The sequence below is a fragment of the Mesorhizobium sp. Cs1299R1N3 genome (genome assembly GCF_037179625.1).
Classification (GTDB): domain Bacteria; phylum Pseudomonadota; class Alphaproteobacteria; order Rhizobiales; family Rhizobiaceae; genus Mesorhizobium; species Mesorhizobium salmacidum.
Genome location: NZ_JAPYKQ010000017.1, coordinates 1 through 110,791 on the forward strand (window position 1 = coordinate 1; position 110,791 = coordinate 110,791).

Consider the following 110,791-nt stretch of genomic DNA (forward strand, 5'->3'; position numbering starts at 1 on the left):
TGGCGGTCTTACTCTCAATCTTGGTCATGGTGGCGTTCCTTCGCGGGAATCAGGTGACGTTGAACATCACCAGCCTGCCATGACCGCCCTCTCTCAGCGAATTTGCAGAACTCTCAGCACACTACCAAAATAAACTTAACACGGGTGGACTCGTCACAGGATGGCGTCGATCCCGCAAGGAGACAACCGCGCCTCGTCAGGTGATGCGCTTGAGCAGGCCGAAAAGCCGTTCGAACGTCTTGCCATAGGGCGGCCGCAGAAGGGCTCCCGCGCTCAAGCGCGACTGCAGGAAGACCGGCTTCTCCTTGCTGAAGGTGCGGAAACCCCATTCTCCGTGATAGGCGCCCATGCCGCTGGCGCCGACGCCGCCGAAGGGCTGGTTCTCCTGCACCAGATGCAGCATGCAGTCGTTGACGGTGACGCCGCCGGCGACGGTCTCGCGCAGGATGCGCTGGCGGTTGGTGCTGTCGTTGCCGAACCAGTAGAGCGCCAGCGGCCGGTCGGCCCGGTTCACATGGTCGATCGCGTCGTCGACCGTGGCGTATTCGACGATCGGCAGCACCGGGCCGAAAATCTCCTCGCGCATCAGCCGCAGGTCGGGGCCGGCGTTGCTGACCAGGGTCGGCAAAAGCTTCCGGCCCGCGGTGCCGAGGTCTTCGCCGGCCGGGTTGATCTCGGTGACATCGGCGCCGGCCTCGCGGGCTTCCGCGATCATGGCGCACAGGCGCTGGTAATGCCGGTCGCTGATGATGGCGGTATAGTCGGGGTTGTCGCGCAGCGTGGGGTAGAGCCGCGCCACCGCGATTGCGAGCTTCGCCGCGACCGTGCCTGCCTGTCCCTTGGGCACCAACAGGTAGTCCGGCGCGATGCAGGTCTGCCCGGCATTCAACAGCTTGCCATAGGCGACGCTGGCTGTTGCCGTGTCGAGATCGCAGGAGGCGTCGAGGATCGCCGGCGACTTGCCGCCGAGTTCGAGCGTGACCGGGGTCAGGTTGGCGGCGGCGGCGATCGCAACCTGGCGACCGACCGCGGTCGAACCGGTGAACAGCAGGTGGTCGAACGGCATCGAGACGAAGGCCTTGCCCATCTCGGCATCGCCGGTGACGACGCTGAGCTCATCCGGGGCGAAGTGCTCGCCGGCCAGTCTGGCCAGCAGTTCCGAGAAAGCAGGCGTCAGTTCGGAGGGTTTTGCCAGGACGCGGTTGCCGGCGGCGAGCGCTGCCGTGACCGGCGCGACGGCGAGCTGAAAGGGGTAGTTCCAGGGCGATACGATGCCGACCACCCCAAGCGGCTGCGGCAGAAGGCGGTTTTTACCCGGCAGGAAGGGCAAGGTGGTGGCGACACGACGCTCCCGCATCCAGCCGCCGACATGCGCAAGGGCATGGCGAATGCCGGCACGCACGACAAACAGTTCCGCAAGCCGCGTCTCGTGCGCCGAGCGGCCGCCGAAGTCGGCGTCGATCGCGGCGCAGATCTCAGTCTCGTGCTGCTCGGTCAGCGCCAGCAGGCGCTTGAGGCGGTCTTTACGAAGGCCAAGGTCGGCAAAGGGCTGCTTCTCGAAGGCGGCACGCTGCAACCGGAACCGTTCGCCGAGGACATCCTGTCTGGTCTGCAGCATCGCACCCTCCCTGGCATGTCGGGTCGAGCTTACATCGTGGCGCCGAGGAATCCAGCAGGGCGCAGATACCGCAGGGGAAGCGCGATCTCACACAGGGGCAGAGAACGAGCCGGCCCTGTTGCGGCCCGGTGACGGCTGCGCTACTCCAGGGCATCACACGGAGAGTCTCTTGATCGGTTCCCACATCCTCTCCAATCCCCGAAAAACCGCTCCCAGCCAGGCGGCAGCGTGATGCAGGCACAGGCGGCGAGTATCCGGGCCGAGGATCCCAAGCGGCGCGTCCTGAAGGACGTGTTCGGCTTCGACGATTTCCGGCCCGGCCAGGCCGACGTCATGGACGCTCTGCTCGGCGGGCGCCATGTGCTGGCCGTCATGCCGACGGGGGCCGGAAAATCGCTTTGCTACCAGGTTCCGGCGCTGGTCCTGGGCGGGCTCACCCTCGTCGTCTCACCGCTGGTCGCGCTGATGCAGGACCAGGTCGCGGCGCTGCGGCTTGCCGGCGTCGCCGCCGATACGATCAATTCCTCGCTCGACCGCGAGGCCAATGTCGCGGCCTGGCGCCGTGTGGCGTCGGGCCAGACGCGGTTGCTCTACCTAGCGCCGGAGCGGTTGATGACCGAGCGCATGCTCGAGGCGCTTTCCAGGCTCGACGTCAGCCTGATCGCCATCGACGAGGCGCATTGCATCTCGCAATGGGGCCCGGCATTCCGGCCCGAATATGAAGACCTGTCGCGGTTGCGCGGCATCTTCGCCAATGTGCCGATCATCGCGGTGACGGCGACGGCCGACGAGAGCACGCGCACCGATATCGCCGCCCGGCTGTTCGCCGAGCGGGTCGAAACCCTGGTGCTGGGTTTCGACCGGCCCAACATCAAGCTGGCCATCGCGCCCAAGCAGGACAGCAAGCGCCAGCTGCTCGGCTTCATCGAGCGCCATGCGGGCAAGAGCGGCATCATCTATTGCCTGTCGCGCAAGAAGACCGAGGAGATGGCAGCCTTCCTCGAGAAGAACGGCGTCAGGGCGCTTGCCTATCACGCCGGCATGAGCAAGGAACTGCGTGAAGCCAATCAAAACGCCTTCATGACCTTGTCCGGGGTCGTCATGGTGGCGACCATCGCCTTCGGCATGGGCATCGACAAACCCGACGTCGCCTATGTCTTCCACACCGATATGCCGGGCAGCCTGGAAGCCTATTATCAGGAGATCGGGCGCGCCGGCCGCGACGGACGCGAGGCCGAGGCGCATATGCTTTACGGTCTTGGCGACATCCGCACGCGACGGCTGTTCATCGACGACGAGGACGCCTCACCCGAGCACAAGAGACGATCGCACCACCGGCTCGACACGCTGATCGGCTATTGCGAAACGGCGCAATGCCGGCGCCAGGTGCTGCTCGGCTATTTCGGCGAAGAGGCTCAAGCCTGCGGCAATTGCGACAACTGCCTCGATCAGGCGCCGCGCGCCGATGGCAGTGACGAGGCGCGGAAAATCCTTGCGGCGGTCGCGCAGAGCGGCGAGCGCTTCGGCGCGGCCCATGTCATCGACATCCTGCTTGGCCACGAGACCGAGAAGGTGCTGGCCAGAGGCCATCAAACGGTGAGCAGTTTTGGCACCGGCGCCGCGCACAGGAAGCCAGTGTGGCTGTCGCTGATCCGGCAACTGGTCGCCGGTGGGTTCCTGATGCCGGATCCCGAGGGCCATGGCGGCCTCGCCATCTCCGAAAGCGGCCGCGCGCTCGGTCGCGGCGAGGTTGCATTCCAGTATCGCGTCGAGACGCGGGATCCTCTGGCGCGTGGCAGGAAGCGTTCCGGGGAAGGCTCCGCCGCCGGCGCCGAGGGCGTGGACGCCTCGCTGCTGGCCGCTCTCAAGGCACTGCGGCTGCGGCTGGCCAAGGAGCGCCAGGTGCCGGCCTATGTGGTGTTTTCCGACCGCACGCTGATCGACATGGCCGACCGCCGCCCGCGCGACCTCGACGCCTTCGCCGAGGTGAACGGCGTGGGAGGGGCGAAGCTCAAGGAGTTTGGCGAGGTTTTTCTGAGCGTGATTGCAGGGCACGCCACAGAATGACGGCAATATCGGATCGAACGGTCTTTGAAATTCGGCACCTCAGCTGGTGAGGCAGCATTTCTTGAATTTCATGCCGCTGCCGCAAGGACACGGATCGTTGCGTCCGACGTCGCGCCACGGGTTCGCGACCGGCGTTACATTCGACCAGACCGAGTCTGGCAATGAGGACTGCCAGCCATCGTCCTCGTCGAGCTCGAAATCATCGTCGTCGCCAAGGCCGCGGGTCCAATCCAGCGCCACAAGGACATCCTCGATGTAACTCAGACTGGCGCGGTCGAACCGGCCAATGTCGCCGGGTTGCTGCTCGGCTTCCCGCAGGTCGCTTTCGAAATCGCTGCGTTCAAGCGCATCTTCCGGTATACGGCCCTCATCCCAGGCGCTGTAGACAAGCGGAACGAGGTCTCGCAGGGCAAGCATCGCGATGGCCTGCAGCCAGCCGACCCACACATAATCCCAGTCGTCGGCCAACCTCTCCTTGTAGAATCGCTCTAGGAAATCCCGTGTCCGGTCGCGCTCGATGCGACCTTCCCAGGTCAAAAAGGTCACCGCGCCAAATGCACCGTCGCGAATGAAATCGTCGACGGAGCGGTCGGCAATGACGCCCAACAGCGCGTCGGCGTCGTCGTCGAATACGCCTACGATGATGCGCGACAGGGTTTCGGTTATGGCATCGCCAAGCAGCCGGTCGGCTTCCTTTCCCGGGCGGCGCAACAGACGCAGCAAGGGTTGGCATGCCTGGCTGTCCCGAGCGCCGCCGAGAATATACAGGCCCCTGAAGAGCAGCATCTCTTCATCGCCCGACAAAGGCTGTGCGTTGGCCGCGCGTTCAAGGACCGCGCGCAGCGGAGGTGCGGATTCCTCGATCCTCATCGTGCAGAGCCCGATTGCGACGTCGGGCACCTCCCGTTCGGTCGCCACGGCATGCAGGTAGTCTTCGATCGGACCAAGGTCGAAATCGTCCCTGCCGCCGCCGAAAAGCCTCTCGACTTCTTCCTTCCTCATGTCACCCTCGCACGCTTCTTGCCTGCCAAAGCTACGCCGGATGGTCCACCTTTCAAGCAGCTTTTGCGTTTAATCCATGCTTTTGAAGGGTGCGAAAGGTTGGCGTTCACGGCCGACCTGTGGGCCCCCTGCAGGTCTCTCACTCTGGTGAGAATAACCTGGCGTGCGGCCGCGGCGTCGTGGATCAAAAAGCCTTGCTGGAGCCCTGCGAATCCTTGAAGCATACGGCCTCCTGCATCCGGTCTGAGCGGCAATGAGCGAATATCAGTACTACGAATTTCAGGCGATCGATCGGCCGCTCAGCGACGCGGATCGCCGGGCTCTGCGCGAGCTGTCATCACGGGCGCGGACCACGGCCACCAGCTTTACCAATTCCTACGAGTGGGGCGATTTCAAAGGCGATCCGGACGAACTCCTGGAGCGCTGGTTCGATCTCCATCTCTATCTGGCGAATTGGGGCTCGCGCCGCCTCATGATGAAGCTGCCGGCACGGCTGGTCGACGGGGAGCGCCTCGGCGCATTCCTCGGGAATAGCGACTGTTCCACGTTCAGGATCGCTGGTGAGAACGTCATCTTGAGCATCTGGCGCGACGAGCTGGAGCCGGGTGATTGGGATGACGGCGAGAGTTGGCTAGCGATGCTGTCGCCGCTTCGGGCCGATGTGCTCGAAGGCGACCTCAGGCTGTTTTATCTGATTTGGCTCCTGGATGTGGAAGCCGAAGCGATCGAGCCGGACGAACCGGAGCCGATGCCTGGGATAGGACCGTTGACCGGCGCGCTCGAAGCGTTCGCCGAATTCTTCTGCATCGACCAGAATCTTCTCCGGGCGGCGGCGGAACGAAGCGCGGCGACGGACGAGGCGCTTCGGGGGCGGATCATCGGGGCAATGAGCGATGCTGAGAAAAGCAGCCTGCTTGTACGGGTTTTCAACGGCGAACCGCATGTGTCCGCCGAGTTGCGGGCCTTGGTTCGGGCGCGCTCCGAACCCCAGGTGGCAACCTCGCCCGGCGGCCCGCGCACAGCTGCCGATCTGCTGATCCGCGCCCGTGAGATCCGCCTTGCCCGGGAACGCGCCGAGGCGGAACTGGCGGAAGCGCGACGGCAACTGGAGGCGGAGGCGGCCGAGAAGGCACGTGAAGTACGGCTTGAGGACATTCGCCGACGGGGCGAAAGCGTCTGGACAGACGTCGAGGATAAAATCGGGCGGCGCAATCCCGCCGGATATGACAGGGCCGCAGCCCTTCTTTCCGATCTCCAGGCGCTCGCCGAAAAACAGGACCGTGGCGAGGAATTCCACCTCCGGCTTCAATCGATCCGGGATCGCCATGCCGGCAAAGGCCGTTTCATCGAACGCCTGGCGACGCTGGAATAGGTCTTCCCCGGAGCTGCCCTCCGTCGCCAAGGCTTCGGACGGCATCCTGCTTCGCGCTGAGAAGAATTCGCCGGACTTGTCCTGCGAAGCGCGTAGCGCAAAGCAGGATGGCGGAGAGGGAGGGATTCGAACCCCCGATGGGCTTGCACCCATGCCGCATTTCGAGTGCGGTGCATTCGACCACTCTGCCACCTCTCCGCGGTCATGGTCGGCCGTTGCCGGCGCGGCGCACTAGATAACGGCTGAACGGGCAGGTTACAAGGCCAAATCCAGCGATATTTGGCTTGCCGGCAAGCAGTGTGTTCAGGCAGTGGGGTTAAGATGGCGTCCGCCGCTCATCGGCGGGGTGCGGCATTGGTGGCCTTGGCAGTCGTCGCCGTCGTCACCGGGTTTTCCGGGTGCGTATGCCTTGCCGTCGTTTTCGCCGGAGCCGCTTGCCATGGCTGCATCGCCGAGCGGCCAATAACAGTCTCGGCAAGGGCTACTTGCCTTGACTCCCACTCAACCTTCGGTTAGGGACAGCGCGCAATCGGCGTGGAGGGTTCTTCCGCGCCGCTTGTTTTTTGAACCCGCAGACTGACAAAAAGACGGCCGAACCGCCAGAGGCGGCTCATCAAGGCCGACCGAACAGCGAAAGGCAAAAAATGTTCGCAGTCATTAAAACGGGCGGTAAGCAGTATCGCGTTGCCGCCAACGATCTCCTGAAGATCGAAAAAGTCGAAGCCAATGTCGGCGACATCGTCGAGATCGGCCACGTGCTCGCGCATGGCGAGGGCGAGAATGTCACGTTCGGCGCGCCGTTCGTCGATGGCGCTCTGGTTACCGCCGAAGTCGTCGAGCAGGGCAAGAACCGCACGGTCATCGCTTTCAAGAAGCGCCGCCGCCAGAATTCGCGCCGCAAGATCGGCCATCGCCAGCTTTTGACCACCGTGCGGATCTCCGAGATCCTGCTGGGTGGCGCCAAGCCGACGAAGACGGCAGCGGTCAAGGCGCCGAAGAAGGAAGCCAAGGCAGAGGCAGCCACCGAAGCGAAGGCGGAAGCCGCGCCGAAGAAGGAGTCCAAGGCCAAGGCAGCCGAGACCGCGGCCGCGCCGCTGTTCAAGGCGCCGAAGGGCGAGCCGGACGACCTGACCGTGATCAAGGGCATCGGCCCGGTCGCTGCCAAGGATCTCGCCGAGCAGGGCATCATCACCTTCGCGCAGCTCGCCAAGCTGACCGACAAGGACGTCGCCAAGATCGACGAGCACATGCCCTTCAGCGCCGACCAGATCAAGGACTGGCGCGAACAGGCCAAGGAATTGGCGGCGAAGTAATTTTCTGGCGATTAGGTCGCCGGATCGGACTTGAAACGGAACGCGAACGCGTTCATAAGGCCTTTTAGGCGCCTTGCGGCGCAACGGAGTTAGTTAGATGGCACACAAGAAAGCTGGCGGCTCGTCGCGCAACGGTCGCGACTCGCATTCCAAGCGTCTGGGCGTGAAGAAGTTCGGCGGCGAAGCCGTCATCCCGGGCAACATCATCATTCGTCAACGCGGCACCACCTGGCATCCCGGCGTCAATGTCGGCATGGGCACGGACCACACCCTTTTCGCGCTCGAAACAGGCGCCGTGACGTTCAACAAAAAAGCCAACGGCCGAACCTACGTATCGGTCAATCCGATTACCAAAGCCGCGGAGTAGCCGGTTCCGCACTAGAACACCGGCACCCATCTCGGGAACCGGTGTCTGGCAAAGCCAGGAAAAGGATCAGGGGAGATGGGTTTCCATCTCCCCTTTTCTTTTGCCTGGAGGACTTTGAAATGGTTGCCGAAGCGGAAGACTCAGAAGACGAAAGTTACGCGATAGATTGCCCGGTGCTGGTCACCGAGCGGCTGGTGATGCGGGCTCCAGACGAGCGGGATATCGCGCAACTGGTCGAGCTTGCCGACAATCGTCACGTCGCCGAGATGCTGGCGCGCATGCCGCATCCCTATGGCGAAGCCGAGGCACGCGCTTTCCTCGCCATGACCAAGTCACGCCGCGCCGGTATCGCCTATGCCCTGACGCTGGCCGGCACCGATACTTTCGTCGGCTGCGCCGGGTTGAACACCACCGATCGCGGGCTGGAGCTCGGCTACTGGATCGGCGAGCCTCACTGGAAGCGCGGCTATGCGACCGAAGCAGCCCACGCGCTGGTCGATCTCGCCTTCCAGAGCACCTCGATCCAGGTGCTGCATGCCTCGACGCGGGTCATCAATCCGGCCTCGCGCCGGGTGATCCACAAATGCGGCTTCCAGTATGCCGGCCAGGGCATGCTGAACTCGATCGTCGCCGGCCAGGTGCCGGTCGAGCGCTACCGGCTCGACAGGAAGACCTGGACCAGCCTGCGCAACTGGGTGCATTTTTGATGTGTGCTGATATTCAGGTGAGGCCGGCCTGCAAACGTTGATTTTCTGCGCTTCCGGTGCTCGCGTACGATAAGTACGCTCCGCTCCGGTTCTCGAAAACCAATGTTTTCGGCTCGGCCTGACCTGAATCTCAACACACATCGGGGTCCAGCTCGATACCAAGGGTGCCGGGCTGGACTGGGCTCAACCCAACTCGACCCAGACCGGCAGGTGGTCCGAACCGCTCGCCTTCCGGTCGACCCACAGGCGCTTCAGCGAGCGGGCCAGCGACGCGCTGGTGAAGATGTAGTCGATGCGCTTGTGACGGCTGGCGTTGGCGGGGTCCTTGGGATCGACCCAGGAGACGAGATCGTCGCCGGCGACATCGAGGCGCATGGCGGCATCGACGGCGAAGTCGGCGGTCAGCGGCATGCCGAATTCATGGTCCGGCCGGCCGGCGAGTTCGACATATTCGGGCGAACCGGCCAGCATGTTGAAATCGCCCATGCCGACGAAGGCTTCGGGATGCGGCAGTTCCGGCAGGCCGATCTCGGCGACGCCGGACAGCGCGCCGCCTTCGAGCGCGTAGTTCAACAGGCGCCGGCGCAGGAACTGGATCTGGCTGGCGCGCTCGACCGGGCTGCGGTGATCGAGATGGATGGAATAGAAGCGGATGAAACCAAGCGGCGTCTCGATCAGCGCCTCCAGCGCGCCGCGCTGGAAGTTCATCATCTCGAAGCTGCGGCTGCGCGGCAAAAGCAGGTTGCGCGACAGATGAATGGGGGTTTTCGACAACACCATGTTGCCGAGCTGGAAGGTGGTGGTGATGGCGCGGCCGTCCTCGATGCGCGAGCCGATATTGGCCTCGAAATTGCTGCCGTAGACGGCGAAATATTCGGGCAGCGCCTCGCCGATCTCGGCGACCATGTCGCGGCTGCCGTTCCTGGGGTTGTTGCGGGTGACCTCCTGCAGGGCGATCACGTCGGCGCCGCGCACGGCATCGGCAATACGCCCGACATCGTAGCGCCCATCGAGACCGATGCCGTATTGGATGTTGTAGGTTACAAGCTTCATGCCGCAATCTCTCCGGCCAACCCCGCGCCGGCCATCGTCATAAAACGGCCTCGCCCTTCGCCGCGCCTTGGTTTAGAGCAAGGCCCAAGGTTTAGAGCAATGCCGCAAGGCCAATAAAAGAAACTGCGATCCCATGAAATTTCTCGATCAAGCCAAGGTCTATGTCCGCTCCGGCGACGGCGGCGCCGGTTCGGTGTCGTTCCGGCGCGAAAAATTCATCGAGTTCGGCGGACCGGATGGCGGCGATGGCGGCCGTGGCGGCGATGTCTGGCTGGAAGCGGTCAACGGGCTGAACACGCTGATCGACTATCGCTACCAGCAGCATTTCAAGGCCAAGACCGGCGTCCACGGCATGGGCCGCAACATGACCGGCGCCAAAGGCGCCGACGTCACGTTGAAAGTGCCGGCCGGAACGCAGGTCTTCGAGGAAGACAACGAAACGATGATCTGCGACATGACCGTGGTTGGCCAGCGTTTCCTGCTCGCCAAGGGCGGCAATGGCGGCTTCGGCAACCAGCATTTCAAGACCTCGACCAACCAGGCGCCGCGCCGCGCCAATCCCGGCTTGCCGGGCGAGGAGCTCAACATCTGGTTGCGGCTGAAGCTGATCGCCGATGCCGGACTGGTCGGGTTGCCCAATGCCGGCAAGTCGACGTTCCTCGCCGCCGTCACCGCGGCCAAGCCGAAGATCGCCGACTATCCGTTCACGACGCTGCATCCGGGCCTCGGCGTCGCGCGCATCGACGCGCGCGAATTCGTCATCGCCGATATCCCGGGTCTGATTGAAGGCGCGCATGAAGGCGTCGGCATCGGCGACCGCTTCCTTGGCCATGTCGAGCGCACGCGTGTGCTGCTGCATCTGGTTTCGGCGCAGGAAGAAAATCCGGGCAAGGCCTACAAGACCGTGCGCGCCGAACTCGAAGCCTATGGCCACGGGCTGACCGACAAGGTCGAGATCCTGGCGCTGAGCCAGGTCGACACGCTCGACGCCGACGCGCGCAAGAAGAAGGTCGCTTCCTTGAAGCGGGCCGCCGGGCGTGCGCCGATGCTGCTGTCCGCTGTCACCGGTGAGGGCGTCGAGGCGGTGCAGCGCGCGCTGATGGCGGTGATCGCCGAAGCCCGCGCGCAAATTGCCGCCCCGGTCGAGACGCGCTGGGAAAAGTAGGACCATGCAGTCGCTCAGGAAATACCGGCGCATCACCGTCAAGATCGGCTCGGCGCTGCTCGTCGACCGGGCGAGCGGCCTGAAGCGCGACTGGCTCGACTCGCTCGCCGACGATATCGCCGTGCTTGCCAATGGCGGTGCCGAGATCCTGGTCGTGTCGTCGGGCGCCATCGCGCTTGGCCGCACCATACTCGGCCTCGGCAAGCGTGCGCTGAAGCTCGAGGAAAGCCAGGCGGCGGCCGCGGTCGGCCAGATCGCGCTGGCCGGTGCCTGGTCGGACGCACTCGGCAAGGGAAGCCTGAAGTCGGGCCAGATCCTTTTGACGCTCGGCGACACCGAGGAGCGTCGCCGCTACCTCAATGCACGCGCGACGATCTCGACGCTGCTCAAGATGAAGGCGGTGCCGGTCATCAACGAGAACGACACGGTGGCGACCTCCGAAATCCGCTATGGCGACAATGACCGGCTGGCCGCGCGCGTGGCGACGATGATGGGCGCGGACCTCCTCGTGCTGCTGTCCGACATTGACGGGCTCTACACCGCGCCGCCGGCCCGCGACCCGCAAGCCAAGTTCATCCCGGTGGTCGACCGCATCACGCCTGATATCGAGGCGATGGCGGGAGCCGCCTCGTCCGAGCTGTCGCGCGGCGGCATGCGCACGAAACTCGATGCGGGCAAGATCGCCACCGCCGCCGGCACCGCGATGATCATCACCTCGGGCATCCGGCTGTCGCCGCTGATGGCGATCGAACGCGGCGAGCGCGCCACATTCTTCAAGCCGAGCACCAATCCTGTCAAAGGCTACAAGACATGGATCGCCGGCCAGCTCGAACCGGCCGGGCGGCTGACGGTCGATGCCGGCGCCATCGGCGCGCTCATTTCGGGAAAATCGCTGCTGCCGGCCGGCGTCAAACTGGTCAGTGGCAATTTCTCGCGCGGCGACACGGTGGCGATCCTGTCGCCCGAGGGCCGCGAGATCGCGCGCGGGCTGGTTGCCTACGATGCCGCCGATGCCGTAAGGATCGCAGGCCTGAAGACGGCCGAGATCGAGACGGTGCTCGGTTACGAGGCGCGTTCGGCGATGATCCACCGCGACGATCTTGTGGTGAGTCATTCTAGTGACCAAGTACGGGCTAGTGACCAAGTACGGGCCAGTGACCAAGTACGGGCCAGTGACCAAGTACAGGCCAGTGACCAAGTGCGGGCTGAAGGCGACATAAGCGGAGGATGAGCCATGCTGAAGCTGCATGAAAAATCCGGGGATGACACCGTGGCGCTGATGGCCGACATCGGCCGCCGCGCCCGCGCTGCCGCCCGACCGTTGGCCATCGCCACCGCCGCCGCCAAGAACGCCGCGCTTGCCGTCATGGCCGAGGCAATCGTCGCCCGGGAACAAGACATTCTCGATGCCAATGCCATCGACGTCCTGAACGGCGAGCAATCGGGATTGTCCGCATCCTTCATGGACCGGCTGAAGCTCGATCCGGCGCGCATCCGCGCCATGGCGGACGGCATTCGCGAAATTGCCGGGCTCAAGGATCCGATTGACGATATCATCGCCGCGTGGGAGCGGCCGAACGGCTTGCATATCGAGCGCGTGCGTACGCCGCTCGGCGTCGTCGGCGTCATCTATGAAAGCCGGCCGAACGTCACGGCCGATGCCGGTGCGCTTTGCCTCAAGGCCGGCAATCCGGTGATTTTGCGCGGCGGTTCGGATTCGCTCAATTCCTCCTCGGCGATCCATGCCTGCCTGGTCGAGGGACTGAAGGCGGCCGGTCTGCCCGAGGATGCCATCCAGCTGGTGCCGACCACGGACCGCGCCGCGGTCGGCGAAATGCTCAAGGGGCTTGGCGGCAATCTCGACGTCATCATTCCGCGCGGCGGCAAAAGCCTGGTCGAGCGGGTGCAGAGCGAGGCACGGGTGCCGGTCTTTGCCCATCTAGAAGGCATCTGCCACCTCTATATCGACCGCTCCGCCGAGCTCGACATGGCGGTGCGGATCGCGGTCAACGCCAAGATGCGGCGCACGGGTGTCTGCGGTGCCGCCGAAACGCTGCTGGTCGACCGCGCCATCGCCACCACCCATCTGGTGCCGATCCTCGACGCGCTGCGCGCTGGCGGCTGTGAAATTCATGCCGATGCCGAGGTGTTGAAAATCTTCTCCGGCGCCAGGCCGGCGACCGATGCCGACTGGGTGACGGAATATCTCGACGCCATCATCGCGGTGAAGCTGGTCGACGGCATCGGCGGTGCGATCGATCATATCGAGACATTCTCCTCGCACCATACCGAGGCGATCGTCGCCGAGGACGCGAAGGCCGTCGAACGGTTCTTCAACGAGATCGATTCGGCGATCCTGCTGCACAACGCCTCGACGCAGTTCGCCGATGGCGGCGAATTCGGCATGGGCGCCGAGATCGGCATCGCCACCGGCAAGATGCATGCGCGCGGACCGGTCGGCGTGGAGCAGCTGACCTCGTTCAAATATCGCGTACGCGGATCAGGACAGGTGAGGCCTTGATGTCTTTTGCCCACCAGGCCTGAAACTTTGCGCCCAGGCACCCCCCTCCGTCCGGCCGGACCCGGCCCTTCGCTGTCGCTCCGGGCGTTCGTTATCCGGAAAGCCAAGCAATTGGCTTTCCGTCCGCTGCGCGGACCACTCCCCACCCCCCTCAAGGGGGAAGATCGGCTGACATTTCCGGTTTCGCTGATTGTGGATGTTGCAAGATCTGCGCCTTCGCTGAAACTGCTGATCTTCCCCCTTGCGGGGGAGATGCCCGGCAGGGCAGAGGGGGGCGCCTAGCACCATGCTTTCGTCCCCTCAGCCCACGGTCTCTTCCGCCTACCTCAAGATGCCGCACGCCGAAAAAGGCCTCGCCGTCGGCCTGTTCGGTGGCTCGTTCAACCCGCCGCATGCCGGCCATGCGCTGGTTGCCGAAATCGCTTTGCGGCGCCTGGCGCTCGACCAGCTGTGGTGGATGGTGACCCCAGGCAATCCGTTGAAAAGCGCCAGGGAATTGGCACCGCTGGTCGAGCGGTTGCAACTGTCGGAGAAGATCGCCAGGAATCCGAAGATCAAGGTCACGGCCTTCGAGGCGGCACACAATGTGCGCTACACCGCCGACACGCTGGCTCTGGTCAAGGCGCGCAATCCCGGCGTCGACTTCGTCTGGATCATGGGCGCGGATAGTTTGCGCGATTTCCATCACTGGCAGCGATGGCGCGAGATTGTGCTCACCTTTCCGATCGCGGTCATCGATCGTCCGGGCGCCACGCTGTCGTTCCTGTCGTCGGTGGTTGCCAAGACCTTCGATTACGCCCGCATCGACGAGGGCGACGCGCCGCTGCTCGCCCGCATGAAGGCGCCGGCCTGGACCTTCATCCACGGTCCGCGTTCCTCGCTGTCGTCGACCGCGATCCGGAAAATGACGAAGGGTTGAGCATCTCGTCCATCCGGCCATGTCGTTTTTACAGCGGCGTCCGCCTGACCGATGGGCGATGCTGATCAGCCATGGCGGTCCAAAAGAAAACCCACCCCAAAATCGATCCGAAACAGGGCAGTGCACCGACGCCGCTGATCGCGATTGCCAGCGTCATCGTGTCGATGGCGCTGATTGCCATCGGCAACGGGCTGATGTTCGCCTATATCCCCGTCCGGCTCGGCGTGGAGGGGTTCGACCCGGTCTGGGCAGGGCTGATCGTCACCGGCCTGTCGGCCGGCGGCCTTGCCGGCTGTATCCTGACCGGCCCGCTGGTGCGCAGGGTCGGCCACGCACGCGCCTTCATGGTGCTGTCGGCACTGATCGCGCTGTCCAATGCGGCCATCGGAGCCGGACCGCATCCGCTGCTGTGGATCGTGGCGCGTGCACTTTACGGCTTTGCCATATGCGGGCTGTTCATTGTCGCCCAGAGCTGGCTCAACGACGCGCTGCCGAACGCCATACGCGGCCGGGTGATGGCGGTGTTCTACGTCGCCTACGTTGCCGGCCTTGGCGTCGGCTATGCGACGCTTGCCGTCATCGACATCCACACGGCCGCGGCGTCGTTGATCGGCATCACCTTCACCGCTCTGTCGATCCTGCCTGTCGGCATGACGCGCCTTGCCCAGCCGCCGGCGCCGCAGGCTGCTTCGGTGGCGCTGCGCCAGGCCTGGCGGATTTCGCCGGTCGGCGTCGCTGGCATGCTGGCGGTCGGCGGCCTGTCGATGATCATTTCAGGCTTCGCCCCCATCCATGCCACGGCCAAGGGTTATAGCCAGGCCGACGTGGCGCTGCTGTTGTCGGCCATGCCGGTCGGCACGCTGATCCTGCAGATACCGCTTGGCTGGCTGTCCGACCGCACTGATCGGCGTTACGTGCTTGCCGGCGCCGCGGCGCTCGCGGTCTTCGCCAGCGTGCTGGCCGTAGCCTTCGACGGCGGTGCGCTGATGGCCCTCTTGGTGATCTACCTGATCTGGGACGGGGCGGCGGAATCGATCTACGCGCTCTCCAGCGCGCATGCCGCCGACCGCGCCAGGAAGGATGAACTGCTTGCCCTGTCGAGCTCGATGCTGTTCGCCTGGTCGCTCGCCGGCTTCATCGTGCCAGGCATCGTCACGGCGCTTTCCGCCGTCTTCGGCACGGCAACCTTCATCTATGTCGGCATCGTCATCGCCTCGGCATTCTGCCTGTTCGTGCTGTGGCGGGTGATCGCGGTGCGGCCCGTTCCGGCGGCCGCCACGGGCAGTTTCGCGCCGATGTCGGCGCAAGCACCCTTGCCGGTGGAACTCGCCTTCGCGCCGGACGAAGAGGCCCGCCGCAGAGGCGGTTGATTACTGCTTGCGGGTCTCTGGCGACGGTGCTTCCGGGGGTGGCAGCGGGATGGAGATGCCTTCGCTGTCGAAGGCCTGCTTGGCGCGTTTGGTCATATCGATCTGGGTGGCGAAGTAGTCCGCCGCCGCGGTCCAGAAGCGCAAGGTGAGCGAAACGGTCGTATCGCCGAGTGCGCCCACGAAGGCGATCGGCGCCGGTTCGCGGCGGATGCGCTTCTCGGCGCCGGCAATGCCAAGCAATGTCTTCTGCGCGCCGTCTATGTCGTTCCAGGAGCCGATGCTGAGCGTGATGTCGGTGCGACGCACGCCATTACGGGTGAAATTGCGTACCGGTTGGTTCCACAGCGTCGAATTGGGGGCCAGTATGTAGACGCCGTCGGCGGTCCTGAGCTTGGTGGCGAAGAGGCCGATTTCCTCGACCGAACCGGCAATGGCGCCGACCTCGACCGATTCGCCGATGCGGAACGGCCGCAGCGCCAGAAGCATGATGCCGGCGGCGATGTTCTGCAGCGTGCCTTGCAGGGCGAGACCGATGGCCAGGCCGATGGCGCCGATCGCTGCGATGATCGATGCGGTCTGCACGCCGAACTGGCCGAGCACCATGATGACAACGAGGATCAGGATGGCGTAGCGGACGATCTTGGAAAAGAAATGCCGCAGCGTCGCGTCGAAACCGTGGATATGGCCGAGGCCAGCCGAGATCGAGCGCTCGGCAAGGTTGGCAACGATGTAGCCGACCACCAGGAGGATGACGGCGCCGATGGCGGAGAAGGAATAGGAAACGATCAGCGTACTCAGCTGCGCGAGGCCGGCCTGGACGGTGAGAAGGGTGTTCTGCGGGTCGATCGGCATGGCGGGATTCCGGTTGGTCGGTCAGCCGATAACCGCTGCGGAACGCCTGGGTTCCGATGTTTCTGCGTCTCGCGTGGAACAATATACCAGTCGGCGAGTTCGCGTGAGTTGGGGCTCCGTCTTGAAACTGCAACGGAACTCTGCCTATCTAAGGGGTGTCACCTGCTTCAAGGGGTGATTTGGTTGTTCTTGCTGCGAAAGGAAATACACTGAGAACAGCACTGCGGAAGAAGGCCGATATCATGCCTTCGCCGGCCAGGATCAGCGTAGACGACGCCGTGTCCCGTGCCATCAAGACAGTCCTTGCCAGTCTGGAAGACTCCAAGGCCGAAAATATTGTCTCAATCGACATTCAGGGAAAATCGAGCCTCGGCGACTACATGGTCGTCGCGTCGGGTCGATCGCACCGTCATGTCGCGGCTGTCGCCGATCATCTCCTTAAGGCGCTCAAGGATGCCGGCCTCGGCACTGCGCGCGTCGAGGGATTGTCCGGTGCCGACTGGGTCCTGATCGATTCTGGCGATATCATCGTCCATGTCTTCCGCCCCGAAGTCCGCGAATTCTACAATCTCGAAAAGATGTGGCAGGCGCCGGACCTCGAGGAAGAGACCCTCCACTAGGCCGCCTTTGTTGATGCATGCCATGCCGAAAAACCGGCTCCCACCCTTGGGTGACATGCACTAGCGGCTTATAGAGGCGAGGATGAAGATTTCAGTTCATGCCGTGGGCCGAATGAAAGCCGGCCCCGAGCGGGAGTTGGCCGACCGCTATTTCGAGCGCTTCGCCAAGAGCGGACCCGCCGTGGGGCTCGAATTCGCCGGCATCACCGAGATCGCCGAGGGCCGCGCGCAGAGCGCCAGCGAGCGGCAGCGCGACGAAGGCTCGCGCCTTCAGGCGCAGCTGCAGCCAGGCACGGCATTGATCCTGCTCGATGAAAGAGGCAAGAGCCTGTCCTCGCAGGATTTCGCTGGCCGTATCGGGCAGTTGCGCGATGGCGGACGCAAGGCGCTGGTGCTCGCCATTGGCGGCGCCGACGGCCACGATCCGCCGCTGCGTGACCAAGCCGAGCTGGTGCTGTCGTTCGGGGCGCTCACCTGGCCGCATCAACTGGTGCGCGTGATGCTGGGCGAACAACTTTACAGGGTGGCGACGATCCTGTCGGGCCATCCCTATCACAGATCCTGAAAGCCGCCGGATCGCACCGAATTTAGCCCCAATGCCGCGTAAAATTCATTCTGGGTGCTGCTTTTGCTTTGCAGGGCGTTATTGCGAACCCCTTGGGCGACAGGCGCTAACATGGTTGATGATTCGTTAACGAAGCCGCGGATAGAATCGATCGCGAATGTCTGAAGGCTGGAAATCGACGACGGGCTCATCGACCGGGAGCTCCTGGCGCGCGCGCTGCGGTATCGCGGCGGCGGCGGTGCTTCTGTGGCTCCATGCGGTGCGGGCCGAGAACACGCTCGACATGGCGCCCGATCCGGACCAGAGCCGCGCCGAATACGAGCAGGTTTCCAAGGAAATAACGCTGTCGTCGGAACGGCTGGCGAAGCTCGCCGCCGATATCGCGGCGGTCAAGAAGGACCATGCCTCGATCACCGCCGCGTTGATCCAGTCGGCGATGACCGAGCAGAAGCTCGGCCAGGACATCGAGGACATCGGCGCCAAGCTGGAAGGGCTGAAGGGCCAGCAACAGAAGATCCGCGCTTCACTGGCGGCGCGACGCGACGTGCTGGCCGAAGTGCTGGGCGCCCTGCAGCGCATGGGGCTCAATCCGCCGCCGGCGATCCTGGTCAAGCCGGAGGACGCGCTGTCGTCGGTGCGCAGCGCCATCCTGCTCGGCGCCGTGGTGCCGGAATTGCGCCAGCAGACCGACAGTCTGCTGGCCGACCTCAAGGAGCAGACCCGGGTGACGGCCTCGATCGAGGCCGAGCGGACGCGGCTGACGGCAGCGGTCGGCGACCAGGCGGCGGAGAAGAAGCGGCTCGGCATGCTGCTGGAGGCCAAGCAGAAGCTCGAGACCGACACGAAGGCGCAGATGGCGGCCGAACAGCAACGTTCCGAGCAGTTGGCGGCCAAGGCCAGCAGCCTGAAGGATCTGATCGCTTCGCTCGAAGCGCAGGCCGACAAGAACCGCAAGGCCGCGGATGCCGCGAAGGCAGCCGATGCGGCAAAGGCCGAGCCCGGCGGCGACCAGACGGCATCGCTGCCGGTTCCCGAAGGCAACAGGTTGACCGCTGCGACGCCTTTCTCGGCACTGCAGGGACAGATCGCCTTGCCGGTCACGGGCCGCATCAGACGCCGGTTCGGCGCCGACGACGGTAACGGCGCCTTGATGCTTGGGGACATGGTTGCGACACAATCGGGAGCCATCGTTACCGCGCCGGCGGATGGGAATGTGCTTTATGCGGGGCCGTTTCGCTCCTATGGTCAGCTCTTGATCCTCAATGCCGGCGACGGTTATCATGTCGTCCTGGCTGGGATGAGCAGAATCAGCGTCGCGACTGGCCAGTCAGTGCTCGCAGGAGAGCCGGTCGGTGCGATGGGAGAAGCCCGGGTGGCAAGCACCTCGGTTTCGAAGAATGGAAATGCCACGCCGGAACTCTATGTCGAGTTCCGCAAGGATGGAAAACCCGTCGATCCGGCCCCATGGTGGGCGGACCGTTTTTCTGGAAGGACGTGAAATGATGCGGAAACTGTCGCTTCTGATTGCCGGTGCGCTGATGGGCGCCTCCGCCATGAGCCTTGTCTATGGCGCACCCGGCTCGGCGGCGAACGCTGCAGGGTCGGAGACCTACAAGCAACTGGCGATCTTCGGCGACATCTTCGAGCGGGTGCGGGCGCAGTATGTGACCCCGCCCGACGACAAGTCGCTGGTCGAGAACGCCATCAACGGCATGCTTTCGTCGCTAGACCCGCATTCCTCCTACATGAACGCCGAGCAGGCGCAGGACATGCGCGTGCAGACCAAGGGCGAGTTCGGCGGCCTCGGCATCGAGGTCACCATGGAGAACGACCTGGTCAAGGTGATCACGCCGATCGACGACACGCCGGCTGCCAAGGCGGGCGTGCTGGCCGGCGACTATATCGCCAAGATCGACGGCGAGGAGGTTCGCGGCCTGACGCTCAACGACGCGGTCGACAAGATGCGCGGCCTGGTCAACACGCCAATCAAGCTCACCATCCTGCGTCAGGGCGCCGACAAGCCGATCGAACTGACGGTGGTGCGCGACATCATCAAGGTCAAGGCGGTCAAGTTCCGGGTCGAGAACGACATCGGTTACATGAAGATCACCTCCTTCACCGAAAAGACCTATGACGACCTCGAGAACGCCATCGACACCATCAAGAAGCAGGTGCCGGACGACAAGCTCAAGGGCTATGTGCTCGACCTGCGCCTCAATCCGGGCGGCCTGCTCGACCAGGCGGTGAGCGTGTCGGATGCCTTCCTGAAGCGCGGCGAGATCGTCTCGACGCGCGGCCGCGATCCGAAGGACGTCACCCGCTTCGACGCCAAGCCGAAGCAGACCGACGACATCAACGGCAAGCCGATGATCGTGCTCGTCAATGGCGGCTCGGCCAGCGCTTCGGAAATCGTCGCCGGCGCGCTGCAGGACTTGCGCCGCGTCACGGTGGTCGGCACGCAGTCCTTCGGCAAGGGCTCGGTGCAGACCATCATCCCGCTCGGCGAGAATGGCGCGCTCAGACTGACGACGGCGCTCTATTACACGCCGTCGGGCAAATCGATCCAGGGCAAGGGCATCACGCCCGACATCAAGGTAGACCAGCCGCTGCCGCCGGAACTGCAGGGCAGGGACCTGACGCGCGGCGAATCCGATCTCAAGGGCCATATCAAGGGTGCCGACGAGAGCAAGACCGGCTCCGGTTCCGCAGCCTATGTGCCGCCGGATCCGAAGAACGACCTGCAGCTCATCTATGCCGAGCAGCTGCTGCGCGGCCAGAAGACCGATCCGTCCTTCCCGCCCAATCCGGAAAAGGCCGTGCTCAATCAGTAAGGTCGGCAACCGGTCTGGCCGGTTGAACGAAGCAATGCGATGCTGCCGGGACCGAAAGGTTCCGGCAGTTTGATTCGGGGGGCAGGACCAGGCCTCCATATACGGCGCCAGGCGGGCGCCAGGATTGATGATTTCGTGCATCTGTTGCCGAAGGAGGTCGTCTTCGGAACCGTGCACCGGGGACAGGGCTTGGCTGATATCGGCAAGGACATCGAACGCCCGCTTGGACAGACTGTCCGGGCGCCGCGTGCCGCCGGCAAGATCAGCATAGGCGTGATCGCGGCGAGCGCGGTCGTGCTGGCCGTGGTTGGCGTCTCGGCCGCGATCGCGCTCCGGGAAAAGCCGTTTCGAAAACCGCAGGAAGTCGCCGTTTCGACGCCGAAAGTGACTGCAGCGGCCGCGCCCGCCGCGTCGTCTCCCGCATTGGCCCCGGCAGCGACGCCAAAAGTGGACACGCCGGCGAAGACGGGCGGTCCGCAGATCATCCATGTGCAGACTGAAGAAGGCGATGGCCCACCCAAGGCGGCAATCGTCATTCGCGATCCGTCGACCGTCGGCCAGAACCTCAAGATCGCGCATATTCCCGACAGGGCGCTGATAGAAGCCAGTGAAACCGGACCCTTGCCGATGCGCTCCGCCGATGGCCGGCGGCCGTTCGACGTTTATGCGCGGCCATGGTCCGGCACACGCGGCGCACGTGTGGCGATCGTCATCGGCGGCCTCGCGGTTTCACAGACCGGCACCCAGGCGGCCATTGCCAAGCTGCCGGCGGAAGTGACGCTGGCCTTCGCGCCACAGGGTAACAGCATCGGCCGCTGGATGCAGGCAGCGAGGCATAGCGGTCATGAGATCGTCATGCAGGTGCCGCTCGAACCGTTCGACTATCCCCACGTCAACCCCGGCCGCAACACGCTGACGGTGGCGGCGACCCCCGACGAGAATCTGAAAAACCTGCACTGGGCGCTGTCGCGGACGACGAACTATACCGGCGTCATGAACTATATGGGCGCGCGTTTTTCCTCCGACGCGGCGGCGATGCAGCCGTTCATGGCCGAGCTCGGCAAAAGGGGCCTCGCCTATATCGACGATGGCTCGTCGGCGCGCAGCCTGGCGCCAGACGTGGCGCTGAAGGATGGCGTGCCTTTCGTCGCCGGCGACACAGTGATCGACGCGGTGCAGGATCGCGGCGCCATCCTGAAGAAACTCGACAGTCTCGAAGCGACCGCGCGTGCGAAGGGCACGGCCGTCGGCATCGGCTCGGCTTTCGACCTGACGGTCGACACGGTGTCGTCATGGGTGGCCGAGGCCAAGAAGCGCGGCGTCGAGATCGTGCCGATTTCAGCGGTGGCCGTCGATCCACAAAAAGGCTAACAGCCGTCTTGATAATTCCACTCCGGCGGGCATCTGGCGGCGCTTTCCGCGCTTCCGGTGCTCGCGTACTTTAACTACGCTCCGCTCCGGTTCTCGAAATCACTCGCCACCTGCCTCACCAGAGCGAATTCTCAAAACGGCTGGAACTTCACCTATGGCCAAAAAAGTCGACCGCGAAACGCTGCCCTATCGGCCCTGTGTCGGGTTGATGATCCTCAATGGCGAGGGGCTGGTCTGGGTCGGGCATCGCATTGCCGAACCCGACAGCGAATTCGCCGGCACCACGCAGCTCTGGCAGATGCCGCAAGGCGGCATCGACATGGGCGAGGATCCGCTGCAGGCCGCGGAGCGGGAGCTCTATGAGGAGACGGGCATGCGCAGCGTCTCGATGCTGGCCGAAGCGCCGGACTGGATCAACTACGATCTGCCGGACCACCTCGTCGGTATCGCCTTCAAGGGCAGGTATCGCGGCCAGACGCAAAAATGGTTCGCCTTCCGCTTCCATGGCGATACCAGCGAGATCCAGATCAACCCGCCGCCGGGCGGCCATATCGCCGAATTCGACAAGTGGTCGTGGCGGCCGATGCAGGATCTTCCCGACCTGATCGTGCCGTTCAAACGCCAGGTCTATGAAGATGTGGTGGCGGCGTTCCGGCACCTGGTTCCCTAGTATGTCGCGCGTCGGCCGTGGTTCGAGGGCCGCTGTTGCCGTGCCGGCCCAGCGGTCCTATTGATATCTTATCCGCTACAAGGAGGGTCGCCATGAACGACGCCCCCACAAGATTGCCGCCCGATGATGGCGCTGCCGTAAGCGAGGCGGCGGCCGGGGCCATTCTCACCATCGATCTCAGTGCGATCCGCGAAAACCACCGGCGGCTGAAGGCAAGGCTGGGCGGCGTGCGCTACGCCGGCGTGGTCAAGGCCGACGGCTACGGTCTCGGCGCGAGCCAAGTGGCATCGGTGCTGGCGGAAGAAGGCTGCGACGTCTTCTTCGTCGCGCTGCTGGCGGAAGGCATCGCGCTGCGCAAGGCAATCGGGGCCGGACCTGAGATCTACGTGCTGAACGGACTGCCGCCAGGCTCCGAGCCGGAAGCGGTCGCGTCCGATCTCTGCGCGGTCGTCAACAGTGGCGCGCAGTTGAAAGCCTGGCGCGCGGCGGCACATCGCGTTGGCCGAAAACTCCCGGCCGCTATCCAGGTCGACAGCGGCATGTCGCGGCTTGGCATGGCACCAGCCGAAGTCGAGGCGGTGGCCGGTGATGCCACCGCGTTCGACGGCATCGACGTCAGATATGTGATGAGCCACCTGGCCTGTGCCGACGAGCCTGACCATCCCGCCAATGAACAGCAGCGGCTGGCGTTCGAGCGGCTGCGCGCCATGCTGCCCGAGGCGCCCGCCTCGCTCGCCAATTCCTCCGGCATCTTTCTCGGACCGTCCTATCATTATGATCTCGCCCGCCCTGGCGCCGCGCTCTACGGCATCAATCCGACGCCTGCCGAACCCAATCCGATGCTGCCCGTGGTGCGGCTGCAGGCCAAGGTGGCGCAGACGCGCAGCGTCGAACAGGGCACCGGCATCGGCTATGGCCACACCTATCACGCGGAAGGGCCGCTCAGCCTGGCGACGATTTCGTTCGGCTATGCGGATGGCTGGCTGCGGCGGTCAGCGTCGGCCGCCTGGTTCGAGGGGGCGCGCCTGCCCTTCCTCGGGCGCGTGTCGATGGATTCGATCATTCTCGACATTTCCGCCCTGCCGCCCGGCAAGCTTCGCGAAGGAGATCTCGTCGAACTGCTCGGCCCTTCGCAAAGCGTCGACGACGCCGCCGGCCATGCCGGCACCATCGGTTACGAAATCCTGGCCAGTCTCGGCACGCGCTTCCACCGGCACTATGTCAGCGGTTGAGCGGTCTGGCCGCGCTTGACAAGCGGACGCCTGTCGGCAAGGTTCGGCGCATGAGCAACCTCGCTTATATCAGAACCTTGTTCAGGGTCTGCCCGATCGCGGGATCGTAGCCCCGGCGCGGCCGCCTTCCGGCGTTCGTCCGTCCCGGGGCATCCATACATCCACCCATCGCCATCAAGCCGCACCGCTTTCCGCGGCTGCCGGCTTTCATCAGGCCGCCGTCAGCGCGGCGGCAAGCGCGCATCTGTCCAATGCGCCGATCCATGAGGTTTGTCATGCAACATGCAACGGGACTGCGTCCATCCGCCCAGATTCTGATCAGCGACACCGACCATGACAGGTTGACCGGTCTGGCGCGCACCGTGCTCGACCGCGCGCCCGAGACGGCTGAAGAGTTGCTCGCGGAGTTGGACCGGGCAGTGATCACGGAAGCGGAGGCAATGCCGACCGACGTAGTGCGAATGGGATCGACGGTCACGGTTCGCGGCGAAAGCGGTGATATCAAGCACATCACGCTGGTCTATCCAGGCGACGCCGATATTGCCGAAAACCGGATCTCGGTGCTAACGCCGATGGGAACGGCGCTGGTCGGCGCTAGCATCGGGCAGGTGGTGTGCTGGAGCGGTCGTGGCGGCCGCAAACTGTCGGTGATCGTGGAGGCCGTCGATACGCCCGTCTGCGGCGGCGAATACTGATCGTGGAGGCGGTGATGAAAAACGGAAGCTGCCGCCTGACGACGAAGGATTTCGCCCTCCTGGAAGTGATGCTTGGGCGCCGACGGGCCCTCGCGGATCCGATAGTCCGGATGATCGAAGAAAAGCTTTCCAATGCCGGCGTCGTGCCCATCGAGTCGATCGAAGCCGATATCGTGACGCTGAACAGCCGGGTGGTGTTTTGCGTCGATGCCGGTGTGGCCGAGACGCGCACCCTGGTGCAGAGCGAAATACGTGGACCAGTCGGCTCCAGCCTGTCGGTGGCAACCAGGCGCGGGCTGTGCATGGTTGGCATGGCGCAAGGCCAGACGGCTTCGCTCGAGCATCCCGACGGCAGGCGCGAACTGATCCGGATCAAGGCGGTGCTCTATCAGCCGGAAGCCGCGCGGCGGGCAGCCCGGGAAAGAGCCGCCGCTGGCGGACCGCGGCCGCACGGACTGACCCTCGTCTACAGCGCCGACATTTCTATCCGGCCTCTTGGCGGGACGGCAGGAATGCGGCAGACAGAGAGAGATGACGACCCCGGTCCGTCGGCGGCATGAAAGCCATGGCGCAAGGTCGCGAAGATCGGAATCGATTTTCGCCGGCGATCGTGTGCGAATCGCAGATGCGGCCGTGTCCATCGGCATGAAGGACATGGCGTGAGGAGTGAATGAATGAAGATCATGGTGCTGGGCAGTGGCGTCATCGGGGTGACCACGGCCTATTATCTCGCCGAGGCCGGCCATGAGGTGACGGTGATCGACCGCCAGAAAGGCCCGGCGCTGGAAACCAGCTTTGCCAATGCCGGCGAGATTTCGCCCGGCTATGCCTCGCCCTGGGCCGGCCCCGGCATTCCGCTCAAGGCGCTCAAGTGGCTCTTGATGAAGCATGGCCCGCTGGTGGTGCGGCCGGCCTTCGACCCGCATATGTGGACATGGCTGGTCAAGATGCTGCGCAACTGCACCGCCGAGCGCTACGCCATCAACAAATCGCGCATGGTGCCGCTGGCGGAATACAGTCGCGACACGCTGAAGACGCTACGCGAAGCAACGGGCATTGCCTATGACGAGCGGACCCAGGGCACGCTGCAGCTGTTTCGCACGCAAAAGCAGCTCGACGGCACGTCAGGCGATGTCGAGGTGCTGAAGAAATATGGCGTGCCCTATGAGATCCTCGATCCGAACGGCTGTATCGCGGCCGAGCCGGCGCTGGCCGCGGTGCGCGATAAGTTCGTCGGCGGGTTGAGGCTGCCGCACGACGAGACCGGCGACTGCAAGATGTTCACCGACAAGCTGACCGAGCTCTGCGTGGCGCGCGGCGTCAAGTTCGAATACGACGTGACGATCTGGCGCGTCATCCGCAGCCGCAATCGCGTCGCCAATCTCAGCACAAGCAAGGGTTTCAAGACCGCCGATGCCTATGTGATGGCGCTGGGCAGCTACTCGGCGGGCCTCATGCGCCGGATGAAGCGGCCGATCCCGGTCTATCCGGTCAAGGGCTATTCGATCACGGTGCCGATCAAGGACGCCGCCGCCGCACCGGTGTCGACGGTGATGGACGAAACCTACAAGGTCGCAATCACTCGGCTCGGCGACCGCATCCGCGTCGGCGGCACGGCCGAGATTTCCGGCTTCGATCTCAGGCTGCACGAATCGCGGCGCCGAACCCTCGAACACTCGGTCGGCGATCTCTTTCCCGGCGCTGGCGCCATGCGCGAAGCGACTTTCTGGTGCGGGCTGCGGCCGATGACGCCGGACGGACCGCCGCTGATCGGCCGCACCGAACTGTCGAACCTCTTTCTCAACACCGGCCATGGCACGCTCGGCTGGACCATGGCCTGCGGCTCGGCCAAGGTGCTGGCCGACATCATGTCGAACCGGGTACCCGACATCGACGTGCGTGCCCTGGCGCAGGAGCGCTATCTGAAATAGCGGCCTGCGCGTCTGGCCGACGCGCTTTGTTCTTTGCTTTGATGCATGTCGTAGCCCCAAAACCGGGGCCATTATTGGGCGACATGCATCAGAACGCCTGCTTGACCCACGCCTCGTCGAACAGCAGCCGGTAGGCCCACGGGATCGTCACCTTGGTGGAAACCGGGTTCGAGTGCGCGAGATAATCATCATAGACCGGCTTCATCCTGGCGTAGAAGGCGGGGTCGAGCACCATCATGCCGTTCTCCGAATCGTGGAAGAAGCTGCGGTTGTTGAGGTTGACCGAGGAAATGGCGACCAGCCTTTCGTCGATCATCATGATCTTGGAATGCAGCACCACGTCAGGCGCCTTGAACTCGCGGATGTCGATGCGGTCGCCATATTTTTCGACGAACAGCTTGTTCAGCGCGGTAAGGAACTTGCCGCCGATGTCGCCCTTGAGGTCGATGCGGCCGACAATGTCGATCCTGACGCCGCGGGCGAGTGCCCGGTCAAAGGCCTCGGCGAGGCTGGGGGTCAAATTGAGGTAAGGGTTGACGATCTGGATACGGTGCTGGGCGGCATCGACAAGCTCGACGAAATAAGCCTCCAGCGCATGATCATCCTCATAGGGCACCGAGATGAAATGCCGGGCATTGCCTTGGGGGTGACCATCTTCGTGGACCGGGACAGAGAAGGGGCGCGCCAGGTTGGTGTCGGCGTCGCGCAGCCATATCGTCGACAGATGCGCGGCCAGCGTCTCGACCGTCGCCCGGTCGGCGAACTCGATGTCGAAGTCGCTCCAGTTCGAATAGTAGTTCAGCGAAAATCCGTCGGTCTTGCCATATTGCTCGAGGTCCGGATAGCGCGACAGGTCGATGGGCTGGTGGAACAGGAAGCCGTCATGGATGTTGCGGCCGCCGATGATGACGCGCGAACGCGCGGGGTCCTGCGCCAGCGTCGCCAGCATCTTGATATGATGGACCTTGTGCAATTGTGAAATCTGCTCGTCGATCGGCGCGCCATGGTCCGCCTGCCAGCGATATTCCTGCAATTCGACATTGGGGAATTCGGCCGCCAGGCGGTGCAGCATGGCGTCGTCCTTGTCGCGTTCCAGCACGTCGGTCACCGTGATGCGCACCTTGGTGCCAAGCGCTGCATGATGGCGGATCAATCGTTCGAAGATACGGCCGGAAAAGTCCGCCTTGAACTCGAGCGAGGACAGATAGATCAGCTTCAGCGTTGGCGCCTTCGAGAAATCGAGCGGCAGTTCGGGGTCACCGTTGTCTATTGTCGCATCGGACAGCGGCGCGCCCATCAGCGCCTCGACCTTGGCATTGAAGCCGTCGCGCGACTTGCGCAGCAGCCTGGGCTCGCCGATCGGCATGGCGCAGGTCTGCGACAGCCAGCGGCCGGCATAGAAGGCGCGCTCGAGGGCGTCGATGCCGGCGCCGCTGGGGACCGGGCAGCGCTGGTAGCGGCTGTCCAAGCTGGCGAGCGCCGGATCGCTGGTCTCTTCGCGCCGGATGGTGAGGGGCGCGCCGGTGGCCGCAAGGCTGGAGCGGATCCTTGCCGTGCACCGGTTCAGGCTGTCACCCGGAAACAGGCTGACCGTGTCGTCCTCGCCCAACAGACGAAAGCCGAATGTGGCGCCGGCGGCAATGATGCGTGAGGTTCCCGCGGCGCGGATCGCCAATGCCCCGTCGCAAGTGCCCTCGATGTCGGCCGGCTGCTTGCCTGCCTGGCGCACGACGATCTCGGTGCTGCGCGCCTGCAGGCCGGAGAAATCGAAGGTCTTGGGCGCCGAAGGACGCGCCGCCGCATCGATATAGAGCGTCTGCCGCGACACCCGCCAGCGGCCGTCGAAATGGCCGTCGCCGCTGCCTATGCCGGCTGGCGGCAGATGTATGTTGGCAACCGGTCCGGCCAGTTGCCGTAGCGTCGAATATGTCGCCTGGACATCGCGGTTCTGGACATCGCGGCGGTTGCGCCCGAAGGGGCCGGTGCCGTTGGCACGGTCCATGGCGCCGAGCTGGTTGTTGGCAAGCAGCGCCAGGAACCGTCGTTCATAGTCGCTGTCGCCGGTATCTCCGAAAAACTGCGCCGCCGCGACCTGTGCCCCGGGCGTGCTGGCCGACAGCGAGGGCCGCGCGCAAGCCTCCTGTCCCTCCAGGAGGTCGCAGGCATTGCCGCCTGCGCCGGCACAGCCAGCAAGGGCGGCCAGTCCGAACAGGGCGAGCATGACGGCGGTGCGGACGTTCACCCGGCGGCTCCGGCCTTCATGGCGCTCAACTGTGCGGGGTCGCGCGGCGGCATGAAACCTTGCGGAAAAACCTTGCAGACAGGGATGGTGAAGGTGGCAATCAGCAGTTCCGCCTCGCTGCGCAGCTTGCGGGGCGCCGTCTTGTCGTCGCGAATTGCCCTCGCCGAGGCGACGAGGGCGCCATCGCAGTCGCAATGATTGCGGCGGGCGATGTAGCAGGCGTCATGGGTTCGGCAAACGGCGTCGAGGCGGTCGACCGGCCGGGCCGACAGATCGCCGGTGCGGGTGCCGGGACCGCAGTAATTTCCGATGACGAAAGGCGACGGGCGCGCCATGACGTAGCGGATCGGTTTGGGCAATTCGGCTTCCGGCACTTTTGTCCATGGGTTGGCGCATGCGGAGACGAACAGCAGCGGCAGGATGGCAAGAACGGCTCGCATGTATATCCGCGCCAGCTTTCTGAAAGATTTCCCCACCCGACAGCCACCCATGGCCGGCGACCGGTGATGCCACACTGTGCGGTTTTGTGGCAAGGAAAAGGCGGCGTGTGGAAACCTTGCTGTTTCGCCGTGACGGCGCTGCTACAGGAAGAGGCCCCGCTCGCGCTCGACCGCCTTGGTGATGAAGCTGGCGACGATCTGGACGCGGCGCAGCGGCCTGACCGATTCGTGATAGACCAGCCAGTAGGCGCGGCGGATAGGCGCGACGACATCGACGGCCACCAACTCCGGGATCGAGCGGGCGACGAAGGTGTGCAGGATGCCGATGCCGGCGCCCGAGCGCACGGCTTCGGCCTGGCCGAGTGCCGAGGAGATGGCGAAGCTGGTGCGCCAGTCCGCGCTGAATTCTGCGGCATAGTCGAGCGAAGGGCTGACGATGAGATCCGGCACATAGCCGATCAGTGTGTGCTGGCCGAGTTCGGCGGCGGTTTGGGGCAAGCCATGGGCTTCGGCGTAGGCGCGGGAGGCGAACAGGCCGAGCGAATAGTCGACCAATTTTCCCGCCACCAGCCGGCCTTCGGTCGGCCGTTCGACGGTGATCGCGATATCGGCTTCGCGCCGCGACAGCGAGAAGGAGCGCGGCACCGGCACGAGCTGGATGGTGAGTTCGCGGTGAAGGGCGGTGAGTTCGCCCAGCCGCTTGGCCAGGAAGGCGACGCCGAAGCCGTCGGGTGCGCCGATGCGCACGGTGCCGGACACGTCATCTCCTTCGCCTGATATGGTCGAGCGCGCGGCGATCATGTCGCCCTCCATGCGCTCGGCGATATCGAGGAAGCGCTCGCCGGCCGGCGTCAGCTCGCTGCCGGTGGTCAGCCGGCGAAAGAGTTTTGTCCTCAGTGCTTCCTCAAGGGCCGCGATGCGGCGCGAGACTGTGGCATGGTTGAGCTCCAGCCGGCGCGCGGCGCCAAGAATCTGGCCGGCACGCGCCACGGCGAGGAAGATGCGGACGTCATCCCAGTTCATCGGGATGCTCCGGCGGGCAATCGTCAACGTCGCGTTCCACAGAACTCAATATAACCATGCCAGTGATGTCCAGCATACCTTACCATTTGCGGCAATTGATGCACAGCCCTCGCTTGTTATCTATTTTCCGCACAACGGTTGCGTTCTCCCTCGCGTTGCCTTCGCCGCCGCAAAGGCGGACAATACGGCATCACAAATAAAGGGAGAGAAATCATGATCGACTACGGTCATTTCATCGGCGGCAAGCGTGTCGCCGGCACCAGCGGCCGCAAGCAGGACGTCATGCAGCCGATGGACGGCACGGTGCGCGGCACGGTGGCGCTGGCCTCGCAGGCGGAGCTGCGCGCGGCGGTCGAGAATGCCAAGGCCGCGCAGCCCAAATGGGCGGCGACCAATCCGCAGCGCCGCGTGCGCGTGCTGATGAAATTCCTCGAACTGGTCGCCCGCGACTATGACGAACTGGCCGAGATCCTGGCGCGCGAACATGGCAAGACCATCGCCGACGCCAAGGGCGACATCCAGCGTGGCCTCGAAGTCGTAGAGGTCTGCATCGGCGCGCCGCATATGATGAAGGGTGAGTTCACCGACGGCGCCGGTCCCGGCATCGACGTCTATTCGATGCGCCAGCCGCTCGGCGTCGTCGCCGGCATCACGCCGTTCAATTTCCCGGCGATGATCCCGCTTTGGAAGATCGCACCAGCGATCGCCTGCGGCAACGCCTTCATCCTGAAGCCTTCGGAGCGTGATCCGGGCGTGCCGATGCGCATTGCCGAGCTGTTCATCGAGGCCGGCCTGCCGGCCGGTATCCTCAACGTCGTCAACGGCGACAAGGATGTCGTCGACGCTATCCTCGACGATCCCGACATCAAGGCCATCGGCTTTGTCGGCTCGACGCCGATCGCCCACTACATCTATTCGCGCGGCACGGCGGCCGGCAAGCGCGTGCAGTGCTTCGGCGGTGCCAAGAACCATATGATCATCATGCCCGACGCCGACATGGACCAGACCGTCGACGCGCTGATCGGCGCCGGTTACGGCTCGGCCGGCGAGCGCTGCATGGCGATCTCGGTGGCCGTGCCGGTCGGCAACGACACCGCCAACCGGCTGATGGAAAAGCTGATCCCGCGCGTCGAGAGCCTGAAGGTCGGACCGTCGACGGACTCGGCCGCCGATTTCGGCCCGCTGGTCACCGCCCAGGCGCTGGAGCGCGTCAAGGGCTACGTCGATACCGGCGTCAAGGAAGGCGCCACGCTCGTCGTCGACGGCCGCGGCTTCAAGATGCAGGGCTATGAGGACGGCTACTATATGGGCGGTTGCCTGTTCGACAACGTGACGGCGGACATGCGCATCTACAAGGAAGAGATCTTTGGACCGGTGCTCTCGGTGGTGCGCGCGCCGACCTATGAGAACGCCATCAAGCTCGCCAACGATCACGAGATGGGCAATGGCGTCGCCATCTTCACCCGCGACGGCGACGCGGCGCGCGACTTCGCCAGCCGTGTTCAGGTCGGCATGGTCGGCGTCAACGTGCCGATCCCGGTGCCGATCGCCTACTACACTTTCGGCGGCTGGAAGGCGTCTTCCTTCGGCGACCTCAACCAGCACGGCCCGGACGCGTTCCGCTTCTATACCAAGACCAAGACGGTGACCTCGCGCTGGCCGTCGGGCATCAAGGATGGCGCCGAATTCGTCATCCCGACGATGAACTAGCCGGACGATTTCTAGCTTGCGCGTCCTCGCCTTCGGCTGCGGGCGCGCGGGCCGGCATCAAGGATGGCGCCGAATTCGTCATCCCGACGATGAACTAGCCGGACGTTTTCTTCGTCTGCGCGTCCTCGCTGCGGGCGCGGGCAGGCATCAAGGATGATGCGAGTTCGTCATCCCGACGATGGACTGACCGGACGAGAAGACGCGATTTTACTCAAGGCCTAAGTCTCCGGGCTTAGGCCTTTTGTTTGCAAACGTTAATGTGATGGAACCGGCGGGGGCTCGCGGGACTTAGGGCTGCAATCCTGCCGTGGAGGAGGCCCGGCAGACAACCAGGGCGCCGCACGGCGGGCCGGTGGCATTGCATCGTCCGGCGCAAGGAGGTGTCAGATGACACGACGTCTTACGGCGACACTGTTCGTTGCGGCGATGGCGATGTGCACCGGCGCTGCTCAGGCAAATGCGGCCGGGCAATGCGCGGCACGCGCCGATATCGTGAAAGCGCTCGGCGAGAACTTCCACGAAAGCGAAGCCGGGCGCGGCCTGATCAATCCCAATGTGGTCCTCGAAGTGTTCGTTTCCGATCAAGGCAGCTGGACGGTTCTGGCTTCCGACACGAAGGGCCAGAGTTGCATCCTGTCGGTCGGCGAGGGCTGGGACAGCCCAACGATCAAGGCGGCCTTGCCGGGCGCCTGAACTATTTTTGCAGTTAGCGCGTCGCGGCCACCTCGGCATGGCCGCGCAGCAGAGCCATCAGTTTCTTGGCGTCCTTGGCGGCGCCTTCCTCGTCGCCGTCCAGGATCGAGCGGATCAGTGCTACATGGTGCTCGGCGGATTCCGCCAGCCCGGTGTCCGCCTTGTAGCGGAACCAGAAGCGGCGGCTGTGGGTCTGCAGGGGGGCGGCGAGCCGGGCGGCGAACGGGTTGTCGGCGGCCAGCGCCAGCGCCTCGTCGAGCGCCTTGTCGGCCTGGATGAAGGCAAGCACATTGCCAGATATCACTGCCTTCTGCATGGCGAGCGCCGCCTCGTGAAACAGGTCGGCGGCCTCGCGGGTGACGAAACGGGCGGCTGATCGTGCGAGCACCACCTCGACGCCGCGCCGGGCATCGAGCACACGCAGCCAGTCGCCCGGATGCAGCGGCGCGATCGCGATGCCGGCGCGGGGCCTGACGTCGAGCAGCCCTTCCCAGGCCAGCCGCTGGATCGCCTCGCGCACCGGCGTGCGGCCGAGCGCCAGCCGCTCGATCAAGGAGCCCTCGGTGACAAAACTCGCCGGGGCCAGTTCGAGCGTGACGATCATGTGCTCAAGGACACGGTAGGCCTTGGTCGCCGCGGGCTCGGAGAGGGTGGTTGCTTCCATGGATATCAAAGCCGGTCTCCTGATATATCTAGAATATATCATAACGGATTCCGCATTGACAGCGGCTTTCCTAACAGATATACGGCTGATATATCAGATGGAGAAATAGCCATGTGGACCGGAGTTTTCCCCGCCGTCACGACCAAATTCACCGCCGACGACCGGCTCGACCACGCCGAAATGGAACGTTGCTTCAGCTTGCAGATGGAGGCGGGCTGCGACGGCATCACCGTCTGCGGCTCGCTCGGCGAAGGGCCGATGCTGTCGCCTGACGAGAAGATCGAGGTGCTGAAGACCGCGCAGAAGATCGCAGGCAAGAAGCCGGTGCTGCTGACCGTCAACGAGGCCGGCACCCGCGAGGCGACCAGCATCGCCAGGCGCGCCGCCAAGGAAGGCGCCAACGGCCTGATGGTGGTGCCGAGCCCGATCTACCACACCAACGCGGAAGAGACCGTGGCAGCCCTGCGCGCCGTGGCCCAGGCCGGCGACCTGCCGGTCATGATCTATTCCAACCGGCTCGCCTACCGCGTCGACGTAACCGTCGACCAGATGGAGGAGCTGGCATCGGACAAGCGCTTCGTCGCCATCAAGGAATCTTCCGACGACATCCGCCGCTCGACCGAGATCATCAACCGCCTGGGCAGCCGCTACGACCTGTTCACCGGTGTCGACAACCTCGCCTTCGAGGCGCTGTCGGTGGGCGCCATAGGCTGGGTGGCCGGCCTGGTCACCGCCTTCCCGCGCGAGACCGTCGCCATCTACCAGCTGATGAAGCACGGCCGCCGCGAAGAGGCGCTCGCCATCTACCGCTGGTTCCGGCCGCTGCTCGACCTCGATGTCTCGACCTATCTGGTGCAGAACATCAAGCTTGCCGAAGTGTTCGCCATCAACACCAACGATCGCGTCCGCATGCCGCGCATGCCGCTGTCGGGCGAACGCCGCAAGACCGTCGAGAAGATCGTCAAGGATGCGCTGGCGGTACGGCCGACACTGCCACAGTTCTAAGGAGAAGATGCCGGCAGCCAGGTGAAGGGCAGCGCCACGTGACAGGAAGTACCAAATCGACAGAAGCGGGGCGCCGCCCCGCCCTTCGGGCACCTTCTAACCGTGAACGGGGAGAAGGGAAAGACATTGCCATCGTCGGTGGCGGCATCATCGGTATTTGCGCGGCTGCCTTCCTCGCCGAGGCCGGGCTGGATGTCACGGTCTTCGATCGCACCGGCATCTGCGAGGAGACGAGCTCAGGCAATGCCGCCGCCTTTGCTTTTTCCGACGTGCTGCCGCTGGCGCACAAGGGCATGATCAGGCAGCTGCCGAAATGGCTGGCCGATCCACTCGGCCCGCTCAGCATCCCGCCCGCCTACCTGCCCAAGCTGCTGCCCTGGCTGATCCGGTTCTGGCGCGCCGGCGCGCCAGGGAAATACGAGGCGAGCCTGACGGCCCAGGCCGGCATGATGAAGCTTGCCGAGGCCGAATGGATGGATCTGCTCGATCGGTCCGGCACGCGGCCGATGCTGCGCGAGGACGGTTCGCTCGAGCTCTACGAAAGCGAAGCCGAGTTCCGCGCCTCCCTGTCGGGCTGGGCGGCGCGCGAGCGCTTCGGCATCGGCTTCCGCCATGTAGAAGGTGAAAACCTCGCGGGCTTGCAGCCTGGGTTGTCACCGCGCTTCGTCAAGGGCACCTTCGTGCCGGGATGGAAGACGGTCGCCGATCCAAAACTGCTCGGCAAGGCGGTGTGGGCTTACGCGCAGTCCAAGGGCGCCCGCTTCGAGATGGCCCGCATCGACCGCGTCGCCGCGAATCAGGATGGTGCGACACTGACGCTGGCCGATGGCTCGACAAGACAAGCCAGGCACATCGTCATTGCCGCGGGCGCCTGGTCGCACCTGCTGGCGCGGCAGCTCGGCGATCGCATTCCGCTGGAGACCGAGCGCGGCTACAACACGACGCTGCCGACGAGCGCTTTCGACGTGAGGCGGCAGCTGATCTTTTCCGGTCATGGCTTCGTCATCACCCCGCTCGAAACGGGCCTGCGCGTCGGCGGTGCCGTGGAACTCGGCGGCATCGAGCGACCACCCAATTTCAACAGGTCGAAAGCGCTCCTGCAGAAGGCGCGGAAATTCCTTCCGGGGCTCGATCCCTCGGGCGGACGCGAATGGATGGGGTTCCGGCCCTCGCTGCCGGATTCGGTGCCCGTCATCGGCAAGGCGACACGAAGCCGGTCGGTGATCTACGCCTTCGGTCACGGCCATCTCGGCCTGACCCAGGCCGCGGCAACCGGGCGGTTGATCAGGGAATTCGTTCTGGGGCAGACTTCGTCCGTTGATCTGGCCCCCTTCAGCCCACAACGGTTTTGATCTCGAGGAGCGACATGGCCAAGAAATCCTTCTTCTGCATCGACGGACACACCTGCGGCAACCCGGTGCGGCTGGTCGCCGGCGGCGGGCCGCTGCTGCAGGGCTCGACGATGATGGAACGGCGCGCGCATTTCCTCGCCGAATATGACTGGATCCGCACCGGCCTGATGTTCGAGCCGCGCGGCCATGACGTGATGTCCGGCTCGATCCTCTATCCGCCGACACGCGAGGATTGCGACATCGCCATCCTGTTCATCGAGACGTCCGGTTGCCTGCCCATGTGCGGCCACGGCACCATAGGCACGGTGACGATGGCCATCGAGCACGACTTGATCAAGCCGAAGACGCCGGGCGTGCTCAGGCTCGACACGCCGGCCGGCCTGGTCATCGCCGAATACAAGCAGGTCGGCGAGTATGTCGAGGAGGTGCGCATCACCAATGTGCCGTCCTTCCTCCATGCCGAAGGGCTGACAGTCGAATGTCCAGGGCTGGGTGAAATAACCGTCGATGTCGCCTATGGCGGCAATTTCTATGCCATCGTCGAACCGCAGGCGAACTATCGCGACATGGCCGACTATTCCGCCGGCGACTTCATCGCCTGGAGCCCGGTGGTGCGGCAGCGGCTCAACGAGAAGTATTCCTTCGTGCATCCGGAGAACCCCGGCATCGCCGGGTTGTCGCACATGCTGTGGACCGGCAAGCCGACGGTCGAGGGCGCCGATGCCCGCAATGCCGTTTTCTACGGCGATAAGGCGATCGATCGCTCGCCCTGCGGCACCGGCACATCGGCGCGCATGGCGCAGCTTCATGCCAAGGGCAAGCTCAGGGCAGGCGACGCCTTCGTCCATGAATCGATCATCGGCTCGCTGTTCAAGGGCAAGGTCGAAAAAGAGGTCACCGTGGCTGGCAAGCCGGCGATCATCCCCTCGATCGGCGGCTGGGCGCGCATGACCGGACTGAACACCATCTTCATCGACGACCGCGACCCGTTCGCGCATGGTTTCGTGGTCAAGTAGGAGAATCCTGACCTTACGGAAAGGAGTGTGACGAAAAAACGAACCATGTCAGGAACGCAACGATTCTTCTCATCACCTAATCTTGACGGTGATTTCTTCGAAACGGAGCGCATGATGCGGCCCAATCGTCAAAGACATTGCGTTATGCCAATGGTAGGGTCCGCGATAGTCCAGGGGCTGGGTGCGAAAAACGGGCGATCGGGAAGACGTGACTTGGAACCACGCGGAGCGGTCGAAAAAATCACGTTGCAATCCGGGCTCGAAACTTTACGACTAGGGGAAATACGAAAAGGAATGCGTCTGCATGGGCGACATTCCAGGGGAGCCATGTACACATGCAGTATTTTGTCCAGCAGCTTATCAATGGGCTGACGCTGGGATCGATCTATGGGCTGATCGCAATCGGCTACACGATGGTCTACGGCATCATCGGCATGATCAATTTCGCCCATGGTGACATCTTCATGGTGGGCGCCTTCACGGCACTGATCGTCTTCCTCATCCTCGGCGCGCTGTTTTATTCGGTGCCCGTGGTCATCGCGCTGCTGGTCATGATGATCGTGGCGATGCTGCTCACCAGCCTCTACAACTGGACCATCGAGAAGGTGGCCTACCGGCCGCTGCGCGGTTCGTTCCGGCTGGCGCCGCTGATCACCGCCATCGGCATGTCGATCGCGCTGTCGAACTTCGTCCAGGTGACGCAAGGCCCCCGCAACAAGCCGATCCCGCCGATGGTCAGCCAGGTCTACAACATCAACGGCGTCAGCATGTCGCTGAAGCAGATCATCATCGTCATCGTCACCGCTTTGCTGCTGGCGCTGTTCTGGTACCTGGTCAACAAAACCTCGCTCGGCCGGGCGCAACGCGCCTGCGAGCAGGACCGCAAGATGGCCGCACTGCTCGGCATCGACGTCGATCGCACCATCTCGATCACCTTCATCATGGGCGCAGCCCTTGCGGCCGTCGCCGGCACGCTGTTCCTGATGTATTACGGCGTCATCGCCTTCTCGGACGGCTTTACGCCCGGGGTAAAAGCTTTCACGGCGGCGGTTCTTGGCGGCATCGGCTCATTGCCAGGTGCCGTGCTGGGCGGCCTCCTCATCGGCTTCATCGAGAGCATGTGGTCGGCCTATTTCTCGATCGACTACAAGGACGTCGCCGCCTTCTCGATCCTGGCGATCGTCCTGATCTTCCTGCCTTCCGGCATCTTGGGCCGGCCAGAAGTCGAAAAGGTCTGAGACCATGGCCGTGACCGTATCTCCACAGCGCGACATCGTCGCCAGCCCCATGCAGCGCGCGCTGCGCGAGGCCTTCTATGCCGGCGCGATAGCGCTTGGCCTGTTCGTGCTGTTCATCGGCCTCAGAACCGACCAGAACATTTCCAACGAACTGGTCGTGGTGCAGCGCTGGGGCCTGCTTGCCGCGGTGGTGATCGCCACGGCCGTCGGGCGTTTCCTCTATGTCGCCTACGGCCAGCCCTTCATGGCTAACCAGAAGATCGCCGATGTCGCCACCGGCCTCATGCCGGCAAGTGTGGCATCCCGCTTCTTCACCCTGCCGACCTTCATCGGAGCGGTCGTCGCCATGGTGCTGCTGTTCGTGTTCAACAGCTCTCTCGCCGGATGGGTTGGGGCAGAACCGGCCGGCTACCTGCAATTCCTTCGTGCCCTGGCGGTCATCTATGTGCTGGCCTGCGTGATCTATTACTTCCGCGCCTTCATCCATGCCAACTTCACCAAATTGGGCATCTCGGCATTGGTGCTGTACCCGATCCTCGTCGTCGCGGTGCTGTCACTCAACGCCTGGTCGGTCGCCACCGGGCTGCAGGGTTCGTTGAAATGGGTCGATAATTTCGGCATCCAGATCCTGATCTATGTGATGCTGGCCTGGGGACTGAACATCGTCGTCGGCCTCGCCGGTCTGCTGGATCTCGGCTATGTCGCTTTCTATGCGCTTGGCGCCTATGCCTATGCGCTTCTCGCCACGCATTTCGGCCTGTCGTTCTGGGTACTGTTGCCCGCCGCGGGCGCCATGGCCGCGCTCTGGGGGGTGCTGCTCGGCTTTCCCGTGCTGCGCCTGCGCGGCGACTATCTGGCGATCGTGACGCTCGCCTTCGGCGAGATCATCCGCCTCGTGCTGATCAACTGGCGCGAGGTCACCAATGGGTCGGCCGGCATCTCCGGCATTCCCAAGGTCAGCTTCTTCGGCTTGATGTCGTTCAACGTGTCGGACCCGAATTACATCGCCAAGGTGCTGAACATCGCCACGTCCAGCGCCTACTACAAGATCTTCCTCTACTACCTGATCCTTGGGCTCTGCCTGCTAACCGCCTTCGTCACCATCCGGCTTCGGCGCCTGCCCGTCGGCCGCGCCTGGGAAGCCTTGCGTGAGGACGAGATCGCCTGCCGCTCGCTCGGTATCAACACCACCACCACCAAGTTGACGGCCTTTGCCACCGGCGCCATGTTCGGCGGCTTCGCCGGTTCGTTCTTCGCCGCGCGGCAAGGGTTCGTCAGCCCCGAATCCTTCGTCTTCCTGGAATCGGCCATTATCCTGGCCATCGTCGTGCTCGGCGGCATGGGCTCGCTGGTCGGCATCGCCGTCGCCGCGATGGTGATGATCGGCGGCACCGAGGCGCTGCGCGAACTCGACTTCCTCAAGCAGGTCTTCGGGCCCGATTTCACACCGGAACTCTACCGCATGCTTCTGTTCGGCATGGCCATGGTCATCGTCATGCTGTGGAAGCCCCGCGGCTTCGTCGGCAGCCGTGAACCGACAGCATTCCTCAGGGAACGAAGATCTGTCTCAGGCTCCTTCACCAAGGAGGGCCACGGCTGATGAATGCGACCACGCAAATGAACGATGCCATCCTGCAGGTCGATCATCTGTCGATGAAGTTCGGCGGCCTGGTCGCCATCGGCGACCTGTCCTTCACCGCCAGGCGCGGCGAAATCACCGCGCTGATCGGCCCAAACGGCGCCGGCAAGACCACCGTGTTCAACTGCATCACCGGCTTTTATAAACCGTCGGAAGGCATGATCACGCTCAACCGGGCCGACGGTTCCAGCTACCTGCTGGAACGGCTGCCCAACCATGAGATCCCGGCGCGCGCGAAGGTGGCGCGCACCTTCCAGAACATCCGCCTGTTCTCGGGGATGACGCTGCTGGAGAACCTGCTCGTCGCCCAGCATAACAAGCTGATGAAGGCTTCGGGCTATACGATCCTGGGCCTGTTCGGCTTCAGCGGCTACCGCAGGGCCTCGGCCGAATCGGTGGAACTCGCCAAGCACTGGCTGGAAAAGGCCGATCTCGTCGATCGTGCCGACGATCCGGCCGGCGACTTGCCCTATGGCGCGCAACGGCGGCTCGAGATCGCGCGCGCCATGTGCACCGGTCCTGAGCTTCTGTGCCTCGACGAGCCGGCGGCCGGCCTCAATCCGAAGGAATCGGCGGCGCTTAACGAGCTGCTGATGGACATCAAGAAGTCGTCAGGCGCTTCGATCCTGCTGATCGAGCACGACATGTCGGTGGTCATGCAGATTTCCGACCACGTCGTGGTGCTGGAATATGGCCGCAAGATCTCCGACGGCAATCCGCAGTCGGTGCGCACCGACCCGCGTGTTATCGCCGCCTATCTCGGCGTCGACGACGAGGAGGTCGAGACCGTGCTGACCGAGGTCGGCGACGAGGATGTCATCGAACAGCTCGATACCGGCCCCGACTCGGCGCATGGCCCGGGGACGTCGTCGTCGTATCTTGCCGGGCCGGTGAGCGACACCGTCGGCCATAGCGAAGGCGAGCGGGTGACCGTGTCGAAAGGCGCTTCGAAAGCAGCGCAGGTCGACGCCCGCGCCGCCACCGTGGCAAGCAGGCTTGTCGCACCGGCGCCAGCCATGCCCGCGCCGAAGAAAGCGGCACCAAGGAAAACGGCCGCCAAGGCGCCTGCCGCGAAGGCCGAAGGCGTTTCGAACCGCCTTGCTGCCCCCCGTGGCGGCAAGGCCGACAATCTGACCCGCATCAAGGGCATCGGTACGGTCAACGAGAAGAAGCTCAACGAACACGGCATCTTCCACTTCGATCAGATCGGCGCCTGGAAGAAGGCCGATGTCGAGGCGGTCGAGGCCTATCTCGCCTTTGACGGACGCATCGCGCGCGAGGAATGGGTCAAGCAGGCGAAGCTGCTCGGTCAGGGCAAGGATACGCAATTCTCGCGCCGCGTCGATGCGGGCAAGGTGGCGACCAGTCATGCTTCCGGCAAGGCCGCGGGCACAGGCAAGCCCGTTCAGGGCAAGCGTGGAGGGGGCAAGTGATGGCCACGACAACGCTGCTCGATATCAAGGGCGTGGAGACCTATTACGGCAACATCCGTGCGCTGAACGGTGTCAACGTCACCGTCAAGCAAGGTGAGATCGTGGCGCTGATCGGCGCCAACGGCGCCGGCAAGTCGACGCTGATGATGACCATCTTCGGGGCTCCGCGGGCCCGCACGGGCACCATCACCTTCGCCGGAGCCGATATTACCCAGTTGCCGACGCACGAAATCGCACGCATGCGCATCGCACAGTCACCCGAGGGCCGGCGCATCTTCCCGCGCATGACAGTGATGGAAAACCTGCAGATGGGCGCCAGCCTTGATAACCTCAAATACTATGGCGAGGACGTCGAGAAGGTGTTCACGCTGTTCCCCAGACTGAAGGAGCGCATCGCCCAGCGTGGCGGGACCTTGTCGGGCGGCGAACAGCAGATGCTGTCGATCGGACGCGCACTGATGGCGCGGCCGAAATTGCTTCTGCTCGACGAGCCGTCGCTGGGTCTGGCGCCGCTGATCGTCAAGCAGATCTTCGATGCCATCCGCGAATTGAACCGCACCCAAGGGCTGACCGTGTTCCTGGTCGAGCAGAACGCGTTCGGCGCGCTCAAGCTCGCCACGCGCGGCTATGTCATGGTCAACGGCAATGTGACGATGAGCGGCACCGGCAAGGAACTGCTCGCCAATCCGGAAGTGCGCGCCGCCTATCTCGAAGGCGGACATCACTGAGTTCAGGAGACTTCCCATGCAAGGCATTCTCTACGAGGAACCGTCGATCTGGCAGTTTTTCTTCGTCACCTGCCTGCTCGGCGGCTGGGCGGCCTGGATGACCGGCAAGGCCAGTGCCCAGACATGGCGCAGCTTCATCCAACTGTTCGCCTACATGCTCGGCCTCGGTATCGGTATCCGTTTCATCCATCATGCGCTGTTCGACGGCACGATGTTCTCGCTGCATTACTATATCGTCGATACCATCGTGCTGATGATACTGGGCTTCGTCGGCTATCAATACACACGAACCAACCAGATGGTCACACAGTATAATTGGCTCTATGAAAGAGCTTCCATCTTGAGCTGGAAACCGAAAGGTTGACGTTCATCATTAACGCCGCGTCAGGGATGAATCGGCGTGACAAGTGCCTGAAAATCGGCAAACTATGCTTTCTGCGATAAGGGTGGGCATCGCATGAAAGCTTCATCCACGCCCACTCCGTTAATGGGAGCGTTTAAATGAAAAAGTCACTTTTGTCCGCCGTAGCCCTGACCGCGCTCGTCGCGTTCGGCGGCAACGCGTGGGCTGATGTAATGTTCGGCGTCGCCGGTCCGATCACCGGTCCGAACGCGGCCTTCGGCGCACAGCTGCAGAAGGGCGCCGAAGCGGCGGTCGCCGATATCAATGCCAAGGGCGGCATCAATGGCGAGCAGATCAAGCTCGAAGTCGGCGACGACGTCTCCGATCCGAAGCAGGGCATCTCGGTCGCCAACAAGTTCGTCGGCGACGGCGTCAAGTTTGTGATCGGCCACTTCAACTCGGGCGTGTCGATCCCGGCCTCCGAAGTCTATGCTGAAAACAATATCGTCGAAATCACGCCGGCCGCGACCAACCCGAAGTTCACCGAGCGCGGCCTGTGGAATGTGTTCCGTACCTGCGGACGCGACGACCAGCAGGGCAGCATCGCCGGCGCCTATATCGCCGCGAACTTCAAGGATGCCAAAGTCGCCGTGATCCATGACAAGACCCCTTACGGCCAGGGCCTCGCGGACGAAACCAAGAAGGCGATGAACGCCGCGGGCGTCAAGGAAGTGATGTATGAAGGCGTCAATGTCGGCGACAAGGACTTCTCGGCGCTGATTGCCAAGATGAAGGAAGCCGGCGTCACCCTGATCTACTGGGGTGGCCTGCACACCGAGGCCGGCCTAATCATCCGTCAGTCCGCGGACCAGGGCCTCAAGGCGCCGATGATGTCGGGTGACGGCATTGTGACGGACGAACTCGCCGCCATCGCGGGCGACGCCGTCGCCGGCACGCTCAACACGTTCGGCCCCGACCCGCGGCTGATCCCGGCCAACAAGGAACTCGTCGAGAAGTTCCGCGCGCAGGGTTTCGAGCCGGAAGCCTACACGCTCTACGCCTATGCCGCCGTGCAGGTGGTCGCCGAGGCGGCCGCCGCCGCCAAGACGAACGATCCGCAGGCCGTCGCCAAGGCGATGCATGAAAACGGGCCGTTCCCCTCCGTTCTGGGCGATCTCGCCTATGACGCCAAGGGCGACCCGAAGCTGCCGGGCTACATCATGTACGAATGGAAGAAGAAGGACGACGGGAAGTATTCCTGGTTCCCGAAGTCGTAATTCATTCGGATCCGAAACCAATGATGCCCGGCGCCTCGCGCCGGGCATTTTCTTTGACGCGCCGGCAGCGGTGACATTCCCGTCAGCTTTCCTTGGTTGGGAAGATCGCATCCAGGATCGAAATTGTCGCCATTGTTCCGTCCGTTCGAACGAATGCGTGCGAGTGTTGGCCGGATAATTGATTTAAATCGGTTTAAACCGGCGTCGATTTTGTTTGCACTGCAGCATTTTCCCGTTAATCATTGCCTCGATCTCCCGTCCCTTCCGCTGCTGGAGCCCAGTCCTTGGCCATCACGAAGATCCTCGTCGCCAACCGGTCAGAAATCGCCATCCGTGTCTTTCGCGCGGCCAATGAACTGGGCCTCAAAACCGTGGCGATCTGGGCCGAGGAGGACAAATATTCGCTGCACCGCTTCAAGGCCGATGAAAGTTACCAGGTCGGGCGCGGACCGCATCTCAGCAAGGACATGGGGCCGATCGAGAGCTATCTGTCGATCGAGGAGGTGATCCGCGTCGCCAGGCTTTCGGGCGCCGATGCCATCCACCCCGGCTACGGGCTGCTGTCGGAAAGCCCCGAATTCGCCGAGGCCTGCGCGCAAGCAGGCATCAGCTTCATCGGGCCGAAGCCCGACACGATGCGCCGGCTGGGCAACAAGGTCGCCGCGCGCAATCTCGCCATCGAGGTCGGCGTGCCCGTGGTGCCGGCCACCGATCCGTTGCCGGACGATTTGGAGGCGGTCAAGGAACTCGCCAAGACGGTCGGTTATCCGGTCATGCTGAAGGCTTCGTGGGGTGGCGGTGGCCGCGGCATGCGCGCCATCCGTTCCGAGGCCGAACTCGCCCGCGAGGTCATGGAAGGCAAGCGCGAGGCGAAAGCCGCCTTCGGCAAGGACGAGGTCTATCTCGAAAAGCTGATCGAGCGCGCTCGCCATGTCGAAGTGCAGGTGCTTGGCGACACACACGGCAATGCCGTGCACCTGTTCGAGCGCGACTGCTCGATCCAGCGCCGCAACCAGAAGGTCGTCGAGCGCGCGCCGGCGCCCTATCTCAGCGAGGACCTGCGCCAGGAGCTTTGCGGCTACGCGCTGAAGATCGCGCGCGAGACCAGCTATATCGGCGCCGGCACCGTCGAATTCCTGCAGGACGCCGATACCGGCAAGTTCTACTTCATCGAGGTCAATCCGCGCATCCAGGTCGAGCACACCGTCACCGAGATGGTGACCGGCATCGACATCGTGAAGGCGCAGATCCATATCCTCGACGGCTTCGCCATCGGCACGCCGGAATCGGGCGTACCGGCGCAGAGGGACATCCGGCTGAACGGCCATGCCTTGCAGTGCCGCATCACCACCGAAGACCCCGAACACAATTTCATTCCGGACTACGGCCGCATCACCGCCTATCGCGGCGCCACCGGCTTCGGCATCCGCCTCGACGGCGGCACGGCCTATTCCGGCGCGGTCATCACCCGCTTCTACGATCCGCTGCTGGAGAAGGTCACGGCCTGGGCGCCGACGCCGGCAGAGACGATCGCCCGCATGAACCGCGCCTTGCGCGAGTTCCGCATCCGCGGCGTCGCCACCAACCTCACTTTCCTCGAAGCGATCATCAATCATCCGAGCTTCGCCGACAATTCCTATACGACGAGGTTCATCGACACGACGCCGGAGCTGTTCCAGCAGGTCAAGCGCCAGGACCGCGCCACCAAGCTGCTCAACTACCTGGCCGACGTCAGCGTCAACGGTCATCCCGAGACGCGCGGGCGGCCGACGCCAAAGGCCGACGCGGCGCCGCCCGTGGTGCCCTATCTCAACGGCAATGTGCCGAGCGGCAGCAAGCAGAAGCTCGACGTGCTCGGGCCGGAGAAGTTCGCCGCCTGGATGCGTGAGCAGAAGGAAGTGCTGGTCACCGACACGACGATGCGCGACGGCCACCAGTCGCTGCTCGCCACCCGCGTGCGTACGCATGACATTGCCGGGATCGCCGGCACCTATGCGCGCGCCTTGCCGCAGCTTCTGTCGCTAGAATGCTGGGGCGGCGCCACTTTCGACGTCGCCATGCGCTTCCTCACCGAGGATCCGTGGGAGCGGCTGTCGCTGGTGCGGGAAGCAGCCCCCAACCTGTTGCTGCAGATGCTGCTGCGCGGCGCCAACGGCGTCGGCTACACCAATTATCCCGACAATGTCGTGCAGCATTTCGTCAAGCAGGCGGCAAGCGGCGGCATCGACCTGTTCCGCGTCTTCGACTGCCTGAACTGGGTCGAGAACATGCGCGTCGCCATGGACGCCGTGGGCGCCGAGGGCAAGCTGATCGAAGCAGCGATGTGCTATACCGGCGACATCCTCGATCCGGCGCGGGCCAAGTACGACCTGAAATATTATGTCGGGCTGGCCGAGGAATTACAGGCCGCCGGCGCCCATATCATCGCGGTCAAGGACATGGCGGGCCTGTTGAAGCCGAGTGCCGCCCGCGTGCTGTTCAAGGCGCTGCGCGAGGCGACCGACCTGCCGATCCATTTTCACACCCACGACACATCGGGCCTGTCGGCGGCAACCGTGCTGGCGGCGGTGGAAAGCGGCGTCGACGCCATCGACGCGGCGATGGACGCCTTCTCCGGCAACACGTCGCAGCCATGTCTGGGTTCGATCGTGGAAGCACTGAAGGGCACCGAACGCGATCCGGGCCTCGACCCGCAATGGATCCGCAAGATCTCGTTCTACTGGGAAGCCGTTCGCAACCAATACGCCGCCTTCGAGAGCGACCTGAAAGGGCCGGCCTCGGAAGTCTACCTGCACGAAATGCCGGGCGGGCAGTTCACCAATTTGAAGGAACAGGCCCGTTCTCTGGGGCTGGAGACACGCTGGCACGAAGTGGCGCAGACCTATCATGACGTCAATCTGATGTTCGGCGACATCGTCAAGGTGACGCCGTCCTCGAAGGTCGTCGGCGACATGGCGCTGATGATGGTGAGCCAGGACTTGACCGTTGCCGATGTCGAGAACCCGGCCCGCGACATCGCCTTCCCGGACTCGGTCGTCTCGATGCTGCGCGGCGACCTCGGCCAGTCCCCGGGCGGTTGGCCGCGGGTGCTGCAGAAGAAGGCACTGAAAGGCGACAAGCCGATCACGGCGCGGCCCGGTTCGTTGCTGAAGCCGGCCGACCTCGAGAAGAGCCGCAAGGAGATCGAGGACAAGCTCGAGCGCAAGCTGTCGGAATACGAGTTCGCCTCGTGGCTGATGTATCCGAAAGTGTTTTCCGACTTCGTCGCCGCGCAGGAAACCTACGGCCCGGTCAGCGTTCTGCCGACGCCGACCTATTTCTACGGCATGAAATCGGAAGACGAGATTTTCGTCGATATCGAAAAAGGCAAGACCTTGGTCGTGCGCTGCCAGGCGTTCGGCGATGTCGATGACAAGGGCATGGTCACCGTGTTCTTCGAGCTCAACGGCCAGCCGCGGCGTGTGAAGGTGCCCGACCGCGCGCACGGTGCCTCGGCAGCCAAGGCGCGCCGCAAGGCGGAGCCCGGCAACGAGGCGCATGTCGGGGCGCCGATGCCGGGTGTGGTTTCGGCGCTCGCGGTCGCCGCCGGCCAGGCGGTCAAGGCCGGCGACGTGCTGCTCTCCATCGAAGCGATGAAGATGGAGACGGCGTTGCACGCCGAGCGCGACGGTACGGTTGCCGAGGTGCTGGTCAAGGCCGGCGACCAGATCGATGCGAAGGATCTGCTGATCGCGTTCAACTGAGAGCTCGCAAGGAACGAGCAGGCTGTCGGCTTCTGGCGGCAGGCTTGGCGAGCTGTTCGATAACGGCTTGACCCGCCGGCCTGGGTCGGGCATCGAACCGCTGAAATTCGCCGCGGCACGTTCCCCGAGTCGCGGCGCGGAACCGATTTTGGAGAAAACATGGCCGACGATATCACCGAGACCAGCCAGACTGTTGCCGCCGGCCAGCTGCGTGCCTTGATCGAGCGCATCGAGAGGCTCGAGGAAGAAAAGAAGACGATATCCGACGACATCAAGGAAGTCTTCGCGGAGGCCAAGGGCACCGGCTTCGACACCAAGGCAATCCGCACCATCATCCGGTTGCGCAAGAAGGACCAGGCCGAGCGCCAGGAGGAGGATGCCATCCTCGATCTGTACATGGCCGCGCTCGGCATGGTCTAAGACTGGACACAGTCTGGGGCGTCAGTGCGGCGCCCTCAACGGTTCGAACCATGAGCGAATTCGACTTCGGCGGCCGTCGCGCCTCGGAATTCCGCCATCGCGGCTTCTGGTCGCTGTTTGCCGAACGGCATCCGGAAGAAAGAGCACGGCTGGCGCGGCGCGGACCCTGGTTCTGGCAGCGCGGGCTGCCCGACTTCGCACTGGTCCTTTCCATGTATGTCGCGCCGGCGCAGAACCATGTCGGCGTCTTCTTCGGCCGCAACGAGAAGTTCGGCGCCACGCAAAGCTGGTCGCGGCTGGAGCCGTTCCGGCCGGCAATCGAAGACAGGCTGAAACTCAGGCCGGAACAAAGCTGCGAAGGCCTCGGCATCAATTCGATGTGGCGGGTCAATTGCTTTCCCGAGGACAACTGGCCTGCCATGACCGACTGGCTGGTGACGGAATGCTCACGGGTCGAGCACGCCGTAACCGAAGTGCTTGGGCAGGGTAAGTGATCGCGGATTTCTTCCGCTCGCGTTGGCTTGGCGAGGTGCCGGTCGACCGGCTGTTCTGGCGTGACATGATGCTTGTCGGGACCGTGATCAATATTGCGTCGTCTGCTGCGGCGCTGATCCTGCTTGGGCTGAAGATGCCGCTCGGCCTTGTCCTGGCGGTGCATTTTGCACCGGTCCCCTACAACGTCTTCCTGACTTTGGCGGTCTGGCGCACGGCTGAGAAGGCCGGCGGTGCCAGGGCTTCGCTCTTCATGCTGGGATCAGCGCTCTGGCTGATCGCCACGATCGTCGTCTGACGAGGCGACCCGTACGAAAAAGGGCGGCCGGAGCCGCCCTTCGCGAGAAACGATGACGCCTGTTCAGGCCGCAGGCTCGAATTTCAGCGCCACGCCATTGATGCAGTAGCGCAGGCCGGTCGGCGGCGGGCCGTCCTCGAAGACATGGCCGAGATGGCTGCCGCAACGAGAGCAGTGGCATTCGGTACGGACCATGCCGTAGCTGCGGTCGACCGTGTTCTCGACCGAGCCCGGAACGGGATCGTTGAAGCTCGGCCAGCCGGTGCCGCTCTCGAACTTCAGCGTGGATTGGAACAGCGGCTGGTCGCAGCCAACGCAGGAAAAAGTGCCGGCACGCTTCTCATAGAGCAGGGCGCAGCTCCCCGGCCGCTCGGTGCCATGGTTGCGCATGACCGCGTACTGCTCCGGCGTCAGCCGGGCGCGCCATTCGGCGTCGGTGCGGGTTACTGGGTAGGTGTGGGTGTCCATTTGATCTCCTCAGCCTTGGCGGCTCGTTCTTGGTTGCAACCGGATATTCGCAACAAGATAGGCGTTTGTTACGGCATTTGCCCGCATTTTCGAGCGGACCACCTGGAATTCCTCAGGCGATTGCCGCGAGATAGCGCGTGACGGAGGCGGCCAGCGCCGTCTTCGCATCGCCGATGATGTTCTGGTTCCACCATGCGCCGTAGATGTCGTCGAAGGCGAACGGCGCAAGGGCTGCCGCGATGCGGTGTATGGCGGCAGCATTGAGCGGGATCTGGTTCGGATAGCTGTACATGAAGCTGACATGGCGGCGTGTCGGCGTCACCTGCAGGATGTCGCCGGTCAGCAGGGCATCGGCACCGTCGCGTTTCCAGTGCAGCACCTGGCCGCCGGCAAAGTGGCCGCCGCAGCGGATGAGTGTCAGCGACGGGTTGATGGCCAGCGTCTCGCCTTGCCAACTGACGATCGAGCGATGCGGCCGCATGATCCATTGCCGGTCGTCGGCATGGAGATAGATCGGCACGCCGCCAAACGCCTCGCTCCATTCGACCATCACCGAATAGTAATGGCAGTGCGAGATGGCGATCGCGGCAAGACCGCCGCGGCGGTTGATCTCCGCCACCGCCTCGTCGCTTACCATCGAGATGCAGTCCCATAGCACATTGCCGTGCGGCGTTTGCGCCAGCAGCGCCCGCTGGCCGATGGCGAAGCGCGGCTCGATGCCAAACGCGAGCACGCCGGCGTCGTCCTTCATCACCAGCCGATGCCCGGCGGCGAGTTGTTGCGGCGTGGTCCAGGCCTGGCCCTCCCAGCGCACATACTGCCGTTCGTCCTCGCAAATCGGGCAGTGTCGCGGTGGCTTTTCCGTCGCCGCGAACTGGACGCCGCATTGCAAGCAGAGGAAGCAGGTCATCTGATCTCCCGTGGTCCTTCAGTGCTTTCTTGAAAGCTGCTTCGTAGCACCTTCGAGCCCGGCCAGTGTCAGCGGAAACATGCGGCCGCCGAAGATGTCACGGATCATCGCGATCGAATGGGTAAAGCCCCAGTTCTTTTCGCTCTCGGGGTTAAGCCACACCGCGTTCGGCCATTGCTGCAGCAGCCGGCCGAGCCAAACGGTTCCGGCCTCGGGGTTCCAGTGTTCCACCGAGCCCCCGGGGTGGGCGATCTCGTATGGGCTCATCGAGGCATCGCCGACGACGATGACCTTATAGTCCGGACCATATTTGTGGAGGAGGTCAAAGGTCGGAATCACCTCGGCATGGCGGCGGCGATTGTCCTTCCACACGCCTTCGTAGATGCAGTTGTGGAAATAGAAATATTCGAGCTGGCGGAACTCGGCGCGGGCGGCCGAAAACAGTTCCTCGACGCTTTTGATATGGTCGTCCATCGAGCCGCCGACATCGAAGAACATCAGGAGCTTCACCGCATTGCGGCGCTCGGGCCGTGTCTTGACGTCGAGGTAGCCGTGCTCGGCGGTGGCGTGGATGGTACCGGGCAGGTCGAACTCTTCCTCCGCGCCTTCGCGCACCCAGCGGCGCAGCCGCTTCAGCGCGACCTTGATGTTGCGGGTGCCAAGTTCGATGGCATCGTCGAAATTCCTGAACTCGCGCTTGTCCCAGACCTTCACCGCGCGGCGGTTGCGGCTTTCATGCTGGCCGATGCGGACGCCTTCGGGGTTGTAGCCATAGGCGCCGAAGGGCGAGGTGCCGCCGGTGCCGATCCATTTCGAGCCGCCCTGGTGGCGGCCCTTTTGTTCCTCGATCCGCTGCTTCAGCGTCTCCATCAGCTTGTCGAAGCCGCCAAGCGCCTCGACCAGCTTTTTCTCCTCCTCGGTCAGGTGCTTCTCGGCGAGCCGGCGCAGCCATTCCTCGGGAATGTCGGCGACATTGACGGCATCCGGGCCACCCAGCGCTTCGATGCCCTTGAAGACATGCGCGAACACCTGGTCGAAGCGGTCGATATGACGCTCGTCCTTCACCAGGGCGGCGCGGGCAAGGTAGTAAAATCCCTCGACATCATAGTCGACCAGTCCGGCTTCCAGCCCTTCCAGCAGAGAGAGGTATTCCCTGAGCGAAACGGGAACACGCGCTGCCTTCAGTTCGAGGAAGAAGGGGATGAACATGCCGGCTGTTACCTGTGGCCCTCGATCTTTTCTCGTGCGGCGCTTGCGATAAAGGCAGAGCGCGTCAGGCCGCGACGGCTGGCCTCGGCATCTATGGCCGCCAGCAGGCCGGCATCGAGCGACAGATTGGCTCGAACGGGCCGCCCTGAATCGATCAGCACCGGAATCATGACGGCGGATTCGCCCGCAGAGCTATCGATCTCGTCCGCTCTCAACAGATCCGCCAGCGTGCGTGCCTTGGGAAAGGAAACGCCCTTTGCCAATCGTGTTTCGACCCATTCGCGCACAGCCGATGTCGCATCGGCAATCGCCTCTTCGGGGTTTGCGCCGCCGCCATGACAACCGGGAAGATCAGGGACCCGCACCCCCCAAACATCGTCCGCGCCGCCGAGAATTCCCACATAGTGCGTCATGCGTTCCGTCCTCAGATCTATCCGGCGAGCCGGGCGATCGACCGCGCGACACCAGGCGATTGTTCGCGATGGTGACTATTTCAATCACTTATCGTCAGAGCAGATCATACTCGATAAAGCCTGTCCTGCGCGCGACGCGGTCGTAGAGCTTGCGGGCGGTGACGTTGGTCTCGTGCGTCATCCAGTAGACATTTTTCACCCCGATCTTGCCGGCCTCCTGCTTCACCGCCTCGATGAGGGCCGCGCCGATGCCCTTGCCGCGCACCTGCGGATCGGCGAACAGGTCCTGCAGGTAGCAATTGTTTTTCTCCGACCAGCCGGAGCGGTGGTAGAGATAATGGGTGAGGCCGACGGCCTTGCCGTCGAGAGTAGCGATAAAACCCTTCGGCTCGAACTCGCCTTCGGTGAACAGCCGTTTCCAGGTGACGGCGTAGACCTCTTCCGGCAGCGTGGTTTCGTAGAAGGTCAGATAGTCGGTCCACAGGCGCCGCCAGTCGGCGTGGTCGGATTGTGCAAGCGGGCGGACGGTGATCTCGGTCATTTCGGTTCCTCCAAAGTCTGATCTGTTCCGGACGGAATCAGGGCGGATACAGCTTTGCCTAAACCGCGGCCGAATTGTACTCGCGAAATGCGGTGGCCAGCACGTGCAGCGCCTCGCGCGCCCGCGGCGCCAATGTGTGCGAATGCAGGACCACTTCGGACGGGTCAAGCGGCGGCAGGCCGAGCTTGCGGCCAATCTCGACCAGGCCGGGAGGAACGACGCGGTGGGCCAGCGCCGAAACGGCAAAGCCCGCCGATACCGCAATGTTGACGGCCGCGCCGCCGCCACCCACAAATGCCTCCTCCCAGGCGATGCCAGCCTTGTCCAGCGTCTCGACGGCTCGCACACGATCCGGACAACTGCATATGGTGCTCAGGAGAGCGAGGCGCAGCGGCGTCCCGCGCTGCCATTCGAAGGAAGGCGTCGCGAACCAGCCATAGTGATTGCGCGACAAGGTCCGGCCCGGACGGCTGTCGCCCTCGCGGTGCACGATGATCGCATCGAGTTCGCCGCGATCGAACGCCTCTTTCAGAATGGTGCTGGTGTCGATCCTCAAACTGAGCGTGAGCGATGGATCGTGCGCGTGGAGTTGGGCGATCAGGACGGAAAGTTCGGGGCCAGCGACATGATCGACAAAGCCGAGCGCGAGCCGGCAGGGCGCTTCGGAAAACTCGGCCATGGCGCGCTCATGCGCGGCAAGGAAGTCGCGCGCGGAAGGCAGGAAAACGGCGCCCCTCGCCGACAGGCTGACGCGGCGCGGGGTGCGCTCGATCAGCCGCGCGCCGAGCTTTTCCTCAAGACGCCGCAGCTTGACGCTGATCGTCGCCTGGGTGCTGCCAAGTGCTTCGGCGGCGCGGGTGAAGCTCTGCAGATCGGCCACCATCACGAAGGTGCGTACGGCGTCGACGTCAAGGGTGGTCATTCCAGGCCTTCCATCGGTATCATGCCAATTTGTCATTTCTGATATAGCCAACCATAGCCTTTTTTCATGGTCAAGTCTCATCTATGTCAGCCTGACCGCTATGTCAGCCTGACCGCGGTTTGAAGAGTGCCGCCTCTCCCTGTCTCGCTGGAAAGTGATCGACATGCCGTTTCAAATTGAACGAAACACCATCGCGCTGACCGGCGTGTGCCTTGCGTCTCTCCTGTTCGGGCTCGAAATCTCCAGCGTGCCGGTGATCCTGCCGAAGCTGGAAAGCGTGCTCGCCGCCGATTTCAAGGATTTGCAGTGGATCATGAATGCCTACACCATTGCCTGCACGACGGTGCTGATGGCGACGGGAACATTGGCCGACCGTTTCGGGCGAAAGAGCGTGATGGTGATCACCACCGTCGCCTTCGGCCTTGCCTCGCTGATGTGCGGTCTGGCAACGAGCGCGCCGCTGCTGATCGCCGCCCGCTTTCTGCAAGGCCTTGCCGGTGGCGCAATGCTGACCTGCAGCGTGGCCGTGCTGTCGCACCAATTCCAGGACGGAAAGGCGCGCGGCAAGGCCTTCGTCGCCTGGAGCGTCGTCTCCGGCATAGGGCTCGGTTTTGGGCCCGCGATCGGCGGCTTGATCGTGGCGCTGTCGAACTGGCAATGGGTTTTCCTCATCCACGTGCCGCTGGCGATCCTGGCGCTCGCCTTCATTGGTGCCGGGGTCACGCAATCGCGCGATCACAACGCCCATAAGCTCGATCTGGCAGGCCTGCTGACCCTGTCGGCGGCAGTGTTCGGCTTCTCCTATCTGATCACGCAAGGTGCTGATCTCGGGGCCGGCGCCCGTATTGCCGTGATTGTCGCGTCGGTTGCGGCTTTCATCGCGTTCCTGGTCGCCGAGAGGGTCAATCCCTATCCGATGTTCGATTTCTCGGTCTTCCGCATCCGCCAGTTTTCGGGTGCGATCATGGGCGCCATAGGCATGAATTTCAGCTACTGGCCGTTCATCATCTATCTGCCGATCTACTATTCCGGCGTGCTCGGCTACGACAGCACCACGACCGGCCTGCTGCTGCTGGTCTACACGCTGCCCTTCATGGTGATGCCGCCGATCGCCGAGCGCCTGCGTGCGCGTTATCAGGCGCGGATCGCGATCCCGCTCGGCCTGCTGACCCTGGGGATCGGCTTTATCGCCATGTGGATCGGGTCCGGGCTCGAGGGCGCCAACTGGCTGACCATGCTGCCCGGCACTCTGATCGCCGGGATCGGTATCGGGCTGACCAATTCGCCGACCACCAACACCACCACCGGGGCGGTGTCGGCCGATCGCGCCGGGATGGCTTCGGGCATCGACATCAGCGCGCGCCTGATCACGCTCGCGATCAACATAGCGGTGCTCGGCCTTTTGTTGACGCGTGGGATTGCTTCTTATCTCCGCAACGCATTCGGCGGGGCTTTCGACCCCAGCGAATTGCGCGCGTTGGCGGAAAGGATCGCAGCCGGAAATCTGGATGGCCTTGCACGGGAGACGCCTCACCTCGCAACCCTCGACCCGTCCGGCGCCATTGTGCATGCCGCCCTGGTCAATGGCTTCGGCTGGGTCATGCTCTATTGCGGGATTGGCGTTCTTGCCCTGGCGGTCATCGGCTTCGTCATCTTTGGACCGAAGCGTGTCGCGCCGCAGGAGAGAGGCTTTGCTGCCGCCGAATGAGCGGCCGAAGCCTGCTCGCAGCGGACCTTCGCTCGATCTTCACCCCTGCCGTCTGGCCATGAAGGCCAGCCGCTCGAACAGGTGCACGTCCTGCTCGTTCTTCAACAGGGCGCCGTGCAGCTTGGGCAGCGCGTTCTTGGCGTCGGCGCGCAAATCCTCTGGCGCGATGTCGTCGGCGACCAGCAGGCGGATCCAGTCCAGCGCCTCCGATGTCGACGGCTTTTTCTTCAGCCCCGGCACGTCACGGATTTCGTAGAATTGGGTCAGCGCCGCGCGCACCAGGTTCTGCTTGATGCCGGGGTAGTGGACATCGACGATCCTGTGCAGCGTGTCGACATCGGGAAAGCGGATATAGTGGAAGAAGCAGCGGCGCAGGAAGGCGTCCGGCAGTTCCTTCTCGTTGTTGGAAGTGATGATGACGATGGGCCGCACCGCAGCGCGGATGGTCTCGCCGGTCTCGTAGACGAAGAACTCCATCCGATCGAGTTCCTGCAGCAGGTCGTTGGGAAACTCGATGTCGGCCTTGTCGATCTCGTCGATCAGAAGCACGACCTTCTTGCCGGCCGCGAACGCCTCCCAAAGCTTGCCGCGCTTGATGTAGTTCTTGATGTCGTTGAACCTGACATCGCCGAGCTGGCTGTCGCGCAGCCGTGACACGGCATCGTACTCGTAAAGACCTTGCTGCGCCCGTGTCGTCGATTTGACATGCCATTCGATGAGGTCGAGGCCGAGTGCCGCCGCCACCTGGCGGGCAAGTTCCGTCTTGCCGGTGCCGGGCTCGCCCTTGACCAGCAGCGGCCGCTCCAGCGCGATCGCCGCGTTGACCGCCACCATCAGATCCTTGTCGGCGACATAGGCCGCCGTGCCTTCGAAACGCATTTTTGCTCCTCGGTTCGTACCGGGGACCGTAAGGAGGCTCTCTGGTCCGCGCAAGGGCGGGTTTGCAACGGCGATGAGGCCAAATCGGCGCGGAAAGAGCGCCCCCTCTCTGGCGCATGGGCCACCATAGGCCTATATTGGCGGAGGCGGTCTGCGCTTCCCGGCAGGAGACACTTTTCCCCGGGGCCTTAATGATCCTTAGGGAGCTGTCCCTGGGAAGACCCGTGGGTTTTCTCATACGGCGCCCACCTACTTTGTAGGCACCCGGGATCGACCTCTCCACCGGTTGTGTGGATCGTCACTTGTCGCAAGGCGTCCACGCATCTCGGTGGATGACGCGGTGGAAAACGTCGCTCTTGAGACCTCACACAGCTCTGACCTTTTCTACCTTGGCCGCATGATCTCTCCCAAAGACCTTAAAAAACGGCTGCGCCTCGAGGCACTCGCCCGCCGCGACGCGCTTGATGAATTCTGGCGGGTCGAGGCCGCGCTCGAAATGGCGGAGACGGCGCGCGACCGCCTGGAGGTCGGATCCGGTCAGATCGTCTCCGGTTTCTGGCCAATGCGCTCGGAGGTGGATGTCAGGCCATTGATGTTCGCCTTGCGCGAGAAGGGCGCACGGCTCTGCCTGCCCGCCATTCTCGACAAGACCACCATCGTCTTTCGCGAGCTGGTGCGTGGCGCGCCGATGGTCGACATGGGCTTTGGCACGGTCGGACCGCACGCGGAGGCCGAAGTTCTCGACCCCTCGGTCATGCTGGTGCCGCTCGCCGCCTTCGACGCGCGCGGCCACCGCATCGGTTATGGCGCGGGCTATTACGATCGCGCGATCGCGAAGCTCGTCGACAAGGGGCATGCGCCCCGGCTGGTCGGCATCGCCTTCGACTGCCAAGAAGTTTCGCAAGTTCCCGACGAAGCCCATGACGTGGTCATCGCGGAAATACTCACCGAGAGCGGGTTGCGCCGCTTTGCGCCAAAATTGTAGATAGTTCTTTGAAACGCATGATCTTTGCCGAAAAGTCATGCAACTTTTCGGGATCAGGCATAGATGAGACTTCTCTTCCTCGGGGACATGGTCGGTAAGACGGGCCGCACCGCAGTGTGGGAACAACTGCCTGGCCTGATCTCCGACTTCAAACTCGACTTCGTCATCGTCAACGGCGAGAACGCCGCCGGCGGCTTCGGCATCACCGAAGAGATTTTTCGCGAGACGATCGCGTCGGGCTGCGATGTCGTGACCACCGGCAACCATGTCTGGGACCAGCGCGACGCCCTGGCCTTCGCACCGCGCGAGCAGCGTTTCCTGCGGCCCTCCAATTTTCCCAAAGGCACGCCAGGGCGCGGCTCCGGCGTCTATATCGCCAGGAGCGGCGCGCGTGTGCTGGTCGCCAACATCATGGGCCGGGTATTCATGCATCCCGAGCTCGATGATCCGTTCCAGGCCGGCGAACGCGAGCTTGCGGCCTGTCCGCTCGGGGAGCAGGCGGATGCGGTAGTGATCGACTTCCACGCCGAGGCAACCTCGGAAAAGATGTGCTTCGCGCATTTTGTCGACGGTCGTGCCAGCCTGGTCGTCGGCACCCACACGCACCAGCCCACCGCCGATCACCAGATACTCAATGGCGGCACCGGCTACCTGTCGGATGCCGGCATGTGCGGTGACTACGATTCCTCGCTCGGCATGGACAAGGAAGAACCGCTCAACCGGTTCCTGTCGAAAGTACCGAAAGGCCGTTTCGAAGCGGCGGTCGGCCCGGCGACATTGTGCGGCGTCGGCGTGAATATCTCCGACCGCACCGGGCTGACCGAGAAGATCGCGCCGTTTCGTCGCGGCCCCCGGCTGGAGGAAACGGCTCCCTCCTTCTGGTCATGACATTGATATAGGCGTTCGCAATACCCAATTGCCGGCGACACTGCTCTAGATCGTAGGGGACGACCTCCATGCAGCTTATCGAATTCCTGGCGCCGTATTTTCAATTCGTTTCCGACCCGACCGCCTGGGTCGCGTTGCTGACGCTGGTGGTGCTCGAGATCGTGCTTGGCATCGACAATCTGATCTTCATCTCCATCCTGACCAACAAGCTGCCCGTGGAGCAGAGGGCTCGTGCGCGCCGCCTTGGCATTTCGGCTGCGCTGATCATGCGCCTGGTGCTGCTTGCCACCATTTCCATCATCGTTCAGCTGACGACGCCGGTGTTCACGGCCTTAGGCCACGGCTTCTCTTGGCGCGACCTGATCCTGATCGCAGGCGGCCTGTTCCTGGTCTGGAAGGCGACCAAGGAAATCCACCACACGGTCGATCCCGACGACCATCAGGACACGATGCTGGGCGAAACGCTCAAGATCTCGCTTGCCGGCGCGATCTTCCAGATCCTGCTGCTCGACCTCGTCTTCTCGATCGATTCCATCATCACCGCCGTCGGCATGACCGACGAGATCGCCATCATGTACATCGCGGTCATCGTGGCTGTCACGGCGATGATGCTGGCCGCCGGACCGCTGGCGGACTTCATCGCCAAGAACCCGAGCATCGTCATGCTGGCGCTGGGCTTCCTGCTGATGATCGGCATGACGCTGATCGCCGACGGCATGGGCTACCATGTGCCCAAGGGCTACATCTACGCCGCGATGGGTTTTTCGGCGCTGGTCGAAGGGCTCAACATGCTGGAGCGACGGCGCAAGAAAGCGAAATCCGGCGACGAGCACTGAGACCGACCGGACCGGGCGAGCCTCGGCATTTCCGGCGAGAACAGGATCGCCTTCGCACTTTTGCTGGAATTGATCTAATGCCCCGGAACGCCCTTCGGATGACGGTCGGCGATCAGGCCCAGCGTCAGGCCCTGTTCCAGCCAGGCCTTGGCGCCGGCGAGCACAAGCGCAAAGCCGCCGGTTGAGCCGACCGCTTGTTTCACCTGCTCGTCGCCCTTGCCGGCAAAGCCGAAATTGTGGACTTCGAGGAAGGTCGCCTCGCCAGGCATTTCGGTGAAGGTCCAGACCACCGTGGTCGGCGGATCGCTCCACGTCATGACGATCTTCTTGTCCCTGACGATCTCGCTGACATCGACGGTCGTCGAGACGCCATACATGCGCCACTCCCACTGAACCGGCTTGCCGCCATCAAGCCGGCCGCTGCCATGGGTGAACCAGAATTGGGTCGTGATCGCCGGATCGACGATGGCTTCGAAAACATCAGCGACCGGCCGCCGGATCAGCATGGCGGCTTCGGCTGTCGGTGTTTCACGGATCTCCATGGCGATCTCCTTTTCGAATATGCGCTCACCAGGCGTCCGGTTCGCGCACCATGTGAATGATGTTGGCCGGATTGGTGATCCAGCCGCCTCGGAAACCCAAGCCCAATGGCTCGATGGCATCGCAACGCACAACGCCCGCCTTGGCCAGATGATCCGCGGTGCCCGGAAAATCCTGCGTGAAAAGCTCCAGCCAGATCTCGGCCTGGCTCATCATCGGCGCTTCGTCGATCCACAGCCTGACAGGCCCAAGCTCGAAGCCGATGGCCGGCGCCTTGGTGGTGAACGGCTTGAGGCCGACGACGTCGCGGTAGAAGGCGAGCGTCGCTTCGTACTGGTGCGATGGCACCTTCATGGCGATGTTGATGCCGCCGGTGATCTTCACGGTCATGGTTGGGCTCCGTTTTTTAAATGTTGTTTTCGCTGGCGGGCTCGCCCTTCATCTCGCTGCGGTAATAACCGTCGCGCAGATTGATGCCGTATTCGACATAGGCCTTCATGCAGGCCAGCATCTGCGACCAGCCCTCGCAATTCAGGTAGGACTTCTTCAGGCCGACCGCGCCTTCCTGCCAGCCGCTCTCGGCGATGGTGACGAAGGTGCCGCCATCGTCGAGCGGCTCGAAATTCATCTCGATGCGGGTCTTGTAGGTGGGCTTGCCGTCGGCGTCGGTAGCATCCCAGCGCAACACGATGCGGCTGTCCTTGACCACTTCATCGACCTCGACCGGCACCTTGCCCCACCAGACGACATCCGAACCGGCAACCAATGGCGCGCTGGCGCCGCCGATGGTGGTGAAATAACCGCTGAGCTTCTTCGGATTGACGACCGCGTCGAAGACTTCGGCGACCGGTTTACCGATGCGCCCTGAAACCCTGAATCCAAGAGACATATCCACAGCTCCTTGGTTGATCGCGACAACGATATGTTATATAAACATAACATGTCAAGCCGATCGCAGGACGACAATGTTTTCAAGGCGCTGGCGCATCCGCGCCGGCGCGAAATGCTGGATCGGTTGAAAGACGAGCCAAAAACCACCGGCATGCTGTGCGATGCCTTTCCCGACATCGACCGCTGCACCGTCATGCTCCATCTCAAGGTGCTGGAGGAGGCAGATCTGATCGTCGCGCGTCGTGATGGACGCGAGCGCTGGAACCATCTCAACGCGCTGCCGATCAAGCAGATCCACGACCGCTGGATCAGCCAGTATGCCGGTCATGCGCTCAGCATCATCGACCGGCTGAAGTCCGATCTGGAAGCATAGGCACGGCCGGGATCGCCGCAGCACGGCGCGGCTGGACGAATTGAGCCGATTTATCTATAAGCCGGCCATTCCGACAAAGAGCGCCGCGCGTCCACTGACGCATCAGGACGTTCTGAAATTTTGAATTCGAGCCTTTTGCAAAGGCGAGGTGACGCATCTCGCGGCAAGACGCTCTAGCCGAACACGACAGGGGTGCCATGGCTGGCCATTCACAGTTCAAGAACATCATGCACCGCAAGGGCCGTCAGGACGCGGTGCGGTCGAAAATGTTTTCCAAGCTGGCGCGCGAAATCACCGTTGCGGCCAAGAGCGGGACGCCCGATCCATCGATGAACCCGCGCCTGCGCCTGGCGATCCAGAACGCCAAAGCGGTGTCGATGCCGAAGGACAACATCCAGCGCGCCATCAACAAGGCCTCGATGGGCGATGCCGAGAATTACGAAGCCGTGCGTTACGAAGGGTATGGGCCGGGTGGCGTCGCCGTGATCGTCGAGGCGCTGACCGACAACCGCAACCGGTCTGCGTCCAATGTCCGTGCCGCCTTCACCAAGGCAGGCGGCGCGCTCGGCGAAACCGGATCGGTATCGTTCATGTGGGACCGCGCCGGCGAAATCTACTATCCGGCCTCGGCAGGCAGTGCCGACAAGATCATGGACGCGGCCATCGAAGCCGGTGCCGACGATGTCGAATCGGACGAGGAAGGCCACACGATCTATTGCGCCTTCGAGACTCTCGGCGAAGTGTCCAAGGCGCTTGAAGCCTCGCTCGGCGAGGCCGAATCGGTCAAGGCGATCTGGAAGCCGCAGAACAATGTCCCGGTCGACGAAGAACGGGCGCAGTCGCTGATGAAGCTGGTTGCGACGCTCGAGGACGATGACGACGTGCAAAGCGTGTACGCCAACTTCGAAGTCGACGACGAAATCTTGGCCAAGCTCAGCGCGGCGTGAGTTGCAGAGCGCCACGCGGGCGGAAGTGTACGCGGACATATAGCCAAGGGGTCCTTGCCTAAAGTATAGATCGGTCAGTTGTCGGCAGAAGGGGAGATGACTGACGAAGGGATTCAACGTGCCAATGCGATTGCTTGGCCTCGGCGCGGTGGCTTTTGGCGACGGCTTTTCGCTTCGCTTATCGACTATCTTGTCATCTTCGTCGCTCTTTATTCGCTGGTTGCGGCCTTGTTTCTGTTGACCGACGGCGGTGTGAAAGGCAGCTTCTGGCTGAACTGGAAAACGTGCCAGTCCGCAAGTCTGAACGGAACAGACGATCCTTCACTTTCCCGCTACGATTGGCAGGTTTGTGCGACATCCTTCTTCGGTTTTCCGGTGGCCAGATGGGCAGCTTGCACAAGTACAGACTCTCAATCGAAGGCAGTCTCAATGCTTTCGATAGACCTTGATTCAAAGGGAAAATTTCGACCTGCGGCACTGGATCTAGGCTTCCTCCAAGTGCTGGTCCTGGCAACCTATCTTCTTGTTATGGAGGGGGCCTTCAGCCGGTCGCTTGGCAAGGGGGTCCTGGCACTCTTCGTCCATGACGAATTGGATTGGCAAAGGGAAGGCCTCGCTTTGCAAAAAGCCGTTCGTCGGCAGGTGGTAAAATTCTTGGGCTATCTGCCTGCCATGCTGGTCGGAGCTTTCTTTGCTTTCGAGACCTGGAAAACCGTTCCGGCATCCGTGCTGAACTATTCCCGACTGGAAATCGTAATCGCCTTTGCCGCGTCTGCCCTAGCTTTTCTCTGGCCGTGCTGGATCGCGCTGGCCATCGCATTCGGCAACGAGCCAATACATGACCGGGCTGCCGGCACGACTGTGCGCGTTCTCGAGGCAGACCAATGAACGCGTCGGGGAAGCCTTGCGTCGTCATCACCTACTGCACGCAATGCCTGTGGCTGTTGCGTGCCGGCTGGATGGCGCAGGAGCTGCTCTCCACCTTCGGCACCGATCTCGGCGAGGTGACGCTGGTGCCCGGCACGGGCGGCATCTTCACCATCTCGTGCAACGATGTACTGGTCTGGGATCGCAAGCGCGACGGCGGCTTTCCGGACGCGGCGAAACTCAAGCAGTTGGTCCGCGACGTGATCGATCCGGATCGTGATCTCGGTCACGCCGACCGCAAGGCGAAGAGCTGATATCTTCCCGCGAAAGCGGGACGATCACTTGCCGCGCCTCTTTCCGAAAACAGCACCGATACCGGCGCCGATCGCTATGCCCATGCTGATGCCGACGGCGGGGTCATCCATCGCCACGCCGAGGGCAGCGCCGAGGCCGACGCCGATCGAAATGCCGACGGCCATGGTCGAATAGGGATCGTTCACGGCGCTTCTCCCGACAATGTTTATGGCCGCCACAACGCCCAGCTGCGGCGGCCCGTAAACATGTCAACGCGCGGCGAGCCAGAAGGATGCCATGGCCACGATGGCGGTGACCGTGCGAACGTGGTTCCACATCACCCAGTCCCGGAGAAAGCTGGTCCATACGGCGGCGCCGTTGCTGCTGGCCGGATCGACGGCGGCCAGCGCATCGTTGAGCGGCACGTTGAAGGCCATGGTCACGATCGGATTGCCGACGAGATAGATCAGCGCGCCGGCCAGAAGCCAGAACGAACCCGGCTGGTTCCAGCCGATGATGGCGCCGGCGATGAGCACGATGCAGACCAGCCCGGTGCCGAAGAGTGCCGTCATGAACATCGGCGTGATGACAGTGACGTTGATCGAATTCATGGCGGCGATGCCGCCCGCCGCCGGCAGGCGAGCGAACGCCGGCATGACGAAGTTGGAGAAGGCGAAGAACACGCCGCCGACCACGCCTGCGCCCAGGGCCGCGATGAAGGTGAGGATGGGAAGAAGTTTGACAATCATGTCGGTTGCTCCAAGTGCCGGTTGCGGCGGGTTCCTCTGTTTGCAAATGTGATTAATCCTCACATTTGCAAAATGTGATAAACCCTCGTATTTTGCGAGTCAAGTCATTCGAGGCGATTGCTGGGCGCATTTGTTGGAGACAGTCATGGAAGGCACGCCGGCCAACGAGCAGATCGCTTCGGCGCGCCGGGCACCAAGCCAGCAGCGCAGCCGCGAGCGGGTCGAGCGCATGCTGGCCGCCGCTTCGGCGCTGATCGCCGAGCAAGGCAGCGATGCCATGCGCATGGGTGAAGTCGCTGAACGGGCAGGGGTGTCGATCGGATCGCTCTACCAGTTCTTTCCGGACAAGCGGGCGATTGTCTGGGCGCTGGCAGAGCGCTACACGGTGGAGAGCCAAGCCTGCATCTCGGCGGCGCTCAAGGATGTTACGGATGCAGAGGGGCTGGGCCAAGCGTTTTCGGAGCTGGTCGATATCTACTACCGACTGTTCCTCGCCGAACCGGTGATGCGCGACATCTGGTCGGGCACGCAGGCCGACAAGGCGCTGCGCCGGCTCGAGCTCGCCGACAGCCGGGCCAATGCCGAATTCCTCGGTGCGGTGCTGAAGCGGCTACGTCCCGGCGCCGACCCCGTCTCCCTGGAGACCACGGCCTTTCTCGTCTGGCAGATGGGCGAGGCGGCCATGCGGCTGGCGATCTCGGTCGAGCGGCAGGAGGGCGACAGGCTGGTCGCAGCCTATAAGCGCATGGCGCTCAGAGAATTGCTGGCGGAATAGAGAGCCGAAAACTCAGCCTTCGGCCAGGTCAACAAAAAACCCGCCACGAGGGCGGGTCTTTGAACTGCGAAGGCAGTCTGGCTTAGAGGCCGAAACCTTCGAAGCGCTTCTTGAACTTCGACAGGCGGCCGCCGCGGTCGAGCAAGGTCTGCTGGCCGCCGGTCCAGGCCGGGTGGGTGGTCGGGTCGATGTCGAGGTTCATCGTATCGCCTTCCTTGCCCCAGGTCGAACGGGTCGTGTATTCGGTGCCGTCGGTCATGACGACCTTGATGGTGTGGTAGTCGGGATGAATAGCGCTCTTCATGGCTCGGTTCCTGGCTTGCTGGCGCGGCTGACTGGCATAAGCCTGCGTCGATGCGCCCCTTTTTAAAACTCGAAGCCGCAGCTATTGAGGAGCCACGGCTTCTAAAACGGTCGGCGTGGCTATACATCAGCCGAAATTGAATCACAAGGCCGTGGCTCGCGCATATTGAGGCGCATACAACAAGGCGGCTAGAGGAAACACCGAGATGGCGCAATCCAGCAGCGCAGACGAGCGCCGCCGCTCGCTCAAGCCGCTCAGGCGCCTGTTCCCTTATATCGGCCACTACCGGAAAATGGTGACGGGCGCCGTCGTCTCGCTGGCAGTCGCGGCGATGACAACGCTGGCGCTGCCGCTGGCGGTGCGGCGCATGATCGATCATGGCTTCACGCCGGCGGGATCCACCATCATCGCTGAATATTTCGCCGCGCTGGTGGCCATGGCGGCGCTTTTGGCGGCCGCCTCGGCCGGCCGCTACTATTTCGTCATCACGCTCGGCGAGCGCGTCGTCGCCGACATCAGGCGCGACGTTTTCGCTCATGTGACGACGCTGTCGCCGGCCTTCTTCGACACTGCCCAGTCGGGCGAGATCGTGTCGCGGCTCGCCGCCGATACCACGCAGGTCAAGTCGGCGGTCGGCGCCACGGCTTCGGTCGCGCTGCGCAACGTCATCCTTGGTCTCGGCGCCGTGGCGATGATGGTTGTCACCAGCCCAAAACTGTCCAGCCTGGTCATAGCGGCCATTCCAATCATCGTGCTGCCGCTGGTCGCCTTCGGTCGCTCCGTTAGGCGCAAATCCCGGCAGGCACAGGACACGCTCGCCGAGGCGACGGCCTATGCCAGCGAGCAGATCGGCGCGGTGCGCACGCTGCAGGCCTTTACCAATGAGAAACTGGTCACCGGTCGCTTTTCGGGCGCGGTGGAAGCCGCTTTCGAGGCGGCACGTGCCTCGATCTTCGCGCGGTCCTTCCTCACCTTCTTCGCCATCTTCACCATTTTCTCGTCGGTCGTCGCGGTGCTGTGGTTCGGCTCGCGCGACGTGCTCGACGGCAATCTGTCACCCGGCACGCTTGGCCAATTCCTGCTCTATTCGGTGTTCGCCGCCGGCGCGCTCGGCGCGCTGTCGGAAGTCTGGGGCGAACTCGCGCAAGCAGCGGGTGCGGCCGAACGGCTGACCGAGATCCTGGCCGAGACGCCGGCGATCCAGGCGCCGGCCGAGCCGAAGCCGATGCCGGCAATCGTGAAGGGCGCGATCATCTTCGACGACGTCTCGTTCTCTTATCCGGCGAGGCCCGACCGCGCCGCCGTCCATGGCTTGAGCTTTTCGGTCAAACCCAGCGAGACGGTGGCGATCGTCGGTCCCTCCGGTGCCGGCAAGAGCACCGTCTTTTCGCTGATCCTGCGCTTCTACGATCCCGAAACCGGGAGGATCCTGATCGACGGCGTCGACGTGCGTGATGCTGACCCCGTCGCGGTCAGGCAGCGCATCGCCATCGTGCCGCAAGACGTCACCATCTTCGCGGCGAGCGCGCGCGACAATATCGGCTTTGGCCGGCCAGGCGCCAGCGAGGCCGAGATCGAGGCGGCGGCGAAGGATGCGTTGGCCGACGAATTCATCCTCAAGCTCGAGAAAGGTTACGACAGCCAGGTCGGCGAACGCGGCGTGACGCTGTCAGGCGGCCAGCGCCAGCGGGTAGCGATCGCCCGCGCCATCCTGCGCGACGCGCCGATCCTGTTGCTCGACGAGGCGACCTCGGCCCTCGACGCCGAAAGCGAGACGCTGGTGCAGACGGCGCTCGAGCGGCTGATGCAAGGCCGCACCACCATCGTCATCGCCCACCGGCTGGCGACCGTGCTCAAGGCCGACAGGATCCTAGTCATGGATGGCGGTCGCATCGTCGAGGAAGGCACGCATCAGAGCCTGGTCGCCAAGGGCGGCATCTATGCGCGGCTGGCCAAGCTGCAATTCGAGACCGGCGCCAGCGCCTTCAGGGGCGCGGCGGAATAGCGGGGCTCGATATGGCCGGTCTCATCCACCGTAGCGCTGCCTCAGGTGATTGACGAAGTAAACGGCGTTGAGTTTTTCGCCGGTGGCGCGTTCGAGCAGGTCCGGCGTCGACCAGCGCGATCCCTGCGACCATATCTTCTTGCGGCGCCAGTCGTTGATGGCCGCGAAATTCCCCTTCACCAGGTCGTCATCGGCGGAAGGATGTTCGCGCACCAGCGCGGCCCATTGCTGCGCCGCCATCATCGCGCCCAGCGTGTAGGAGGGGAAATAGCCGAAGGCGGCACCCGGCCAGTGCACGTCCTGCATCGGCCCATCGGCCGGATTGTCAATGGTGGAGAGGCCGAGATAGTCGCGCATCTTGGCGTCCCAGGCTTCGGGTAGATCAGCCACCTCCAGCCTGCCCGAGACGAGTTCCTGCTCCAGTTCGTAGCGCAGTATGACATGCAGCGGATAGGTTACTTCGTCGGCATCCACGCGGATCAGGCCGCGCTCGACGCGATGCACATGCGGCAGGAGATCATCGAGCGACCAGGTTTCGCCGAGATGCTTTTCCACCACCGGCAGCGCCCAGTGCCAGAAAGCAGGATTGCGGCCGATCTGCTTTTCGACGAACAGGCTCTGGCTTTCATGCACGGCCATGCCGCGGGCCTTGCCGAGCGGCCAGTGCGACCATGCCTTCGGCAGGTTCTGCTCATAGAGCGCATGGCCGGTCTCGTGCAGCACGCCCATCAGCGCCGACAGGAAGTCCGATGTCTTGTAGCGGGTGGTGATGCGCACGTCGCTGGGCACGCCGCCGCAGAACGGATGGTGCGACACCGACAGCGAGCCGTGCGTCAGGTCGAAGCCGACCGCCGCCATCATGGCGAGACCGAGTTCGCGTTGCCGGTCGATAGCATAGGTGCCCGAAAGCGGTTTCAGCGGATGCTTGCGCAGCCGCGCTTCCTGGATCGCCAGCGCCTCCGGCACGAAGCCTCTAAGGAAGGCCTTCAGGTCGGCGAAGACGGGAGTGATGTCGGCCGTGCGGTTGCCGGGATCGTATTGTTCCATCAGCGCGTCATAGGGCGCGAGGCCGAGCACGTCGGAGCGCAGGGCCGCCTCTTCGCGCACCAGCGCCACCACGCCCTCGAGCGCCGGCTGGAAGCCAGCCCAGTCGTTCTTGGCGCGCAGGTCGCGCCACAGCTGCTCGCAACGCATGCGCGCCGTTGTCTGGCGTTCGACGAATTCGACCGGCAGGCAGGTCAGGTTGGTGTACTGCCGCCGCAGTTCGGTCAGGGCCGCGCGCTGCTCATCGTCCAATGCCTCGGCTTCGGCGGCGGCGATCCAGTCCGATATTTCCGGCGCGGTCGCCCTGGTGTGATACATGCCGGCCAGTGCCGCCATCGCCTCGGCGCGCTTCTCGCCACCGCCGACGGCCATATGGGTCGCTTCATCGGCGCCGAGGATGGCCAGCGCATGCTCAAGCGCTTCGAGCTTATGGCCGAGGTCGTCGAGTTTGTGAAAGGACATGGCGGCTTCCGTGATTGAGGACGGCGCGAAAAGACACCAACGCAAAAGCCTTGGCAACCCTCAGATCCCATTCAGCAGATGCAGCTTGCACAGGCGTGGTCGAGCATGAAATGCTGCTGGCGACGCATGCAGGGGGAGCAGAATGATCGGTGACATCCTGGTCGGGCTGGTGGCCTTGATCCATGTCTACATCGTCTATCTCGAGATGGTTCTTTGGGACACGCCGCGCGGGCACAAGACATTCCGCCTGACGCCGGAATTCGCCAGTGCCTCGAAGGTGCTCGCCGCCAATCAGGGTCTCTACAACGGATTTCTCGCCGCCGGCCTGATCTGGGGGCTTTACCTCGGCGCCGGCGGGTTCCAGGTCAAGGTCTTCTTCTTGTTGTGCGTGGCCATTGCCGGTCTCTATGGCGCGGCAACGGTCGGCCGCAAGGTCCTTTACATCCAGACCATGCCGGCGGCGGCCGCCCTGATCGCGGTCTGGCTCGGTTGGTAGGCAGGATGGGCTGGTAAGGAAAAGGACGCCTGCGGGATTGGGGTCCCCGAAGGCGCCAGTTGGTCCCTTCCTCAAGGACATTTCCAGGCAGGATCGCCTCAGCCGTTCGGATAGTTTCCGCCGTCGGCGCCATCGCCCATCAGGAAACCGCTGCCGGTGTTGACCATCAGACGCTGGTCGACAGTGTCGAGCTGGCGCAGCAGGTCATGGTATTGCGCGGCCGGTATCCTGCCGTGATCCGACGCGGCTATCTTCTCGGCGGCCCGACCGATACGCGCGGTGCGCATTTCCAGGCGCTCCGCGACGGCCGGGTTGATGTTGTTGGCTTGCCTGGCGTCGACGATGCCCTGATGGACACCCCGAACCTGCTCAATGAGCGCCTCGACACGCGGGCCCGTCATGGCGGTCGGATCGGTCGCATCGAGTGCGCCCTTGTGGTGGCCCGCGGCATAGGCGCCGGCAAGCGGGGCCGCGATCAGAATCGCGGCAAGGGTTGCGGTCTTGAGAGATGCTGAAGTGCTCATGGGAGGTTCCTCCTGCCGGGAAGGGAGAGCGGCCGCGCCGCTTCGCCTTCCGACCAGTTTGGGTCGTCCAGTTCCGTCGCGTCGCGATGGGAGGCATCGCCGGCGGTTCTCGGCCCTGCGCAGCAAGCTAGGAGCGCTTCCGCGCGAAGTGTAATTAAAAAAAAATAATCTTTTCAGGCCTTGCCGGCCGCCGCTTGCGCCCTAGAGTTGAGCCGGCGAACAAATTCGCGTGAGTTCGCGTGATGATGGATCAACGTTCGGTGAGCTTCAGTTCAATGCGGCGGTTCTTGTTACGCGCTTCGTCGGTGTCGGCGGGGTCGAGCGGCTGGAACTCGCCGAAGCCGGCGGCGACCAGCCGGTTGGCCGGCACGCCGTTCTCGATCAGGAACTTGACCACCGAGGTCGAGCGCGCCGTCGACAGCTCCCAATTGTCGCGGTAACGGCCATTGCCGGACAGCGGCTTGTTGTCGGTATGACCATCGACGCGCAGCACCCAGTTGATCTCCGGCGGGATCTCTTTCTGCAATTCGATGATGGCATCGGCGAGCTTCTTCATCTCGACCTTGCCGGCGTCGTTGATCACTTCGGAGCCGGTCGGGAACAGCACTTCCGACTGGAACACGAAGCGGTCGCCGACGATGCGGATGTTCTCGCGGTCGGCGAGGATCTCGCGCAGGCGCCCGAAGAAATCGGAGCGGTAGCGGTTCAATTCCTGCACACGCTGCGCCAGCGCCACGTTCAGGCGACGGCCGAGATCGGCGATCTTGGTGTTGGAATCGCGGTCGCGCGTTTCGGAGACGTTGAGGGCATCCTCGAGCGCGCCGATCTGCTTGCGCAAGGCCGCGATCTGCTGGTTGAGGATCTCGACCTGGCTCAGCGCCTGCTGGCTGATCTGGCGCTGGTTGTCGAGTTCACCACCCAACTGCGCGGCACGCTGGTTGGCGGCGTCGCCGGCGCCGGCACCTTGCGCCAGCAACTGCTCGAGCCGGCTCTTTTCCGCCTGCGCCGCCGACAGGGACGCCTGCAGATTGGCGAGCGAATCCTCCTTGTCCTGCGCCGTCGAGCGCTCCAGCGCCAGAAGCTGGGTCAGTTCGTTGATCTGCGAGTTGAGGCGCGACAGTGCCGTGTCCTTGCCGGAGATTTCACGGCCGAGCAGGAACTGCGCCAACACGAAAACGGTGAGCAGGAACATGATGGCGAGCAGCAGCGTCGACAACGCGTCGACGAAGCCAGGCCAATAGTCGATGCGGCGATCGGTACGCCGGCCCCTGGCAAGCGCCATGCTAGTGCACCCCGGGCTTCTTCAGCGCGTCGGCGATCTTTTCCAGCGTGTTGCGCATCGCCTTCTGCTCGTCGGACTGGGCCTCGACCCAATCGCGCATGATCTGCTGCTCGGAACGCATGTTCTTGACCAGGCCGGAAATGCCGTCGGCGAGATTGGCCATGGCGGTGGCGACGCGCGGATTGGAGCCGCCGCCGTTCTCCTGCATGCTGCGCAGCCGTTCCGACAGGACGCGGATCTCGTCGGAAGATTCGGCCTTGGCCGGGTCGGAAACGACAATGTCGGACGACAGATCGGTGACCGAGGACAGCCAGTTCTCGAGCTCGGTGTAGAAGCGCGTCTGGGCGCGGCCGGCCTGCAGGTCGAGGAAGCCGAGCACGAGCGAGCCGGAGAGGCCGAACAGCGAGGACGAGAAGGCGGTGCCCATGCCGGCCAGCGGCGCCGACAGGCCCTGCTTCAGCGAATCGAGCACCGCCGCGGCATCACCCGTGCCAGGATCGAGCGATTCAATCGTCTCGCGGATCGAGCCGATTGTATTCAATAGGCCCCAGAAGGTGCCAAGCAGGCCGAGGAACACCAGAAGGCCAACCAGGTAGCGCGAGGTGTCGCGGCTTTCGTCGAGGCGCGTGGCGATGGAATCGAGCATTGTGCGCATCGAGGAGGTCGAAAAGGCCACGGACGACGAGCGACCGATCATCGCCTTCATCGGCGCCAGCAGCACCGGTTCGGTGGTCTCGGAGCCGGCGCGGAAGGAGTTGACCCAGCGCACCTCGCGAAACAGCCGCCCGACCTGCGTGAAGGCCAGCAGGATGCCGACGACGAGCACGCCGACGATCAGGCCGTTGAGGCCGGGATTGGTGACGAATGCCGTCGTGACCTGGCGGGTCAGGATGGCCGCGATGAAGGCGACGATGGCCAGGAAGATGACCATGGTCAGCAGAAAGACCTGAGGGCTCGACAATTTGTGCGGGTCGTAGATGAGCACGTCGGAGCGCCTGCCCATGCCGAAGGATCTGAGAAAAGCCATCCGTGCCCCGTTTCCGATGCCGCTGCCGCCGATCACGTAGTTGGCGACTCTAAACGGAATTGTGACCAAATTGAATGGTGCTTGGCAATATTGCCACAGGTGGCTTTTGGAGCCGGCGCTTCAAAGGCGGTTGATGATCAGGCAATCGACCATGGCCGCCAGATGCAGGCCGGCGCCGGTGACGACGAAGCCGTGCCACAGGGCGTTGTGGAAGCGCAGCGCCTTCCAGGCGAAGAAAATCACGCCGCAGGAATAGACGACGCCACCGGCGACGATGAGCACGATCGACGTGGTCGGCAGCGTCTCGACAAGCGGTTTGACAAGGACGATGCCGCTCCAGCCGATGGCAAGGTAGAAGACGATCGCCAGCCTGTCGAAGCGGCCGGGGAAAAACACCTTGATGGCAATGCCCGTTGCGGCCGCGGCCCAGACCAGAACGATCATCCAGCGCGCCAGCGGCGAGTTTCCCAGCTGGGCGAGAAAGGGTGTGTAGGTGGCGGCGATCAACAGATAGATCGCGGCATGATCGAAACGCCGCAAAATCCATTTCGCGGGCGAGGTCACCGGCCACAGATTGTAAGTCAGCGACACCGAAAGCACCGTGAGCAGCGAGACGACATAGAAGGCGGCTGCGATGTACTCGCCGGGCCCGACCCGGGAGGCGGCGAGCGCCAGCAGCGCCGAACCGGCCGCTATCGCCAGCACGATGCCCACCGCATGGACGATCCCGTCGGCGATCATCTCGGCGCGCGAATAGTGCCAGCGTCCGATGAACGGGATGTCGATCTGTGGCGGGGTGTCGGTCATCTATCGTCCTGCATCACCCTTAATCTGGGCGACCGACGGACAGTATTTCAAGCTTTGTTTGCGGTTTTACGACTGCGGCGGTTCAGCGCGGCGGGAGCGGCTTTTTCACCGTCTTCAGCAATGCGCGCTGGATGATCTCGTTGCCGGCGACGACCGTGCCGGTGTCGAGCATGTCCTGTCCGCCATCCATGTCGGAGGCGAAGCCGCCCGCCTCGCGGATCAAGAGCAGGCCGGCGGCGATGTCCCAGGCCGACAGGCCGACTTCCCAGAACCCGTCCATGCGTCCGGCGGCGACATAGGCAAGATCGAGCGAGGCGGAGCCCATGCGGCGTACGCCGGAGACCTCGGCCATGACGTTGCGCAGTTCGACCAGGAAATTGCCGTGATGGCCGCGGCCGAGATGCGGCACGCCGCAGCCGATCACCGTGTCGACAAGCTTGGTGCGGCCGGCGACGCGCAGGCGGCGGTCATTCATGAAGGCACCGCCGCCGCGCTCGGTCGTATAGAGCTCGTCCATGGCCGGATTGTAGATGACGCCGGCAACGATCTGACCCTGGCGCTCAAGCGCGATGGAGACGGCGAAAAGCGGAATGCCGTGCAGGAAATTGGTGGTGCCGTCGAGCGGATCGACGATCCAGCGGTGCTGGCTGTCATCGCCAATGACCGTGCCGCGCTCTTCCATCAGGAAACCGTAGCCCGGGCGCGCTTTCGACAATTCGGCAAACACGATGTCCTCGGCCTTGCGGTCGGCCTGGCTGACATAGTCGCCGGGGCCCTTCATCGAGACCTGCAGGTTCTGGACCTCGCCGAAGTCGCGCGACAGCGAGCGGCCGGCCTTCATTGCGGCCTGGACCATGACGTTGAGGAGGGCGGAGCGTGCCATAGTGCTTCTTCCTGGTGCGGCGCTTTAAGCTCTGTCTCGATGCATGCCGGTGACCCAAAACCAGGGCCACCTTTGGGCGACATGCATCAGTCGGCGCGGCGCACGTAAGTGATTTCGTTGGTGTCGACGATGATGCGTTCGCCGGCGCCGATGAAGGGCGGGACCAGCACCCGAATGCCGTTTTCCAGCACAGCCGGCTTGTAGGAGGACGCCGCCGTCTGGCCCTTCACCACGGGATCCGCCTCGGTGATGGTCAACGTCACATAGTCGGGCAGCGAAATGCCGATCGGCCGCTCCTCGTAGAGCTGAACCGTCACCATCATGCCGTCCTGCAGGAACGCGGCGCGGTCGCCGACGAAATCCTTGTTAAGTTCGAGTTGCTCGTAGCTTTGAGTATCCATGAACACCAGCGCGTCTTCCTGCTCGTAGAGGAAGGAAAAATCCTTCAGGTCGAGCCGGATCTGCTCGACCGTCTCGGCCGAACGGAAGCGTTCGTTGAGCTTGGTGCCGTTGATGAGGTTCTTCAGTTCGACCTGGTTATAGGCGCCGCCCTTGCCGGGCTTGACGGTGTTGGTCCTGACCGCCACCCAGAGGCCGCCATCGTGTTCGATGACATAGCCGGGACGGATTTCGTTGCCATTGATCTTGGCCATGATGATGGGATCCGGGATGCTGCCAACGGCCAGACCGTTGGTTGGGATGTTCGCCGTGACAAGCGATTTAGGGCTCCAAGACCACAAATCGCCCGGAGAGGCAAGGGAGGACGGGTCGGCTCCAGCCGGCAAGCCGGCATCAGGTCTCGATATCGAGGACGTCGCCGACGGTCGTTGCAATGGCCTGCGCGGCCTTCGCCAGGCGGTTGAGGTGAGGAGAGCGCAGTGCCACGACCTGCAATGAAAGGTCCAAATCTCCAGTATCGACAAGCGCGAGATCGTCGGGAAGTCCGCGCGCGGCGAGCCGCGACGGCATGAGGCCGAGGCCGTGTCCCCGACGTACCCATTCCATCTGCATCGCCGGGTCCTGAATTTCCGCCGCCACAACGAGCCGATGCCGTTCGCCGCCCAAAATGGCGAGGAGTCTCTGACGTGCGTCGCAAGGCTCGGGACTGAGCACCCAAGGCATGGAAGCCCAGGCGGTGTCCGTAAGACGGGATTTGGTAGCGCCGGCCTGCGCTATGACGGCGAGACGTTCGGTGCCGAGCACGTCCGGGCCTTGATGACCGGCGGGTCGTAGAACAATCGCCATGTCGAGCAGGCCGCGCTCGAACTGCTCGATCAGATCCGCGCTCCAGCCGGTCTTGAGCCGCAAGGATATTTTTGGAAACGTCGCAGCCGCGCGAGCTATACCGCCCGCAACGCCCCCGTCGGACAAGCCATGTGCCAAGCCGACACGCAGCACGCCTTGCGGTTCGGTGTCGGCGGCGAAGGCTTTCAGAGCGTCGATTGACGCCAGTATGTCTTTCGCGCGCTCCAACACCTCCAGTCCCGCCGTGGTCAGGCGCGGCGGCTTCTGCCGGCGATCAAGAAGCGTTGTCCCGAGCAGATCCTCCAGTCGCTGCACCTGACGGGTGACGGCAGGCTGCGTCAAAGGCAGGCGCCGGGCCACATTCTGAATAGAGCCTTCCTCGGCGAACAGAACGAGCGTGCGCAGTTCCTCCAGCATTCTAGCGGTGCTCCAAATGCATAATCATTCTGATTATTATGAATTTGAAATCATAAGCAAGGCAAGCGATTTTCCTTTCCAGGGACCTCCAAACGGAAAGAAGACAATGAAGGCGATCGAATTGCAGCACCTGGGCGGCATCGACAATCTCAGGCTGGTCGAGCGGCCGATGCCGGAACCGGGCCGCCAGGAGATGATTATCAAGGTCAAGGCCACGGCACTGAACTACCGCGACGTGGAAATCGCCCGTGGCAGTTACCACACTGCCTTTGCGCTGCCATTGGTTCCCCTTTCGGACGGCGTCGGCGAAGTGGTTGCAGTTGGCGCCGAAGTGACCCGCTTCAAGGTCGGCGACCGCGTCTGCGCTACATTTTGGCAGCGTTGGATCGGCGGCAGTTTCGCCATGGCCGAACCCTCCTATCAACGGGGCGGTCCCATCGACGGGTTGCTCAGCGAGTTCGCCAGGCTGGATGAACAGGCGGCCGTCCTTGCGCCAGAGCACCTGAGCGACGTCGAGGCCGCGACACTGCCTTGCGCCGCCGTGACAGCCTGGCATGCGCTGTTCACCGAAGGCTGCTTGAAACCCGGCGAGACGGTGCTGAGCCTGGGCACAGGCGGTGTCTCGCTGTTTGCGGTGCAGTTTGCCGCCGCCGCCGGCGCACGCGTCATCGTCACGTCAAGCAGCGACGACAAGCTCACGCGCGCAAAAGCGCTTGGCGCCCGTGACGGCATCAACTACCGCAGCGACCCGGATTGGGCGTCAGCCGTGCTGGCGCTCACCGGTGGGCGGGGCGCCGATCACATCATCGAAGTCGGCGGGCCGCAAAGCTTCGCCCAGTCGCTGAGGGCTTCGGCGCGGGGTGCCCAGATCAACGTAATCGGCTATCTCGGCGGTAGTGAAGGGGCAGTCAACCCGCTCGACATCTTCCGCCGCCAGGTCCGGGCACGCGGGATACCGGTTGGTTCACGCGAATCCTTCGAGGCGATGAACCGGGCTCTTGCCGTCAATCGGTTGACGCCGGTGATCGACAAGGTCTTGCCGTGGCGTGAGGCAGCCAGCGCCTTCCGCCATCTCGAACACGGCTCGCCCTTCGGCAAAGTCGTCCTGGATCACATGCAATAAGCGTGCGCGCTGTCCTCAGGGCAGGCGGTTCGCCTTCTGCAGGGCCTGCTTGGTCTGGTCGTCGCTCAGCCCTTGCAGGAAATCGTCCATTTCCTGATCGATGAGGCCGGCGCGGCGGGCGACGATGTACCAGGCGCCGGCGAGCACGAGGTCCGGATCGGTGCCGATGCCCTGCATATAGAGTTTTGCCAGCCGGTTCTGGGCCGCGACGTTGCCGCCTTCGGCGGCCTGCTTCGTCCAGCCGAAAGCCGATTTCAGGTCGCGCGCGCCGCCGCGGCCTTCGATCATCCAGGCGGCGAGATCGATCTGCGCGGTGTCATAGTTCTGACGGGCAGCCTGCGCCAGCAGCCGCCGTGCCTGTGCATCGTCGCGCGGCTTGCCGCCGACGCCGTTGGCATAGATTTGAGACATGGCGTATTGCGCATCGGCGAGACCGGTCGCCGCGGCGCGCTCATAATAGGAAACCGCCTTGGCCAGGCCGGCGTCGCCGGGATCCTGCTGGACCAGCATCTGCGCGAAATTGAATTGCGCCAGCTGGTTGCCGGCTTCGGCGGCGGCCTGCATCAGGGCATAGGCCCCCTTCGCGTCCTTCTTGACGTAGCGGCCGTCGAGCAGCATCAGCGCATATTGAAACTGCGATTCCGGCACGCCCTGCTCGGCGGCAAGCGCGTACCATTTCGCGGCCTCGGCCGAGTTCAACGGCACACCCAACCCACGCGACAGGATCTCGGCCACCAGCGTCTGCGCGGCCGGGTCGCCATTCTGCGCACGGACCAGCGCCAGATTGTAGGCGGTCTTGTAGAGCCCGCGCTGGAACGCGCCATAGGCGGCGTCGGCCGGCTTGGCGCCGAAACGATCGGGATTGACGCTGTCGACCGAGGGCAGCGGTGCGGGCTCCGCCGTGGTGGCAGGCTGGGGCAGTTGGTTTTCGATCGGCTTGTCGGTGTGCACGCCGGTTTCAGGCTTGGGCTGCGGCAAGGGTACGGTTTCGGCGGCGGCGGCCTGGATCATCACCGCCGCAAGCAGGGCCTGAAGGGAAAGCCTTGCCAGGGACACGTCAATCCTCGAAGCGCGGCGCTGTTTCGTCGAGCAGCGCATTGGCGCGGGCTATCGCCGCCTTCGGATCGACGCCGTCGGCGAACACGGCGCTGGACAGTGCGACGAACTCGGCGCCGGTGGCGGCCACCGTCTCGACTGAGGCAAGATCGGAGCCCGCCTCGACGATGCAGGGGATCTGGATCATCTGCGCCCACCATTGCCCCAATGACAGGTTGCGCGGATGCGGCTCGGGCTTGTTGTCGTAGCCGAAGCGGCCGAAGAAAATGTAATCGGGCCTGGCTTCGCCAAGCTCCAGCGCGTCGTCGCGGGTCTTGGCACCGCCGGCGCCAACCATCATCTTCGCCTGGAAATGCTCGATCGTCTCCGCGAGCTCGGCCTTGGAGACCTCGACATGGATGCCGTCGGCCTGGACCCGGCCCGCGATGCGGGTGTCGCCAGCGATGATGACGGCCACGCCCGCGGCCTGCGCGGCCGGCACGACCTGTTCGGCAAAGGCCTGGAAGGAGGCCTCGTCCATGCCGTTCTCGGGCAGGATCAGCGAGGCGATGTCGCCGCCGTCGAACGCGGCCGCGATGCGGGTGGCCGGCACGCCGGGCGGCGCGATCAGTACGATGCGGCAGCGGTTGGGGGGCGTTGCGTCATTCATGGTTCTTCGATCCCGGGTTTCGCCTATGCCGGGCGAAGATGGTTGGATTGCGGCATAGAGCAAACTGCCCGCTTTGAACAGGCGGGCAGCCAGGATCGCAATTTTTGACCGGCCGGGTAGCCGGCATGCCGCCTTACTTGACCGGCTGCGGGCTCGCGGCGGACGGTCTCGATTTCCACAATGTCCAGCCGAGGTTCATGCCGGCGGCAGCGATCAGGATGGCGGCGGCGCCGACGACCTGGCTGAAATGCAGCCGATGGCCGAAGGCGGTGACATCGACCAGGATGGCAACGACCGGATAGATGAAGGACAGCGACCCCTGCAGATGCGTCGGCAGCTTCTGGATGGCGCCGTACATCAGGATGTACATCAGGCCGGTGTGGACGATGCCGAGCGTCGCCAGCATGGCCCAGCTCCATGGGTCGGCGGGAAGATGCGAGAGATTGGCGAAGGGCGCCAGCATGACCACGCCGACGCAGACCTGGATGAGCGCGATCAGATGCGGCGGCGTGCCCTTGAGCTTCTTGGTGACGATGGCCGCGACGGCCCAGAAGAAGGCGGCGGCCAGGGCCATGAGAATGCCGGCGAAATAGTTCGTACCAACATCGCCGGAGTCAGGGGCGGCCCCGACGATCAGCACCATGCCGGCGAAGGCGATTGCCAGCCAGGTCAGCTTGGTCAATGTCAGCCGCTCGGCGAACAACAGCGCCCCGAAGCCGACCAGCATGAAGGGCTGCGTGTTGTAGACCGCGGTGGCGATCGAGATGGAGGCGCGTGAGAAGGCGCTGAACAGGAGCAGCCAGTTGATGACGATCGCCGCACCACCAAGCGCTGCGAGGCCGATGATGCGCAACGACAGCCTGTTGCGCAACAATCCAAGCGAAGCACAGATGACGAGCAGCGTCAGCGCGCCGAACGCGCAGCGCCAGAACACCACATCCATGATCGGCTGGCCGGACATGATGACGAACCATCCGATCGTTCCCAGGATCGCCATTGCGGCCGACATTTCGGCCGTGCCACGTACAGTATCGTTCATGATAAGCCTCTGAACCCGTTGAGGCGGCATAATCTCATGCGATGCCGAGGCTTTCCATCTCTATGAAAAGGAGATATGAGGGCTTTGCCTAATTATCTTAGGCTGGCACCTTGGAATCCGCGAGAAAAATAAATGCTGGATGACTTCGACCGAAATCTGCTGGAAATCCTGGTCAGGGATGCGCGGACCTCGCTGAAGGATCTGGCAGCCCAGGTCGGGCTGTCGTCGCCGAGCGTCTCGGAGCGGCTGCGGCGGCTCGAGGAGCGGGGCGTCATCCGGGCGTTCACCGTCGAGATCGATCCGCTGGCGCTCGGCTATACGCTCCAGGCGATCGTGCGGATCAAACCTTTGCCGGGCAAGCTGCACATCGTCCAGAAACTGATCGAGGAGATTGCCGAGTTCGGCGAATGCGACAAGGTGACGGGCGACGACTGTTTCGTCGCCCGGCTGTACGTGCGCTCGATCGGCGACCTCGACGGCATTCTCGACCGTATCGCCGACAAGGCCGAGACCAGCACCGCCATCATCAAGGCACAGCCGATCCGGCGACGGCCGCCGCCACTGGGGTTGCCGTCGGGCTCACAGGCTTGACCCGCGTGGCCATGGTGGAAAGGCGCGGCGAGTACACCAGAATACACCAAATGTCAGTCTTCCGCCAGATGGCTGTCCGAGGAGCGAGAAAAACATGGCGCAAAACATTTACGATCAGCCGGATTTCTTCGCTGGCTACAGCCAGCTTGGCCGCTCGATCGAAGGCCTGAACGGCGCCGCCGAGTGGCCGGCGCTGCGTGCGATGCTGCCTGACGTGGCAGGCCTCAGGATCGTCGACCTCGGCTGCGGCTTCGGCTGGTTTTGCCGCTGGGCGCACGAGCAAGGGGCGAGGCAAGTCCTTGGGCTTGACCTGTCGGAGAAGATGCTTGCCCGTGCGAGAGCGGCCGGCCCGGACGCCAGCGTCACCTACGAGAGAGCCGACCTCGACCAGCTAAGCCTGCCGCAAGGCGGCTTCGATCTCGCCTACAGTTCGCTCGCCTTGCACTATGTCGAGGATATTGAGCGCCTGTTCAGGACCGTGCACCAGGCCCTGTCGCCCCGCGGCCATTTTGTCTTCTCGACGGAACATCCGATCTACATGGCCCCAACCAATCCGGGCTGGTCGAGCGATGGGGAAGGGAAAAGGACCTGGCCTGTCGACCGGTATCTGGTGGAAGGGCCGCGCAAGACCGACTGGCTGGCCAAGGGGGTGGTCAAACATCACCGCACCATCGGCACAACGCTCAACACCCTGATCCGCACGGGTTTCACAATCGAGCATGTCGAGGAATTCCGTCCGACGGACGCGCAGATCGCGGCCCGGCCGGACCTTGCGGAAGAGCTCGAGCGGCCGATGTTCCTGCTGGTTTCGGCGCACCGATAAGCGTTCGAAGCCCGTTGGCCCGATATGTCGCGGCCAGTCGATATTTACGGTCGCCGAGCAGGCGATTCCAGTCTATTCAGACGTTGATCCGCTTTCCCTCCAGACCAGCCCTCCCCATGTCAGGCCTGCTTCTCGATCCGTGGTTCTACGCGGCCGCCGTCCCGGCGGTCATTCTGGTCGGCCTGTCCAAGGGCGGTTTTGGCGGCGCCGTCGGCTTTGTCGGCGTGCCGCTGATGGCGCTGACCATGCCGCCGGTGCAGGCGGCCGCCATCCTGCTGCCGATCCTGTGCCTGATGGACATCGTCTCGGTGTGGACATGGTGGGGCGTCTATAACAGAAAGATGCTGGCCGACATGATGCCTGGCGCCATCATCGGCATCGGGCTTGGCTGGCTGACGGCGGCACTCGTCACCGAGGAAGCGGTGCGGCTCATCGTCGGTGCCGTCGCCATCATCTTCGTCCTGCGCTGGCTTTACCTGCAATTTCGTCATGGTTCCGACCATATGGCCGCACCCAATCGCGTGGCCGCGGCCATATGGGGCACGGTCGCAGGCTTCACCAGCTTCGTCGCCCATGTCGGCGGCCCGCCCTTTCAAGTCTATGCCTTGCCGATCCGACTCGACCCCAAGGTGCTGTCGGGCACGGCAGCGATCTTCTTTGCCGCCACCAACGCGCTGAAGCTCATTCCCTATTTCGCGCTCGGCCAGTTCGACACCGCCAATCTGACGGCGTCGGCGGTGCTGATGCCGCTGGCGCCGTTGTCGACCATCGCCGGTGCGTGGCTGGTGCGGCGCATGCGGCCGGAGGTTTTTTATCCCTTCACCTATGCGACCGTGGCGGTCGTGGCTGTGAAGCTTCTGTGGGACGGGATTGCCGGCCTGATGTAGACCGGCGCCCCTTCAGGCGATCCGCTCTGGTCAGGCGGCGTTGGGCACCATGCGACGTGTCCGGCCGAGCGCCATTGTGGCGCCGGCGGCAAGAACCACAACCATGCCGGCGAGAATGGCGACGTCGTGCAGGGTGGGCTTCAGCACCATGTCGGTGACGATGACCAGCATGACCGCATAATCGAAGCGCGCCGCCCGCAGGATGCGCTGGCCGTAGGCAAGTGCCGCGGGCGTCACGCCGTCCCTGGCGATCATCGCGGTCATGTGGTCGGCTGTCGGCTTGAAAACGAACATGCCGATGCAGAAGGTCGTGGCGTAGCCGGCAAGGCCGATCAGGATCCAGAGATCGGAGAAGCCGACCCAGAATGAGCACATGATCAAGCCGAAGGCCAATGTCAGCATCGACATCGGCGCGAAGAAGCGGTTGCCCAGCTCGCCGGTGGCGCGCATCGCCTGCAGCGTTCCCTGAATGTTACCGGCACGATCCGCCAGCGTCGCCAGCACCATCAGCGTGAAGCCGCCACCGACCCAAAGCATCGCCGAAACGATGTGCAGCAATTTGACGATGGAATACCAATCCATGACTTTCTCCCCATGTCCAATAATGATGGCGAGGCAGGCCATTGCCCCTTCGCCGATCAGATGCCGCCGCGTTTAGCGCCGCGGTTGTTTCCGAACGATGTCGTGGAAAAGCCGGCCGTGTTTCAGACTGCCGGCTAACGAAAGGAGCGACTAATATGATGAACGCACCGCCCGATTTTCTGCTATGCCGGGAGCGTCGGGGGGGCGACATCGTCCGGAAACAGTGCCGATGCTAGTGCCGACGCAGGAAGTGCGGCGGCGACAGCGCTCGCCTGACGATCAACTCATTCCCAGCTTGGGAAAAGGCAATTCGGGGGACTAATATGCAAGGGACAGCACGGAATTTCTTCACGCTGGCGATCATCTATGCGCTGTGCGGCATGGCACTCGGCATCCACATGGCCATCAGCGAAGATCATGGCCAGATGCCGACCCACGCCCACACCATGGTGGCGGGCTGGCTGATGTCGGCGGTCTTCGCGTTCTTTTACCACCTGTTTCCGGCTGCCGGGCAAAAGACGCTGGCCCTGGTCCATTTCTGGCTGACGGCAATCAGCGGCATCGGGCTCATGATCGGCCTTTATATACTGCTTGCCGGAAATCCGGGGATCGAGCCGTTGCTGGGGATATCTTCGATCGGCTTCTACGCAGGCATTCTGCTGTTCGCCTTCATTGCCTTGCCGGTGGTGTGGAAAAAGGCCTGAGGGAAGGTTGAAACCGGACCTGTGCGGCTGTGCTGTTACGGCACAGGAGCACGGGTTGGGTTAAAAAATATCAGGGATGTTAAGGGTTCATTAAGCTTTACAGGCGTTTACTATGTCCATCCAGTGATCTGGATTCTTACCGAGTGGTTGGAGCCACTTTGTTTGACGCCTCCCTGTTAAACTCCTGAGAGCCGCCTTATCCGCGGCTCTTTTTTTGTCCGCATTCCGGCGGCATTCCGCGCGGCCGTTCCCCGTTAACCTTCTGTTAAACATGTGCTTGCCTTCACCCCGGACGAAGCGCATTTTCAAGCTTCAGTTATATAGGGTCCCGGGTGTATCGGCAGAGAGCCGAATCGGCCGGTTGCGAGTGCAGGGGCGTTATCAATGAACGAGCCTTCGAAGGGCATTGCGAAAACCGTGAAGCTGGCGGAGCGCCGGGTTTTTTCGCACTCCTTCAAACCGCTTTACCAGGAAGGCATGGGACTGGTCGAACAGGCGGCGGAGTATCTCGACGGCAAGGGCCGGGCCGAGGCCAAGAAACTGTCGCGGCTGGCGGCCACGCTCTACGCGGCCGAATCGATGCGACTGACCACCAGGCTGATGCAGGTTGCCTCGTGGCTGCTTTTGCAGCGCGCGGCGAATTCCGGCGAGATGACCCGCGACCAGGTCGCATCGGAAAAGTCCAAGGTGCGCCTCGACACCGCTTCCGCCCATGACGAGGCGGCCGGCTGGGCCGAACTGCCGAACGATTTTCTCGACCTCGTCAACCGGTCGCTGCGCCTGCAGGCATTGGTGCGCCGCATGGATGAAGAGATCTACGGCGCCGGCGCGGTGGTCGACATGCAGCCCGTCGCCCGCCGGCCCAATCCGGTTTCGGACCAGATCAGCCTGCTCAACACGGCGTTCGCCCGCAATTAAGCGATCTCGCAATCGCTCCCCTTGAATTGGCAAGGGTTGTTTCTGGTTTGTTCACATTTCGCTGGCATCGCTGTCCGCCGGGGGTAAAGTCACCGGATGGGGGACGCGATTCGCATCATCGGTATCGATCCGGGGCTCAGGCGCACCGGCTGGGGCATTGTCGAGAGCCTCGGCAATTCCTTGCGTTTTGTCGCTTCGGGTACCGTGCGCTCCGAGGACAAGGCAGCGCTGGCGACGCGGCTCTGTCAACTGCATGATGGGCTTGCCGAAGTCCTGCATCAGGCCATGCCGCATGAGGCCGCCGTCGAACAGACCTTCGTCAACAAGGACGCCGTTGCGACGCTGAAGCTCGGCCAGGCGCGCGGCATTGCCATGCTGGTCCCGGCGCGGGCGGGCCTCGTCGTCGCCGAATATGCGCCCAATGCGGTGAAGAAGGCGGTGATCGGCGTCGGCCACGGTGACAAGAAGCAGATCCACATGATGGTGAAGGTGCTGCTGCCGAAGGCGATCTTCGACACCGAACACGCCGCCGACGCGCTGGCCATCGCGATTTGCCACGCGCACCACCGGCAGAGTGCTGCCTATCGGCTGGCGGTATTGGCATCATGAGAGGCTGTTGGGGATGATCGGCAAGCTCAAGGGCACGCTCGACGAGGTCGACGAAGATCATTGTCTCGTCGATATCCACGGCGTCGGCTATGTCGCCTATTGCTCGACCCGCACGCTGGCGGCACTGCCTTCGCCCGGCGAAGCGGTGGTGCTGTTCATAGAGACCTATGTCCGCGAGGACATGTTGCGGCTCTATGGTTTCCAGTCGCAGCTCGAGCGCGAATGGTTTCGGTTGCTGATGAACAACGTGCCGGGCGTCGGCGCCAAGGTGGCGCTGGCCATCCTGTCGACGCTGGCGCCGGCCGACCTCGCCAATGCCATTGCACTGCGCGACATCGCCATGGTTTCCCGCGCCCCTGGCGTCGGCAAGAAGGTGGCCGAGCGCATCGTCACCGAATTGAAGGCCAAGGCACCGGCCTATGCGGGCACCGCCACCGGCACCATTGGGCTCAAACAGGAACTCGGCGAAGGCGTGGCGCCGGCGCCGATCACCGACGCGGTCTCGGCCCTGGTCAACCTCGGCTATTCGCGTGACACCGCCGCCAATGCGGTGTCGGCGGCGCTGAAGACGGCGGGCGAGGGCGCCGATGCGTCGAAACTCATCCGCTTCGGGCTGAAGGAACTGGCGCGGTGATTGCTTGAACACTAAATTCCAGCTATAATATGTTTTGTAAGTAATTTCTTCGAAAGTAAGAAAAATGGGCGCCTACGCAAGCCTGACATCGAAAGGCCAGCTTACCATCCCAAAGGATGTCAGGGATGCGCTGTCGCTCAAGGCGGGTGACATGATCGCCTGGACGGTAGTGGATGGCTACTTGATCGGAACGCCGCGCAATCTCGACTTTGCTGACCTCGCCGGATTCCTGGGAGATCCGCCCGACGGTCCGGCTTCACTCGAGGAAATCGATGCCGCGGTTCGGGACGCTGTTGGACGGCATGTTGTCGGGGACGCGCCGAAGGGCGGGCATGAGGGCGACGCGTGACGTCGATAGGCATCGATACGAACGTTCTGCTTCGAATGGTGCTGAACGATGATGCCGAGCAAAGGGCAAAAGCCTTGGCTTTCGGCAAAGGCCTTAGTGAGGATACCCCAGGCTTTGTCAGCCTGATCGTCCTGGTCGAGTTCAGTTGGTCGCTGATTTCTCGTTACAGGATGTCCAGGGAACAAGTCCTGGCGGCAATCCAAAGACTGCTGAAAATCAGAACGTTGGTTTTCGAGGATTTCGATGCCATCGTGATCGCGCTCGACAGGTCCAACATGCCGCAAGTTGACTTTGCCGATGCGCTAATCGCCGAGCACAACCGAAATGTAGGTTGTTCCCACACGGTCACTTTCGATCAGCGGGCTGCAAGGTCCATTGCAAGCATGGAATTGCTGGCATGAGCCTTTCCCCCCGTCTCATTGCACCGGAAAAGCGTGGCGAGGACGCCGAGCAGACGTTGCGGCCGCAGACGCTCGACGATTTCGTTGGTCAGGCGGCGGTGCGGGCAAACCTCAAAGTCTTCATCGAGGCCGCCAAGGGCCGCAAGGAGGCGCTCGACCATGTGCTGTTCGTCGGACCGCCGGGGCTGGGCAAGACGACGCTGGCGCAGATCATGGCACGTGAGCTCGGCGTCAATTTCCGCTCGACCTCCGGGCCGGTCATCGCCAAGGCAGGCGATCTCGCGGCACTGCTGACAAATCTCGAAGAAGGCGATGTGCTGTTCATCGACGAGATCCACAGGCTCAACCCGGCAGTGGAGGAAATCCTCTATCCGGCGATGGAGGATTTCCAGCTCGACCTGATCATCGGCGAGGGACCGGCGGCGCGCTCGGTCAAGATCGACCTTGCGCGCTTCACCCTTGTGGCAGCCACCACGCGGCTCGGCCTGCTCACCAATCCGTTGCGCGACCGCTTCGGCATTCCGGTACGGCTCAATTTCTACACGGTCGAGGAATTGGAGCAGATCGTGCGGCGCGGCGCTCGCATCCTGCAGATGCCGCTCGGCAACGACGGTGCGCTCGAGATCGCGCGGCGCGCGCGCGGCACGCCGCGCATCGCCGGCCGGCTGTTGCGGCGGGTGCGCGATTTCGCCTCGGTTGCCGGCGACGGCCATGTCGACCGCCTGATCGCCGACGAAGCCTTGACCCGGCTCGAAGTCGATGCGCTCGGCCTCGACGCGCTCGACCGCCGCTATCTCAGCATGATCGCGCGCAATTTCGGCGGCGGGCCGGTGGGCATCGAGACGATCGCGGCGGGCCTGTCCGAGCCGCGCGACGCCATCGAGGACATCATCGAACCCTATCTGATCCAGCAGGGCTTCATCCAGCGCACGCCGCGCGGACGCATGCTGACCGCCAATGCCTGGCGCCATCTCGGCCTCGATGCGCCGAAGGATCTGGCGCAGCAGCAGATCAACCTGTTCCAGGAAGAGTAGCTTCCGACGCCGCTTTTCACGCCGATCAAGCATCAGTGAACGGACCTGCGCAAATTCTCCTCATCTTCGCCGGCTTGCAGGCGTATTCTTGGATTGTATCGGGCTCGCTGCCTCTTGCACGTCGTCCTCCCAAATCGAGATCGCTTTTGGAGGACAGGCATCAGCGCATGCCGAAATGAGGTGCCGGAGTCACTCAATGATAACCAGACGCGGGTTCCTGCGCTTCATCGGCGGGTCATTCCTGTCGGTCGCCTCGTTCAGTGCCTACGCCGTCGGCATCGAGCCGATGCTGCTGACGCATGTGAAGCGCTATGCGCTCACGCCACCGCATTGGCCCGCCGGATTGAAGCTTCGCGTCGTCGCGCTCGCCGACATCCACGCCTGCCGGCCGTGGATGACGCCGGAGCGGATCGCTTCGCTTGCCGAAGAGGCGAATGCTCTGCAGCCGGACCTGATCGTGCTGCTCGGCGACTACATCGCCGGCATTCGCCTGTTGTCACAAAGGGTGACGCCGCCGGAATGGGCGGGCGCCCTGTCGGGCCTCAAGGCACCGCTCGGCGTGCTGTCGATCCTCGGCAATCACGACTGGTGGGCCGACGGCTTCGCGCAGCGTGCCGGAGTTGGTCCGACGATCGCGCGCAAGGCATTGGAGAAGGTCGGCATCCCGGTTCTGGAGAACGACGTCGTGCGTCTGGAAAAGGACGGACATGGCGTATGGATCGCCGGCCTCGCCGATCAGTTGGCGCTGTTGCGGAAAAAGAAGCACGAGCGTCCCAGGCGATTGGACGATCTCGACGGCACGCTGGCTAAAATCAGCGACGCCGCGCCTGTCATCCTGCTGGCGCACGAACCGGACATTTTTCCAAAAGTGCCGTCGCGCGTGTCGCTGACGCTAGCGGGACACACCCATGGCGGGCAGGTGCGGCTGTTCGGCTATTCGCCTATCGTGCCGTCGCAGTTCGGCAATCGATACGCCTATGGCCATGTCATCGAGAACGACCGCAACCTGATCGTCTCGGGCGGGCTCGGCTTCAGCAATTTGCCCATCCGTTTCGGCATGCGTCCGGAAATCCTGCAGATCGACCTCGGCTGACCGGCACTTCAGGGGCAGACTTCGGATTGCGTCCGGCTCGGCCTTCTCGCCATCGAACGCTTCGACGACGCCAGCACGGGTCTTGATCCGCGCCGTCAACAGTGCCATCGGGTTCATGCGCCAAAAATACCTGCCGCGTCGGCATCAAAAAGGGAAGCGCAATGGGCGATCATGGTGAATCCGCGGCATTGCTGGCTGGGCTTTCCGGCGCGCTGACCGAGTTCGGCCACCGGCTGATGGCACGGGTCTATTATGCCGATACCGATTTCTCGGGCGTCGTCTATCACGCGCGCTATCTCGAATTCCTCGAGCGCGGCCGGTCCGATTATCTCAGGCTCACCGGCGTGCATCATACCGAGCTCGCCGACGGCAAGCATGGCGAGAAGATCGTGTGGGTGGTACGCCGCATGGAGATCGACTTCCGCATCCCCGCCCGCATCGACGACATACTGACCGTCGACACCCGCACGCAGGACATCTCAGGCGCGCGCATCTTCATGGCGCAGCAGCTCAAGCGCGGCGACGAGGTGCTGGTCGAGGCCAAGGTCGAGGCGGCGATCATCGGCGAGGCCGGCCGGCCGAGGCGCTTCCCCAGGGAATGGGTCGCGGCCTTCATGCCTCGGGTACGCTGATATTCAGGTGATGCCGGCCTGCGATGCCCGGGCGCGGCAATGCGCCGCGCCTGATAGACTAACCCATCCTTAACCATAACGGTTCATGAAGAGATTGGCGAAGATTGGCGTTATCCAGCGCCTTCCTTTCACCAATATTTGCCCCGAAAAGGCCGCTAACGGCACGGTTTGGGGTGTCCGGTAGCTTCGTGCGAACCGACCACAAGGGATGCCAGGGGCCAGCCGCCAGCTTCGCCCGGAAAATCTTAAGGACGTAACGATGGAAAATATCGCACTCGCCGAACCGGGCGCGCAATTGTCGATTTGGGCCCTGTTCATGCAGGCCAGCTGGGTGGTCAAGCTGGTCATGATCGGGCTGCTCTGCGCCTCGGTGTGGACCTGGGCGATCATCGTCGACAAGTTGGTCGCCTATGGCCGCATGCGGCTGGCACTGAACCGCTTTGAGCAGGTTTTCTGGTCCGGGCAGTCGCTGGAGGAACTCTACCGCACGCTCGCCGACCGCAAGACGACAGGCATGGGCGCCATTTTCGTCGCCGCCATGCGTGAATGGAAGAAGAGTTTCGAGAAAGGCGCCAAGTCGCCGCTCGGCCTGCAGACCCGTATCGACAAGGCCATGGACCTGGCGCTGACTCGCGAGATGGAGAAGCTGGAGGGACGCCTCGGCTTCCTTGCCACGACCGGATCGGCAGCACCTTTCATCGGCCTGTTCGGCACCGTCATCGGCATCATGACGTCGTTCCAGGCCATCGCGGGCTCCAAGAACACCAGCCTCGCGGTGGTCGCGCCCGGTATCGCCGAAGCGCTGCTGGCGACGGCCATCGGCCTGCTCGCCGCTATTCCGGCGGTCATCGCCTATAACAAGCTGTCATCGGATGCGAGCAAGATCGCTGTGCGCATGGAGGGGTTCTCCGACGAGTTCTCCGCCATACTCTCGCGCCAAATCGATGAAAAAGTAGCGCCTAAGGCCTGAGGAGTAACGAGATGGGTATGTCCGTAGGCATGGGAGGGCGCGGCGGGCGCGGCCACCGGCGGCGCGGCCGCCACCATGCGCTGATGTCGGAGATCAACGTCACGCCGATGGTCGACGTCATGCTCGTGCTTTTGATCATCTTCATGGTCGCCGCGCCGATGCTGACGGTCGGCGTGCCGATCGACCTGCCGGACACGCAGGCCAAGGCGATGAATGCCGACACCCAGCCAATCACCGTCTCGATCGATGCGACCGGCAAGATATTCCTGCAGGAAACCGAGATTCCGATCGAGGAACTGGTGGCCAAACTGCAGGCGATCTCGAAGACCGGTTATGAAGAGCGTATCTTCATTCGTGGCGACAAATCGACCGACTATGGCACGGCCATGAAGGTCATGGCTCGCATCTCGGCCGCTGGTTACAAGAACATCGGCCTGGTTTCACTGCAGGAACAGGATCAATAGACGCACGATGAGGACCGGCCTCACCACATCGGTGATCCTGCACACGGCGGTGCTGGCCTTCGGCTTGTTCACCCTGTCGGCGCCGGCCGCGCTTCCGTCGGCCGACGTGGAGTCGGTTGCGGTCGATATCGTGCCGATGGAAGCCATTGCGCAGACGCTACAGGGCGACAAGAAGGCCGTGATGCATGAAAAGCCGGCGCCGTTGCCGACGCAGCGTCCCGACGTCGTGCCGGATGCGCAGAAGGTGGGCGAAAACAGCGTCGACACCGACAAGCCGATAACGCCGGAAGCCAAGCCGAAACCCGTCGACACGACGTCGGCCCCGGCGCCAGCGCCAACCCCGAAGGAAATCCCGAAGACCGAGGACGTGCCGAAGCCGCAGGAAAAGCCCAAGCCCATTCCGGCGACGGAAGTGGCGCCAGCGCCGACGCCCAAGGAAGAGGTCAAGCCCGAGTCGGTCAAGAAGACGGAGCCCAAGCCGACGCCGGCCAAGCCGGCGCCGACACCGCCGCCGCAGGACAAGACCGCTGCTATCGATCCGACCCCTGAGGTCAAGCCGGATGCCGTCGCCGAGGCCATAGCCAAGGACCCGCCCACAGAAGAGACCCAATTGCCGAATTCGGCGCCCGCGCCGGAAGCGCGGCCAAAGCCGCAGCCGGCACAGGCCGAAAGCGCCAAGGCGCCTGACCGCAAGGATGCCGACAAGCCGGTCAAGGAAGCCTCGTCGAAGCCGAAGTCCGACGACAAGCAGTTCAACGCCAATGAGATTTCGGCCCTGCTCGACAAGCAGAAGCCGTCCGGCGGCGGCGCCAAGCGCTCGACCCAGCAGGCGTCGCTCGGTGGCGACAAGGATCAAGGCCAGAAGCTGTCGAAGTCGGAGCAGGGCGCCCTGGAAAGCCAGTTGGGCGGTTGCTGGACCTTGCCAGCCGGGCTTGAAGGGTCGGAGAATTTCGTCGTCGTCGTCCGTTTCAATCTGAACAACTCAGGCAAGCTCGACGGTCGCCCGTCGGTTGAAACATCGAGCGGCAACAGGCAGTTCGATGAGAGTGCGGTGCGCGCGGTTCAGAAATGCGACATGGCCGGCCTGCAGGTTCCCGCCGGCAAGCAAGATATCTGGAACGACATCCGGGTCACATTCGACCCAAGGGAGATGCTTGGCCTGTAGGCCCTGACATCCGAAAATCAGTATGAGAAGCGAGAAGACATGAAATCAATCCTCAAGCCGCTCCTGATGATTGCCGCGATGGCGATGGGCATGACCGCTGCCGGCACGCTGCCGGCGCTGGCGCTCGTCGAACTCAACGTCAACAAAGGCAATGTCGAGCCGCTGCCGATCGCCATCACGGATTTCCAGGGTGGCGATGCGCTTGGCGCCCAGATTTCCCAGATCGTCACCGCCGATCTGAAGCGCTCGGGCCTGTTCGCGCCGATCGACAAGAGCGCCTTCATCGAGAAGATCGCCAATCCGGACGCAACACCCCGCTTCGAAGACTGGAAGGTAATCAACGCGCAAGCGCTGGTCACCGGCAGCGTCAGCAAGGAGGCCGACGGCCGTATCCGCGCCCAGTACCGGCTGTGGGACACCTTTGCCGGACAGCAGATGGCCGGCGAGCAGTTCTTTGCCAACGATGCCAATCAGCGCCGCGTCGCCCACATCATCGCCGATGCCATCTATGAGCGGCTGACCGGGGAGAAGGGCTATTTCGACACGCGCGTCGTGTTCATCGACGAGTCCGGCGCCAAGAACGCGCGCAAGAAGCGCCTCGCCATCATGGACCAGGACGGCGCCAATATCCGCTACCTTTCGGATGGCCGGTCGATCGTGCTGACGCCACGCTTCTCGCCGAACCGGCAGGAAATCACCTACATGTCCTATGAAAGCGGCCAGCCGCGGGTCTATCTCCTGCAGATCGAGACCGGGCAGCGCGAACTGGTCGGCAATTTTCCAGGCATGACGTTTGCGCCGCGCTTCTCGCCCGACGGCCAGAAGGTGATCATGAGCCTGCTGCGCGACGACGGCAATTCCAACATCTTCGCCATGGACCTGCGCAGCCGCTCGACGACGCGGCTGACCAACTCGACCGCCATCGACACCTCGCCCTCCTATTCTCCCGACGGCAGCAAGGTGGTTTTCACCTCCGACCGTGGCGGCCGCGCGCAGATCTACGTCATGGGCGCCGATGGCTCGGGCCAGACCCGCATCTCCTTCGGCGACGGCGTCTATTCGACGCCGGTGTGGTCGCCGCGCGGCGACCTCATCGCCTTCACCAAGCAGAGCGGCGGCGAATTCCAGATCGGCGTCATGAAGACCGACGGCTCTGGCGAGCGCATCCTGTCGTCCGGCTTTCAGCAGGAAGGCCCGACCTGGGCGCCGAACGGCCGTGTGCTGATGTTCTTCCGTGACTCCAATGGCGGCCCGAAACTGGTTTCCGTCGATCTCACCGGCCGCAACGAACAGCCGATCCCGACATCGAATTTTGCTTCGGATCCGGCCTGGTCGCCGTTGCTGGAATAAGCCAGGAATTGGCGAATTGAAGAATTGAAGAGATGGAGAAAGCAGAAGGTTACGTTAAGCGAGCAAGGGATCTAGAGGTCTACAAGCGCGCTTACGTAGTCTCTCTGGCGGTTCACAAGGCCACGCTGGCTTTCCCCAAAATAGAGCAATACGCGCTGGCTGATCAGCTGCGGCGTTCCAGCAAAGGGATTTGCGCCAATCTGGCCGAGGGTTTTGCCAAACAAACCCACTCCAAAGCCGAATTCGCCCGGTTCATTTCGATGGCCATGGGATCGTGCAGTGAAGTCGAGACGTGGATTTCATACGCGTTCGACCTTGGATACATCTCACAGGCGCAACGGGACGAATGGCTACAATTCTATGCCCGTGTGTACGGAATGCTGGTGAACCTCAGAGAGAAGCTAAGGTGAGCATCCTTCTTCAATTCCTCAGTTCTCCAACTCTTCAATTCCCCTTTGCATTGCCCCTTTTTCCACGCCTTCGTCGCGTTTTGGCCGCATTTCCGCCTAGGGTCCGCGCCAACTGTGGCTCATGACAAACGGCTGCGGACGGGCAGCTTAAACCAAATTTTAACCGTGTTTCTTGAATGCCGGTTAACCCAAACGTGGTTACTGGGTGATCAACGAAATCACTCGAATACGAAGGAGAGGCGGCATGGGCCGTATCGCAGCACTTACCAGAAACCCGGTCATGATCGCGCTGGTGGCGATGCTCGCCGTCGCCGGTTGCGCCTCGAAGAAGACGCCGAACAGCGCCGCTGACCTTGGCCTCAATGGCGCCGGTGCTGCAACACCCGGCTCGGCGCAGGACTTCACCGTCAACATCGGCGACCGTATCTTCTTCGATACGGACTCGACCTCGATCCGGGCCGACGCGCAGACGACGCTTTCGCGTCAGGCGCAGTGGCTGAACCAGTACAAGCAGTATGCCATCGTCGTCGAAGGCCATGCCGACGAACGCGGCACGCGCGAATACAATCTGGCGCTCGGTGCCCGCCGTGCCGCGGCCACTCGCGACTTCCTGGTCTCCAAGGGTGTTTCGGCCAGCCGCCTCAAGACGATTTCCTACGGCAAGGAACGTCCGGTCGCGGTATGCGATGACATCTCCTGCTGGTCGCAGAACCGCCGCGCCGTGACCACGCTCAGCGGCGCTGGTTCCTGATCGGCAAAAATACAACACACTTCTGCGAAAGGCGGCCTCCGGGCCGCCTTTTTCATATCCGGAGGCCCGAAACAAAATTTGGCCGAAGTCTCGCGCCCTGCTATGAGCCGAGGGCGCTTGGCTGGTCTCACATCGATTGGAAGGCGCGAACAAGCTAACGATTGGACGGCGAGAGGCACATGCATTTGAGATCGGTTCTGAGCGGCACGCTTGCGCTGCTGCTCCTATCAGGCGTAACCGCTTTAGCGAGCGGTTCGGGGCAATCAACCGAGAGCGGTTTTTCCTTCCATCTGCCGACACTTGAGTTGCCCAGCCTTTTCGGTGAGAAGAAAAAGCAGGATCAGGTCCAGCTCGCGCAGTCGAGCGGCGCCGGCGTGACCGGGCTCGAGGACCAGCTGCGGCAGCTGACCGGCAAGGTCGAGGAACTCAATTTCCAGATCCTGCAAATGCAGGAGCAGATCCGCAAACAGCAGGAAGACAACGAGTTCCGCTTCCAGCAGCTGGAAGGCGGCTCGCAAGGCGGACAACCGCCGGCGCAGAAGAAATCAGACGCCACCACCGGGACCAACGCCGACGTGGCCTCGGCCCCGGCAACCCAGGCGCCGGCTGATGCCGGCGCCGCGCCCGGCGGCGATCAATCCACAAGTGGCAAGACGGTCGAGGACGTCATTGTCGAATCACCCGACGGCGACCCCGGCAAGGTGATCCCCGGCAAGGGAGCGCCCGAAAAGACCTTTGGGTCCATCACCGTCGACAAGAATGGCAATGTGGTCGATGCCGGCGGCAACACGCAGGCAACCGCGCCGGCACAGGACACGGCACCAGCCAACGGCGCACCGGCCAAGGCCGGCAAGTCCGGCGGGACGGTGGTCGCGGCGCTGCCCGCCACCAACAATCCCGAAGAGCTCTACCGCAACTCCTACCAGTTCATCCTGTCGGGCGACTACGGCACCGCCGAACAGGGTTTCCGCGACCACATCTCCCGCTTCCCCAAGGACGCCAAGGCGGCGGACGCACATTACTGGCTGGGGGAATCGCTGCTTGGCCAGCAGAAATACCGCGATGCGGCGGAAGTCTTCCTCGCCGCCAGCAAGGACTATCCCAAGGCCAAAAAGGCACCCGACATGCTGTTGAAGCTCGGCGTGTCGCTGGTCGGCCTCAAGCAGCATGATGTCGCCTGCGCCACCTTCAGCGAGGTCGGCAAGCGCTATCCTGATATTTCCAGCACACTCAAGGAACGCGTCAAGCAGGAGAAGGCACTGGCTGCGTGCTGATCTTTCCCAGGGATGTCGCAGTCCCAAACCCGGGACCGCCTTTTGGCGACATGCATTGATGCTCGACCCCGGGCCTGATTTTTCGACGAGACTTTTTTCGCATATCGATTTTACCAACGGCGCTGTTGCGGCCGTATCGGGCGGCAGCGACTCGACTGCGCTCCTTCTTCTTCTCAAACAGCATCTCGACCGAACCGCACCGTCCGCCAGGCTGCTGGCTGTAACGGTCGACCACGGCTTGCGGCAGGGTTCGGCCGATGAGGCACAGGCCGTGGCGAAGCTTTGCGCGGAGCGCGGCATCGCCCACCGTATCCTGGCCTGGTCCGGAGAAAAACCGTCGACCGGCCTCCCGGCGGCGGCGCGCGAGGCGCGCTACCGGCTGCTGGCCAGCGCCGCCCGGACGGAAGGCATCGGCCTGATCGTGACCGGACATACATCGGACGACCAGGCCGAGACGGTGCTGATGCGGCTCGATCGCAACGGTGCGGCCCGCGACGAGGGACGGGGCCTTGCCGGCATGGCACCCGCCACCTTGCATGACTGGCGCGACTGGATCGTGCGACCGCTTCTTGGGGTGCGGCGCCACGCGTTGCGCGATTTCCTGCGGCGCCAACAGGTCGGCTGGACCGAGGACCCGACCAATGCCGATGAGGCCTTCGAGCGGCCGCGCATGCGCGCAACCCTTGCCGGGGAGGCCGGCGCGCAGCGTATGAACGACGCGCTGGCGTTGGCGGCACAGGAGGCCGGCGCCCGCACGCGGCTTGGCGCGGAGGCCGCCTGCCTGGTCGAGCGCTTTGCCAGCCAGCCGGCAGCGGGCCTCATCCGGCTCGATCCGGCCCTGCTCGGCGCCGGCGACGACCGGGCGGCCGTCTACGCGCTGCGCATTCTCCTGGCGACGTCAGGCGGGATTGCCTTCCTGCCGGACCTGGCTCGCAGCGAGGCGTTGTTCGCCCGGCTGAAGGCCGGGTTTCTTTGCGCCACATTGTCGCGGACGGTGGTCGACTTCAGGCGCGCCGGCATCTTCCTGCGCCGAGAGATGCGGGGCTTGCCGGCGGCAGCGGCGGCGGTCGACGCGGCTATCTGGGATGGCCGCCGCCAAATCACGTTGAACGACGCCAGCGGTGCATTGTTGATCGCGCCATTCGGGGCGGCGGCGGCGAAGCGGCTGGCTGCAGGCCGGGGCGAAACCCCGCCCAGCCTGTTGCGCGCGGCATTGGCGGCTGAACCAGCCCTGCTGGAAGCCTTCGGGAAGGCTGGTCCGGCGCCTGATTGGCCCGCACCGCAAGGGTTCGCGGCCTCGCCGATCGTTAGCCCCTTTGCCCGCTTCCTGCCGTCCTTCGATCTGGCCCTGGCACGCGCCGTCGCCGGGTTGATCGGCGCGGCGCCGCTTCCCGCCTTGCCATTGCGTGGCCACAGTGCCGGTTGATGCTGGGCGAAAGCTTAACCCAGACATGCTGTTCTGCTTGGCAAGGGGGGACGCTCTCCCTATGTTAGGCGCAAGTTTCCTCTCATGATGCTGTCCGCTCGCGGACGCCAACGGGACAATTGATGAATCCGAACTATCGCAATCTCGCGCTCTGGGCGATCATAGCGGTCCTGCTCATCGCCCTCTTCAATCTGTTCCAGACGCCGCAGACGCGCGGGGCTTCGAGCGATGTGCCTTATTCGCAGTTCCTGCAGGATGTCGCGGCCGGCCGGGTCAAGACGGTGACCATCGCGGGCGCCCGTATCACCGGCACCTACACCGACAATTCCAGTGGCTTCCAGACCTATTCGCCCGGCGATCCCCAGCTGGTCTCGCGGCTGCAGGACAAGAACGTCACCATCAATGCGCGGCCCGAGACCGATGGCTCCAATTCGCTGTTCGGCTACCTGATCTCGTGGCTGCCGATGATCCTCATCCTCGGCGTGTGGATATTCTTCATGCGCCAGATGCAGTCCGGCTCCGGGCGCGCCATGGGCTTCGGCAAGTCGAAGGCCAAGCTCCTGACCGAGGCGCATGGCCGCGTCACCTTCCAGGACGTCGCTGGCGTCGACGAGGCCAAGGAAGATCTCGAAGAGATCGTCGAGTTCCTGCGCGATCCGCAGAAGTTCCAGCGCCTCGGCGGCAAGATTCCGCGCGGCGTGCTGCTGGTCGGCCCTCCCGGCACCGGCAAGACGCTGCTTGCCCGCTCGGTCGCCGGCGAAGCCAACGTGCCGTTCTTCACCATTTCGGGCTCGGACTTCGTCGAGATGTTCGTCGGCGTCGGCGCCAGCCGCGTCCGCGACATGTTCGACCAGGCCAAGAAGAATGCGCCCTGCATCATCTTCATCGACGAAATCGACGCCGTTGGCCGCCATCGCGGTGCCGGCCTCGGCGGCGGCAATGACGAGCGCGAGCAGACGCTGAACCAACTGCTGGTCGAGATGGACGGCTTCGAGTCCAACGAAAGCATCATCCTGATCGCCGCCACCAACCGGCCCGACGTGCTTGATCCGGCATTGCTCAGACCAGGCCGTTTCGACCGCCAGGTGGTGGTGCCGAACCCCGATATCGTCGGCCGCGAGAAGATCCTCAAGGTGCATGTGCGCAACGTGCCGCTGGCGCCCAATGTCGATCTCAAGGTCGTCGCTCGTGGTACGCCCGGCTTCTCCGGCGCCGACCTGATGAACCTGGTCAACGAATCCGCGCTGATGGCGGCGCGGCGCAACAAGCGCCTCGTCACCATGGCCGAGTTCGAGGACGCCAAGGACAAGATCATGATGGGCGCCGAGCGCCGCTCGTCGGCCATGACTCAGGCCGAGAAGGAGCTGACCGCCTATCACGAGGCCGGCCACGCCATCCTGGCGCTGAACGTGCCGTCGGCCGATCCGCTGCACAAGGCGACCATCATCCCGCGCGGCCGTGCGCTCGGCATGGTCATGCAGTTGCCGGAAGGCGACCGCTATTCCATGAGCTACAAATATATGATCTCGCGCCTCGCGATCATGATGGGCGGCCGCGTCGCCGAGGAGTTCAAGTTCGGCAAGGAGAACATCACCTCGGGCGCTTCCTCCGACATCGAGCAGGCGACCAAGCTGGCGCGCGCCATGGTAACGCGCTGGGGCTTCTCCGACAAGCTCGGCCATGTCGCCTATGGTGACAACCAGGAGGAAGTGTTCCTCGGCCATTCGGTGGCGCGTACGCAGAACATCTCGGAAGAGACCGCGCAGATCATCGACGGCGAGGTGCGCCGCCTGATCGACGAAGCCTATTCGACGGCTAAATCCATCCTGACCAAGAAGAAGAAGGAATGGATAGCGTTGGCGCAAGGCCTGCTCGAATACGAGACGTTGTCCGGCGAGGAGATCAAGCAGTTGATCGCCGGGCAGAAGCCCTCGCGCGACCTTGGCGACGACACGCCGCCGAGCCGTGGCTCGGCCGTGCCGAAGTCCGGCCGCCGCAAGAAGGGCCCCGAGCCCGAAGGCGGCATGGAGCCGCAGCCGTCTAGCTGAGCTTAGATTACAGGTTTCAAGAAAAACGCCGCGGCTTCAAACCGCGGCGTTTTTTTATTCGGTGCTGGTCACGAAGCGTGCGGCGCGGGCACATCCGCCTTGCCGGAGCGCCTTTCAGTCCGCACCGCATGTTGCTTGCCCCATCTGGCGAGCGGAATCAGGGCATTGTCCAACTCGATGCCGAAGTCGGTGATCGAATATTCGACCCTGGGCGGCACTTCGGGGAAGACCTGGCGATGGACGATGCCGTCCGCCGCCATTTCGCGCAGCTGCTGGATCAGCATTTTTTCGCTGATGTCGGGCACCAGGCGCTTCAGCTCGCCGAATCGCGCCGGCGCTTTGTGTATCTGCCAGAGCAGCAACGCTTTCCATTTGCCGCCGATCACCTCGAGTGCGGGTCCAAGTCCGCAACTATCTGGCTGTTTCTTTCCCATGTTTCATCCAATTCTGAGCAATCGGTGGGTGGCTTACATTTTTGTCGGTACTTGAGAAAAACCAAGTCGGCCCATAGCTTCGGACCAGATCGCAAACACCGGCGAGCACCACAACACCATATCGGTATCCCGCTTCGGCCTGCAAAGGCCGTCGAGGGCAGGATTTTGTCAAAAGGATGCATCATGACACGATACGCAAACAGCAAAGCTGTGGTGATCGGCGGAACCCACGGCATGGGGCTCGCTGTCGCCGAGGCATTGGTCGAGGGCGGCGCCGAGGTGCTGGTCACCGGCCGTGACGAACGCAACATCGATGCCGCACGCGCCAGGCTGTTTTCGCGCGCCCATGTGCTGCGGTCCGACATCGGCGACATGGCCGCTATCGTTACACTCGGCGCGGAGGTCGGGCAGAAGCTCGGCCAGATCGATTTCCTGCACGTCAATGCCGGGATCGCCTATCTGGAGCCGGTGCCGCAGGTGACCGAAGACAGCTACGACCGCATCTTCAACATCAATACCAAGGGGGCCTTCTTCACCGTTCAGCGGCTCTTGCCCCTCATCAGGGATGGCGGCGCCATCGTCTTCACCTCGTCCGTCGCCGACGAATCCGGCACCGGCGGCATGAGTGTCTATTCCGGGTCGAAGGCAGCACTTCGCGCCTTCGCCAAGGTGCTGGCCGCCGAACTGCTGCCGCGCCGGATCCGCGTGAATGTGGTCAGCCCCGGCTTCATCGACACACCGACAATGGGTGTGGCCAGCGCTTCCGCCGAGGAGCGTGCGGCCTTCATCAGGATAGGCGACGAGGTCACGCCGATGAAGCGTCACGGCACGATCGAGGAGGTGGCGCGTGCGGTGCTGTTCCTGGCTTTCGACGCGACCTTCACCACGGGTGCCCGGCTGACCGTGGATGGCGGCCTTGGCCAGGATCTGAGCCCTCTGCCGGCATAACCGGCAAAGCGAACAAAGGAAAAGCAGGATGAGCGATATTGCTGTAATCGGCCTCGGCGCCATGGGCACGGCGCTCGCCGAAGCCTTTCTCGAGAAGGGACACGCGGTGACGGTGTGGAACCGCTCAGCGGCAAAGTCGGAGCTCTTGGCGGCCAAGGGCGCCATAGTGGCCAGGAATGTCGAGGAGGCGGTCAGGTCGAGCCCGCTGATCGTGGCATGCCTTCTGGTCTACGACACTGTCCATGAGGTGCTCGGTCCCGCAGGGGACGCGCTTTCGGGCCGCACATTGATCAATCTCACCAACGGCACACCCGAACAGGCGCGAGCGATGTCCGTCTGGGCCGCCCAATGCGGTGCCCACTATATCGACGGAGGCATCATGGCGGTACCGCCGATGATCGGCGGGCAGAATGCCTTGATACTCTACAGTGGCTCCAGGCAAGCGTTCGACGATCATGCAGGTCGGCTCGATGCGCTCGGCACCAGCAAGTATCTTGGCGAGGATGCCGGTCTCGCGCCACTCTACGACATCTCGCTCCTGGCCGGCATGTACGGGCTGTTCGCCGGTGTCCTGCAGGCATTGGCATTGACGGGCAAGGCTGGAATCCCCGCCGGCGAATTCATGCCGCTGCTGACATCGTGGCTTCAGGCGATGCAAGGCGGATTGCCGAAATGGGCGCAACAGATCGACAGCGGCGACCACACCGCCAATGTCGTTTCCAATCTGGGCATGCAGGCAGATGCCTATGTCAATCTGGTCGATGCCAGCAAAGCGGCTGATGTCAGCACCGAACTCGTCTTGCCGATGCAAAATCTTATGCGACGCGGTGTGGCGGCTGGCATGGCCAACGCCGATCTTTCAAGTCTGGTCGGGCTCCTCTCCAAGCAAGGGAGTTGAGCCTGGCCAATGCCGAACAAAAAAGCCCGCGAACCTTGCGGCTCGCGGGCTTTGCTTTTTCAGATACGGTCGATCAGCTCTTCAGCTTGGCATTGCAGAGGCTGTAGAAGCCGCCGCCCTTCTGGATCCACTTCAGGCCGCCAAGCGTGTTGGCGTCCTTGTTGGCGTAGTACTGTTCGAGGCAGGTGTGCATGCGGCCCTTGGCCGGGGTCTCGCTGGCGAATTTCGGCGAGATGGCGGTCGGGAAAGTCACGCCCTTCGGCGCCACAGCAGTCGGCTTTGCTGGTTCCTTGGTGTAGGTCGCCTCGCTCGGAGCCGGCACGGTATCATCGTCAGAGGCGCTGGCGCCGCATTCGCTCTTGCGGAAGTCGTTCCACTTCATGCCGTTCAGCGTGTTCGCCGTCTTGGCAGCCTGATATTTGGTGCTGCATTCGGCCATGCTCAGGCCCTTGCCAGCAGCGGCGGCCGGGGCGGTCGTGGTCGCAGCCTTGGTGGTCGCCGGCTTGGTGGTGTCAGCGGCGGCGGATGCGCCAGCGGCGCATTCGGTTTTGCGGAAGTCGTTCCACTTCATGCCGTTCAGCGTGCCGGCGGCCTTGGCCGCCTGGTACTTGGTGCTGCATTCCTTGGCGGTCAGGCCCTTGGCCGTGCTGTCGGCGGCTGCGGTGGCAGCCTTGGTGGTCTTGGCCGGCTTGGTTTCGGCCGGCTTGGTTTCAGCAGCCTTGGTTTCAGCAGCCTTGGTCGTGGCCGCCTTGGTGTCGGTGGTGGCCGCGGCGTCGGTACCGCACTGTGCCTTGCGGAACTGGTTCCAGGTCGCCCCGGCAAGTGTCCCCGCGTCCTTGGCGGCGTTATACTTCGTGCTGCATTCGGCCATCGTCAGCGCGTTGGCTGGCGCGGCCAGGAACAACGTCGCGACCGCAAGGCCGGTCAGAGTAGCAATTCGGTGGATGAGCATAGCGTTTCTCCGTGGCTGCAGCCCATTATACGTCCCAGCGAATCAATAACGCTCAACGGTCGGTTGCGCCAGATGCCAAGTGGCGTATATATCGCCGAAAATCGCGTTCTGACGACAAGGTGATGAAATCATTTGACCTGACGGCCGCCGAAGCAAGAATTCTCGGGGTGCATCCGCGCCGAATGGCTCGCAAAACTGGTATATTGTGACGCAACCGCGTCTCCATGCTAAGCTGCCGCCATGTTGTGTGCAGTGCACAACAATGATTTTCTAAGGATTGGTAACATATAATCACACAATGTGATCGAGGCGCGGCGGCCAATTGTGGCATGACGTGCCGGCTAAGAACAATCGAGGGTACCGGTTAGCATGGCAGGGAATTACTTCGGCACGGATGGCATTCGCGGGCGCGCCAACAAGTTTCCGATGACCGCCGAAATCGCCATGCGAGTTGGCATGGCCGCCGGTCTTTCGTTCCAGCGCGGCAGCCATCGCCATCGGGTTGTGCTCGGCAAGGACACCAGGCTTTCCGGCTACATGATCGAGAACGCGATGGTGGCCGGCCTTTGCGCCGCCGGCATGGACGTGTTCCTGCTCGGCCCGATCCCGACGCCGGCGGTGGCCATGCTGGTGCGTTCGCTGCGTGCCGACATCGGCGTCATGATCTCGGCCTCGCACAATCCCTATTACGACAACGGCATCAAGCTGTTCGGGCCTGACGGCTACAAGCTCTCCGACGAGATCGAAGAACGCATCGAGAGCATGCTCGACAAGGATATCGAACTGGCGCTCGCCGATTCCGACGGGCTTGGCCGCGCCAAGCGCGTCGACGGCGTGCATGACCGCTACATCGAGTTCGCCAAGCGCACCTTGCCACGCTCGATGTCGCTTTCGGGCCTCAGGATCGTCGTCGACTGCGCCAATGGCGCGGCCTACAAGGTGGCGCCCGAGGCGCTGTGGGAACTTGGCGCCGAGGTCGTGGCCATCAATGTCGAACCCAACGGCTTCAACATCAACAGGGAATGCGGCTCGACCCATCCGGCCGGGCTGCAGAAGAAGGTGCATGAAGTGCGCGCCGACATCGGCATCGCGCTCGATGGCGATGCCGACCGCGTCGTCATCGTCGACGAGAACGGGGCCATCGTCGACGGCGACCAGATCATGGCGCTGATCGCCGAGTCCTGGCACCAGAGCGGGCGGCTGGCCGGCGGCGGCGTCGTTTCGACGATCATGTCCAATCTCGGCCTCGAACGCTTTCTTGGCGACATGAAGCTGCAATTGCACCGCACCAAGGTCGGCGACCGCTATGTCGTGGAGCATATGCGCGCGCATGGGCTCAATGTCGGCGGCGAGCAGTCGGGCCACATCGTGTTGTCAGACTTTTCGACCACGGGCGACGGTCTGGTCTCGGCGCTGCAGGTGCTGGCCTGCATCAAGCGGCAGGGCCGCCCGGTCAGCGAACTGTCGAAGAAGTTCGAGCCGGTGCCGCAACTGTTGAAGAACGTTCGCATCGCCGGCGGCAAGCCGCTGGAGGAAGCCCCGGTCAAGGCCGCGATCGAAGACGCCCGCCACCGTCTCGGCAAGGCCGGGCGGCTGGTCATCCGTCCATCCGGCACCGAGCCGCTGATCCGTGTCATGGCCGAGGGCGACGATCCGCAGCTGGTCGAGGCCGTGGTCAACGACATCGTCGGGGTGATCTCGGAAACGCGCAGCGCCGCCTGATCGCCGCCCCGGGGAAGGCGTCGCGCCGCCTTGGTTGCATCGAAGCTCGCCCCTCCGGCGGGCTTTTTTGTTGGCCACAACTGGTCTCCTTCTGTCGAAATCATCGCCGAATCCCTGGAACTTTAGAGATTCGTGGTTAATCGACAGGGTTAAACGCCTTTTAACCTTTGCAATTCATTATCCACGCCTGAAAGCCAATCTCATTCGGACACGATCGCCGTTCCGAGGTTTCTAGGGGTGACAAGCATGTTCAATACAGCAAGAAAGGCCCTGTTCGCGCTGCTGTTCGCGGGTTTGGCCTGGCCGGTGTTCGCAGCCGACCTGCCGGAGCCGCAGGTCGAAGAGGCACCGCCACCGGTCTACGAGCAGCCGGTGGATGTCGGCGGCTGGTATATCCGCGGCGACATCGACTATCACAAGTCGAAGGTGGGCGACATCGACTACATCACCTATGGGGCCGCCCCTTGCCCCTGCGGACCTCCTGTCGGTGTCGCCGGCAGCAAGACTTTCGACTATGGCAAGCTCAAGGGCGGCTTCTCGCTCGGCGGCGGCGTCGGCTACAAGATCAACGAACACTTCCGCACCGACCTGACCGCCGACTACTGGTTCAAGTCGAATTTCAATGGCGGAACCTCGGATCTCACCTCGACCTCGACCGAAGTGTCGAAGATGAGCGCCTTGCTGCTGCTGGCCAATGCCTATGTGGATATCGGCACCTGGCACGGCATCACGCCCTATGTCGGCGCCGGCATCGGCGGTGCGCGCATCAAGTGGGATACCGTCCACGATCCGAACACCACCGAGACCAATCCTGGCGCGTCCAACTGGCGTTTCGCCTACGCGGTCATGGCCGGTGCTTCCTACTGCCTGACCGACAAGGTCATCCTCGATGCTGGCTACCGCTTCTCCCATATCCAGGGCGGCCGCATGTTCGAATACGACACGAGCAGCGCCGGGCCCGGCTTCGACCATGGTTTCAACACCCACGAGGTGCGGGGTGGCCTGCGCTACCAGTTCGGCGGCAACAACGGTTGCGCCGCACCGGTGGTGGCCTACCAGCCCGAACCCGAGCCGATCTACACCAAGTAAGACTTGCACGACCTGATATATGCGAACCGCCCGGCCCAGCCGGGCGGTTTTTGTCTGGGCTGTCGCCAGGGAAGTACTTCAGACTTCGCATCGAAATAGATCCAAGCGGCACACTTCAGACCTTTGCTGTCCTGCATGCCGGCTTCTCCAGAGTCAGGCCATTTTGGGCGACATGCATTAGCGAAATCAATTCGCTAACGCTCTGTTAGCCTTAACCGCGACTTAACCACTATGGTTAACAATGCTTCCTGAAACGATGGTGCCGTCACCTATGCGACGCGCCGAATTCGGGAGCCGGGGACCATGATATCAATATCGCGTATGGGGCTGGCGCTTGCCGCATTCCTGTTGCCGCTGACGCCTGCAATAGCCGCCGACTACGATCCGCCGATCTATGTCGACCAGGCACCCGACTATGTGCCGGTCGAAGTCGGCTCGGGCTGGTACCTGCGCGGCGATGTCGGCTATGCGTTCAGCAAGCCATTCGATAACGAGGAGGTCTCGAGCGGGCCCCTGAACAGCTTTACGTCCGAGAGCAGCCTTTTTACAGGCAGCGTCGGCATGGGCTATCACGTCAACGACTATCTTCGGGTGGAACTGAATGGCGGGATTCTGCCGACCAATAAATTCGCCGATCATCAGAAACTTGCCACCACTTGCAAAGGCACGACGCTCGTAGATGACGGTTTCGGAACCATCAATTCCGCGCCCGCATCGCAGTTGTGCGACCAGATCGACAACGGCAGCAACAAAGCCTACAGCCTCATGGCCAATGGCTATGTCGATCTCGGCACTTATGTCGGGATCACTCCTTATATCGGCGGCGGTATCGGCCTTGCGTACAACAAATATTACAAGAGCATCGGCGCGAAGGATTGTGTGGAAACACCGGTAAATTCCGCCGGAACGGGCGGGTTTTTCTGCAATGACCCCGCAGGGTATGATGGCCAAACCGATACGGCCGCCAAATTCAACTTCGCCTACTCGATCGGCGCCGGGCTGTCTTATCAGGTTACCAAGAACGTTTCCGTCGATCTGGGCTATGAGTATTTCTCGGTGCCGGACGGCAAATATGTCGCCTATGACAATGGCGCCTTCAACATTCACAAGGGCATAGACTACCAGACGGTCAAGCTCGGGCTGCGCTACGACCTCTGGTAAGGCCTGGGAAAGACCGGGACTTTGATGGCGGATCCCTGTGGTCCGCCGTTTGCGTTTGGATCACGAAATCCTGATCGCAGACATTTCTGCTTGATTGCATGTCGCCCAAACCACCGCGCCCTTTTGTGCGACATGCATGTGGTATCCCGGGTGCGACAAAAACTTTCCTCTTGACGCCCGAGGCCTGAACGCATATCGCCGTCCGTGGGCCACCCCTCCCCAACGAGGGGCCACTATCTGGAAGGATAGACCACGATGACGACGCATGCGAAGCCCGGACTCCGTCCGGCAAATCCCAATTTTTCCTCAGGTCCCTGCGCAAAACGTCCCGGCTGGTCGGTCGAGGCGCTGAAATCCGCCGCGCTCGGCCGTTCCCATCGCGCCAAAATCGGCAAGACCAAGCTCGAGCAGGCGATCGCGTTGACGCGCGAGATTCTCAAGGTCCCCGCCGACTACCGCATCGGCATCGTGCCGGCCTCCGACACAGGTGCCGTCGAAATGGCGATGTGGTCGCTGCTCGGCGAACGCGGCGCCGACATGGTCGCCTGGGAAAGCTTCGGCTCCGGCTGGGTCACCGACGTGGTCAAGCAGCTGAAACTCGCCGATGTCCGCAAGATCGAAGCCGGCTATGGCGCACTGCCGGATCTGAGCAGGATCGATTTCGATCGCGATGTGGTCTTCACCTGGAACGGCACGACCTCGGGCGTCCGTGTGCCGGACGGCGGCTTCATTCCCGCCGATCGCAAGGGCCTGACCATCTGCGACGCTACTTCCGCGGCTTTCGCGCAAAGGCTCGATTTCGAGAAACTCGATGTCGTGACCTTCTCCTGGCAGAAGGTGTTGGGCGGCGAGGGCGCGCATGGCATGCTGATCCTGTCGCCGCGTGCCGTCGCGCGGCTGGAGAGCTACAAGCCTTCATGGCCGTTGCCGAAAATCTTCCGCCTGACCTCGGGCGGCAAGCTGATCGAGGGCATCTTCAAGGGCGAAACGATCAACACGCCGTCGATGCTTTGCGTCGAGGACTATCTCGACGCGTTGAACTGGGCGAAGTCGATCGGCGGCCTCGATGCGCTGATTGCCAGGGCCGATGCCAATGCCGCCGTGCTCGACCGGTTCGTGGAAAGCTCATCCTGGCTCGGCCATCTCGCTGTCGCGCCGGCGACCCGCTCGAACACGTCGGTCTGCCTGTCCTTCAGCGACCCGGATGTCGCGGCGCTCGACGCTGATGGGCAGGCGGCGTTCGCCAAGGGGCTTGTCTCGATGCTCGACAAGGAAGGCGTCGCCTACGACATCGGTTCCTATCGCGATGCCCCGCCGGGATTGCGCATCTGGTGCGGCGCAACCGTCGAGGCCTCCGATCTCGAAGCGCTGATGCCCTGGCTCGATTGGGCTTTTGCCAGCCAGAAGGCGTCGCTGAAAGCGGCTGCCTGAAACTCTCCGTGGCGGCCCGAGGGCCGCCCATTCCCGGATCAATCCCATTTTCAAGGAGGCCGCCATGGCGCCCCGCGTTCTCGTCTCTGACAAACTCTCTCCCACGGCCGTGCAGATCTTCAAGGATCGCGGCGTCGAGGTCGACTATCTGCCCGATCTCGGCAAGGACAAGGAAAAGCTGCTCGAAGTGATCGGCCGCTATGACGGCCTCGCCATCCGCTCGGCGACCAAGGTCACCGAGAAGCTGATCAACGCCGCCACCAATCTCAAGGTCATCGGCCGTGCCGGCATCGGCGTCGACAATGTCGATATCCCGGCGGCAAGCCGCAAGGGTATCATCGTGATGAACACGCCCTTCGGCAACTCGATCACGACGGCCGAACACGCCGTGGCGATGATCTTCGCGCTCGCCCGCCAGATCCCGGAAGCCAACGCTTCGACCCATGCCGGCAAGTGGGAGAAGAACCGCTTCATGGGCGTCGAGATCACCGGCAAGACGCTGGGCATCATCGGCTGCGGCAACATCGGTTCGATCGTCGCCACGCGCGGCGTCGGGCTAAAGATGCATGTCATCGCCTTCGACCCGTTCCTGTCGGAAAAGCGCGCCGAGGAACTCGGTGTCGACAAGGTGGAACTGGACGAACTTTTCGCCCGCGCCGACTTCATCACCCTGCACACGCCGCTGACCGACAAGACCCGCAACATCATCGATGCGGCAGCCATCGCCAAGATGAAGAATGGCGTGCGCATCATCAACTGCGCCCGTGGCGGGCTGGTGGTCGAGGCCGACCTGGTCGCGGCGCTGAAGGGTGGCAAGGTGGCGGGCGCCGGCATCGACGTGTTCGAGGTCGAGCCAGCGGAGCAGAATGCGCTGTTCGGCATGGATAACGTGGTGGCAACACCACACCTTGGCGCCTCGACGGCGGAAGCGCAGGAGAATGTCGCCCTGCAGGTCGCCGAACAGATGGCCGACTATCTGATCAAGGGCGCGGTCTCCAACGCCATCAACATGCCCTCGATCACGGCGGAAGAGGCGCCGCGGCTGAAGCCGTTCGTCAAGCTCGCCGAAGTGCTCGGCGCCTTTGTCGGCCAGGTCACCGAGGATCCGATCAGCGAGGTCGAGATATTGTTCGACGGCTCGACCGCGACGATGAACACGCGTGCGCTGATCAGTGCCGCCCTTGCCGGACTGATCCGGCCGCAGGTCGCCGACGTCAACATGGTCTCGGCACCGATCATGGTGAAGGAGCGTGGCATCATCGTCGCCGAGGTCAAGCGCGACAAGTCGGGCGTCTTCGACGGCTATATCAAGCTCACCGTCAAGACCGAGCACAGGACCCGCTCGATCGCCGGCACCTGCTTCTCCGACGGCAAGCCGCGCTTCATTCAGATCAAGGGCATCAATCTCGACGCCGAGGTCGGCCAGCACATGCTCTATACGACCAATGCCGACGCACCAGGCATCATCGGGCTGCTCGGCACGGTGTGCGGCGAGAATGGCGTCAACATCGCCAACTTCCAGCTTGGGCGCAACCGACCCGGCGGCGACGCCATCGCGCTGCTCTATCTCGACGCGCCGTTCCCGGAAAAAGTGCTGGAGCAGGTGCGAGGCCACATGTCGATCGACTCGGCAAAGCGCCTCCAGTTCGACGTGGGCGGGATCTAGCTCTCCGCACCTCCCCAGGCGACAAGCACACGACGCCCCGTTTGCCGGAATGCATGCGGGGCGTTTCCACGACTGCTGGAACCACCCGGCGGATGCGCCGTTGCCGACGGTGGCTTGATTTGGAAGCCTCTAGTCGGCGGTTCAATGTTTGATGGAATCGCCGAACCGCTTCAACTCTTTACATGGCAATCTCTAGGGAAAGTGCTACGCGCGCTTCCTGGAATTGCTCTGGCCAGAAGCCATCTTGCGCCCGCTGTGTTCGGCGAGCCCGATGCCGCCCAGAACGAGAACCAGCGACAGCGCCTGATAGAGCTGGAAGGTCTCGCCAACGATCAGCACCGAAAGCAGCGTGCCGAAGATCGGTACCAGATTGATGAACAGGCCAGCGCGGTTGGCGCCGATGAGCTCGTTGCCCCTGATATAGGTTATTTGCGAGATCACCGAAGCGCCGATCGCCGTGTAGACGATGACAGCCCAGCCGCGCGTATCGGGCACGATCACCTTGCCGGCGGCGGCTTCCCACAGGAAGAAGGGCAGCGAGGTGATGAGCGCGGCGAACGACATGGCCAGCATCAGGCTCTGCCAGCGCATCGCCGGCTTCAGCCGCAACCCGACCGAATAGCCGCTGTAGAGAACGACCGCGACCAGCATGATGGCGTCTCCGAAATTGAGTTCCAGCGTCAGCAGCCGGCGGGGATCGCCATGACAGGCCGTCAGGATGACACCGAAGATGGTCAGCGCCACCCCGGCGATCTGCGCCCAGTTCACGCGCAGGCGGAAGAAAACGAAATTGGCTGTCATGATCAGGATCGGCATCGCCGCCTGTTCGATCGAGACATTGATCGCCGTGGTGTAATTCAGCGCGGTGTAGAAGATGGTGTTGAACAGGGTGAATCCGCTGGCGCCCAGCGCCGCCAGCACGAACCAGTGCCTGCGCACGGCCTGCCAATCCTCCTGGATCGTGCGCCAGCCGATCGGCAGCAGGATCGCCACGGCCAGCATCCAGCGCAGGAAGACCAGCGTCATCGGCGAGACGTGTTCGACCGCCAGCTTGCCGGCCACCGAATTGCCGCCCCACAGCAAGGTGGTGAGCAGCAGGAATATGTAGGCGTTTCGATGCATCGCGGGCTTCCGGCCGCGGGATGGGCCGCGGTGTTTGCCGGCCTATTGCCCCCACCAGCCCAAGTAAATGATGTCAAAGCCGGAAATTGTTGTGCCTCAGGGCATTTTTGGCGGCAAAGAAAGGTCGCACTCGCGAGGTCTTGACGCTATAGAGGCCTGTCGTTTCGAACCATATCCAAGCCGCGCGGCGGCGTCTCAAGGGAAAAGAAACATGGCCAATGTGGTGGTCGTCGGCTCGCAATGGGGCGACGAAGGCAAGGGCAAGATCGTCGACTGGCTGTCGGAGCGTGCCGATGTGGTGGTGCGTTTCCAGGGAGGCCACAATGCCGGTCATACGCTGGTCGTCGACGGTAAGGTCTACAAGCTGTCGCTGCTGCCTTCGGGCGTCGTGCGGGAAGGCAAGCTGTCCATCATCGGCAATGGCGTGGTCTTTGATCCGCATGCTTTCGTCGCCGAAGTGGAGAAGCTCAAGGCGCAGGGCGTGGAAGTGACGCCGGATCGCCTGAAAATAGCCGAAAACACGGCGCTTATCCTGTCCGTACACCGGGAACTGGACGGATTCCGCGAGGATGCCGCTTCGAATTCCGGAACGAAGATTGGCACGACCCGACGCGGTATCGGCCCCGCCTACGAGGACAAGGTGGGCCGGCGCGCGGTTCGGGTGATGGATCTGGCGGATTTGGAAACTTTGCCCCTGAAGGTCGACAGGCTGCTGACGCACCACAATGCGCTGCGTCGCGGCCTCGGCCACGCCGAAGTCACGCATGACGCGATCATGCAGGAATTGACCTCGGTCGCGAACAACATCCTGCCCTATATGGATCGCGTCTGGAAGGTGCTCGACGACAAGCGCCGCGCCGGCGAGCGCATCCTGTTCGAGGGCGCGCAAGGCACGCTGCTCGACATCGACCACGGCACCTATCCGTTCGTCACCTCGTCCAACACGGTCGCCGGCCAGGCCGCAGCCGGCTCCGGCGTCGGCCCGGGCGCCGTCGGCTATGTTCTCGGCATCACCAAGGCCTACACGACGCGCGTCGGCGAAGGTCCGTTCCCGACCGAGCAGAAGAACGAGGTTGGCGAGTTCCTCGGCACGCGCGGCCATGAATTCGGTGTCGTCACCGGGCGCAAGCGCCGCTGCGGCTGGTTCGACGCGGTGCTGGTGCGCCAGGCGGTCGCCGTCAACGGCATCAAAGGCATCGCGCTGACCAAGCTCGATGTGCTCGACGGGCTGGACGAGATCAAGGTCTGTACCGGCTACAGGCTCGACGGCGAGACGATCGACTATCTGCCGGCAAGCCAGGGCGCGCAGGCCCGCGTCGAACCCATCTACGAGACGCTGGAAGGCTGGAAAGGCACCACCGCCGGCGCACGCAGCTGGAACGATCTTCCGGCCCAGGCCGTCAAATATGTCCGATACATAGAGGAGTTGATCGGCGCGCCGGTCGCGCTCCTCTCCACCAGCCCGGAACGGGACGACACGATACTTGTGACCGATCCGTTTCAAGACTAGTTTCTGAAGCCTTTCCGGGCATCGCGGCTGATTTGCGGGGGCCGGCGCGGAGGCAAAATACAGGTCGACTGAAGCATGGCAGATTTCGTTGCTGTTCTGAAAAACGCGTTCGAGAAGCACGGCGACGAGACGCCCGAGAAGCGTACGCGCATCTATAACAGCGTGCGCGCCATGCTGGCGAAGAAGCTTGCGGCATATTCGCCGCCGCTGGCTCCCGAGGCCATAGACAAACAGAAACGCTCGCTGGACGACGCCATTGCCGGCGTCGAGCGTGAGTACGTCAAAAGCGTTCCGGAGACGGATCCGCTCGCGGAACTGGAACACATCTTTTCCTCCATCGACCGTAACAAGAACCAGTCGAGCCACGTCAAGCAGCCAGTCAAGGCCGAACCGGTTCCCGCTTCGTCTCCGTATCGGCCCGCCCCTGCCGCGGCCAGCCCGGAGCCGTACAAACCGGCGCAGCCCGTGGCGAATCCCGAGCCCTACCGGCCTGCTCCAGCCGCCAAATCCGAGCCAGGCTGGCAAAGGCCGACCCCGGTGCAGCCCGCTCCGGACTTTTCGGAAAAGACCTTGTCGGGGATGGACGCGAATCGGGACGACGACCAGGACGATGTCTTTGCCGATGACGAAGCGCCGGCGGGCGCCGACGCTTTCGAGCGTTCGCGCCCGGCTGAACGCAAGCGCAGCTATGGCGGGCTGATCGCCGCTGTCGTCGCATTGCTGGTCGTTGCCGGCGGCGGTTACGGCATCTGGCTGAACAAGGACGCCTTCGGCAGGATGCTGGGCCTGGACGGCAGCAAGGTCGTTGCCAAGACGGAACCTGTGAAAACGACGCCGGCCAAGCCGGCCAAGCCGGCGACCGATGCCGCGGCCGCGCCACCGGGGCCCGCGACCGGAGCGGAAGGCACGAAATTCACGCAGCGGCTGACGCCTGAAGGCGGCGAAACCGACCCCGGCCCGGGGGGTGGGCAGAGCGGCATAGGCGAGGGCGAATCCGTCGCCGCGCTGACGACACCGCCAACGGCAACGAATGCGCCCGCCACGGCAGCGCCGGCGGTTCCCGCGCCGGCTGCCAATACGCCGGCTGCAGGTACGCCCACGGCAGGCGCGCCAGCCGCGACCACGCCTGCGGCGGGCACCCCGCCCGCGACACCACCCGCCAATGGAACCGCGCCCGCGGCCCCGGCC

111 protein-coding genes, 1 tRNA gene, 1 other RNA gene and 2 pseudogenes are annotated in these 110,791 nt (G+C 63.4%); 78 read left to right on the top strand and 37 right to left on the bottom strand.

Annotation, left to right across the window (positions count from 1 at the left end):
* Positions 1-196: 196 nt before the first annotated feature.
* On the bottom strand, positions 197-1,618 hold the full coding sequence (locus O7B34_RS26120; RefSeq protein WP_337148743.1) for a coniferyl aldehyde dehydrogenase: 1,422 nt from the start codon (positions 1,616-1,618) through the stop codon (positions 197-199).
* A gap of 231 nt (positions 1,619-1,849) precedes the next feature.
* On the opposite strand from O7B34_RS26120, the gene recQ reads away from it, so the two are divergent.
* Complete coding sequence (recQ, locus tag O7B34_RS26125) at positions 1,850-3,685, top strand: DNA helicase RecQ (RefSeq protein WP_337148823.1); 1,836 nt, start codon at positions 1,850-1,852, stop codon at positions 3,683-3,685.
* 39 nt (positions 3,686-3,724) lie between these two features.
* On the opposite strand, the gene O7B34_RS26130 is transcribed toward recQ, so the two are convergent.
* Positions 3,725-4,687, bottom strand: a complete 963-nt coding sequence (locus O7B34_RS26130) for a DUF1186 domain-containing protein (RefSeq protein ID WP_337148745.1) — start codon at positions 4,685-4,687, stop codon at positions 3,725-3,727.
* 253 nt (positions 4,688-4,940) lie between these two features.
* Here O7B34_RS26130 and O7B34_RS26135 point away from each other — a divergent pair, with 253 nt between their 5' ends.
* Entirely contained in the window at positions 4,941-6,059 is a 1,119-nt protein-coding gene (locus O7B34_RS26135; RefSeq protein ID WP_337148746.1) for a hypothetical protein, read from the top strand.
* Between the two features lie 108 nt (positions 6,060-6,167).
* Here the strand turns inward: O7B34_RS26135 and O7B34_RS26140 are convergent.
* A tRNA-Ser gene (locus O7B34_RS26140) sits at positions 6,168-6,257 on the bottom strand.
* A 446-nt stretch (positions 6,258-6,703) separates the two neighbouring features.
* Here O7B34_RS26140 and O7B34_RS26145 point away from each other — a divergent pair.
* From O7B34_RS26145 to O7B34_RS26155, 3 genes are all read left to right on the top strand, one after another.
* Positions 6,704-7,372, top strand: a complete 669-nt coding sequence (locus O7B34_RS26145; RefSeq protein ID WP_337148747.1) for a 50S ribosomal protein L21 — start codon at positions 6,704-6,706, stop codon at positions 7,370-7,372.
* A 97-nt stretch (positions 7,373-7,469) separates the two neighbouring features.
* Positions 7,470-7,739, top strand: coding sequence for a 50S ribosomal protein L27 (gene rpmA / locus O7B34_RS26150; RefSeq protein ID WP_015315190.1), 270 nt, complete (start codon positions 7,470-7,472; stop codon positions 7,737-7,739).
* Between the two features lie 119 nt (positions 7,740-7,858).
* The gene (locus tag O7B34_RS26155; protein WP_140509963.1) at positions 7,859-8,446 is read left to right on the top strand and encodes a GNAT family N-acetyltransferase; all 588 of its coding nucleotides are present in this window, start codon (positions 7,859-7,861) and stop codon (positions 8,444-8,446) included.
* Between the two features lie 183 nt (positions 8,447-8,629).
* Here O7B34_RS26155 and O7B34_RS26160 read toward each other — a convergent pair whose 3' ends face one another.
* Positions 8,630-9,499, bottom strand: a complete 870-nt coding sequence (locus O7B34_RS26160; protein ID WP_337148748.1) for an endonuclease/exonuclease/phosphatase family protein — start codon at positions 9,497-9,499, stop codon at positions 8,630-8,632.
* A 133-nt stretch (positions 9,500-9,632) separates the two neighbouring features.
* On the opposite strand from O7B34_RS26160, the gene obgE reads away from it, so the two are divergent.
* The 5 genes from obgE to O7B34_RS26185 all read left to right on the top strand — a co-directional run bounded on the left by obgE (position 9,633) and on the right by O7B34_RS26185 (position 15,474).
* Positions 9,633-10,664, top strand: a complete 1,032-nt coding sequence (gene obgE / locus O7B34_RS26165; RefSeq protein WP_027141722.1) for a GTPase ObgE — start codon at positions 9,633-9,635, stop codon at positions 10,662-10,664.
* A 4-nt stretch (positions 10,665-10,668) separates the two neighbouring features.
* Positions 10,669-11,895, top strand: a complete 1,227-nt coding sequence (gene proB, locus O7B34_RS26170) for a glutamate 5-kinase (protein WP_337148750.1) — start codon at positions 10,669-10,671, stop codon at positions 11,893-11,895.
* 3 nt (positions 11,896-11,898) lie between these two features.
* The gene (locus O7B34_RS26175) at positions 11,899-13,185 is read left to right on the top strand and encodes a glutamate-5-semialdehyde dehydrogenase (RefSeq protein WP_337148751.1); all 1,287 of its coding nucleotides are present in this window, start codon (positions 11,899-11,901) and stop codon (positions 13,183-13,185) included.
* A gap of 331 nt (positions 13,186-13,516) precedes the next feature.
* On the top strand, positions 13,517-14,104 hold the full coding sequence (locus O7B34_RS26180) for a nicotinate-nucleotide adenylyltransferase (RefSeq protein WP_027141724.1): 588 nt from the start codon (positions 13,517-13,519) through the stop codon (positions 14,102-14,104).
* Between the two features lie 71 nt (positions 14,105-14,175).
* Positions 14,176-15,474, top strand: coding sequence for an MFS transporter (locus O7B34_RS26185; RefSeq protein WP_337148752.1), 1,299 nt, complete (start codon positions 14,176-14,178; stop codon positions 15,472-15,474).
* Here O7B34_RS26185 and O7B34_RS26190 read toward each other — a convergent pair whose 3' ends face one another.
* Positions 15,475-16,326 carry a mechanosensitive ion channel family protein gene (locus O7B34_RS26190; protein ID WP_337148754.1) on the bottom strand — a complete coding sequence of 284 codons (852 nt, stop codon included), beginning with the start codon at positions 16,324-16,326 and terminating at the stop codon, positions 15,475-15,477.
* A gap of 242 nt (positions 16,327-16,568) precedes the next feature.
* Here O7B34_RS26190 and rsfS point away from each other — a divergent pair, with 242 nt between their 5' ends.
* The 10 genes from rsfS to O7B34_RS26240 all read left to right on the top strand — a co-directional run bounded on the left by rsfS (position 16,569) and on the right by O7B34_RS26240 (position 26,241).
* On the top strand, positions 16,569-16,946 hold the full coding sequence (gene rsfS, locus O7B34_RS26195; protein WP_015315198.1) for a ribosome silencing factor: 378 nt from the start codon (positions 16,569-16,571) through the stop codon (positions 16,944-16,946).
* A gap of 82 nt (positions 16,947-17,028) precedes the next feature.
* Positions 17,029-17,511 carry a 23S rRNA (pseudouridine(1915)-N(3))-methyltransferase RlmH gene (gene rlmH, locus O7B34_RS26200; protein ID WP_337142352.1) on the top strand — a complete coding sequence of 161 codons (483 nt, stop codon included), beginning with the start codon at positions 17,029-17,031 and terminating at the stop codon, positions 17,509-17,511.
* A gap of 157 nt (positions 17,512-17,668) precedes the next feature.
* A complete protein-coding gene (locus O7B34_RS26205) occupies positions 17,669-19,009 on the top strand; it encodes a murein hydrolase activator EnvC family protein (protein ID WP_337148755.1) in 1,341 nt (446 codons plus the stop codon).
* Position 19,010: 1 nt separating this feature from the next.
* Complete coding sequence (locus O7B34_RS26210) at positions 19,011-20,342, top strand: S41 family peptidase (RefSeq protein WP_027141729.1); 1,332 nt, start codon at positions 19,011-19,013, stop codon at positions 20,340-20,342.
* Positions 20,343-20,531: 189 nt separating this feature from the next.
* Entirely contained in the window at positions 20,532-21,713 is a 1,182-nt protein-coding gene (locus O7B34_RS26215) for a divergent polysaccharide deacetylase family protein (protein ID WP_337148824.1), read from the top strand.
* Between the two features lie 154 nt (positions 21,714-21,867).
* Positions 21,868-22,383, top strand: coding sequence for an RNA pyrophosphohydrolase (locus O7B34_RS26220; RefSeq protein ID WP_337148756.1), 516 nt, complete (start codon positions 21,868-21,870; stop codon positions 22,381-22,383).
* A gap of 92 nt (positions 22,384-22,475) precedes the next feature.
* Complete coding sequence (alr, locus tag O7B34_RS26225) at positions 22,476-23,615, top strand: alanine racemase (RefSeq protein ID WP_337148757.1); 1,140 nt, start codon at positions 22,476-22,478, stop codon at positions 23,613-23,615.
* Between the two features lie 275 nt (positions 23,616-23,890).
* Complete coding sequence (gene rnk, locus O7B34_RS26230; RefSeq protein WP_337148758.1) at positions 23,891-24,310, top strand: nucleoside diphosphate kinase regulator; 420 nt, start codon at positions 23,891-23,893, stop codon at positions 24,308-24,310.
* 14 nt (positions 24,311-24,324) lie between these two features.
* On the top strand, positions 24,325-24,870 hold the full coding sequence (locus tag O7B34_RS26235; protein WP_337148759.1) for a nucleoside-diphosphate kinase: 546 nt from the start codon (positions 24,325-24,327) through the stop codon (positions 24,868-24,870).
* Between the two features lie 114 nt (positions 24,871-24,984).
* Positions 24,985-26,241 (top strand): D-amino acid dehydrogenase, encoded by a 1,257-nt coding sequence (locus O7B34_RS26240; RefSeq protein ID WP_337148760.1) that lies wholly within the window; start codon positions 24,985-24,987, stop codon positions 26,239-26,241.
* Between the two features lie 88 nt (positions 26,242-26,329).
* On the opposite strand, the gene O7B34_RS26245 is transcribed toward O7B34_RS26240, so the two are convergent.
* From O7B34_RS26245 to O7B34_RS26255, 3 genes are all read right to left on the bottom strand, one after another.
* A complete protein-coding gene (locus O7B34_RS26245) occupies positions 26,330-28,462 on the bottom strand; it encodes a phospholipase D-like domain-containing protein (RefSeq protein WP_442921004.1) in 2,133 nt (710 codons plus the stop codon).
* A 17-nt stretch (positions 28,463-28,479) separates the two neighbouring features.
* On the bottom strand, positions 28,480-28,923 hold the full coding sequence (locus O7B34_RS26250; RefSeq protein WP_337148762.1) for a hypothetical protein: 444 nt from the start codon (positions 28,921-28,923) through the stop codon (positions 28,480-28,482).
* A 141-nt stretch (positions 28,924-29,064) separates the two neighbouring features.
* A complete protein-coding gene (locus O7B34_RS26255; RefSeq protein WP_337148764.1) occupies positions 29,065-29,946 on the bottom strand; it encodes a LysR family transcriptional regulator in 882 nt (293 codons plus the stop codon).
* A 213-nt stretch (positions 29,947-30,159) separates the two neighbouring features.
* Here O7B34_RS26255 and O7B34_RS26260 point away from each other — a divergent pair, with 213 nt between their 5' ends.
* Complete coding sequence (locus O7B34_RS26260; protein WP_337148766.1) at positions 30,160-31,656, top strand: CoA-acylating methylmalonate-semialdehyde dehydrogenase; 1,497 nt, start codon at positions 30,160-30,162, stop codon at positions 31,654-31,656.
* Positions 31,657-32,043: 387 nt separating this feature from the next.
* The gene (locus O7B34_RS26265) at positions 32,044-32,349 is read left to right on the top strand and encodes a hypothetical protein (RefSeq protein ID WP_027141741.1); all 306 of its coding nucleotides are present in this window, start codon (positions 32,044-32,046) and stop codon (positions 32,347-32,349) included.
* A 13-nt stretch (positions 32,350-32,362) separates the two neighbouring features.
* Here the strand turns inward: O7B34_RS26265 and O7B34_RS26270 are convergent, their stop codons facing one another.
* The gene (locus tag O7B34_RS26270) at positions 32,363-33,055 is read right to left on the bottom strand and encodes a GntR family transcriptional regulator (protein ID WP_442921003.1); all 693 of its coding nucleotides are present in this window, start codon (positions 33,053-33,055) and stop codon (positions 32,363-32,365) included.
* A gap of 69 nt (positions 33,056-33,124) precedes the next feature.
* On the opposite strand from O7B34_RS26270, the gene O7B34_RS26275 reads away from it, so the two are divergent.
* From O7B34_RS26275 to O7B34_RS26335, 13 genes and pseudogenes are all read left to right on the top strand, one after another.
* Complete coding sequence (locus O7B34_RS26275) at positions 33,125-34,018, top strand: dihydrodipicolinate synthase family protein (RefSeq protein ID WP_337148768.1); 894 nt, start codon at positions 33,125-33,127, stop codon at positions 34,016-34,018.
* 38 nt (positions 34,019-34,056) lie between these two features.
* Positions 34,057-35,370 carry an NAD(P)/FAD-dependent oxidoreductase gene (locus O7B34_RS26280; protein WP_337148769.1) on the top strand — a complete coding sequence of 438 codons (1,314 nt, stop codon included), beginning with the start codon at positions 34,057-34,059 and terminating at the stop codon, positions 35,368-35,370.
* 14 nt (positions 35,371-35,384) lie between these two features.
* Positions 35,385-36,386: a 4-hydroxyproline epimerase gene (locus tag O7B34_RS26285; protein WP_337148770.1), complete on the top strand. Its 1,002-nt coding sequence runs from the start codon at positions 35,385-35,387 to the stop codon at positions 36,384-36,386.
* A gap of 335 nt (positions 36,387-36,721) precedes the next feature.
* Positions 36,722-37,624: a branched-chain amino acid ABC transporter permease gene (locus O7B34_RS26290; protein WP_337148771.1), complete on the top strand. Its 903-nt coding sequence runs from the start codon at positions 36,722-36,724 to the stop codon at positions 37,622-37,624.
* A gap of 88 nt (positions 37,625-37,712) precedes the next feature.
* Positions 37,713-39,224, top strand: a pseudogene (livM, locus tag O7B34_RS26295) (high-affinity branched-chain amino acid ABC transporter permease LivM); the annotation flags it as partial.
* Positions 39,224-40,696 carry an ATP-binding cassette domain-containing protein gene (locus tag O7B34_RS26300; protein ID WP_337148773.1) on the top strand — a complete coding sequence of 491 codons (1,473 nt, stop codon included), beginning with the start codon at positions 39,224-39,226 and terminating at the stop codon, positions 40,694-40,696. The pseudogene livM and the gene O7B34_RS26300, both read left to right, overlap by 1 nt.
* A complete protein-coding gene (locus tag O7B34_RS26305) occupies positions 40,696-41,424 on the top strand; it encodes an ABC transporter ATP-binding protein (protein ID WP_140509918.1) in 729 nt (242 codons plus the stop codon). Before O7B34_RS26300 ends, O7B34_RS26305 begins: the two co-directional genes overlap by 1 nt.
* A 16-nt stretch (positions 41,425-41,440) precedes the next feature.
* Positions 41,441-41,788: a DUF6867 family protein gene (locus O7B34_RS26310; RefSeq protein ID WP_140509916.1), complete on the top strand. Its 348-nt coding sequence runs from the start codon at positions 41,441-41,443 to the stop codon at positions 41,786-41,788.
* Positions 41,789-41,925: 137 nt separating this feature from the next.
* On the top strand, positions 41,926-43,044 hold the full coding sequence (locus tag O7B34_RS26315) for a branched-chain amino acid ABC transporter substrate-binding protein (protein WP_140713112.1): 1,119 nt from the start codon (positions 41,926-41,928) through the stop codon (positions 43,042-43,044).
* Positions 43,045-43,328: 284 nt separating this feature from the next.
* The gene (pyc, locus tag O7B34_RS26320; RefSeq protein WP_337148774.1) at positions 43,329-46,787 is read left to right on the top strand and encodes a pyruvate carboxylase; all 3,459 of its coding nucleotides are present in this window, start codon (positions 43,329-43,331) and stop codon (positions 46,785-46,787) included.
* A gap of 159 nt (positions 46,788-46,946) precedes the next feature.
* Positions 46,947-47,207, top strand: a complete 261-nt coding sequence (locus O7B34_RS26325) for a DUF2312 domain-containing protein (protein ID WP_015315223.1) — start codon at positions 46,947-46,949, stop codon at positions 47,205-47,207.
* A gap of 50 nt (positions 47,208-47,257) precedes the next feature.
* Complete coding sequence (locus O7B34_RS26330; protein WP_337148775.1) at positions 47,258-47,701, top strand: hypothetical protein; 444 nt, start codon at positions 47,258-47,260, stop codon at positions 47,699-47,701.
* Positions 47,698-47,997 carry a hypothetical protein gene (locus O7B34_RS26335; RefSeq protein WP_140713108.1) on the top strand — a complete coding sequence of 100 codons (300 nt, stop codon included), beginning with the start codon at positions 47,698-47,700 and terminating at the stop codon, positions 47,995-47,997. The genes O7B34_RS26330 and O7B34_RS26335 overlap by 4 nt, the downstream gene beginning before the upstream one ends.
* A gap of 63 nt (positions 47,998-48,060) precedes the next feature.
* Here the strand turns inward: O7B34_RS26335 and msrB are convergent, their stop codons facing one another.
* From msrB to O7B34_RS26365, 6 genes are all read right to left on the bottom strand, one after another.
* Entirely contained in the window at positions 48,061-48,465 is a 405-nt protein-coding gene (msrB, locus tag O7B34_RS26340) for a peptide-methionine (R)-S-oxide reductase MsrB (protein WP_027141754.1), read from the bottom strand.
* Between the two features lie 112 nt (positions 48,466-48,577).
* Positions 48,578-49,375, bottom strand: a complete 798-nt coding sequence (locus tag O7B34_RS26345) for an MBL fold metallo-hydrolase (protein WP_337148777.1) — start codon at positions 49,373-49,375, stop codon at positions 48,578-48,580.
* Between the two features lie 18 nt (positions 49,376-49,393).
* On the bottom strand, positions 49,394-50,584 hold the full coding sequence (locus O7B34_RS26350) for a vWA domain-containing protein (protein ID WP_337148778.1): 1,191 nt from the start codon (positions 50,582-50,584) through the stop codon (positions 49,394-49,396).
* An 8-nt stretch (positions 50,585-50,592) separates the two neighbouring features.
* Positions 50,593-50,997 carry a type II toxin-antitoxin system HicB family antitoxin gene (locus tag O7B34_RS26355; protein WP_337148779.1) on the bottom strand — a complete coding sequence of 135 codons (405 nt, stop codon included), beginning with the start codon at positions 50,995-50,997 and terminating at the stop codon, positions 50,593-50,595.
* A 94-nt stretch (positions 50,998-51,091) separates the two neighbouring features.
* Positions 51,092-51,538 (bottom strand): GNAT family N-acetyltransferase, encoded by a 447-nt coding sequence (locus O7B34_RS26360; protein WP_337148780.1) that lies wholly within the window; start codon positions 51,536-51,538, stop codon positions 51,092-51,094.
* Positions 51,539-51,596: 58 nt separating this feature from the next.
* The gene (locus O7B34_RS26365; RefSeq protein WP_027141758.1) at positions 51,597-52,460 is read right to left on the bottom strand and encodes a LysR family transcriptional regulator; all 864 of its coding nucleotides are present in this window, start codon (positions 52,458-52,460) and stop codon (positions 51,597-51,599) included.
* Between the two features lie 163 nt (positions 52,461-52,623).
* Between O7B34_RS26365 and O7B34_RS26370 the strand changes: the two genes are divergently transcribed.
* On the top strand, positions 52,624-54,168 hold the full coding sequence (locus O7B34_RS26370; RefSeq protein ID WP_337148781.1) for an MFS transporter: 1,545 nt from the start codon (positions 52,624-52,626) through the stop codon (positions 54,166-54,168).
* A gap of 39 nt (positions 54,169-54,207) precedes the next feature.
* On the opposite strand, the gene O7B34_RS26375 is transcribed toward O7B34_RS26370, so the two are convergent.
* The gene (locus O7B34_RS26375; RefSeq protein ID WP_337148782.1) at positions 54,208-55,047 is read right to left on the bottom strand and encodes an AAA family ATPase; all 840 of its coding nucleotides are present in this window, start codon (positions 55,045-55,047) and stop codon (positions 54,208-54,210) included.
* Positions 55,048-55,192: 145 nt separating this feature from the next.
* On the opposite strand from O7B34_RS26375, the gene ssrS reads away from it, so the two are divergent.
* From ssrS to O7B34_RS26395, 4 genes are all read left to right on the top strand, one after another.
* Positions 55,193-55,348, top strand: a non-coding RNA gene (gene ssrS / locus O7B34_RS26380) — 6S RNA.
* 96 nt (positions 55,349-55,444) lie between these two features.
* On the top strand, positions 55,445-56,032 hold the full coding sequence (locus O7B34_RS26385; protein ID WP_337148825.1) for a 5-formyltetrahydrofolate cyclo-ligase: 588 nt from the start codon (positions 55,445-55,447) through the stop codon (positions 56,030-56,032).
* A gap of 63 nt (positions 56,033-56,095) precedes the next feature.
* Positions 56,096-56,920 (top strand): TIGR00282 family metallophosphoesterase, encoded by an 825-nt coding sequence (locus O7B34_RS26390; RefSeq protein ID WP_337142323.1) that lies wholly within the window; start codon positions 56,096-56,098, stop codon positions 56,918-56,920.
* Positions 56,921-56,988: 68 nt separating this feature from the next.
* Positions 56,989-57,756 carry a TerC family protein gene (locus tag O7B34_RS26395; protein ID WP_337148783.1) on the top strand — a complete coding sequence of 256 codons (768 nt, stop codon included), beginning with the start codon at positions 56,989-56,991 and terminating at the stop codon, positions 57,754-57,756.
* Positions 57,757-57,830: 74 nt separating this feature from the next.
* Here O7B34_RS26395 and O7B34_RS26400 read toward each other — a convergent pair whose 3' ends face one another.
* From O7B34_RS26400 to O7B34_RS26410, 3 genes are read right to left on the bottom strand one after another with little or no spacing between them, the layout of a single operon-like run.
* Positions 57,831-58,298, bottom strand: a complete 468-nt coding sequence (locus O7B34_RS26400; protein ID WP_337148785.1) for an SRPBCC family protein — start codon at positions 58,296-58,298, stop codon at positions 57,831-57,833.
* Between the two features lie 25 nt (positions 58,299-58,323).
* Entirely contained in the window at positions 58,324-58,686 is a 363-nt protein-coding gene (locus tag O7B34_RS26405) for a hypothetical protein (RefSeq protein ID WP_337142320.1), read from the bottom strand.
* A gap of 16 nt (positions 58,687-58,702) precedes the next feature.
* Positions 58,703-59,185 (bottom strand): SRPBCC domain-containing protein, encoded by a 483-nt coding sequence (locus O7B34_RS26410; RefSeq protein ID WP_337148786.1) that lies wholly within the window; start codon positions 59,183-59,185, stop codon positions 58,703-58,705.
* A 51-nt stretch (positions 59,186-59,236) separates the two neighbouring features.
* Here O7B34_RS26410 and O7B34_RS26415 point away from each other — a divergent pair, with 51 nt between their 5' ends.
* The 4 genes from O7B34_RS26415 (at position 59,237) to O7B34_RS26430 (ending at position 61,688) form a co-directional block, all read left to right on the top strand.
* Positions 59,237-59,560 (top strand): ArsR/SmtB family transcription factor, encoded by a 324-nt coding sequence (locus tag O7B34_RS26415; protein ID WP_337148827.1) that lies wholly within the window; start codon positions 59,237-59,239, stop codon positions 59,558-59,560.
* Between the two features lie 197 nt (positions 59,561-59,757).
* On the top strand, positions 59,758-60,507 hold the full coding sequence (locus O7B34_RS26420) for a YebC/PmpR family DNA-binding transcriptional regulator (RefSeq protein ID WP_337148788.1): 750 nt from the start codon (positions 59,758-59,760) through the stop codon (positions 60,505-60,507).
* 96 nt (positions 60,508-60,603) lie between these two features.
* Positions 60,604-61,395 carry an RDD family protein gene (locus O7B34_RS26425; protein WP_337148789.1) on the top strand — a complete coding sequence of 264 codons (792 nt, stop codon included), beginning with the start codon at positions 60,604-60,606 and terminating at the stop codon, positions 61,393-61,395.
* Positions 61,392-61,688 (top strand): SelT/SelW/SelH family protein, encoded by a 297-nt coding sequence (locus O7B34_RS26430; protein ID WP_337142316.1) that lies wholly within the window; start codon positions 61,392-61,394, stop codon positions 61,686-61,688. Before O7B34_RS26425 ends, O7B34_RS26430 begins: the two co-directional genes overlap by 4 nt.
* Positions 61,689-61,712: 24 nt before the next feature.
* On the opposite strand, the gene O7B34_RS26435 is transcribed toward O7B34_RS26430, so the two are convergent.
* Together O7B34_RS26435 and O7B34_RS26440 are read right to left on the bottom strand one after the other, a co-directional pair.
* Complete coding sequence (locus O7B34_RS26435) at positions 61,713-61,874, bottom strand: hypothetical protein (protein WP_337148830.1); 162 nt, start codon at positions 61,872-61,874, stop codon at positions 61,713-61,715.
* 63 nt (positions 61,875-61,937) lie between these two features.
* Positions 61,938-62,417 (bottom strand): anthrone oxygenase family protein, encoded by a 480-nt coding sequence (locus O7B34_RS26440; protein ID WP_337148790.1) that lies wholly within the window; start codon positions 62,415-62,417, stop codon positions 61,938-61,940.
* Positions 62,418-62,562: 145 nt separating this feature from the next.
* On the opposite strand from O7B34_RS26440, the gene O7B34_RS26445 reads away from it, so the two are divergent.
* Complete coding sequence (locus O7B34_RS26445) at positions 62,563-63,192, top strand: TetR/AcrR family transcriptional regulator (RefSeq protein WP_337148791.1); 630 nt, start codon at positions 62,563-62,565, stop codon at positions 63,190-63,192.
* Between the two features lie 82 nt (positions 63,193-63,274).
* Here the strand turns inward: O7B34_RS26445 and rpmE are convergent, their stop codons facing one another.
* Positions 63,275-63,496, bottom strand: coding sequence for a 50S ribosomal protein L31 (gene rpmE, locus O7B34_RS26450; RefSeq protein WP_010912060.1), 222 nt, complete (start codon positions 63,494-63,496; stop codon positions 63,275-63,277).
* Between the two features lie 205 nt (positions 63,497-63,701).
* Between rpmE and O7B34_RS26455 the strand changes: the two genes are divergently transcribed.
* Complete coding sequence (locus O7B34_RS26455; protein WP_337148792.1) at positions 63,702-65,501, top strand: ABC transporter transmembrane domain-containing protein; 1,800 nt, start codon at positions 63,702-63,704, stop codon at positions 65,499-65,501.
* Between the two features lie 21 nt (positions 65,502-65,522).
* Here the strand turns inward: O7B34_RS26455 and O7B34_RS26460 are convergent, their stop codons facing one another.
* Positions 65,523-67,007, bottom strand: coding sequence for a carboxypeptidase M32 (locus O7B34_RS26460; RefSeq protein ID WP_337148793.1), 1,485 nt, complete (start codon positions 67,005-67,007; stop codon positions 65,523-65,525).
* A 142-nt stretch (positions 67,008-67,149) separates the two neighbouring features.
* Between O7B34_RS26460 and O7B34_RS26465 the strand changes: the two genes are divergently transcribed.
* The gene (locus O7B34_RS26465) at positions 67,150-67,503 is read left to right on the top strand and encodes a DUF1304 domain-containing protein (RefSeq protein ID WP_337148794.1); all 354 of its coding nucleotides are present in this window, start codon (positions 67,150-67,152) and stop codon (positions 67,501-67,503) included.
* 98 nt (positions 67,504-67,601) lie between these two features.
* On the opposite strand, the gene O7B34_RS26470 is transcribed toward O7B34_RS26465, so the two are convergent.
* The 7 genes from O7B34_RS26470 to O7B34_RS26500 all read right to left on the bottom strand — a co-directional run bounded on the left by O7B34_RS26470 (position 67,602) and on the right by O7B34_RS26500 (position 73,688).
* Positions 67,602-68,027 (bottom strand): hypothetical protein, encoded by a 426-nt coding sequence (locus O7B34_RS26470; RefSeq protein ID WP_337148795.1) that lies wholly within the window; start codon positions 68,025-68,027, stop codon positions 67,602-67,604.
* Between the two features lie 250 nt (positions 68,028-68,277).
* Entirely contained in the window at positions 68,278-69,309 is a 1,032-nt protein-coding gene (locus O7B34_RS26475; RefSeq protein WP_140508938.1) for a peptidoglycan -binding protein, read from the bottom strand.
* Between the two features lies 1 nt (position 69,310).
* Positions 69,311-70,336: a MotA/TolQ/ExbB proton channel family protein gene (locus O7B34_RS26480; RefSeq protein ID WP_027141776.1), complete on the bottom strand. Its 1,026-nt coding sequence runs from the start codon at positions 70,334-70,336 to the stop codon at positions 69,311-69,313.
* 120 nt (positions 70,337-70,456) lie between these two features.
* Positions 70,457-71,143 carry a PAQR family membrane homeostasis protein TrhA gene (gene trhA, locus O7B34_RS26485; protein WP_337148796.1) on the bottom strand — a complete coding sequence of 229 codons (687 nt, stop codon included), beginning with the start codon at positions 71,141-71,143 and terminating at the stop codon, positions 70,457-70,459.
* Between the two features lie 82 nt (positions 71,144-71,225).
* A complete protein-coding gene (locus O7B34_RS26490) occupies positions 71,226-72,026 on the bottom strand; it encodes an inositol monophosphatase family protein (RefSeq protein ID WP_337128867.1) in 801 nt (266 codons plus the stop codon).
* A gap of 86 nt (positions 72,027-72,112) precedes the next feature.
* Positions 72,113-72,679, bottom strand: coding sequence for an elongation factor P (gene efp / locus O7B34_RS26495; RefSeq protein WP_027141779.1), 567 nt, complete (start codon positions 72,677-72,679; stop codon positions 72,113-72,115).
* Positions 72,680-72,818: 139 nt separating this feature from the next.
* A complete protein-coding gene (locus tag O7B34_RS26500) occupies positions 72,819-73,688 on the bottom strand; it encodes a LysR family transcriptional regulator (protein WP_337148797.1) in 870 nt (289 codons plus the stop codon).
* A 106-nt stretch (positions 73,689-73,794) separates the two neighbouring features.
* Between O7B34_RS26500 and O7B34_RS26505 the strand changes: the two genes are divergently transcribed.
* Complete coding sequence (locus O7B34_RS26505) at positions 73,795-74,811, top strand: zinc-dependent alcohol dehydrogenase family protein (RefSeq protein WP_337148798.1); 1,017 nt, start codon at positions 73,795-73,797, stop codon at positions 74,809-74,811.
* 15 nt (positions 74,812-74,826) lie between these two features.
* On the opposite strand, the gene O7B34_RS26510 is transcribed toward O7B34_RS26505, so the two are convergent.
* From O7B34_RS26510 to O7B34_RS26520, 3 genes are all read right to left on the bottom strand, one after another.
* On the bottom strand, positions 74,827-75,822 hold the full coding sequence (locus O7B34_RS26510; protein WP_442921005.1) for a tetratricopeptide repeat protein: 996 nt from the start codon (positions 75,820-75,822) through the stop codon (positions 74,827-74,829).
* A 46-nt stretch (positions 75,823-75,868) separates the two neighbouring features.
* A complete protein-coding gene (locus tag O7B34_RS26515; protein ID WP_337148800.1) occupies positions 75,869-76,516 on the bottom strand; it encodes a thiamine phosphate synthase in 648 nt (215 codons plus the stop codon).
* 133 nt (positions 76,517-76,649) lie between these two features.
* A complete protein-coding gene (locus O7B34_RS26520; RefSeq protein ID WP_337148801.1) occupies positions 76,650-77,555 on the bottom strand; it encodes a DMT family transporter in 906 nt (301 codons plus the stop codon).
* A gap of 132 nt (positions 77,556-77,687) precedes the next feature.
* On the opposite strand from O7B34_RS26520, the gene O7B34_RS26525 reads away from it, so the two are divergent.
* From O7B34_RS26525 to O7B34_RS26535, 3 genes are all read left to right on the top strand, one after another.
* Positions 77,688-78,146: an Lrp/AsnC family transcriptional regulator gene (locus O7B34_RS26525; protein ID WP_337105675.1), complete on the top strand. Its 459-nt coding sequence runs from the start codon at positions 77,688-77,690 to the stop codon at positions 78,144-78,146.
* Between the two features lie 94 nt (positions 78,147-78,240).
* Entirely contained in the window at positions 78,241-78,969 is a 729-nt protein-coding gene (locus O7B34_RS26530) for a class I SAM-dependent methyltransferase (RefSeq protein ID WP_337148802.1), read from the top strand.
* 116 nt (positions 78,970-79,085) lie between these two features.
* The gene (locus O7B34_RS26535; RefSeq protein WP_337148803.1) at positions 79,086-79,856 is read left to right on the top strand and encodes a sulfite exporter TauE/SafE family protein; all 771 of its coding nucleotides are present in this window, start codon (positions 79,086-79,088) and stop codon (positions 79,854-79,856) included.
* Positions 79,857-79,886: 30 nt separating this feature from the next.
* On the opposite strand, the gene O7B34_RS26540 is transcribed toward O7B34_RS26535, so the two are convergent.
* A complete protein-coding gene (locus tag O7B34_RS26540; protein ID WP_337142300.1) occupies positions 79,887-80,438 on the bottom strand; it encodes a DUF2269 family protein in 552 nt (183 codons plus the stop codon).
* A gap of 323 nt (positions 80,439-80,761) precedes the next feature.
* Between O7B34_RS26540 and O7B34_RS26545 the strand changes: the two genes are divergently transcribed.
* The 18 genes from O7B34_RS26545 (at position 80,762) to ftsH (ending at position 96,670) form a co-directional block, all read left to right on the top strand.
* The gene (locus O7B34_RS26545) at positions 80,762-81,142 is read left to right on the top strand and encodes a hypothetical protein (protein WP_337142299.1); all 381 of its coding nucleotides are present in this window, start codon (positions 80,762-80,764) and stop codon (positions 81,140-81,142) included.
* A gap of 384 nt (positions 81,143-81,526) precedes the next feature.
* A complete protein-coding gene (gene rcdA, locus O7B34_RS26550) occupies positions 81,527-82,060 on the top strand; it encodes a protease adaptor protein RcdA (RefSeq protein ID WP_027141789.1) in 534 nt (177 codons plus the stop codon).
* A gap of 96 nt (positions 82,061-82,156) precedes the next feature.
* On the top strand, positions 82,157-82,669 hold the full coding sequence (ruvC, locus tag O7B34_RS26555; protein ID WP_027141790.1) for a crossover junction endodeoxyribonuclease RuvC: 513 nt from the start codon (positions 82,157-82,159) through the stop codon (positions 82,667-82,669).
* 13 nt (positions 82,670-82,682) lie between these two features.
* Complete coding sequence (gene ruvA / locus O7B34_RS26560; protein WP_337148804.1) at positions 82,683-83,303, top strand: Holliday junction branch migration protein RuvA; 621 nt, start codon at positions 82,683-82,685, stop codon at positions 83,301-83,303.
* Between the two features lie 64 nt (positions 83,304-83,367).
* Positions 83,368-83,652, top strand: coding sequence for an AbrB/MazE/SpoVT family DNA-binding domain-containing protein (locus tag O7B34_RS26565; protein ID WP_027141792.1), 285 nt, complete (start codon positions 83,368-83,370; stop codon positions 83,650-83,652).
* Positions 83,649-84,053, top strand: a complete 405-nt coding sequence (locus tag O7B34_RS26570) for a PIN domain-containing protein (RefSeq protein ID WP_337142298.1) — start codon at positions 83,649-83,651, stop codon at positions 84,051-84,053. Before O7B34_RS26565 ends, O7B34_RS26570 begins: the two co-directional genes overlap by 4 nt.
* A complete protein-coding gene (gene ruvB / locus O7B34_RS26575) occupies positions 84,050-85,087 on the top strand; it encodes a Holliday junction branch migration DNA helicase RuvB (RefSeq protein ID WP_027141794.1) in 1,038 nt (345 codons plus the stop codon). Before O7B34_RS26570 ends, ruvB begins: the two co-directional genes overlap by 4 nt.
* A 196-nt stretch (positions 85,088-85,283) precedes the next feature.
* Positions 85,284-86,180 carry a metallophosphoesterase gene (locus tag O7B34_RS26580; RefSeq protein ID WP_337105679.1) on the top strand — a complete coding sequence of 299 codons (897 nt, stop codon included), beginning with the start codon at positions 85,284-85,286 and terminating at the stop codon, positions 86,178-86,180.
* 161 nt (positions 86,181-86,341) lie between these two features.
* Positions 86,342-86,812, top strand: coding sequence for a tol-pal system-associated acyl-CoA thioesterase (gene ybgC, locus O7B34_RS26585; protein ID WP_337148806.1), 471 nt, complete (start codon positions 86,342-86,344; stop codon positions 86,810-86,812).
* Between the two features lie 259 nt (positions 86,813-87,071).
* Positions 87,072-87,782: a protein TolQ gene (tolQ, locus tag O7B34_RS26590; protein ID WP_015315267.1), complete on the top strand. Its 711-nt coding sequence runs from the start codon at positions 87,072-87,074 to the stop codon at positions 87,780-87,782.
* A gap of 11 nt (positions 87,783-87,793) precedes the next feature.
* Entirely contained in the window at positions 87,794-88,246 is a 453-nt protein-coding gene (gene tolR / locus O7B34_RS26595; RefSeq protein ID WP_027141797.1) for a protein TolR, read from the top strand.
* A gap of 7 nt (positions 88,247-88,253) precedes the next feature.
* Complete coding sequence (locus O7B34_RS26600; protein WP_337148807.1) at positions 88,254-89,411, top strand: energy transducer TonB family protein; 1,158 nt, start codon at positions 88,254-88,256, stop codon at positions 89,409-89,411.
* A 39-nt stretch (positions 89,412-89,450) separates the two neighbouring features.
* Positions 89,451-90,761 (top strand): Tol-Pal system beta propeller repeat protein TolB, encoded by a 1,311-nt coding sequence (tolB, locus tag O7B34_RS26605; protein ID WP_337142296.1) that lies wholly within the window; start codon positions 89,451-89,453, stop codon positions 90,759-90,761.
* Between the two features lie 32 nt (positions 90,762-90,793).
* Entirely contained in the window at positions 90,794-91,171 is a 378-nt protein-coding gene (locus O7B34_RS26610) for a four helix bundle protein (protein WP_337148808.1), read from the top strand.
* Between the two features lie 244 nt (positions 91,172-91,415).
* Positions 91,416-91,922 carry a peptidoglycan-associated lipoprotein Pal gene (gene pal / locus O7B34_RS26615; RefSeq protein ID WP_027141800.1) on the top strand — a complete coding sequence of 169 codons (507 nt, stop codon included), beginning with the start codon at positions 91,416-91,418 and terminating at the stop codon, positions 91,920-91,922.
* A 179-nt stretch (positions 91,923-92,101) separates the two neighbouring features.
* Positions 92,102-93,196 (top strand): tol-pal system protein YbgF, encoded by a 1,095-nt coding sequence (ybgF, locus tag O7B34_RS26620; RefSeq protein ID WP_337148809.1) that lies wholly within the window; start codon positions 92,102-92,104, stop codon positions 93,194-93,196.
* 58 nt (positions 93,197-93,254) lie between these two features.
* Entirely contained in the window at positions 93,255-94,622 is a 1,368-nt protein-coding gene (gene tilS, locus O7B34_RS26625; RefSeq protein WP_337148828.1) for a tRNA lysidine(34) synthetase TilS, read from the top strand.
* A gap of 122 nt (positions 94,623-94,744) precedes the next feature.
* On the top strand, positions 94,745-96,670 hold the full coding sequence (gene ftsH / locus O7B34_RS26630; RefSeq protein ID WP_027141803.1) for an ATP-dependent zinc metalloprotease FtsH: 1,926 nt from the start codon (positions 94,745-94,747) through the stop codon (positions 96,668-96,670).
* A gap of 68 nt (positions 96,671-96,738) precedes the next feature.
* Here ftsH and O7B34_RS26635 read toward each other — a convergent pair whose 3' ends face one another.
* Positions 96,739-97,104 (bottom strand): winged helix-turn-helix transcriptional regulator, encoded by a 366-nt coding sequence (locus O7B34_RS26635; RefSeq protein ID WP_337148811.1) that lies wholly within the window; start codon positions 97,102-97,104, stop codon positions 96,739-96,741.
* Between the two features lie 183 nt (positions 97,105-97,287).
* Here O7B34_RS26635 and O7B34_RS26640 point away from each other — a divergent pair, with 183 nt between their 5' ends.
* Both O7B34_RS26640 and O7B34_RS26645 read left to right on the top strand, forming a co-directional pair.
* Positions 97,288-98,052, top strand: a complete 765-nt coding sequence (locus O7B34_RS26640) for an SDR family oxidoreductase (protein WP_337142293.1) — start codon at positions 97,288-97,290, stop codon at positions 98,050-98,052.
* 28 nt (positions 98,053-98,080) lie between these two features.
* Complete coding sequence (locus O7B34_RS26645) at positions 98,081-98,950, top strand: NAD(P)-dependent oxidoreductase (RefSeq protein ID WP_337148813.1); 870 nt, start codon at positions 98,081-98,083, stop codon at positions 98,948-98,950.
* A 73-nt stretch (positions 98,951-99,023) separates the two neighbouring features.
* Here O7B34_RS26645 and O7B34_RS26650 read toward each other — a convergent pair whose 3' ends face one another.
* Positions 99,024-99,902, bottom strand: a complete 879-nt coding sequence (locus tag O7B34_RS26650) for a hypothetical protein (protein ID WP_337148814.1) — start codon at positions 99,900-99,902, stop codon at positions 99,024-99,026.
* A gap of 369 nt (positions 99,903-100,271) precedes the next feature.
* On the opposite strand from O7B34_RS26650, the gene glmM reads away from it, so the two are divergent.
* The 5 genes from glmM (at position 100,272) to serA (ending at position 106,971) form a co-directional block, all read left to right on the top strand.
* A complete protein-coding gene (gene glmM, locus O7B34_RS26655; RefSeq protein ID WP_027141808.1) occupies positions 100,272-101,624 on the top strand; it encodes a phosphoglucosamine mutase in 1,353 nt (450 codons plus the stop codon).
* 246 nt (positions 101,625-101,870) lie between these two features.
* Complete coding sequence (locus O7B34_RS26660; RefSeq protein WP_337148815.1) at positions 101,871-102,713, top strand: outer membrane protein; 843 nt, start codon at positions 101,871-101,873, stop codon at positions 102,711-102,713.
* Between the two features lie 303 nt (positions 102,714-103,016).
* Positions 103,017-103,874, top strand: coding sequence for an outer membrane protein (locus O7B34_RS26665; protein ID WP_337148816.1), 858 nt, complete (start codon positions 103,017-103,019; stop codon positions 103,872-103,874).
* A 255-nt stretch (positions 103,875-104,129) separates the two neighbouring features.
* A complete protein-coding gene (locus O7B34_RS26670; RefSeq protein WP_337148817.1) occupies positions 104,130-105,305 on the top strand; it encodes a phosphoserine transaminase in 1,176 nt (391 codons plus the stop codon).
* Positions 105,306-105,369: 64 nt separating this feature from the next.
* On the top strand, positions 105,370-106,971 hold the full coding sequence (gene serA, locus O7B34_RS26675) for a phosphoglycerate dehydrogenase (protein WP_337148818.1): 1,602 nt from the start codon (positions 105,370-105,372) through the stop codon (positions 106,969-106,971).
* A gap of 204 nt (positions 106,972-107,175) precedes the next feature.
* Here serA and O7B34_RS26680 read toward each other — a convergent pair whose 3' ends face one another.
* Positions 107,176-108,093, bottom strand: a complete 918-nt coding sequence (locus tag O7B34_RS26680) for a DMT family transporter (RefSeq protein WP_337148820.1) — start codon at positions 108,091-108,093, stop codon at positions 107,176-107,178.
* 211 nt (positions 108,094-108,304) lie between these two features.
* On the opposite strand from O7B34_RS26680, the gene O7B34_RS26685 reads away from it, so the two are divergent.
* Both O7B34_RS26685 and O7B34_RS26690 read left to right on the top strand, forming a co-directional pair.
* Positions 108,305-109,603 (top strand): adenylosuccinate synthase, encoded by a 1,299-nt coding sequence (locus O7B34_RS26685; protein WP_337148821.1) that lies wholly within the window; start codon positions 108,305-108,307, stop codon positions 109,601-109,603.
* Positions 109,604-109,678: 75 nt separating this feature from the next.
* Positions 109,679-110,791, top strand: a pseudogene (locus O7B34_RS26690) (hypothetical protein); the annotation flags it as partial.

Bases quoted from the DNA above. Each gene is read 5' to 3' on its own strand.
- O7B34_RS26145 (WP_337148747.1), top strand. From the start codon at position 6,704: ATGTTCGCAGTCATTAAAACGGGCGGTAAGCAGTATCGCGTTGCCGCC.
- proB (WP_337148750.1), top strand. From the start codon at position 10,669: ATGCAGTCGCTCAGGAAATACCGGCGCATCACCGTCAAGATCGGCTCG.
- trhA (WP_337148796.1), bottom strand. From the start codon at position 71,143: ATGACCGACACCCCGCCACAGATCGACATCCCGTTCATCGGACGCTGG.
- ybgF (WP_337148809.1), top strand. From the start codon at position 92,102: ATGCATTTGAGATCGGTTCTGAGCGGCACGCTTGCGCTGCTGCTCCTA.
- O7B34_RS26260 (WP_337148766.1), top strand. From the start codon at position 30,160: ATGATCGACTACGGTCATTTCATCGGCGGCAAGCGTGTCGCCGGCACC.
- O7B34_RS26640 (WP_337142293.1), top strand. From the start codon at position 97,288: ATGACACGATACGCAAACAGCAAAGCTGTGGTGATCGGCGGAACCCAC.
- O7B34_RS26440 (WP_337148790.1), bottom strand. From the start codon at position 62,417: ATGATTGTCAAACTTCTTCCCATCCTCACCTTCATCGCGGCCCTGGGC.
- O7B34_RS26540 (WP_337142300.1), bottom strand. From the start codon at position 80,438: ATGGATTGGTATTCCATCGTCAAATTGCTGCACATCGTTTCGGCGATG.
- ruvC (WP_027141790.1), top strand. From the start codon at position 82,157: ATGGGGGACGCGATTCGCATCATCGGTATCGATCCGGGGCTCAGGCGC.
- O7B34_RS26530 (WP_337148802.1), top strand. From the start codon at position 78,241: ATGGCGCAAAACATTTACGATCAGCCGGATTTCTTCGCTGGCTACAGC.
- obgE (WP_027141722.1), top strand. From the start codon at position 9,633: ATGAAATTTCTCGATCAAGCCAAGGTCTATGTCCGCTCCGGCGACGGC.
- O7B34_RS26365 (WP_027141758.1), bottom strand. From the start codon at position 52,460: ATGACCACCCTTGACGTCGACGCCGTACGCACCTTCGTGATGGTGGCC.
- ruvA (WP_337148804.1), top strand. From the start codon at position 82,683: ATGATCGGCAAGCTCAAGGGCACGCTCGACGAGGTCGACGAAGATCAT.
- O7B34_RS26405 (WP_337142320.1), bottom strand. From the start codon at position 58,686: ATGACCGTGAAGATCACCGGCGGCATCAACATCGCCATGAAGGTGCCA.
- O7B34_RS26360 (WP_337148780.1), bottom strand. From the start codon at position 51,538: ATGACCGAGATCACCGTCCGCCCGCTTGCACAATCCGACCACGCCGAC.
- O7B34_RS26240 (WP_337148760.1), top strand. From the start codon at position 24,985: ATGAAGATCATGGTGCTGGGCAGTGGCGTCATCGGGGTGACCACGGCC.
- O7B34_RS26480 (WP_027141776.1), bottom strand. From the start codon at position 70,336: ATGGCTTTTCTCAGATCCTTCGGCATGGGCAGGCGCTCCGACGTGCTC.
- O7B34_RS26275 (WP_337148768.1), top strand. From the start codon at position 33,125: ATGTGGACCGGAGTTTTCCCCGCCGTCACGACCAAATTCACCGCCGAC.
- O7B34_RS26515 (WP_337148800.1), bottom strand. From the start codon at position 76,516: ATGAATGACGCAACGCCCCCCAACCGCTGCCGCATCGTACTGATCGCG.
- O7B34_RS26395 (WP_337148783.1), top strand. From the start codon at position 56,989: ATGCAGCTTATCGAATTCCTGGCGCCGTATTTTCAATTCGTTTCCGAC.
- ybgC (WP_337148806.1), top strand. From the start codon at position 86,342: ATGGGCGATCATGGTGAATCCGCGGCATTGCTGGCTGGGCTTTCCGGC.
- O7B34_RS26390 (WP_337142323.1), top strand. From the start codon at position 56,096: ATGAGACTTCTCTTCCTCGGGGACATGGTCGGTAAGACGGGCCGCACC.
- O7B34_RS26535 (WP_337148803.1), top strand. From the start codon at position 79,086: ATGTCAGGCCTGCTTCTCGATCCGTGGTTCTACGCGGCCGCCGTCCCG.
- O7B34_RS26370 (WP_337148781.1), top strand. From the start codon at position 52,624: ATGCCGTTTCAAATTGAACGAAACACCATCGCGCTGACCGGCGTGTGC.
- O7B34_RS26525 (WP_337105675.1), top strand. From the start codon at position 77,688: ATGCTGGATGACTTCGACCGAAATCTGCTGGAAATCCTGGTCAGGGAT.
- O7B34_RS26645 (WP_337148813.1), top strand. From the start codon at position 98,081: ATGAGCGATATTGCTGTAATCGGCCTCGGCGCCATGGGCACGGCGCTC.
- O7B34_RS26580 (WP_337105679.1), top strand. From the start codon at position 85,284: ATGATAACCAGACGCGGGTTCCTGCGCTTCATCGGCGGGTCATTCCTG.
- O7B34_RS26420 (WP_337148788.1), top strand. From the start codon at position 59,758: ATGGCTGGCCATTCACAGTTCAAGAACATCATGCACCGCAAGGGCCGT.
- tilS (WP_337148828.1), top strand. From the start codon at position 93,255: ATGCTCGACCCCGGGCCTGATTTTTCGACGAGACTTTTTTCGCATATC.
- O7B34_RS26670 (WP_337148817.1), top strand. From the start codon at position 104,130: ATGACGACGCATGCGAAGCCCGGACTCCGTCCGGCAAATCCCAATTTT.
- glmM (WP_027141808.1), top strand. From the start codon at position 100,272: ATGGCAGGGAATTACTTCGGCACGGATGGCATTCGCGGGCGCGCCAAC.
- O7B34_RS26130 (WP_337148745.1), bottom strand. From the start codon at position 4,687: ATGAGGAAGGAAGAAGTCGAGAGGCTTTTCGGCGGCGGCAGGGACGAT.
- pal (WP_027141800.1), top strand. From the start codon at position 91,416: ATGGGCCGTATCGCAGCACTTACCAGAAACCCGGTCATGATCGCGCTG.
- O7B34_RS26120 (WP_337148743.1), bottom strand. From the start codon at position 1,618: ATGCTGCAGACCAGACAGGATGTCCTCGGCGAACGGTTCCGGTTGCAG.
- ruvB (WP_027141794.1), top strand. From the start codon at position 84,050: ATGAGCCTTTCCCCCCGTCTCATTGCACCGGAAAAGCGTGGCGAGGAC.
- O7B34_RS26265 (WP_027141741.1), top strand. From the start codon at position 32,044: ATGACACGACGTCTTACGGCGACACTGTTCGTTGCGGCGATGGCGATG.
- O7B34_RS26290 (WP_337148771.1), top strand. From the start codon at position 36,722: ATGCAGTATTTTGTCCAGCAGCTTATCAATGGGCTGACGCTGGGATCG.
- O7B34_RS26235 (WP_337148759.1), top strand. From the start codon at position 24,325: ATGAAAAACGGAAGCTGCCGCCTGACGACGAAGGATTTCGCCCTCCTG.
- O7B34_RS26250 (WP_337148762.1), bottom strand. From the start codon at position 28,923: ATGCGAGCCGTTCTTGCCATCCTGCCGCTGCTGTTCGTCTCCGCATGC.
- O7B34_RS26310 (WP_140509916.1), top strand. From the start codon at position 41,441: ATGCAAGGCATTCTCTACGAGGAACCGTCGATCTGGCAGTTTTTCTTC.
- O7B34_RS26610 (WP_337148808.1), top strand. From the start codon at position 90,794: ATGGAGAAAGCAGAAGGTTACGTTAAGCGAGCAAGGGATCTAGAGGTC.
- O7B34_RS26500 (WP_337148797.1), bottom strand. From the start codon at position 73,688: ATGCTGGAGGAACTGCGCACGCTCGTTCTGTTCGCCGAGGAAGGCTCT.
- O7B34_RS26650 (WP_337148814.1), bottom strand. From the start codon at position 99,902: ATGCTCATCCACCGAATTGCTACTCTGACCGGCCTTGCGGTCGCGACG.
- O7B34_RS26210 (WP_027141729.1), top strand. From the start codon at position 19,011: ATGATGCGGAAACTGTCGCTTCTGATTGCCGGTGCGCTGATGGGCGCC.
- O7B34_RS26315 (WP_140713112.1), top strand. From the start codon at position 41,926: ATGAAAAAGTCACTTTTGTCCGCCGTAGCCCTGACCGCGCTCGTCGCG.
- O7B34_RS26415 (WP_337148827.1), top strand. From the start codon at position 59,237: ATGTCAAGCCGATCGCAGGACGACAATGTTTTCAAGGCGCTGGCGCAT.
- O7B34_RS26375 (WP_337148782.1), bottom strand. From the start codon at position 55,047: ATGCGTTTCGAAGGCACGGCGGCCTATGTCGCCGACAAGGATCTGATG.
- O7B34_RS26245 (WP_442921004.1), bottom strand. From the start codon at position 28,462: ATGCTCGCCCTGTTCGGACTGGCCGCCCTTGCTGGCTGTGCCGGCGCA.
- msrB (WP_027141754.1), bottom strand. From the start codon at position 48,465: ATGGACACCCACACCTACCCAGTAACCCGCACCGACGCCGAATGGCGC.
- O7B34_RS26285 (WP_337148770.1), top strand. From the start codon at position 35,385: ATGGCCAAGAAATCCTTCTTCTGCATCGACGGACACACCTGCGGCAAC.
- O7B34_RS26510 (WP_442921005.1), bottom strand. From the start codon at position 75,822: ATGATCCAGGCCGCCGCCGCCGAAACCGTACCCTTGCCGCAGCCCAAG.
- O7B34_RS26410 (WP_337148786.1), bottom strand. From the start codon at position 59,185: ATGTCTCTTGGATTCAGGGTTTCAGGGCGCATCGGTAAACCGGTCGCC.
- O7B34_RS26350 (WP_337148778.1), bottom strand. From the start codon at position 50,584: ATGTTCATCCCCTTCTTCCTCGAACTGAAGGCAGCGCGTGTTCCCGTT.
- tolR (WP_027141797.1), top strand. From the start codon at position 87,794: ATGGGTATGTCCGTAGGCATGGGAGGGCGCGGCGGGCGCGGCCACCGG.
- O7B34_RS26600 (WP_337148807.1), top strand. From the start codon at position 88,254: ATGAGGACCGGCCTCACCACATCGGTGATCCTGCACACGGCGGTGCTG.
- O7B34_RS26135 (WP_337148746.1), top strand. From the start codon at position 4,941: ATGAGCGAATATCAGTACTACGAATTTCAGGCGATCGATCGGCCGCTC.
- O7B34_RS26635 (WP_337148811.1), bottom strand. From the start codon at position 97,104: ATGGGAAAGAAACAGCCAGATAGTTGCGGACTTGGACCCGCACTCGAG.
- O7B34_RS26180 (WP_027141724.1), top strand. From the start codon at position 13,517: ATGCCGCACGCCGAAAAAGGCCTCGCCGTCGGCCTGTTCGGTGGCTCG.
- O7B34_RS26160 (WP_337148748.1), bottom strand. From the start codon at position 9,499: ATGAAGCTTGTAACCTACAACATCCAATACGGCATCGGTCTCGATGGG.
- O7B34_RS26185 (WP_337148752.1), top strand. From the start codon at position 14,176: ATGGCGGTCCAAAAGAAAACCCACCCCAAAATCGATCCGAAACAGGGC.
- O7B34_RS26190 (WP_337148754.1), bottom strand. From the start codon at position 16,326: ATGCCGATCGACCCGCAGAACACCCTTCTCACCGTCCAGGCCGGCCTC.
- O7B34_RS26220 (WP_337148756.1), top strand. From the start codon at position 21,868: ATGGCCAAAAAAGTCGACCGCGAAACGCTGCCCTATCGGCCCTGTGTC.
- O7B34_RS26505 (WP_337148798.1), top strand. From the start codon at position 73,795: ATGAAGGCGATCGAATTGCAGCACCTGGGCGGCATCGACAATCTCAGG.
- rlmH (WP_337142352.1), top strand. From the start codon at position 17,029: ATGAAGATTTCAGTTCATGCCGTGGGCCGAATGAAAGCCGGCCCCGAG.
- O7B34_RS26545 (WP_337142299.1), top strand. From the start codon at position 80,762: ATGCAAGGGACAGCACGGAATTTCTTCACGCTGGCGATCATCTATGCG.
- rcdA (WP_027141789.1), top strand. From the start codon at position 81,527: ATGAACGAGCCTTCGAAGGGCATTGCGAAAACCGTGAAGCTGGCGGAG.
- ftsH (WP_027141803.1), top strand. From the start codon at position 94,745: ATGAATCCGAACTATCGCAATCTCGCGCTCTGGGCGATCATAGCGGTC.
- O7B34_RS26460 (WP_337148793.1), bottom strand. From the start codon at position 67,007: ATGTCCTTTCACAAACTCGACGACCTCGGCCATAAGCTCGAAGCGCTT.
- O7B34_RS26330 (WP_337148775.1), top strand. From the start codon at position 47,258: ATGAGCGAATTCGACTTCGGCGGCCGTCGCGCCTCGGAATTCCGCCAT.
- O7B34_RS26430 (WP_337142316.1), top strand. From the start codon at position 61,392: ATGAACGCGTCGGGGAAGCCTTGCGTCGTCATCACCTACTGCACGCAA.
- O7B34_RS26255 (WP_337148764.1), bottom strand. From the start codon at position 29,946: ATGAACTGGGATGACGTCCGCATCTTCCTCGCCGTGGCGCGTGCCGGC.
- O7B34_RS26465 (WP_337148794.1), top strand. From the start codon at position 67,150: ATGATCGGTGACATCCTGGTCGGGCTGGTGGCCTTGATCCATGTCTAC.
- O7B34_RS26345 (WP_337148777.1), bottom strand. From the start codon at position 49,375: ATGACCTGCTTCCTCTGCTTGCAATGCGGCGTCCAGTTCGCGGCGACG.
- serA (WP_337148818.1), top strand. From the start codon at position 105,370: ATGGCGCCCCGCGTTCTCGTCTCTGACAAACTCTCTCCCACGGCCGTG.
- O7B34_RS26680 (WP_337148820.1), bottom strand. From the start codon at position 108,093: ATGCATCGAAACGCCTACATATTCCTGCTGCTCACCACCTTGCTGTGG.
- O7B34_RS26685 (WP_337148821.1), top strand. From the start codon at position 108,305: ATGGCCAATGTGGTGGTCGTCGGCTCGCAATGGGGCGACGAAGGCAAG.
- O7B34_RS26490 (WP_337128867.1), bottom strand. From the start codon at position 72,026: ATGGCACGCTCCGCCCTCCTCAACGTCATGGTCCAGGCCGCAATGAAG.
- O7B34_RS26385 (WP_337148825.1), top strand. From the start codon at position 55,445: ATGATCTCTCCCAAAGACCTTAAAAAACGGCTGCGCCTCGAGGCACTC.
- rpmA (WP_015315190.1), top strand. From the start codon at position 7,470: ATGGCACACAAGAAAGCTGGCGGCTCGTCGCGCAACGGTCGCGACTCG.
- O7B34_RS26470 (WP_337148795.1), bottom strand. From the start codon at position 68,027: ATGAGCACTTCAGCATCTCTCAAGACCGCAACCCTTGCCGCGATTCTG.
- tolQ (WP_015315267.1), top strand. From the start codon at position 87,072: ATGGAAAATATCGCACTCGCCGAACCGGGCGCGCAATTGTCGATTTGG.
- O7B34_RS26445 (WP_337148791.1), top strand. From the start codon at position 62,563: ATGGAAGGCACGCCGGCCAACGAGCAGATCGCTTCGGCGCGCCGGGCA.
- O7B34_RS26475 (WP_140508938.1), bottom strand. From the start codon at position 69,309: ATGGCGCTTGCCAGGGGCCGGCGTACCGATCGCCGCATCGACTATTGG.
- alr (WP_337148757.1), top strand. From the start codon at position 22,476: ATGAACGACGCCCCCACAAGATTGCCGCCCGATGATGGCGCTGCCGTA.
- rnk (WP_337148758.1), top strand. From the start codon at position 23,891: ATGCAACATGCAACGGGACTGCGTCCATCCGCCCAGATTCTGATCAGC.
- O7B34_RS26400 (WP_337148785.1), bottom strand. From the start codon at position 58,298: ATGGAGATCCGTGAAACACCGACAGCCGAAGCCGCCATGCTGATCCGG.
- O7B34_RS26155 (WP_140509963.1), top strand. From the start codon at position 7,859: ATGGTTGCCGAAGCGGAAGACTCAGAAGACGAAAGTTACGCGATAGAT.
- O7B34_RS26325 (WP_015315223.1), top strand. From the start codon at position 46,947: ATGGCCGACGATATCACCGAGACCAGCCAGACTGTTGCCGCCGGCCAG.
- O7B34_RS26175 (WP_337148751.1), top strand. From the start codon at position 11,899: ATGCTGAAGCTGCATGAAAAATCCGGGGATGACACCGTGGCGCTGATG.
- O7B34_RS26270 (WP_442921003.1), bottom strand. From the start codon at position 33,055: ATGATATATTCTAGATATATCAGGAGACCGGCTTTGATATCCATGGAA.
- O7B34_RS26305 (WP_140509918.1), top strand. From the start codon at position 40,696: ATGGCCACGACAACGCTGCTCGATATCAAGGGCGTGGAGACCTATTAC.
- O7B34_RS26565 (WP_027141792.1), top strand. From the start codon at position 83,368: ATGGGCGCCTACGCAAGCCTGACATCGAAAGGCCAGCTTACCATCCCA.
- rpmE (WP_010912060.1), bottom strand. From the start codon at position 63,496: ATGAAGAGCGCTATTCATCCCGACTACCACACCATCAAGGTCGTCATG.
- recQ (WP_337148823.1), top strand. From the start codon at position 1,850: ATGCAGGCACAGGCGGCGAGTATCCGGGCCGAGGATCCCAAGCGGCGC.
- O7B34_RS26660 (WP_337148815.1), top strand. From the start codon at position 101,871: ATGTTCAATACAGCAAGAAAGGCCCTGTTCGCGCTGCTGTTCGCGGGT.
- O7B34_RS26300 (WP_337148773.1), top strand. From the start codon at position 39,224: ATGAATGCGACCACGCAAATGAACGATGCCATCCTGCAGGTCGATCAT.
- efp (WP_027141779.1), bottom strand. From the start codon at position 72,679: ATGGCCAAGATCAATGGCAACGAAATCCGTCCCGGCTATGTCATCGAA.
- rsfS (WP_015315198.1), top strand. From the start codon at position 16,569: ATGCCTTCGCCGGCCAGGATCAGCGTAGACGACGCCGTGTCCCGTGCC.
- O7B34_RS26425 (WP_337148789.1), top strand. From the start codon at position 60,604: ATGACTGACGAAGGGATTCAACGTGCCAATGCGATTGCTTGGCCTCGG.
- O7B34_RS26205 (WP_337148755.1), top strand. From the start codon at position 17,669: ATGTCTGAAGGCTGGAAATCGACGACGGGCTCATCGACCGGGAGCTCC.
- O7B34_RS26520 (WP_337148801.1), bottom strand. From the start codon at position 77,555: ATGAACGATACTGTACGTGGCACGGCCGAAATGTCGGCCGCAATGGCG.
- O7B34_RS26455 (WP_337148792.1), top strand. From the start codon at position 63,702: ATGGCGCAATCCAGCAGCGCAGACGAGCGCCGCCGCTCGCTCAAGCCG.
- O7B34_RS26665 (WP_337148816.1), top strand. From the start codon at position 103,017: ATGATATCAATATCGCGTATGGGGCTGGCGCTTGCCGCATTCCTGTTG.
- O7B34_RS26355 (WP_337148779.1), bottom strand. From the start codon at position 50,997: ATGACGCACTATGTGGGAATTCTCGGCGGCGCGGACGATGTTTGGGGG.
- tolB (WP_337142296.1), top strand. From the start codon at position 89,451: ATGAAATCAATCCTCAAGCCGCTCCTGATGATTGCCGCGATGGCGATG.